General features: G+C 70.2%; 105 protein-coding genes and 4 pseudogenes. 47 read left to right on the top strand and 62 right to left on the bottom strand.

Annotated elements, in window-relative coordinates:
• Nucleotides 1-127: 127 nt before the first annotated feature.
• The 6 genes from ACYVD1_RS07230 to ACYVD1_RS07205 all read left to right on the top strand — a co-directional run bounded on the left by ACYVD1_RS07230 (nt 128) and on the right by ACYVD1_RS07205 (nt 7,747).
• A complete protein-coding gene (locus ACYVD1_RS07230) occupies nt 128-970 on the top strand; it encodes a DUF3626 domain-containing protein (protein WP_460769377.1) in 843 nt (280 codons plus the stop codon).
• Nucleotides 971-1,075: 105 nt separating this feature from the next.
• Nucleotides 1,076-2,695, top strand: coding sequence for an FAD-binding oxidoreductase (locus ACYVD1_RS07225; RefSeq protein WP_460769374.1), 1,620 nt, complete (start codon nt 1,076-1,078; stop codon nt 2,693-2,695).
• Between the two features lie 116 nt (nt 2,696-2,811).
• Nucleotides 2,812-3,834 (top strand): hypothetical protein, encoded by a 1,023-nt coding sequence (locus ACYVD1_RS07220; protein ID WP_460769372.1) that lies wholly within the window; start codon nt 2,812-2,814, stop codon nt 3,832-3,834.
• A 1,235-nt stretch (nt 3,835-5,069) separates the two neighbouring features.
• Complete coding sequence (locus tag ACYVD1_RS07215) at nt 5,070-6,056, top strand: tyrosine-type recombinase/integrase (protein WP_460769437.1); 987 nt, start codon at nt 5,070-5,072, stop codon at nt 6,054-6,056.
• A 46-nt stretch (nt 6,057-6,102) separates the two neighbouring features.
• The gene (locus tag ACYVD1_RS07210) at nt 6,103-6,924 is read left to right on the top strand and encodes an exodeoxyribonuclease III (RefSeq protein ID WP_460769370.1); all 822 of its coding nucleotides are present in this window, start codon (nt 6,103-6,105) and stop codon (nt 6,922-6,924) included.
• A 10-nt stretch (nt 6,925-6,934) separates the two neighbouring features.
• Entirely contained in the window at nt 6,935-7,747 is an 813-nt protein-coding gene (locus tag ACYVD1_RS07205) for an alpha/beta fold hydrolase (RefSeq protein ID WP_460769366.1), read from the top strand.
• Between the two features lie 66 nt (nt 7,748-7,813).
• Here the strand turns inward: ACYVD1_RS07205 and ACYVD1_RS07200 are convergent, their stop codons facing one another.
• The 3 genes from ACYVD1_RS07200 to ACYVD1_RS07190 all read right to left on the bottom strand — a co-directional run bounded on the left by ACYVD1_RS07200 (nt 7,814) and on the right by ACYVD1_RS07190 (nt 10,576).
• A complete protein-coding gene (locus tag ACYVD1_RS07200; RefSeq protein WP_460769363.1) occupies nt 7,814-8,569 on the bottom strand; it encodes a class I SAM-dependent methyltransferase in 756 nt (251 codons plus the stop codon).
• A 94-nt stretch (nt 8,570-8,663) separates the two neighbouring features.
• Nucleotides 8,664-9,317, bottom strand: a complete 654-nt coding sequence (locus tag ACYVD1_RS07195) for a response regulator (protein WP_460769360.1) — start codon at nt 9,315-9,317, stop codon at nt 8,664-8,666.
• Nucleotides 9,314-10,576, bottom strand: a complete 1,263-nt coding sequence (locus ACYVD1_RS07190; RefSeq protein ID WP_460769358.1) for a sensor histidine kinase — start codon at nt 10,574-10,576, stop codon at nt 9,314-9,316. Before ACYVD1_RS07190 ends, ACYVD1_RS07195 begins: the two co-directional genes overlap by 4 nt.
• A 341-nt stretch (nt 10,577-10,917) precedes the next feature.
• On the opposite strand from ACYVD1_RS07190, the gene ACYVD1_RS07185 reads away from it, so the two are divergent.
• The gene (locus ACYVD1_RS07185; protein ID WP_460769435.1) at nt 10,918-12,360 is read left to right on the top strand and encodes an amino acid permease; all 1,443 of its coding nucleotides are present in this window, start codon (nt 10,918-10,920) and stop codon (nt 12,358-12,360) included.
• Nucleotides 12,361-12,469: 109 nt separating this feature from the next.
• Here the strand turns inward: ACYVD1_RS07185 and ACYVD1_RS07180 are convergent, their stop codons facing one another.
• The gene (locus ACYVD1_RS07180) at nt 12,470-12,868 is read right to left on the bottom strand and encodes an ankyrin repeat domain-containing protein (protein ID WP_460761540.1); all 399 of its coding nucleotides are present in this window, start codon (nt 12,866-12,868) and stop codon (nt 12,470-12,472) included.
• A 151-nt stretch (nt 12,869-13,019) separates the two neighbouring features.
• On the opposite strand from ACYVD1_RS07180, the gene ACYVD1_RS07175 reads away from it, so the two are divergent.
• The gene (locus ACYVD1_RS07175; protein ID WP_460769356.1) at nt 13,020-13,556 is read left to right on the top strand and encodes a hypothetical protein; all 537 of its coding nucleotides are present in this window, start codon (nt 13,020-13,022) and stop codon (nt 13,554-13,556) included.
• Nucleotides 13,557-13,574: 18 nt separating this feature from the next.
• Here ACYVD1_RS07175 and ACYVD1_RS07170 read toward each other — a convergent pair whose 3' ends face one another.
• The 6 genes from ACYVD1_RS07170 to ACYVD1_RS07145 all read right to left on the bottom strand — a co-directional run bounded on the left by ACYVD1_RS07170 (nt 13,575) and on the right by ACYVD1_RS07145 (nt 22,224).
• Nucleotides 13,575-15,125, bottom strand: coding sequence for a hypothetical protein (locus ACYVD1_RS07170; RefSeq protein ID WP_460769354.1), 1,551 nt, complete (start codon nt 15,123-15,125; stop codon nt 13,575-13,577).
• Between the two features lie 133 nt (nt 15,126-15,258).
• Nucleotides 15,259-16,506 (bottom strand): site-specific integrase, encoded by a 1,248-nt coding sequence (locus ACYVD1_RS07165; protein WP_460769351.1) that lies wholly within the window; start codon nt 16,504-16,506, stop codon nt 15,259-15,261.
• Nucleotides 16,507-16,556: 50 nt separating this feature from the next.
• Nucleotides 16,557-17,090, bottom strand: coding sequence for a hypothetical protein (locus ACYVD1_RS07160; protein ID WP_460769349.1), 534 nt, complete (start codon nt 17,088-17,090; stop codon nt 16,557-16,559).
• Between the two features lie 10 nt (nt 17,091-17,100).
• Complete coding sequence (locus tag ACYVD1_RS07155; protein ID WP_460769347.1) at nt 17,101-17,424, bottom strand: hypothetical protein; 324 nt, start codon at nt 17,422-17,424, stop codon at nt 17,101-17,103.
• A 195-nt stretch (nt 17,425-17,619) separates the two neighbouring features.
• Nucleotides 17,620-21,201, bottom strand: coding sequence for a TM0106 family RecB-like putative nuclease (locus tag ACYVD1_RS07150; protein ID WP_460769345.1), 3,582 nt, complete (start codon nt 21,199-21,201; stop codon nt 17,620-17,622).
• Between the two features lie 288 nt (nt 21,202-21,489).
• A complete protein-coding gene (locus ACYVD1_RS07145; RefSeq protein WP_460769343.1) occupies nt 21,490-22,224 on the bottom strand; it encodes a septal ring lytic transglycosylase RlpA family protein in 735 nt (244 codons plus the stop codon).
• A 384-nt stretch (nt 22,225-22,608) separates the two neighbouring features.
• Here ACYVD1_RS07145 and ACYVD1_RS07140 point away from each other — a divergent pair, with 384 nt between their 5' ends.
• Nucleotides 22,609-23,778, top strand: a complete 1,170-nt coding sequence (locus ACYVD1_RS07140) for an RNA-guided endonuclease InsQ/TnpB family protein (protein ID WP_460769341.1) — start codon at nt 22,609-22,611, stop codon at nt 23,776-23,778.
• Between the two features lie 65 nt (nt 23,779-23,843).
• Here the strand turns inward: ACYVD1_RS07140 and ACYVD1_RS07135 are convergent, their stop codons facing one another.
• The 10 genes and pseudogenes from ACYVD1_RS07135 to ACYVD1_RS07090 form a co-directional block, all read right to left on the bottom strand.
• Nucleotides 23,844-25,091 carry a protein phosphatase gene (locus ACYVD1_RS07135; protein ID WP_460769339.1) on the bottom strand — a complete coding sequence of 416 codons (1,248 nt, stop codon included), beginning with the start codon at nt 25,089-25,091 and terminating at the stop codon, nt 23,844-23,846.
• A 140-nt stretch (nt 25,092-25,231) separates the two neighbouring features.
• Entirely contained in the window at nt 25,232-25,744 is a 513-nt protein-coding gene (locus ACYVD1_RS07130) for a GNAT family N-acetyltransferase (RefSeq protein ID WP_460769336.1), read from the bottom strand.
• Between the two features lie 252 nt (nt 25,745-25,996).
• Nucleotides 25,997-27,217 (bottom strand): hypothetical protein, encoded by a 1,221-nt coding sequence (locus ACYVD1_RS07125; RefSeq protein ID WP_460769334.1) that lies wholly within the window; start codon nt 27,215-27,217, stop codon nt 25,997-25,999.
• 490 nt (nt 27,218-27,707) lie between these two features.
• Nucleotides 27,708-27,889 (bottom strand): annotated as a pseudogene (locus ACYVD1_RS07120) (DUF397 domain-containing protein).
• 3 nt (nt 27,890-27,892) lie between these two features.
• Complete coding sequence (locus tag ACYVD1_RS07115) at nt 27,893-28,132, bottom strand: DUF397 domain-containing protein (RefSeq protein ID WP_460769331.1); 240 nt, start codon at nt 28,130-28,132, stop codon at nt 27,893-27,895.
• 90 nt (nt 28,133-28,222) lie between these two features.
• Nucleotides 28,223-29,377, bottom strand: a complete 1,155-nt coding sequence (locus tag ACYVD1_RS07110; RefSeq protein ID WP_460769327.1) for a uroporphyrinogen-III synthase — start codon at nt 29,375-29,377, stop codon at nt 28,223-28,225.
• Nucleotides 29,374-29,757 carry a nitrite reductase small subunit NirD gene (gene nirD, locus ACYVD1_RS07105; RefSeq protein WP_460769324.1) on the bottom strand — a complete coding sequence of 128 codons (384 nt, stop codon included), beginning with the start codon at nt 29,755-29,757 and terminating at the stop codon, nt 29,374-29,376. The genes ACYVD1_RS07110 and nirD overlap by 4 nt, the downstream gene beginning before the upstream one ends.
• Nucleotides 29,754-32,279, bottom strand: a complete 2,526-nt coding sequence (gene nirB, locus ACYVD1_RS07100) for a nitrite reductase large subunit NirB (protein ID WP_460769322.1) — start codon at nt 32,277-32,279, stop codon at nt 29,754-29,756. Before nirB ends, nirD begins: the two co-directional genes overlap by 4 nt.
• Nucleotides 32,280-32,503: 224 nt before the next feature.
• Nucleotides 32,504-33,241, bottom strand: a complete 738-nt coding sequence (locus ACYVD1_RS07095) for a hypothetical protein (protein ID WP_460769319.1) — start codon at nt 33,239-33,241, stop codon at nt 32,504-32,506.
• Nucleotides 33,242-33,321: 80 nt separating this feature from the next.
• Complete coding sequence (locus ACYVD1_RS07090) at nt 33,322-33,723, bottom strand: MerR family transcriptional regulator (RefSeq protein ID WP_460769316.1); 402 nt, start codon at nt 33,721-33,723, stop codon at nt 33,322-33,324.
• A gap of 52 nt (nt 33,724-33,775) precedes the next feature.
• On the opposite strand from ACYVD1_RS07090, the gene ACYVD1_RS07085 reads away from it, so the two are divergent.
• From ACYVD1_RS07085 to ACYVD1_RS07070, 4 genes are all read left to right on the top strand, one after another.
• Nucleotides 33,776-35,347 carry an MFS transporter gene (locus ACYVD1_RS07085; RefSeq protein ID WP_460769313.1) on the top strand — a complete coding sequence of 524 codons (1,572 nt, stop codon included), beginning with the start codon at nt 33,776-33,778 and terminating at the stop codon, nt 35,345-35,347.
• A 130-nt stretch (nt 35,348-35,477) separates the two neighbouring features.
• Nucleotides 35,478-35,960 (top strand): DUF6194 family protein, encoded by a 483-nt coding sequence (locus ACYVD1_RS07080; RefSeq protein WP_460769309.1) that lies wholly within the window; start codon nt 35,478-35,480, stop codon nt 35,958-35,960.
• 164 nt (nt 35,961-36,124) lie between these two features.
• The gene (locus ACYVD1_RS07075) at nt 36,125-36,763 is read left to right on the top strand and encodes a DsbA family oxidoreductase (protein ID WP_460769433.1); all 639 of its coding nucleotides are present in this window, start codon (nt 36,125-36,127) and stop codon (nt 36,761-36,763) included.
• A 117-nt stretch (nt 36,764-36,880) separates the two neighbouring features.
• Nucleotides 36,881-38,017 (top strand): hypothetical protein, encoded by a 1,137-nt coding sequence (locus ACYVD1_RS07070; RefSeq protein ID WP_460769307.1) that lies wholly within the window; start codon nt 36,881-36,883, stop codon nt 38,015-38,017.
• A 106-nt stretch (nt 38,018-38,123) separates the two neighbouring features.
• Here ACYVD1_RS07070 and ACYVD1_RS07065 read toward each other — a convergent pair whose 3' ends face one another.
• Nucleotides 38,124-39,731, bottom strand: a complete 1,608-nt coding sequence (locus tag ACYVD1_RS07065; protein WP_460769305.1) for an OmpA family protein — start codon at nt 39,729-39,731, stop codon at nt 38,124-38,126.
• Between the two features lie 336 nt (nt 39,732-40,067).
• Here ACYVD1_RS07065 and ACYVD1_RS07060 point away from each other — a divergent pair, with 336 nt between their 5' ends.
• A complete protein-coding gene (locus tag ACYVD1_RS07060; RefSeq protein WP_460769431.1) occupies nt 40,068-40,550 on the top strand; it encodes an anthrone oxygenase family protein in 483 nt (160 codons plus the stop codon).
• 58 nt (nt 40,551-40,608) lie between these two features.
• Here the strand turns inward: ACYVD1_RS07060 and ACYVD1_RS07055 are convergent, their stop codons facing one another.
• The 5 genes from ACYVD1_RS07055 to ACYVD1_RS07035 all read right to left on the bottom strand — a co-directional run bounded on the left by ACYVD1_RS07055 (nt 40,609) and on the right by ACYVD1_RS07035 (nt 46,641).
• Nucleotides 40,609-42,069, bottom strand: a complete 1,461-nt coding sequence (locus ACYVD1_RS07055) for an FAD-dependent oxidoreductase (RefSeq protein ID WP_460769303.1) — start codon at nt 42,067-42,069, stop codon at nt 40,609-40,611.
• A gap of 69 nt (nt 42,070-42,138) precedes the next feature.
• The gene (locus tag ACYVD1_RS07050) at nt 42,139-44,277 is read right to left on the bottom strand and encodes a molybdopterin oxidoreductase family protein (RefSeq protein WP_460769301.1); all 2,139 of its coding nucleotides are present in this window, start codon (nt 44,275-44,277) and stop codon (nt 42,139-42,141) included.
• Complete coding sequence (locus ACYVD1_RS07045) at nt 44,274-45,671, bottom strand: MFS transporter (protein WP_460769298.1); 1,398 nt, start codon at nt 45,669-45,671, stop codon at nt 44,274-44,276. Before ACYVD1_RS07045 ends, ACYVD1_RS07050 begins: the two co-directional genes overlap by 4 nt.
• Before the next feature lie 273 nt (nt 45,672-45,944).
• Entirely contained in the window at nt 45,945-46,103 is a 159-nt protein-coding gene (locus ACYVD1_RS07040) for a hypothetical protein (RefSeq protein ID WP_460769296.1), read from the bottom strand.
• An 82-nt stretch (nt 46,104-46,185) separates the two neighbouring features.
• The gene (locus tag ACYVD1_RS07035; RefSeq protein ID WP_460769294.1) at nt 46,186-46,641 is read right to left on the bottom strand and encodes an Lrp/AsnC family transcriptional regulator; all 456 of its coding nucleotides are present in this window, start codon (nt 46,639-46,641) and stop codon (nt 46,186-46,188) included.
• 110 nt (nt 46,642-46,751) lie between these two features.
• On the opposite strand from ACYVD1_RS07035, the gene ACYVD1_RS07030 reads away from it, so the two are divergent.
• Entirely contained in the window at nt 46,752-47,162 is a 411-nt protein-coding gene (locus ACYVD1_RS07030) for a DUF2000 domain-containing protein (protein WP_460769292.1), read from the top strand.
• Nucleotides 47,163-47,225: 63 nt separating this feature from the next.
• On the opposite strand, the gene ACYVD1_RS07025 is transcribed toward ACYVD1_RS07030, so the two are convergent.
• Both ACYVD1_RS07025 and ACYVD1_RS07020 read right to left on the bottom strand, forming a co-directional pair.
• Nucleotides 47,226-47,756, bottom strand: coding sequence for a GNAT family N-acetyltransferase (locus ACYVD1_RS07025; protein WP_460769289.1), 531 nt, complete (start codon nt 47,754-47,756; stop codon nt 47,226-47,228).
• A 264-nt stretch (nt 47,757-48,020) separates the two neighbouring features.
• A complete protein-coding gene (locus tag ACYVD1_RS07020) occupies nt 48,021-48,179 on the bottom strand; it encodes a hypothetical protein (RefSeq protein ID WP_460769286.1) in 159 nt (52 codons plus the stop codon).
• 652 nt (nt 48,180-48,831) lie between these two features.
• Here ACYVD1_RS07020 and ACYVD1_RS07015 point away from each other — a divergent pair.
• Nucleotides 48,832-49,089, top strand: a pseudogene (locus ACYVD1_RS07015) (acyl-CoA thioesterase domain-containing protein); the annotation flags it as partial.
• A 139-nt stretch (nt 49,090-49,228) separates the two neighbouring features.
• On the top strand, nt 49,229-49,420 hold the full coding sequence (locus ACYVD1_RS07010) for a hypothetical protein (RefSeq protein WP_017611630.1): 192 nt from the start codon (nt 49,229-49,231) through the stop codon (nt 49,418-49,420).
• A gap of 17 nt (nt 49,421-49,437) precedes the next feature.
• Here ACYVD1_RS07010 and ACYVD1_RS07005 read toward each other — a convergent pair whose 3' ends face one another.
• The gene (locus ACYVD1_RS07005) at nt 49,438-49,986 is read right to left on the bottom strand and encodes a hypothetical protein (protein WP_017611629.1); all 549 of its coding nucleotides are present in this window, start codon (nt 49,984-49,986) and stop codon (nt 49,438-49,440) included.
• A gap of 258 nt (nt 49,987-50,244) precedes the next feature.
• On the opposite strand from ACYVD1_RS07005, the gene ACYVD1_RS07000 reads away from it, so the two are divergent.
• Nucleotides 50,245-50,928 carry a recombinase family protein gene (locus ACYVD1_RS07000; protein ID WP_460769284.1) on the top strand — a complete coding sequence of 228 codons (684 nt, stop codon included), beginning with the start codon at nt 50,245-50,247 and terminating at the stop codon, nt 50,926-50,928.
• A gap of 41 nt (nt 50,929-50,969) precedes the next feature.
• Here ACYVD1_RS07000 and ACYVD1_RS06995 read toward each other — a convergent pair whose 3' ends face one another.
• Complete coding sequence (locus ACYVD1_RS06995; protein WP_017591461.1) at nt 50,970-51,677, bottom strand: GNAT family N-acetyltransferase; 708 nt, start codon at nt 51,675-51,677, stop codon at nt 50,970-50,972.
• A gap of 68 nt (nt 51,678-51,745) precedes the next feature.
• On the opposite strand from ACYVD1_RS06995, the gene ACYVD1_RS06990 reads away from it, so the two are divergent.
• Entirely contained in the window at nt 51,746-52,792 is a 1,047-nt protein-coding gene (locus ACYVD1_RS06990) for a tyrosine-type recombinase/integrase (RefSeq protein ID WP_081620424.1), read from the top strand.
• 42 nt (nt 52,793-52,834) lie between these two features.
• Here the strand turns inward: ACYVD1_RS06990 and ACYVD1_RS06985 are convergent, their stop codons facing one another.
• From ACYVD1_RS06985 to ACYVD1_RS06975, 3 genes are read right to left on the bottom strand one after another with little or no spacing between them, the layout of a single operon-like run.
• A complete protein-coding gene (locus ACYVD1_RS06985) occupies nt 52,835-52,969 on the bottom strand; it encodes a hypothetical protein (protein ID WP_017591459.1) in 135 nt (44 codons plus the stop codon).
• On the bottom strand, nt 52,966-53,589 hold the full coding sequence (locus ACYVD1_RS06980; RefSeq protein ID WP_460769280.1) for a methyltransferase family protein: 624 nt from the start codon (nt 53,587-53,589) through the stop codon (nt 52,966-52,968). Before ACYVD1_RS06980 ends, ACYVD1_RS06985 begins: the two co-directional genes overlap by 4 nt.
• A 33-nt stretch (nt 53,590-53,622) precedes the next feature.
• Nucleotides 53,623-54,243: a class I SAM-dependent methyltransferase gene (locus ACYVD1_RS06975; RefSeq protein ID WP_460769278.1), complete on the bottom strand. Its 621-nt coding sequence runs from the start codon at nt 54,241-54,243 to the stop codon at nt 53,623-53,625.
• 43 nt (nt 54,244-54,286) lie between these two features.
• Between ACYVD1_RS06975 and ACYVD1_RS06970 the strand changes: the two genes are divergently transcribed.
• From ACYVD1_RS06970 to ACYVD1_RS06955, 4 genes are read left to right on the top strand one after another with little or no spacing between them, the layout of a single operon-like run.
• Nucleotides 54,287-54,670, top strand: a complete 384-nt coding sequence (locus ACYVD1_RS06970; RefSeq protein ID WP_017591456.1) for an ArsR/SmtB family transcription factor — start codon at nt 54,287-54,289, stop codon at nt 54,668-54,670.
• Nucleotides 54,663-56,636, top strand: coding sequence for a heavy metal translocating P-type ATPase (locus ACYVD1_RS06965; protein WP_460769273.1), 1,974 nt, complete (start codon nt 54,663-54,665; stop codon nt 56,634-56,636). Before ACYVD1_RS06970 ends, ACYVD1_RS06965 begins: the two co-directional genes overlap by 8 nt.
• Nucleotides 56,633-57,148, top strand: coding sequence for a signal peptidase II (locus tag ACYVD1_RS06960; protein WP_017591454.1), 516 nt, complete (start codon nt 56,633-56,635; stop codon nt 57,146-57,148). Before ACYVD1_RS06965 ends, ACYVD1_RS06960 begins: the two co-directional genes overlap by 4 nt.
• Nucleotides 57,139-57,726, top strand: a complete 588-nt coding sequence (locus ACYVD1_RS06955) for a cadmium resistance transporter (RefSeq protein WP_017591453.1) — start codon at nt 57,139-57,141, stop codon at nt 57,724-57,726. The genes ACYVD1_RS06960 and ACYVD1_RS06955 overlap by 10 nt, the downstream gene beginning before the upstream one ends.
• A gap of 112 nt (nt 57,727-57,838) precedes the next feature.
• On the opposite strand, the pseudogene ACYVD1_RS06950 reads toward ACYVD1_RS06955, so the two are convergent.
• The 4 genes and pseudogenes from ACYVD1_RS06950 to merA all read right to left on the bottom strand — a co-directional run.
• Nucleotides 57,839-60,805, bottom strand: a pseudogene (locus ACYVD1_RS06950) (Tn3 family transposase); the annotation flags it as partial.
• A gap of 234 nt (nt 60,806-61,039) precedes the next feature.
• Nucleotides 61,040-61,552 (bottom strand): hypothetical protein, encoded by a 513-nt coding sequence (locus tag ACYVD1_RS06945; protein ID WP_017611627.1) that lies wholly within the window; start codon nt 61,550-61,552, stop codon nt 61,040-61,042.
• Nucleotides 61,553-61,652: 100 nt separating this feature from the next.
• Nucleotides 61,653-62,300: an organomercurial lyase MerB gene (merB, locus tag ACYVD1_RS06940; protein ID WP_184365017.1), complete on the bottom strand. Its 648-nt coding sequence runs from the start codon at nt 62,298-62,300 to the stop codon at nt 61,653-61,655.
• Between the two features lie 26 nt (nt 62,301-62,326).
• The gene (gene merA, locus ACYVD1_RS06935; protein ID WP_184365016.1) at nt 62,327-63,727 is read right to left on the bottom strand and encodes a mercury(II) reductase; all 1,401 of its coding nucleotides are present in this window, start codon (nt 63,725-63,727) and stop codon (nt 62,327-62,329) included.
• Nucleotides 63,728-63,852: 125 nt separating this feature from the next.
• Here merA and ACYVD1_RS06930 point away from each other — a divergent pair, with 125 nt between their 5' ends.
• The 5 genes from ACYVD1_RS06930 (at nt 63,853) to ACYVD1_RS06910 (ending at nt 69,149) form a co-directional block, all read left to right on the top strand.
• Nucleotides 63,853-64,239 carry an ArsR/SmtB family transcription factor gene (locus ACYVD1_RS06930; protein ID WP_026118038.1) on the top strand — a complete coding sequence of 129 codons (387 nt, stop codon included), beginning with the start codon at nt 63,853-63,855 and terminating at the stop codon, nt 64,237-64,239.
• Between the two features lie 14 nt (nt 64,240-64,253).
• Complete coding sequence (locus ACYVD1_RS06925; protein ID WP_184365015.1) at nt 64,254-64,502, top strand: hypothetical protein; 249 nt, start codon at nt 64,254-64,256, stop codon at nt 64,500-64,502.
• Nucleotides 64,499-65,047 (top strand): TlpA family protein disulfide reductase, encoded by a 549-nt coding sequence (locus ACYVD1_RS06920; protein WP_017611612.1) that lies wholly within the window; start codon nt 64,499-64,501, stop codon nt 65,045-65,047. Before ACYVD1_RS06925 ends, ACYVD1_RS06920 begins: the two co-directional genes overlap by 4 nt.
• A complete protein-coding gene (locus ACYVD1_RS06915; RefSeq protein WP_184365014.1) occupies nt 65,047-65,940 on the top strand; it encodes a cytochrome c biogenesis CcdA family protein in 894 nt (297 codons plus the stop codon). Before ACYVD1_RS06920 ends, ACYVD1_RS06915 begins: the two co-directional genes overlap by 1 nt.
• Nucleotides 65,941-66,125: 185 nt before the next feature.
• Entirely contained in the window at nt 66,126-69,149 is a 3,024-nt protein-coding gene (locus ACYVD1_RS06910; RefSeq protein ID WP_460769258.1) for a Tn3 family transposase, read from the top strand.
• A gap of 6 nt (nt 69,150-69,155) precedes the next feature.
• Here ACYVD1_RS06910 and ACYVD1_RS06905 read toward each other — a convergent pair whose 3' ends face one another.
• Nucleotides 69,156-69,422 carry a hypothetical protein gene (locus tag ACYVD1_RS06905; protein ID WP_017611609.1) on the bottom strand — a complete coding sequence of 89 codons (267 nt, stop codon included), beginning with the start codon at nt 69,420-69,422 and terminating at the stop codon, nt 69,156-69,158.
• Nucleotides 69,423-69,506: 84 nt separating this feature from the next.
• Here ACYVD1_RS06905 and ACYVD1_RS06900 point away from each other — a divergent pair.
• Nucleotides 69,507-70,064, top strand: a pseudogene (locus ACYVD1_RS06900) (thioesterase family protein); the annotation flags it as partial.
• 72 nt (nt 70,065-70,136) lie between these two features.
• On the opposite strand, the gene ACYVD1_RS06895 reads toward ACYVD1_RS06900, so the two are convergent.
• From ACYVD1_RS06895 to ACYVD1_RS06875, 5 genes are all read right to left on the bottom strand, one after another.
• The gene (locus ACYVD1_RS06895; protein WP_460769254.1) at nt 70,137-70,874 is read right to left on the bottom strand and encodes an SDR family NAD(P)-dependent oxidoreductase; all 738 of its coding nucleotides are present in this window, start codon (nt 70,872-70,874) and stop codon (nt 70,137-70,139) included.
• A gap of 31 nt (nt 70,875-70,905) precedes the next feature.
• A complete protein-coding gene (locus ACYVD1_RS06890; RefSeq protein ID WP_460769252.1) occupies nt 70,906-71,592 on the bottom strand; it encodes a VC0807 family protein in 687 nt (228 codons plus the stop codon).
• Nucleotides 71,589-72,242, bottom strand: a complete 654-nt coding sequence (locus ACYVD1_RS06885; RefSeq protein ID WP_460769250.1) for a TetR/AcrR family transcriptional regulator — start codon at nt 72,240-72,242, stop codon at nt 71,589-71,591. Before ACYVD1_RS06885 ends, ACYVD1_RS06890 begins: the two co-directional genes overlap by 4 nt.
• 118 nt (nt 72,243-72,360) lie before the next feature.
• Nucleotides 72,361-74,187, bottom strand: coding sequence for a S9 family peptidase (locus ACYVD1_RS06880; RefSeq protein ID WP_460769248.1), 1,827 nt, complete (start codon nt 74,185-74,187; stop codon nt 72,361-72,363).
• 122 nt (nt 74,188-74,309) lie between these two features.
• Nucleotides 74,310-75,050, bottom strand: a complete 741-nt coding sequence (locus ACYVD1_RS06875) for a metallophosphoesterase (protein ID WP_460769246.1) — start codon at nt 75,048-75,050, stop codon at nt 74,310-74,312.
• Between the two features lie 84 nt (nt 75,051-75,134).
• On the opposite strand from ACYVD1_RS06875, the gene ACYVD1_RS06870 reads away from it, so the two are divergent.
• On the top strand, nt 75,135-75,707 hold the full coding sequence (locus ACYVD1_RS06870; protein ID WP_460769244.1) for a CGNR zinc finger domain-containing protein: 573 nt from the start codon (nt 75,135-75,137) through the stop codon (nt 75,705-75,707).
• A gap of 33 nt (nt 75,708-75,740) precedes the next feature.
• Here the strand turns inward: ACYVD1_RS06870 and ACYVD1_RS06865 are convergent, their stop codons facing one another.
• From ACYVD1_RS06865 to ACYVD1_RS06850, 4 genes are all read right to left on the bottom strand, one after another.
• Nucleotides 75,741-76,163: a DNA-binding protein gene (locus ACYVD1_RS06865; protein ID WP_460769242.1), complete on the bottom strand. Its 423-nt coding sequence runs from the start codon at nt 76,161-76,163 to the stop codon at nt 75,741-75,743.
• A gap of 77 nt (nt 76,164-76,240) precedes the next feature.
• On the bottom strand, nt 76,241-77,125 hold the full coding sequence (locus ACYVD1_RS06860; protein ID WP_460769240.1) for a metal ABC transporter permease: 885 nt from the start codon (nt 77,123-77,125) through the stop codon (nt 76,241-76,243).
• Nucleotides 77,113-77,859 carry a metal ABC transporter ATP-binding protein gene (locus ACYVD1_RS06855; RefSeq protein WP_460769238.1) on the bottom strand — a complete coding sequence of 249 codons (747 nt, stop codon included), beginning with the start codon at nt 77,857-77,859 and terminating at the stop codon, nt 77,113-77,115. Before ACYVD1_RS06855 ends, ACYVD1_RS06860 begins: the two co-directional genes overlap by 13 nt.
• Nucleotides 77,860-77,873: 14 nt before the next feature.
• Nucleotides 77,874-78,812, bottom strand: a complete 939-nt coding sequence (locus tag ACYVD1_RS06850; protein WP_460769236.1) for a metal ABC transporter substrate-binding protein — start codon at nt 78,810-78,812, stop codon at nt 77,874-77,876.
• Between the two features lie 559 nt (nt 78,813-79,371).
• On the opposite strand from ACYVD1_RS06850, the gene ACYVD1_RS06845 reads away from it, so the two are divergent.
• The gene (locus ACYVD1_RS06845) at nt 79,372-79,560 is read left to right on the top strand and encodes a hypothetical protein (protein WP_460769234.1); all 189 of its coding nucleotides are present in this window, start codon (nt 79,372-79,374) and stop codon (nt 79,558-79,560) included.
• A 527-nt stretch (nt 79,561-80,087) separates the two neighbouring features.
• Here ACYVD1_RS06845 and ACYVD1_RS06840 read toward each other — a convergent pair.
• On the bottom strand, nt 80,088-80,813 hold the full coding sequence (locus ACYVD1_RS06840) for an SDR family NAD(P)-dependent oxidoreductase (RefSeq protein WP_460769232.1): 726 nt from the start codon (nt 80,811-80,813) through the stop codon (nt 80,088-80,090).
• 122 nt (nt 80,814-80,935) lie between these two features.
• On the opposite strand from ACYVD1_RS06840, the gene ACYVD1_RS06835 reads away from it, so the two are divergent.
• On the top strand, nt 80,936-81,538 hold the full coding sequence (locus ACYVD1_RS06835; RefSeq protein ID WP_460769230.1) for a TetR/AcrR family transcriptional regulator: 603 nt from the start codon (nt 80,936-80,938) through the stop codon (nt 81,536-81,538).
• A 191-nt stretch (nt 81,539-81,729) separates the two neighbouring features.
• Here the strand turns inward: ACYVD1_RS06835 and ACYVD1_RS06830 are convergent, their stop codons facing one another.
• Entirely contained in the window at nt 81,730-81,882 is a 153-nt protein-coding gene (locus ACYVD1_RS06830) for a hypothetical protein (protein ID WP_460769228.1), read from the bottom strand.
• A 270-nt stretch (nt 81,883-82,152) separates the two neighbouring features.
• Between ACYVD1_RS06830 and ACYVD1_RS06825 the strand changes: the two genes are divergently transcribed.
• The 4 genes from ACYVD1_RS06825 to ACYVD1_RS06810 all read left to right on the top strand — a co-directional run bounded on the left by ACYVD1_RS06825 (nt 82,153) and on the right by ACYVD1_RS06810 (nt 86,532).
• Nucleotides 82,153-82,626 (top strand): GbsR/MarR family transcriptional regulator, encoded by a 474-nt coding sequence (locus tag ACYVD1_RS06825; protein ID WP_460769225.1) that lies wholly within the window; start codon nt 82,153-82,155, stop codon nt 82,624-82,626.
• A complete protein-coding gene (locus ACYVD1_RS06820; RefSeq protein ID WP_460769223.1) occupies nt 82,623-83,492 on the top strand; it encodes an alpha/beta fold hydrolase in 870 nt (289 codons plus the stop codon). The genes ACYVD1_RS06825 and ACYVD1_RS06820 overlap by 4 nt, the downstream gene beginning before the upstream one ends.
• Nucleotides 83,493-83,693: 201 nt before the next feature.
• On the top strand, nt 83,694-85,439 hold the full coding sequence (locus ACYVD1_RS06815; RefSeq protein WP_460769221.1) for a serine/threonine-protein kinase: 1,746 nt from the start codon (nt 83,694-83,696) through the stop codon (nt 85,437-85,439).
• Nucleotides 85,440-85,566: 127 nt separating this feature from the next.
• Entirely contained in the window at nt 85,567-86,532 is a 966-nt protein-coding gene (locus tag ACYVD1_RS06810) for an exonuclease domain-containing protein (protein WP_460769429.1), read from the top strand.
• Nucleotides 86,533-86,578: 46 nt separating this feature from the next.
• On the opposite strand, the gene ACYVD1_RS06805 is transcribed toward ACYVD1_RS06810, so the two are convergent.
• A complete protein-coding gene (locus tag ACYVD1_RS06805; protein WP_460769219.1) occupies nt 86,579-87,436 on the bottom strand; it encodes a phosphotransferase in 858 nt (285 codons plus the stop codon).
• Between the two features lie 4 nt (nt 87,437-87,440).
• Nucleotides 87,441-88,046, bottom strand: coding sequence for a hypothetical protein (locus tag ACYVD1_RS06800; RefSeq protein WP_460769217.1), 606 nt, complete (start codon nt 88,044-88,046; stop codon nt 87,441-87,443).
• 269 nt (nt 88,047-88,315) lie between these two features.
• On the opposite strand from ACYVD1_RS06800, the gene tnpB reads away from it, so the two are divergent.
• The 6 genes from tnpB to ACYVD1_RS06770 all read left to right on the top strand — a co-directional run bounded on the left by tnpB (nt 88,316) and on the right by ACYVD1_RS06770 (nt 94,996).
• Entirely contained in the window at nt 88,316-89,680 is a 1,365-nt protein-coding gene (gene tnpB / locus ACYVD1_RS06795; RefSeq protein WP_460769215.1) for an IS607 family element RNA-guided endonuclease TnpB, read from the top strand.
• A 333-nt stretch (nt 89,681-90,013) separates the two neighbouring features.
• Nucleotides 90,014-90,514, top strand: coding sequence for a hypothetical protein (locus ACYVD1_RS06790; protein ID WP_460769213.1), 501 nt, complete (start codon nt 90,014-90,016; stop codon nt 90,512-90,514).
• A 180-nt stretch (nt 90,515-90,694) separates the two neighbouring features.
• Nucleotides 90,695-91,849, top strand: coding sequence for a Gfo/Idh/MocA family protein (locus ACYVD1_RS06785; protein ID WP_460769211.1), 1,155 nt, complete (start codon nt 90,695-90,697; stop codon nt 91,847-91,849).
• Nucleotides 91,846-93,006, top strand: coding sequence for a dihydrodipicolinate synthase family protein (locus tag ACYVD1_RS06780; protein ID WP_460769209.1), 1,161 nt, complete (start codon nt 91,846-91,848; stop codon nt 93,004-93,006). Before ACYVD1_RS06785 ends, ACYVD1_RS06780 begins: the two co-directional genes overlap by 4 nt.
• The gene (locus ACYVD1_RS06775) at nt 93,003-93,923 is read left to right on the top strand and encodes a sugar phosphate isomerase/epimerase family protein (RefSeq protein ID WP_460769207.1); all 921 of its coding nucleotides are present in this window, start codon (nt 93,003-93,005) and stop codon (nt 93,921-93,923) included. Before ACYVD1_RS06780 ends, ACYVD1_RS06775 begins: the two co-directional genes overlap by 4 nt.
• Nucleotides 93,920-94,996, top strand: a complete 1,077-nt coding sequence (locus ACYVD1_RS06770; RefSeq protein ID WP_460769205.1) for a mandelate racemase/muconate lactonizing enzyme family protein — start codon at nt 93,920-93,922, stop codon at nt 94,994-94,996. Before ACYVD1_RS06775 ends, ACYVD1_RS06770 begins: the two co-directional genes overlap by 4 nt.
• 135 nt (nt 94,997-95,131) lie before the next feature.
• Here ACYVD1_RS06770 and ACYVD1_RS06765 read toward each other — a convergent pair whose 3' ends face one another.
• From ACYVD1_RS06765 to ACYVD1_RS06745, 5 genes are all read right to left on the bottom strand, one after another.
• Entirely contained in the window at nt 95,132-96,163 is a 1,032-nt protein-coding gene (locus ACYVD1_RS06765) for a LacI family DNA-binding transcriptional regulator (RefSeq protein WP_460769203.1), read from the bottom strand.
• Nucleotides 96,164-96,241: 78 nt separating this feature from the next.
• Entirely contained in the window at nt 96,242-97,135 is an 894-nt protein-coding gene (locus ACYVD1_RS06760; protein WP_460769201.1) for an NAD-dependent epimerase/dehydratase family protein, read from the bottom strand.
• A 59-nt stretch (nt 97,136-97,194) separates the two neighbouring features.
• A complete protein-coding gene (locus ACYVD1_RS06755; protein ID WP_460769199.1) occupies nt 97,195-98,034 on the bottom strand; it encodes a DUF6807 domain-containing protein in 840 nt (279 codons plus the stop codon).
• The gene (locus tag ACYVD1_RS06750; protein WP_460769198.1) at nt 98,031-99,206 is read right to left on the bottom strand and encodes a Gfo/Idh/MocA family protein; all 1,176 of its coding nucleotides are present in this window, start codon (nt 99,204-99,206) and stop codon (nt 98,031-98,033) included. The genes ACYVD1_RS06755 and ACYVD1_RS06750 overlap by 4 nt, the downstream gene beginning before the upstream one ends.
• Nucleotides 99,203-100,516, bottom strand: a complete 1,314-nt coding sequence (locus tag ACYVD1_RS06745) for a Gfo/Idh/MocA family protein (protein ID WP_460769196.1) — start codon at nt 100,514-100,516, stop codon at nt 99,203-99,205. The genes ACYVD1_RS06750 and ACYVD1_RS06745 overlap by 4 nt, the downstream gene beginning before the upstream one ends.
• A gap of 558 nt (nt 100,517-101,074) precedes the next feature.
• Between ACYVD1_RS06745 and ACYVD1_RS06740 the strand changes: the two genes are divergently transcribed.
• The 4 genes from ACYVD1_RS06740 (at nt 101,075) to ACYVD1_RS06725 (ending at nt 105,499) form a co-directional block, all read left to right on the top strand.
• On the top strand, nt 101,075-101,899 hold the full coding sequence (locus tag ACYVD1_RS06740) for a carbohydrate ABC transporter permease (protein WP_460769427.1): 825 nt from the start codon (nt 101,075-101,077) through the stop codon (nt 101,897-101,899).
• A complete protein-coding gene (locus ACYVD1_RS06735) occupies nt 101,889-102,764 on the top strand; it encodes a carbohydrate ABC transporter permease (RefSeq protein ID WP_460769194.1) in 876 nt (291 codons plus the stop codon). Before ACYVD1_RS06740 ends, ACYVD1_RS06735 begins: the two co-directional genes overlap by 11 nt.
• Before the next feature lie 18 nt (nt 102,765-102,782).
• Complete coding sequence (locus ACYVD1_RS06730) at nt 102,783-104,096, top strand: ABC transporter substrate-binding protein (RefSeq protein WP_460769191.1); 1,314 nt, start codon at nt 102,783-102,785, stop codon at nt 104,094-104,096.
• A gap of 77 nt (nt 104,097-104,173) precedes the next feature.
• Entirely contained in the window at nt 104,174-105,499 is a 1,326-nt protein-coding gene (locus ACYVD1_RS06725) for an ABC transporter substrate-binding protein (protein WP_460769189.1), read from the top strand.
• Nucleotides 105,500-105,602: 103 nt separating this feature from the next.
• Here the strand turns inward: ACYVD1_RS06725 and ACYVD1_RS06720 are convergent, their stop codons facing one another.
• From ACYVD1_RS06720 to ACYVD1_RS06695, 6 genes are all read right to left on the bottom strand, one after another.
• Nucleotides 105,603-106,247, bottom strand: a complete 645-nt coding sequence (locus tag ACYVD1_RS06720; protein ID WP_460769187.1) for a response regulator transcription factor — start codon at nt 106,245-106,247, stop codon at nt 105,603-105,605.
• Between the two features lie 30 nt (nt 106,248-106,277).
• Nucleotides 106,278-107,519, bottom strand: coding sequence for a sensor histidine kinase (locus ACYVD1_RS06715; RefSeq protein ID WP_460769185.1), 1,242 nt, complete (start codon nt 107,517-107,519; stop codon nt 106,278-106,280).
• Nucleotides 107,512-107,670: a hypothetical protein gene (locus ACYVD1_RS06710; RefSeq protein WP_460769183.1), complete on the bottom strand. Its 159-nt coding sequence runs from the start codon at nt 107,668-107,670 to the stop codon at nt 107,512-107,514. Before ACYVD1_RS06710 ends, ACYVD1_RS06715 begins: the two co-directional genes overlap by 8 nt.
• Before the next feature lie 223 nt (nt 107,671-107,893).
• Complete coding sequence (locus ACYVD1_RS06705; RefSeq protein ID WP_460769182.1) at nt 107,894-108,310, bottom strand: TIGR03668 family PPOX class F420-dependent oxidoreductase; 417 nt, start codon at nt 108,308-108,310, stop codon at nt 107,894-107,896.
• A gap of 120 nt (nt 108,311-108,430) precedes the next feature.
• Nucleotides 108,431-109,564: a baeRF2 domain-containing protein gene (locus ACYVD1_RS06700; RefSeq protein WP_460769180.1), complete on the bottom strand. Its 1,134-nt coding sequence runs from the start codon at nt 109,562-109,564 to the stop codon at nt 108,431-108,433.
• A gap of 165 nt (nt 109,565-109,729) precedes the next feature.
• Complete coding sequence (locus tag ACYVD1_RS06695) at nt 109,730-111,031, bottom strand: MFS transporter (protein ID WP_460769178.1); 1,302 nt, start codon at nt 111,029-111,031, stop codon at nt 109,730-109,732.
• Nucleotides 111,032-111,220: 189 nt separating this feature from the next.
• Here ACYVD1_RS06695 and ACYVD1_RS06690 point away from each other — a divergent pair, with 189 nt between their 5' ends.
• On the top strand, nt 111,221-112,099 hold the full coding sequence (locus ACYVD1_RS06690; RefSeq protein ID WP_460769176.1) for an AraC family transcriptional regulator: 879 nt from the start codon (nt 111,221-111,223) through the stop codon (nt 112,097-112,099).
• The last annotated feature ends 286 nt before the right edge of the window (nt 112,100-112,385 follow it).

Raw genomic sequence — 112,385 nt, 5'->3', positions numbered from 1 at the left:
GCGCAGTCTAGGAGCCCGGGAGAGCCGATTCGAAGGCGGTGCGGAACTCCGCTGACACGTCCCCGGAGGAGAGTGCATGATCGGTGCCATGCGTGGATGTGGCTGTGGTGGCGGGTGTGATCGGGGTGTGGGGCAGACGGCGGTGGAGGAGGCGCTGGCGTGGGTGCGTGAGCGGTCCTGGGGCGGGGGTTTCGCTCCGGGGTGGTCGGTGACGTTGAACTTCCATCCGGATCGGCTGGTGGGTGGGCGCACCGTGGTGGAGCGCATGGCCGCTGAGGGGGCGTATCGGTCGCAGTTCGTGACCGGGATCAGTAACGGCGGATTGACCGCGTTCGAGGGCGGGGACCGGTGGCGGTGGGAGAGCCGCATGTTCGGTGGGGCCTATGACCGGGCGCCGGGGTGTGCGCGGCCGGTGTATGGGGCGCTGGACTGGTCGGGTTCGCAGGTGGGTGCGGCGCCGAGGTTCGGGTCGTGTTTCTTCCGGTTGGGGGAGGCGGTGATGGGGCGGTCCACGTTCTGTTACCCGGACAGCACGTTCGAGCCTTCGGCGTTCGGGGTGGGGGAGCGTATGGGGCTGGTGGAGTTGGCGCGCGAGGCGGCGGCCGGTGGTGGGGGCCGGGATGTGTTGGACGAGTACGTGGAGGCGCAGGTGCACGGCCCGGTGCGGTGGGGCGCGGACGTGGCGGAGCTGGTGTTGGATCCGGGCTTTCGTGGCACCGAGGTGGAGGAGGTGGCGCGTGGGTTGGGGTGTGCGGTCTCGTGGCACGGCGGGTTTGGGTTGGGTATGGGCGAGTTGCGGCGGCATCCGGGTTACCGGGGTGTGGAGTTCGTGGAGTTGGGTGAGCGTGTGGCGGTGGAGGGGTGGTTGACGCCGCGGGTTCTGGGGGAGGCGGCGCGGTCGGGGCGGTATGAGGCGCAGGCGTTGAAACGGGTGTGGCACTACGTGGCGCGGTTTGGTGCTCCGTCGTAGGTGGGTTCTCGTCGGGTGAGTTGGGGGTCTGGCCCCAGGGGTTGACGCGTTGGTAACTTACCGGCGAGTTAAGTCGGTGGTGGATACCGGGAAGTGGGGTGGCCCGTGGCTGGTCGGCGGTCGTGGTGGGGTTGGGGGACCGACGAGGGTGCGGTGCGCGGGGCCGAGGCCCGGGCGCTGGAGGAGAACGTGGCGGGGCTGCTGCCGGGCGCGGATCTGTGTGTGCACCGGGCGCCGGACCCGGGGGAGTTGGGCCTGCCTGCTCCGCGTATCGCCCCGCCGCAGGCGTTGGCGCACCTGTGCAGCGATGTGGCGGCCGATCGGGCGGCCCATACCCACGGCAAGGCCTTCCGGGACGTGGTGCGCAACCTCGAGGGTGATCTGCGGACCCCGCCTGATCTGGTGGCCTACCCCACGAGCGAGGCCGAGGTCGTGGCCCTGTTGGAGTGGTGTTCGGGCGCGAACGTGGCGGTGGTGGCCTACGGGGGCGGCAGCTCGGTGGTGGGCGGCATCGAGCCTCGGGTGGGTTCGGGGTTTGCGGGGGTGCTCAGTGTGGACCTGGGGCGGATGCGGCGGGTGCTGGAGGTGGACGGCACCGGCGGGGCGGCGCTCGTCCAGGCCGGGGTCTTGGGCCCGGATCTGGAGGAGCAGCTGCGCCCGCACGGGTTGACTCTGCGCCATTTTCCGCAGTCCTTTGAGTTCTCGACGTTGGGTGGCTGGTTGGCCACGCGGGCCGGGGGCCACTTCGCCACCGGCGACACCCGTATCGACGACCTGACCCAGGCCATGCGGGTGGTGACCCCTGTGGGGGTGAGCGAGTCGCTGCGGGTGCCCGCCTCGGGTGCTGGTCCGTCCCCGGACGCCCTGTTCTTGGGTTCGGAGGGTGCGTTGGGGGTGATCACGCAGGCGTGGATGCGGTTGCGTGCGCGGCCGCGGTGGCGTTCGCGGGCCTCGGTGCGTTTCGCGGAGTTCTCGGCGGGGGTGGCGGCGGTGCGGGCCCTGGCGCGGTCGGGGATCGAGCCGGCCAACTGCCGGCTGTTGGATGCCACCGAGGCGCTGATCAACGCTGGGGCCGATGTGGGCGGTGGGTTGCTGGTGGTGGGGTTGGAGTCGGCCGACCACCCCCAGCATGCGGTGATGGAGCGGGTGGTGGAGCTGTGCGGCGATCACGGTGGTGAGGTGTCGGGGCGGGTGCGCCACAGTGACACCCGTGACGAAGGAGCGGGGTCGGGCCGGGGGACCGGCGGGGATGCGGGCCAGTGGCGGTCGGCTTTTCTACGCATGCCGTATCAGCGCGATGCCCTGGCGCAGCGGTCGGTGATCGCCGAGACGTTCGAGACGGCCTGTACGTGGGACCGGTTCGAGGGGTTGCACGCGGCGGTGATGGGTGCGGCCCGGAAGGCGGTCGAGGAGGTGTGCGGGGGCCGTGGTGTGGTCACGTGCCGGTTCACGCACGTGTATCCCGATGGGGTCGCGCCGTACTTCGGGATCTACGCCGAGGGCCGGTGGGGGTCGATGGTGGCGCAGTGGGACGAGATGAAGGTGCGGGTGTCGGAGGCGTTGGCCGCGCACGGGGGCACGATCACCCACCACCACGCGGTGGGGCGTGATCATCGTCGGTGGTATGACCGGCAGCGCCCGGACGTGTTCGCTTCGGCGTTGGGCGCGGCAAAACGGGACCTGGACCCGGCGGGGGTGCTCAACCCCGGTGTGCTGATCGGCTGATCCCGCCTGTTCCAGATGTGTCGGGTGGGGAGTGCGGGGAGTGTTTCGGCGAACCCGGGGCGGGTGCGGGCCATCGCACGGGGGAGAGAACATGTCCGTGCAGAGGAGCCGCACCGTTGAGCAGCACCCCCGAATCCCCTGAACCCCGTGAGCGGACCGAGGCGGTCCCCAGGGCGAAGGTCCCCGGCCCCACACCGTGGCTGGTGGGCATCGTGTGGGTCGCCGTGCTCACCCCGGTGCTGGGTGTGGTGGTGACGGCCTCGGTGGCGCTGGTCCGGATCGAGGCCGAACACGGTGGGGACGGGGGGATGCTGCTGTCGGGGCTGGGTGGTTTCGCTCTGGCCGTGGGGGCTCTGTTCTGGTTCCGGTGGTGGATGCGGCGGCAGGCTGCGTCGCGGCCGGAGGAGCTGCCCGTGGCGGTGGGCGTGGCCGCGGTGACCGGCACGGTGGTCGGGTTCCTGCGCCTTGAGTGGGGGGTGGTGGGTGAGTCCGCCCCGGTGATGCTGCCGCTGGGGTACGCGGTGTTGGCGTTGGCGGGTGCGGCGGTGGTGTGGACCATGCCGCCCCAGCGCATGCGGGTGGTGTTCGCTTCGGGGCTGGTGTTGGTGCTGTGCGCGGCGGCGGTGGGCTTGTCGTGGCAGCAGAGGGTCGCCGATGACCGGGACAGCAACGATGAGTTGTCCCAGGAGGTGGCTGCTGTGGGCCATCCGATCGGAGCTCTGGACGCCCCGGGGTGGGAGCCGACGCAGATGTGGGTCACTGCCGCAACTGGTGTGGTGATCACCTATGTGCCCCAGGACCATCAGGTGGCGGGGGATGGGTTCCTGCTGAGGTTGCGCACCGAACAGGTGGATCCCGAGGTCGACCGGTCGCGCCCCGAATGGCGGAACTGTTCCGTGGACGGTGGGAGTTTGCCGTGTGAGGAGCATGGCCGGGTGGTGCTGGTCGACGAGTCCGAGGAGGGCCCCTACGTGGAGGCGCGGGTGAAGGTGGAAGAGGGTGTCGTCGCGACCTTGTCGGGCCAGATGCGCGGCGATGCGGAGTTGGAGATGCCCGACGTGGACATGGTGGCGCTGGCCGAGCAGATCCGCACGGTGGAGGGGGAGGGGGCTCAGCGGGTCGTGGAGTCGGTGCGGTGAGGTCGTGTGGGGCGAACGCCATGTGGAGTCGTGCCCGTGAACGGTGGCCGCTCTGTGGGGCGTTTTTCTGTGCTGGAAGGCTGTCGGGAGTCGCCGGGGGTGTGTTGGTGGTTGCGGGGAGGCCCTCCAACACTCAACTTGACATAATGTGCATTATCGGCGACATGGGAAGGCCTGTGGGGAAGGGGTTGTGGGGCTCTGTAGGGCGTGCGGGCGGGCGTTGTTGGGTGCCTCGGGCGCGCCGGTCGTCGGGGCGGCCATGGCGGGGCTCGCTGGTGTGCTGTGGATCCGGGCGTTGGTGCTGGCCCGGGTGCTGTCCACAAACGGGTTGTGGGCTCTGGTGGTCGGGTTCGGGTCAGCGTCGATTCGGGGCGCCGTGAGGGTGTGTCGGCGGAGTCCGATGCCCCCCGAATTCGAGCTTGTTCCGTCTGGGCGGTGTGCGGCAAGCCTCAGGTCAGTTGCCTGCGGACAACACGGCTGCCAGGTGAGCAGGTCAACGACCGGTGGGTGGAGATCACCGGGCATCGCGTCAGGATGTGCCGGTGTGCAGGTGCGCTGGAGCCCCTTCCGGCGGCCGCCCTCGCCATGTTTCATGCATAAACGGTGTTATGCATCCTTTTATGGTTGTTTGGCAACACGTGACCGATTCGACTTGCGACTGGGGCATCGTTCACTCCGTATTCGCGGCGGGTCTGCCCTGTGTCGCCATGCGCCTCGCGTTGGGGTTGTCGAACGTACGTTCGCGTGGCCCTTGGGTAGATGCCGGTCGAACTGCTGTTCGCCAGTGCCGTTCTCCCCCTACCGCTCTCCCCCATCGCCCCCGGCTCCGTCGGCGCCTCGCCCGACCGCCCCGTGCCGCCTGTCTCGCCGTGGCCCCTGGGCTACTCCCCCGCCGGGCACCTCAAGGGGTGGCCACTCCTACGCGATAGTTACATTCAGTAGTTAAATCGTGCCCCAGGTCTCCCCTGCTGCCCCAGCCCCACGGCCCCCACACACGTCCGAGCGCCGCAGAGCCGCCACACACCAGGTGAACTGCCCATCGTCGCCGCTCTCAGAGTAAGAGCCTCCGCTCATACCCCCAACTCCCCCGCCTGACGCTCGACAAGGGCGTCACCGAACTCCCGGCGTATACCGCCGCGATGACCGCCTCGAAGGTGCCCGGAGGTCCCGGCCGCATCGGTGGTTGTGGGGGTGTGGTGCGCGTGGGCGGTGTGGGGATCGGCAATGCTGGGGGCATGAGTGGCGATGTGTTGTCGGCGGAGCAGGCGATCGAGCGGTATTTGGTGGCCCGGAGGGCGGCCAAGCCCTCGCCGCACACGGTGGCGGCCTACCGGCGGGACCTGGTGGGTGTGCTGGGATGTGCGGGGCGTGCTGTGGGGTGTGAGCCCGCGGATGTGGGGTTGGCGGACTTGGGTGCGGGGCTGTTGCGGGAGGCGTTCGCGGAGTTCGCTGAGGAGCGCGCGGCGTCGAGCGTGCTGCGGGCGTGGTCGACGTGGAACGGGTTTTTCGCGTTCTGGGTGTCGGAGCAGGTGGTGGCTGGTAATCCGATGTCGGCGGTGCCCAGGCCCAAGGTGCGGCCTTCGGGGCCCAAGCCGTTGATGGGTGAGGAGACGCCGGAGCGGTTGCTGGAGGCGTTGGCGCGGGGTGCGCGGCGGGCCCGCGACCCGTGGCCGGAGCGGGACCTGGCGGTGTTGGCGTTGGCGTTGCTGACGGGTATGCGGTCGGCGGAGATGTTGTCTCTTCGGGTGGAGTCGCTGGGCGGGCGGCCTGGTGAGCGGCGGATCCGTGTGGTGGGCAAGGGCGGTGGTGAGCGGGTCCTGCCGATCGAGGTGCCGTTGGAGGCGTTGCTGGAGGCGTATTTGGAGTCGCGGCGGGTACGGTTCGGTGTGGTGCGCGGCTCGGAGGCGTTGTTGGTGGACAACCGGGGTGCGGGGCTGCGGCGGGGTGGGCTGCAGTATCTGGTCAAGCAGTGTTACCGGCATGCCGGGGTGCATGACCGGGTGGCGCGGGGCACGTTGGTGCACGCGCTGCGGCATACGTTCGCTACGCGGTTGGCTGAGGACGGGGCGTCGGTCACCGAGATCATGCATTTGCTGGGTCATGCGTCGGTGACGTCGTCGCAGGCCTATATCGCGGTGACGGCGCGGGCGCAGCGGGAGGCGGCCGGGTCGAACCGTACCTATGGGGTGCTTCGGCGGTTGGCGGAGTCTGAGGAGGGGTGAGGACGCGGAGGTTGGCGGGCCGGTGGAGGTGGTTACGCTGAGGGGCGTGAACCAGTCGACTTTTGTTGTGTCCAGCGTCAACGTCAATGGCCTGCGGGCTGCCGCGAAGAAGGATCCGGGGTTCGTGTCCTGGTTGGCGGACACGGATGCGGACGTGGTGTGTGTGCAGGAGTCGCGGGCCGAAGCTGAGCAGCTGCCCGCGAAGGTGATCTCGCCCGAGGGGTGGCATGTGCAGTTGTGCCCGGCGGCGGCGAAGGGCCGTGCGGGTGTGGCGCTGTATTCGCGGGTCGAGCCCGATGCGGTCCGTGTGGGGTTCGGTGCGGCCGAGTTCGATGATGCGGGCCGGTATGTGGAGGCCGATTTCGGGGATGTGACGGTGGCGAGCCTGTATCTGCCTTCGGGTGAGGTGGGTACGCCGCGTCAGGAGGAGAAGGAGCGTTTCATGGAGGCGTTCCTGCCGTACCTGGTCAAGCGCCGTGCGCAGGTCGAGGAGCAGGGTCGCGGTCTGGTGGTGTGCGGTGATTGGAACATCGCGCACACCGAGGCGGACCTGAAGAACTGGCGGGGCAACAAGAAGAACTCGGGTTTCCTGCCTGAGGAGCGTGCGTGGTTGTCGCGGGTCTTCGACGAGGCGGGGTATGTGGATGTGGTGCGTGCCCAGTTCCCTGACCAGGAGGGACCGTATTCGTGGTGGTCCTACCGTGGTCGGGCTTTCGACAATGACACCGGGTGGCGCATTGACTATCAGGTGGTGACGCCGGGGTTGGCGGCGCGGGTGGAGTCGGCCCGGGTCGAGCGTTACGCCAGTCGTGAGGAGCGTTGGTCGGATCATGCGCCGGTGACGGTGGCGTATCGGGTTGCGGAGTAGGGGGCGGAACATGGGTGTGCCGATCGTGTTGGCACATGGGTTGCGGTCGTCGTCGAGTATGTGGCGGCCGCAGGTGGAGTTCTTGGAGGCCCAGGGGCGCACGGTGGTGGCGCCCGACCTTCCGGCCCACGGGTCGCGTCGGGGTGAGGACTTCTCGGTGGGGCGTGCGGTCGACACGCTGTTGAACGCCATCGACTCGGTGGGTGGCCGTGCTCTGCTGGTGGGGTTGAGCATGGGCGGGTTCGTGTCGATGGCGGCGGCGGGTGCGGCACCGGGGCGGGTCGCGGGTCTGGTGGCGGCCAGTTGCACGGCTCAGCCGGCGCAGTCTTTGGCGCAGGTGTACCGCATTCCGTCGGTGTTGATGGACCGGTTGCCGGACAAGGGTGCGACCATCAACGAGCGGTTCCACCGATTGACGTTGCGTGACGGTGCGGCTGACGCGGTGGTCGATGGCGGATTGGCCGTGGAGGCGGCCACGGCGGTCATCGATGAGCTCTCGCGGATTGACGCGCTGTCGGCGCTGTCGGCCTATGGGGGGCCGGTGTGGTTGATCAACGGGGCACGGGACCACTTCCGTATTCATGAGAAGCAGTTCTTCGATGCCTGCGCGGAGGGGCGGTTGGTGAACGTGCCGCGGGCCGGGCACATGGTGAGTCTGGACCAGCCGGTGAATTTCGCGCGGATCGTCTCCGACGCCGCCGATGCGGTCTCTGCGCGGGAGGGACGGTCGATGCTGGAGCCGGGTGGGTCGGGTTCGGAGTCGGTGGAGGCTGGGGTCTCGGATGTGGAGCCGGAGGTGGGTTCGGACTCTGAGGGGGTGTGATCCGGGCTCTCATGTTGTGGGGGCGGTGGGCCGTGGTGGCCCGTCGCCCCCTCTTTGTGTGGGGGGTTAGGGCGTGTTCGGGGTGGGGACGGCTTGGCCGGGGCGGGGGCGTTCGGGCAGGTGGAAGAAGATCATGGGGTTGTGGGGTGAGTCGCGTATGGGTGTGTGGAGGCCGAGTTCGGTTTTGAGTTCGGTCAGGGCTTGGTGGTGGTGGGGTGCGCGGGCGGCGGAGGCAGTGAAGTAGTCGGTGGTGTTTTTGGTGAGCCAGGTGAGGACGGCGACGCCTTCGGTGAAGGGCAGGGCGTAGCGGTGGTGGAAGACGTCGTGGACGCTGACGGGGATGTGGGCGGGCAGCGTGGGCAGTAGGTGGTGGATGTACCAGCGGGCGAACCAGCCGTTGTGGGCGGCGTCGATGAAGAGGTAGTCGGTGGTGGTGGGGATGTGGGTGATCTTGGCGCGGACGTCGCCTTTGGTGAAGGTCCAGCGGTCGGTGGTCAGGTCTGGGGGCAGGTGGGTGGTGGCGTGGTCGACGATGTCGAAGGAGTGCAGGTGGCCGGTGCCGTTGTCGCGGAGTGCGGACAGGATCCAGGCGGTGGACCAGCCGTAGTAGGTGCCGATTTCGACGACGTTGGTGGGTTGGTGGTGGCGTAGGAGCAGGTAGGTGATTTCTGCTTCGAGGTCGTCGAGTTGGGGGGTCATGGCGGGGTCGGCGTTGGTGAGGTGGTGGCGTTGTTGGTCGCGTACACGGGCCAGGTCGTCTCGGTGGGTGCGGTAGAGGGTGGTGATGAGGTCGAGGTCGATGGTGGGTGTGGTGGTGGACATGGTCTTCCCCCGGGTCGAGCTGCGGCCACGTTGGTCACTGAAAGTAACAGTGTGGTTGTTGTGGGTTGGTGTTTTGGTGGGTGTGTCGTGGGTTTCAGGTGGGGGTGCCGGGGCGGATGAGGCCGGAGTCGTAGGCGGCGATGACGGCTTGGGTGCGGTCGCGTACGCCGAGTTTGGTGAGGATGTTGGACACGTGGGTTTTGACGGTTTGGACGCCCAGGTGCAGGTGGTGGGCGATTTCGTTGTTGGTGAGTCCTTGGGCCATCAGGGTGAGGGTTTGGGCTTCGCGTTCGGTGAGGGTGGCGACGGCTTGGGCGGCGGGTGTGGGCTGTGCGGGCTGGGTGGCGGCCAGGGCCCGTAGGGCGGTGGGGAACAGCAGGGTGTCGCCGCGGTGGACGAGGCGGATGGCGGCCAGGATGTCCTCGGGCGGGGTGCGTTTGAGGAGGAAGCCGTGCGCGCCGGCGCGCAGGGCGCCCCAGACGTAGTCGTCGTTGTCGAAGGTGGTGACGACGATGACGCGTGGCGGTTGGGGTGTGCGTTGGAGGGTGCGGGTGGCTTGGATGCCGTCCAGTCCGGGCATGCGCACGTCCATGAGGATGAGGTCGGGGCGGGTGCGGCGGATGAGGTCGGGCACGTCGGCGCCGTCGGCTGCTTGGCCGGTGACCTCCATGTCGGGTTCGGCGTCGATGAGGGCGGCCAGGCCGGCGCGGATGAGGGCTTCGTCATCGACGAGATTGATGCCGATCATGTGTCTTTCCAGGTCAGGTGGAGTGTGAGGTGGAAGTGGGTGGTGGTGGGTGTGGTGGTCAGGGTGCCACCGATGAGGTGGGCGCGTTCGCGCATGCCGGTGAGGCCGCGTCCGCCGGTGCGGGTGCGGGTGCGGGGTGTGCGTGGGGTGCGGGGTGGGAGGGGGTTGGTGACGGTGAGGGTGAGTTCGCCGGGTGTGGTGGTCAGGGTGAGGGTGAGGGGTTGGTGGGGTGCGTGGCGGAGGGCGTTGGTGAGGGCTTCTTGGGCGATGCGGTAGGTCTCGCGGGAGTGGAGGGCGGGTACGCGGGTGGGGTCGCCGTGGAGGTGGCAGGTGAGGTCGGTGCCGGTGTGTTGGGTGGCTTCGGCCAGGTGGGTGAGGTGGGTGAGGTCGGGTGGGGGTGTGTGTGGGGTGGTGGTGTCTTCGCGTAGGACGCCGAGGGCGTGGTCGAGGTCGGCGGTGGCGGTGCGTGCGGTGTCGGCGATGTGGGTGAGGGCTTGGCGGGCGAAGTCGGGGTTGGTGTTGATCAGGCGGGCGGCGGTGGCGGATTGGAGGGTGATGACGGAGAGGGCGTGGCCGATGGAGTCGTGGAGTTCGCGGGCCAGGCGGTTGCGTTCGGCGAGGGTGTGGGCGTGGGCGTGGGCGGCGGCGAGGCGGTCGGTTGGGGTGGGGCCGAGGAGGTGGGGTGCGGCTTTGGCGAGGAGGTGGCCGGTGAGGGCGATGGTGTAGATGAGGGCTAGGACCCAGGTCAGGGCGAGTGGGGGTCCCCAGAGGGGGTGGGTGAGGGTTCCGTAGCCGAAGAGGGTGAGGGGGCCTTGGGCGATGGGGTGGGGTTGTGTGGTCAGGGGGGCGATGGCCAGGAGTGCGGCTTCGGTGAGGGCGGTCATGGTGGCCAGGCAGGTGGCCATGCCGGTGGTGAGGTGGAGGTGGAGCCAGGCGATGGGGCGCCAGCGGCTGGTGGTGGGTGTGGTGTCGAGGTGGGTGAGGAGGGCGCGGGCGAGGTGGTGTTGGCCGGTGCGGGTGGCGGGGATGAGTGCGGTGGCGGTGATGAGGGTGGTGGTGATGAGTGCGGTGAGTAGGTAGAGGGTGGGTGTGGGGGTTGGGGCGTCGGTGGTGGGGTTGGTGCTGGTGAGCAGGGTGGCGAGGACGAGGGCGGCCATGAGGTAGGGCATCAGGAGTGCGCCGCCGATGATCAGGTAGGCCCAGCGTCGGTGGGTGTGGGTGCTGATCAGGGGGTGGAGTGGGGCGGTGAGCGGGCGCATGGGTGGATCGTGGCATGGGTGGGTGGGTGTGCGCCTCCCTCTGGGGTGGGAGGGCGTGGCGGGGTGATGGGTTGGTCACGTTGGGGATGGTGTGGGGGTGGGGTGGTGTTGTAGGGGTCGTGGTTCTCGTATGGGGTGTGGTGGGTGGTTGTCGCCCCCGGGCGAGGGTTGTGGTCTGGCGCGCATTTCTGGTTTTGGGGTCTCTTGGTGGGGCCTGGTGAGAAGTGTGATGAACCTTTCGTCCTATGGTGGGGCATGTGACACGAAGTGAAACGTCGACCGATGAGTCGGCACAAACAGACAACGGGTCGGGGCTGGCACACTCGCTGCGCCGCCGGCACATGGCACTGATCGCTATCGGCGGATCGGTGGGCGCTGGGCTGTTCATCGGCTCGGGCGCGGTGATCCAGACCGCGGGACCCGCGGCGGTTCTCTCCTACGCGTTGGCTGGAGCCCTGGTCTTTCTGACCTTGCGGGCTCTGGGTGAGATGGTCGTGTCGGTTCCGGCCGGGGGGTCCTTCTCGGACTATGCCCGGTTGGCTTTCGGGCCGCGGGCCGGGTTCACCATCGGGTGGGTCTACTGGTGGATGTATGCGGTTCTGGTGGCGGCTGAGTCCGTGGCCGGTGCTGCGATCCTGAGCCAGTGGGTGGACGTGCCGGGGTGGGCGCTGGCGTTAGTGGTCTTGTTGGCCATGACGGTGGCCAATCTGATCTCGGTGCGCGTGTTCGCTGAGACCGAGTCCGTGTTCTCTCTGATCAAGGTCGCCACGATTGTGGCGTTCCTGTTGGTGGGCGGGCTTTACGCCTTCGGGTTGTGGAGTGGTGCGGACGGGTCGTCGGTGACCAACTTGTGGGAGCTGGGCGGGTTCGCGCCCAACGGCTGGGTCGCGGTGCTGGGTGCGACCGTGGTGGTGCTGTTCGCCTTTGGCGGGGTGGAGATCATCACGATCGCTGCCGGTGAGAGCGCTGAGCCGGACCGTAACGTGGCTTCGGCCATCACCAATGTGCTGTGGCGGATCGGCCTGTTCTACGTGGCTTCCATTGTGGTGGTGGTCATGGTGGTGCCGTGGAATTCCACTGAGTTGGACCGGAGCCCCTTCGTGGTGGTGATGGAGACGGTGGGGATTCCCGGGGCGGCGCTGATCATGGAGATCGTGGTGCTGATCGCCGTGTTGAGTGTGCTCAATGCAGCGATGTACACGTCCTCGCGGATGTTGTTCATGCTGACCCGTCAGGGGGATGCGCCGCGGGTGCTGCGCGGGACCAACCGGCGCGGTGTGCCGGTGCGGGCGATCCTGTTGGGCACGGTGGTGGGTTATGCCGCTGTGGTGGCCGATTACCTGTTCCCGGGTCAGGTGTTCCCGTTCCTGGTGGCTTCCATCGGTGCGATTTTGCTGGTGCTGTTCTTGACGATCTGTGCTTCGCAGCTGGTGGTGGGTGCTCGGGTGCGGCGCAACGCCCCGGAGCGGTTGTCGCTGCGTATGTGGGGTTTCCCGTATCTGACGTGGGTGACTCTGCTGGGGTTGGTGTCGATCTTCGTGGCTATGGCTACGCTGGCCGAGCACCGTCAGGCCCTGTGGGCGACCGTGACGGCGGTGTTGGTGGCGGTGTTGGCCTATGAGGCGCGTCGCCGGTGGGGCCGGGTCGAGCCCAGCCGTTTGGTGTTGGGTGTGCAGGGGCGTGCGGGCCCTGAGGAGTTGGAGCGCATCGCGGGGTCCGGTTCGGGTGCCGGGGTGCGGGCTGAGGGGCGGGGCGGCGGTTCGTCGCCCGCTCCCCCGGTCTGAGCACCGGGTCTTGAGTTTGCCTCGTCCAGACTGATTCCGATGCCGTGGCGTCGCCCTGTGTGGGGCGGCGCCACGCCTGTGTGCGGGGTGGTGGCCGCTGGTGTCGGAGCTAGTTGTGGAAGAGGTGCAGGTAGTGGCGCTGGTCGAAGAGCTGGGCGGTCTGGCGTGCGGTGGGGGTGCCCGTGTCGGGGTCGGCGCCGCGGCGGGTCAGGAGTTCTACGACTGGGGCGTGGTCTTTGAAGACGGCTCCGGCCAGGGGTGATTGGCCGCGGTCGTTGAGGCGGTCGGGGTCGGCTCCCTGGTCGATGAGCAGGGCGACGGTGTCGGTGTGGCCGTGGTAGGCGGCCAGCATCAGTAGGGTGTCGCCTTTGTCGTTGGTCAGGTTGGCCGGGATCCCGGCCTCCAGGTAGGGGGCCAGGGCGTGGGTGTGGCCTGCGCGGGCGTGGCCGAACAGGCGGGTGGCGAGCTCGATGACGTGGGGGTCGTGTGCTGGGTCTTCGTGGCTCACGGGGTCAGCCTAGTGGGGTGTGCGGGCTTGGTGTGGTCTTTGGTGTGGGTGTGGCGCACCCTGGTGTCCGAGATGGCCGTATTGAGGTTTAGGTGCCGAACTTGGCTATTGTCGCTAAGGTGCTGCTCAACCCCTGAGAGGAGTCACCCTCGTGCGACATTTCGTCGGCTTCCTGTCGGGCCTGATCCTGGGCCCGGTCCTGCTCCTGGTGACCGGCTGGGCGTTCGCTCACCTGCGGGGCCTGCACGCGGACGGTCTGAGTGCCCTACAGGGCACCGGGCCCGTGGCGCTGGCCGGAATGATGGCTGTGGGCCTTCTGATCGCTCTGGTCGCGGTTCCCCCGCGCCTGACCCCCATGCTGCCCTTCACCACCGCCTTGGTCCTGATCGGACTGACCGTCACCGCGCTGCTGCGCATGCACCTGCTGGAGCGCCTGCCCACCGTGCCCGGCACCGAGAGCGCCCTGGTGCTGTTGCCGTTGGGTGTGTTTGTACCGATGGCGTTGGTGCTGTGCGCTCCCCTGTTCGTGGGCGGGCGCTGGGTCCGTCGGGAGGAGGTGGCGTCCACTGAGGAGGACGAGTACTTCGACGGCCTCTACGACGGGGACGATGACGATGGCCGTCCCCGTCGCACCGCCACCCGGGCGGAGCCGGTCCCGGCCCACCACGAGCCGCGTCACCGCCTCTGAGAGGCGGGACGACCAGCCCTAGCGCCAGGTGGGGCCCCAGCCCGAGCTCTTGGAGACCCCGCGCGGCAGCGGCGGCAGGCCCGTGGGGTTGGCGTCGCTGGGGCCCTGGTCCTTGGCGGGGGCGCTGGACTGCGCCGTGGCCGGGGGCTCCGTCGCGGACTCGGCCCCGGGATCAGGGCCGCCCCGGGGTTCGGGGGCGGCTTCGTCGTGGGGCGCAGAGTCCTGTGGCCCCGGATCGGGCTGGGCCTGCGCTCGGGGTGCGGGCTCTGCGTCCCTTGCGCGTTCGGCGGAAACCGGCACGGGTTCCGGTGCCGGCTCGGAGCGCGGTGGGTCGGTGGCCACGGGCCTTGCCCCGGCCGACACCTCGGGCTCGGCCTCGGGGCGGGCTCCAGGGTGGACGGCGGGTTGGGCCGGGGGCATGAAACCGCGCACGCGCTGGGCCTCGGCGCGTTCGTCGTCGGCGTGCAGCACCACCGGTTCGGGCAGTGGCGGGTGGTCCTCGGAGTCCTCTTCGGGGATGGCGGGTTCGGCCGGGGCCACCCGCTTCCACCACAGGTCGGCCTCCTCTTCGGTGAGCTCGGACTCCACCTCCAGCCAGCCTCGCACGTGCGGGTGGCGCCGTCCGGCGTTCCAGGAGCGCGGGTAGGGCTGCTCGTCCAGGACCAGTACGTGCTCGCCGTCGATGGTGGGGATCTCGGCGGGCAGGCCCTCGTTCCACACCCAGGTGCCGTCGTGGGCGACCAGGTTCCACCAGCCCCACACGGTCTGGGCGGCCGGGTCGACGGGGCCGTCGCGGAAGGAGGCGGTCCAGCGCGGGTCGGGCGGGTCGCCCGGCAGTCCTTGGCGCTGGGGGCCGATCAGGGCGTCGGCGAGCAGGGTGTGGAGTTGGAAGTTGTCGCCGATGCCGTCGAAGAGCACGCGGAAGGCGCGGGTGGAGTGGCGGTCCATGACCAGGGCGGAGGTGGCCTCGGCCATGCGCAGCAGGGTGCGGACCTCGTCGAACTCGGCGAGTCGGTCGCTGAGCTGGTTGGCGATGGCCACGATCTGGGCGTGCAGGGAGGGGTCGCGGCGGATGTGGGTGCGCACGCTCGATTCGCTGAGCATGGTCTTGGCGGCCAGGCCGTGGCGGCGGATGGTCCACCAGCACATGGTGGCGGCGGGGGCGTTGGGGCCCAGGTCGGCGGCTACGCGTGCTTCGGCGTCGGCGGTGACGGTGTCGGGGTCGGGTGGTGCGCCGCCGCCGGTGCGTTCCCAGGCGCGCAGGAAGACGATGGCGCCGTTGCCCATGGTGCGTAGTCGGTGCAGGATTTCGATGCCGGCGGGGCCGGGGTCGGTGCCCATTTCGACGAGGGCGCCGGCGACCACGGACAGGTCGGCGATGATGCCGGGGGCGGCGTGGTCTCCGGAGAGCAAGGGGGTGAGGGCCTCCAGGGCGAGTTCGCGCTCGGAGGTGGGGATCTGGGAGGCCAGGAGGTAGACCTTGTGGACGGCTGGTGGGAACTGTTGGGGGTCGGTGGCGACGGAGGCGTCGATCAGTTCTTGGAATGCTGCGCGAAACTCGTCGACCATGGGTCCGTCCCCTTTCTCACGCAACCAACCTAATGTCTCATCAGGGAAGGATCGCACGTTAACGGGCTGTATATGGTGTTACTGATGGGTTTGTTGATGATTCGATATGGGGGTGTGGCCTTTAAGGTGCGGGTCAAAGGCCCAGGCGGGTGACCGCGTTGTCCTCCAGCGGGTTGGCGGTGCGGATGTAGTCGTGGACGGTGCCGGGGTTGGTCCAGCGGCCCTGGCGCATGATCTCGCGGTCGGTGGCCCCGCCCAGGGCGGCCTGGGTGGCGAAGCCGGCGCGCAGGGAGTGGCCGCCGAAGTCGTCGGGGTCGAACCCGGCCCGCTGGGCGTAGCGTTTGACCACGTCGCCCACGGCGCGGGTGGACATGGGGCGCGCGGCCAGGCGGCCGTGGCGGTCCACCCCGGGCAGCAGGGGCCGCTCGGAGCCGTCGGCCAGTTCCAGGCGCTTCAGGCGCTGGCAGGAGTGCGCGGTCTCGGGCGGGGTGGCGGGCAGGGACCGCAGGTGTTCGCGGACCGCGGGGTCTGCCCCGTCGCGGTGCACCCGCATCAGGTCCGACCAGTCGGCCAGGGCACACACCGGGCAGGTGAGGCGGTGGCGCCCGCGGGGCAGGGCCACCTGCTGGTGGCCGCGGCCCTCCTGGTCGGTCTTGGTGGCGCCCAGGGAGACCACGAGGGTGGGGGCGCCGGTGGCCGGGTCGGTGCGCAGCGCCAGGTCGTCGAAGGTGAGCGCGGCCAGTTCGGAGCGGCGCAGCGCACCGGCGAAACCGGTCAGCAACAGCACGGTGTCGCGTCGGCGCGCCACTCCCCCGGGGTGGCCTTCGGCGGGGCGTACCGCGAGCAGGGCCTCCAAGGTGGCCAGAACGACGGGGGTCTTGCGGCGCGGTCGGGCCTTGCGGGTGCGGCGGATGCCGCGCAGGGTCATGCGCACCACCTCGGCGCGGGTGGGTGAGTCCAGGCCGTGGGCGCCGTGGACGGCGGCGATGGCCGCGGCGCGGCGTTCCAGGGTGGCGGGGGCCAGCGCCCAGGTGGTGCCGTCGTCGGTGCGGGTGTGGGCGCAGGCGGCCAGGTAGACGGCCACGTCAACGGGGTCGGCGGGCAGGCTGGTGCGGCCCTCGGCCAGGCACCAGGCACCGAAGGAGGTCCAGTCCGCGCGGTAGGCGCGCAGGGTGGCCGGTGCTTGGGCGTTGGTCAGGAACTGGCCCAGCATCTGGGCCTGTTCGGTGTCGAAGCGCTCACGGACCCGTTCCAAGGCGCGGGTGTCCACGAGTACGCCGTGGTCCAGGCGTTGTAGTCGGGTGCGCACGGTCTCGGGCAGGGTGATCTCTGCCCGGGGCGCGGGTTCGTCGGCGGGGTCGGTGGCGTTCAAGGTGTCCATTGTGGCCGGGGTCGGGTCCCGGTGGTGGGAGGTGGGGCGGGCGGGTGTTCTCAGCCCAGCAGGTGGGCGGTGAGTGCCCCCCACAGGTCGGCTGGGGGCATGGCGAGCAGGAGCAGGCCCACGGACAGGGCCAGGGCGACGCTGAAGGCTATGGCGGCCATCTTGCGGCGCAGGATGAGGGCGGTCACGGCGCCGATGGCGGGCACGCCCCAGGCCATGATGAGCAGCCAGATCAGGGTGTTGCCGATGGTGCGCACGGCCTGCTCGGCGATGTCGGCGGCTTGGGCGGGGTCGGCCAGGGCCGGGTCGGTGGTGGCTTCGAAGGCGTCCAGGCCGGCGAAGAGCAGCGCGGCCAGGGCCAGCGGGCTGCCCAGGGCCCACACCGCCCACAGGATGACCCACAGCACGGTGATGCGCCGGTCGGGCGGGCCGTGGACCGTGACCGGGGTGCGGCTGATGGGGCGTTTCTCCGGGGTTTGGCCCGGATCGACCCTGCCCTGGTCGGGGTTGTCGGGCTGCTGGTCGGGCCCCTGTTGGTCGGATCCCTGTTGGGGCTTGCGGCGGTTGCGTTTCTTCGGTGACACGCCCGGGAGCCTACCCGGCCAGTTGGGTGAGGTGGATGACCACCACGAACACGACGGGCCAGGCCAGTAGCACCAGAGACCACAGGGCGGCCTTGCGGTCGCCGGCCACGGTGGCCACGGCCGCGGCCAGGAAGGGGATGCCCACCGCGGCGCCGAAGGCCAGGGTGAACCATTCGGCGGCCGAGCCGGCTCGCGAGTCGGCGTCGATCCCCATCATGTAGCCGAAGGGGCCCAGGACCAGGGCGAACAGGGCCAGGATGCAGATGACGACACGGATGCCGGTGGGGTGGCGTGTGTTGCGTCCACCGCCGCGTGTAGAGGGACGTTCAGACACGGGGGCCGTGGTGCCTTTCGAGAACGGGTGGCGGGCCAGGGCTTCAGGCACACCGTCGGGCGCTGGGAGGCGGACCTGCGGGGCACGCCCCTGCCCACCCGGCGGGCGCCTGGGCGCCGACGGCCGAGCATGGTGTGCTCCCTAAAACGTACTCCACCTGGGAGGTGTCCGAAACCCAGGGTGGGGCGTGGCCGGTCAGGGGGCGGTCCAGGGGTGGGCGCAGGAGACCAGACCGGTGAAGGCCGCCAGCAGGCGCAGTTCGTCGACGCTGCGGGGCGCGGTGGTGAGCAGGTCGGGTGAGTGCACCACCAGAGCCAGGAGTTGGGCGCGTGAGAGCGCGACGTTGAGGCGGTTGCGGTCCAGGACGAAGGAGGGTCCGCGGCTGGTCTCGGCGGCGTTGGAGGTGGTCATGGAGCAGATGACGGCGGCGGCTTCTTGTCCTTGGAAGCGGTCGACGGTGCCCACGCGCACACCCTCCAGGGCCGGGGTGGTGTGGGTGGCTTCGGCCAGGGCCTGGCGCAGGGCGCGCACTTGGAGGTTGTAGGGGGCCACCACCAGGATGTCGTCGCCGGTCAGGGGGCGTGGGCCCGTGTCGGGGTCGGCGGTCAGGTGTTGGGTGACCAGGGTGCGGGCGGCCTCGACGACCGCGGTGACCTCTTCGGGGCTGTGGGTGGTGCGGCCCCGGTGGGTGACGGGGTGGGCGTACACGCCCGGTGCGGGCCCGGTCAGGGTGCGGTCGGTCGTGGACGGGTGGGCGTGCAGGCGGTTCTGGTAGGAGAGCGCGGAGACGGGCGCGCACACGGCGGGGTGCATGCGGCGGGTCTGGTCCAGGAAGTAGCCCAGGGTGGGGTCGATGATGTGCTCGCCCGCCATGAGGTGTTGCAGGGCTGAGGCGTCGGCGCCTTCGCCGTGGGTGCCTTGGACGACCTGGGGCAGTTGTTGGGGGTCGCCCAGCAGGACGAGGTTGTGGGCGGCGGCGGAGACCGCGAGGGTGTCGGCCAGGGCGAACTGTCCGGCCTCGTCGATGATGAGTACGTCCAGGGGGTCGGCGACCATGGCGGCGTTGGCCATGGCCCAGGCGGTGCCGCCGATGAGCACCGAGCGTCCTTCGGTGGTGCGTTTGGTGCGCCAGGTGGCCAGGGCCTGGGCGGTGGTGGGCTGTTCCCAGGGAAGGTCGGGGTCTGCGGTGTCTTTGCCGCGGCCTTTGGCGCGTTTGGCGGCGGCCAGGTCCACCCCGGCTTCGTTGGTGGCGCGCACGGCCGAGGACATGACGTTCTCTACGGCTTTGTGGCTGGTGGAGCACACGCCCACGCTGCGGCCCTGTGCGGCCAGGTGGGTGATGAGTTGGGCGGCCAGGTAGGTCTTTCCGGCTCCGGGTGGGCCTTGGACGGCCAGGTAGGAGTCGTCGAGCCGGTCCACGGCGGCGATGGTGGCGGCGATGAGGTCGCCGTCGAAGGCGGCGGGGTCCGGGAGGGGTCCGCCGCCCTTGAGTCGGGGCGGTAGGCGGCGCAGGACGTCGGTTCCGCACTGGTGGGGCCAGGTGGGCAGCGCTTGCACGCTCTGGCGGGCGACCTGTTCCAGGGCGCCGTCCTTGGGTTGGGGGTTGACCGGTGCTCCGGGCAGGACGGCCACGGGAGGGCGGGTGTAGGTGGCGTCGACGTCGCAGGTTTCGGTGAGGGTGAGCTGGTCGGGTCGGGTGTGGGTGAGGGTGGCGTCGGTGGTGGTGGCTTGTTGGCCGGGTGCGCCGGGGTAGAGGAGCTTGACTTGTTGGTTGGGGGTGAAGGGGTGGGGGTGGGAGGTGTCCAGGCGCATGGACAGTTCACGGCGGGCCTTCTTCTGGCGGCCGGTGGGTTCGATCCACTCGCCGGTGTGGATCTGCCAGGGCACGGCGCAGTCGGTGTCGGACTCCAGGTCTTGCAGGGGTGCGCCGGTGCGGCGGTAGTGCTCGCGCCAGGGCGGTAGGGCTTCGCGCTGGTAGTAGCCGACCAGGGCGGCCAGGGCGGCGCGGGGGTGGTCGTCTTCGGTGCGTTCTTCGGCCTGGTCGGGGACGTGTTCGAGGAGGGGGTCGGTCAGGGCGGTGTGGCGGGCGGCTTTTTCGGCGCGTTTGCGGGCGCGTTCGGCCTCGGCTTCGGTGAGTTCGAACTGGACCAGGGGGCGGTCGGTGATGCCTTGGGTGGTGCGGTGTTCTTCGAGCCAGTCGCGCAGGCGGGCGGTGGAGTGGCAGTCGTCGCGGTTGTAGCGGGCGATGCCGTCCAGGATCTTGTCGGCTTCGGCGCTGTCGTGGGCTTCGTGGGCGGCCAGGTAGGCGGCGTAGGCGTCGATGCTGGAGGTGGCGGTGGTGACCTGGCCGGCGCGGGTGGTGTCCAGGTAGAGGGGTTCGAGGTACTTGATGGAGTAGGAGCGCTGGGACACGCGCAGGCTCTTGCGGACCACGGTGTAGAGGTCGATGAGGCGGCCCTCGCGCAGGAGGCGGTTGACTTCCTCCTCGCGGGTGGCGAATTCGGAGCTGAGGTGTTTGAGGCGGTCCACTTCGTAGGAGGCGTAGTGGTAGATGTGGGCGCCGTCGTCGGTGTCGATGCGTGCGGTGGCGAAGTCGACGAAGTCTTCGAGGGCTTTTTTCTCTTGGGTGCGGTCGTGGGCCCAGAAGGCGTGGAAGGTTTCGGTGCCGTCGGTGTCTTCGGTGGTGGCGCCGAAGAGGTATTCGAGGCCGCGGCCGCCCTGGCGTGAGTGGTAGGGGTAGCCCTCCATGTCGAAGAAGACGTCGCCGGGGCTGGGTGGGGGCAGGGTGGTCAGGCCGTCGGGGGCGAACACTTCGGCGGTGACCTCGCCTTGGGGGTTGGCCGGGGTGCGGGTGGTGTCCTGGCGGACTTGGAGGGCGGCTTGGGCGCGCAGTTGGTCGAAGGAGCGGCGGGGCAGGGTGGTGGGGCGGTCGTGGTCGTGGGCGTGGGCCAGGGCGTCGATGGTGGTCAGGCCGGCGTCGGTGAGTTTGGCGGCCTGGTCGGTGCGCAGCCCCGCGACCAGGGACAGGTGGCGGGCGGCGGTGCGGCCTTGGGAGCACCAGGTGTTGTAGCCGCAGCCCTCGCAGGCGGGTCGGGGTTGGCCCCAGGTGGGGGTGGGCAGGGCGGGCTCTTGGGCCAGGTGGTCGATGAGGCGGTGGGTGAGGGTGGTCAGGATGGGGGTGAACTCGGCGGTGGGCAGGGTGTGGGTGTGCTGGTCGCCGGTGAGCAGGTGCATGTGGTGGGGGGTGCGCCCGTCCAGGATGGCGACGGCGTGGGCGTAGGCGGTGAGTTGGACGATGGCTGAGGGGCCGGGGCGGCGGGCGAGTTTGGTGTCCCAGGGTTCGTAGGCCCAGTCGGTGGGTGCGTCTTGGCGTTTGTGGCCGGTGGTGGGGTCCAGGTCGGAGCGGATGAGGAAGTCGGCGCGTCCGTGGAAGGCCACGCCCTGGGCTAGGGGGTGGTGGAAGGAGGCCTGGTAGATGACGGGGACCCCGGTGGCCATGGCTTCGGCGGTGGTGCGGGCGGCTTCGGCCAGGGAGTGGTCGTCGGGTTTGGGGGCGTCGATGTGGGCGATGTCGTCGAACAGGGTGCTTAGGCGTTCGAGTTCGGCCTGTTCGTGGACGTGGCCGTGGTGGGCGACGAGGGGGTCGATGTCCTCGGGTCGGGGTGCGCCGGGCAGGTGGGCGGCCAGCGCTGTTTTGAGAGCGCTGCGGTGGCCGCACTCCAGTGTGTCGACGAGGTCGGTGGGTGAGACGACCCAGCCGGTGGTGGTGCGGAACAACGCCCGGACTCCCCTTGGTGTTGGTTGAGTTGGTGGGGATTGTGCCACGGCATGGTGGCGTGTGGGGCCGCACACGCGGCAGGGGCGGGGGTGGTGTGTGCGGTGCCTGGTGGGGATTGTACGCGGGCCCGGGTGGAGTGTGCGGGGTGTTCGCGCAGGCCAGCGGGGCGCCCCGGGCGGCGGTTCCTTATGGACGCCTGTGTTCCGGGCCCGGGTCCGGGAACGAGGACGCGCCCCGAACCGTGTGCGGGTTCGGGGCGCGCCTGTGCTTGCTGTTCGGTGCGGGTTCTAGCCCACGACTTCCCAGTCGACCTGGCCCACGCCGGAGCCGGTGCCGATGATCTCGTCGAAGGCGGCCGTGGACAGGTCCAGGCAGCGGCCGTCGATGTAGGGTCCGCGGTCGTTGATGCGCACCGTGACCGAGGAGCCGTTGTTGGGGTTGGTGACCTCGACCATGGTGTCGAAGGGCAGCGTCTTGTGCGCGGCCGTCATGGCTTGGGTGTCGAAGGTTTCGCCGTTGGCGGTGGTGGAGCCGTGGAAGCCTTCACCGTAGAAGGAGGCCTCGCAGGTGCCGCCTTCGCCGCTGCCGCCGCCGGAGTCGCCTGAGCCTTCGGAGTCGTCGGAGCTGGTCTCGGGCTCCTCTTCCTCCTCGGGTTCCTCCAGGATGTCGGAGCCTGAGGCGGACAGGGACTGGGGATCGGCCACGGGGCTGTCTTCGTCGCCGTCGGCCTCGCCGTCCTGCTCCTCGCTCTCCTGCGGCTCCTCCACGACCAAGGTCTCGGGCTCGGCCTGCGGGGTGCTGGCGGCGCTGGTGGCGTCCTGCGGGTCGCCGCCGGTGGTGATGACCGCGGCCGCGGCGGTACCGCCCACGGCCAGGGTCAGGCCGGCGGCCGAGGCCACGACCAGTGCGCGCTTCTTGCGTGAGCGCGCGGCGGCCAGACGGGGGCCTACGGGGACGGTCGCGGCCTCGGTGGGCTCGTGGTGACCGTCGGCGGGTGGGAACTCGGGCTCGTGTTTGCCCACAGCGCAGTCCTTCGAACGGGAAACAGGGTGTGGCCCTCGCCCCGGCGTGGTGCTGTTGTGCCGTTAGGGGCGTGTGGCGCCATGTGGTGCGGGCCCCGGGGAGATGGGTGGGGCCGGGCACGCGGGAGGTGTGGGACCTCCGGTGGCCTTGCACGGGGTCTGAGCGCAGAGCCTAAGGGGTAACGCGAGCGTAACGGTACCGGAAAGGGAGAGTTTGTGGAACTTCTCACCTGTCTTGGGTGAGGATGCCTGGGCGTTCACGCCCGGGAGGAATCGCCCCGCCCGCTTCGGGGGTGAGGCTCAGCGACAGTTCCGCCGCCCAGCACAGACGTATTTCGTCGTTTGGCCCCACCAGTGACCAACGGGTCGTTAGTGTGTTCGACCATGAAGCTGGTGGTGCGGGTCAAACTCCTGCCCTCGCCTGAACAGGCGCGGGCCCTTAAGGAGACCCTGCACGCCTGCAACCGGGCCGCCAACCACGCCTCACAGATGGCCCAGACGACCGGGGCCCGGAACAAGTACGCCCTCCAGAAGAAGGTCTACACCGACCTCAAAGCCTCCTTCGGCCTCTCGGCACAGCCGACGGTACGGGTGATCGGCAAGGTCACCGACGCCTACACCACCCGGCAGGCCCACCTGAAGGCCGGCCACCTGGGCCGCAAGGGTTCGGCGCGCCGCCAGCGGGCCGAGGCCACGGCCATCAGCTTCCGCCCGGAGGCGGCCCAGCCCTTCGATGCGCGGTGTCTGTCCTGGCAGATGGATGCGCGCACGGTCTCGATCTGGACCACCCAAGGGCGGATGAAGAACCTGGCCTTGATCTCCTCACCCGGGCAGCTCAAAGTCCTGGCCCAGTACCAGCAGGGGGAGAGCGACCTGGTCTACCGGGACGGGCAGTGGTACCTGGCCGCGACCTGTGAGGTGCCCGAAGCTCCGCTGAATGAAGAGCCCGCGGGGTTTGTGGGGGTGGATCTGGGGATCGTGGAGATCGCCACCACCTCCACCGGCCAGCGCTACGCCGGACGCCGACTCAACCGGTACCGCAAGCGGCAGAACCGACTCCGGGCGAAACTGCAGAAGAAGAACACCAAGAGCGCCAAGCGCTTGCTCAAGCGCCAGCGCCGCAAGGAGGAGCGGCGGGCGCGGGACGTCAACCACCAGATTTCCAAGCACATCGTGGAGCGGGCCGAACGCACCGGCCACGGCATCGCCCTGGAAGACCTCAAGGGCATCCGTGGCCGGGTACGGCAGGCCAAGCAGAACCGCTCCGCGTTGCATTCGTGGAGTTTCGCCCAGCTGCGCGACTTCCTCTCCTACAAGGCTCGCAGGGCCGGGGTGCCCCTGGTGGTCGTGGATGCGGCCTACACCTCGCAGTCCTGCTCGGAGTGCGACCACACCAGCAGACGCAACCGGCCCTCCCGGGCCCGGTTTGTGTGCCGGGGGTGTGGTGTGGTGTTGCACGCCGACGTGAATGCTTCGCGCAACCTCGCCCGTCGGGGCGAGGCTGTGTGGATCGCGGGGCGCCAGTCAGCCGCCCCCGCACCCTCCCAACATTGAGGGGGTGCTGGACGCGGGAGGTCTCCTACCAGCCAGGTGGGCACCTACCCGCAAGCCCGCGGGCTTCACCCACGGGTCGTTGACCCACTGACCTGCACGGACCGCAGTGCGAGGCGGCGCGGGGGCATTCCCTGGGGGAAGAGGGTCCGGGCGGGGTCGGGCAGGTGGAGGCCGCTGAGTTCGGCGACCGCCCGGGACAGGGTCGGGTTGTCCAGGTGTCCGCCCACGGTGTGGATGAGGGTGGTCAGCGTGGGCAGGACCGGTGCGCCCAGGGCGGCGGTGGCGTAGCGGGCGGCCACGGCCGGGGTCCGGGAGGCGCCCGCCCAGCAGTGCAGGAACACCCGTTTGCCTTCGGCGCGCAGTGCGGCCACGGCCGCGGCGGCCTCGTCCAAGGTGAAGTGCGGGTTGGTGTTGCGGCCCGGGATGTCGTGCAGCCACACCCGGATCCAGTCGGTCCCGGGCAGGTGGGGTGCGTCGCTGGGGTGGGTGCGGCACAGCGAGACCACCGCGTCCACGTCCCGGGGGCGGGTGCGCAGGTGGTCGAGGTTGCCCAGCACCACGTCGGGATCCAAGGGATGGGGCACGGCGAAGGGCGGAAGGCGCCGCTCGGGCCGGGCCCGGATGGGTACCTCGGGCCACTGGTCGGGAAGCCGGCCACCACGGGCGCTGACCAGGGCTGCGCAGGTCAGGGCGTGGGGGTCGGTGTGCTCGCTCAGGCGGCGCAGCGCCTGTACGGGCAGGGCCGACACACCCCACCGAGCGCCGACCAGGGCGCCCGCGTACAGGGCGGCCAGGTCACCGCAGGAACGGTAGGCCGCCCAGACGGTCTCGACCAGGTGGGCGCAGGCGAAGGTGCCGCTGGCGGGGTCGTGGGAGGGGTGGGGTGTGTGCATGAGGGACCGCCAGGAGGCGCCCAGGGGGTCGTCGCTCGCGGTGTGTTCCAGCTCGGGCGCCTGTGCCGGTGGGATGGCGGTGCTCACCAGGGTGCGCAGGACCCGGGTCCAGGCGTGTGGGACGGGGTCGCTGGGGGTCGTGCGGGCAGGCGTGGGGGCGGCCACCGTTGCGGGAGCGGTGACGACCCGGGCCAGGGCCGTGTGGGCCAGGTGGGCCAACAGGGCGGTGCTGCGGGCGGAGCCTTCGTCGGGTCGGCCCGCGGGGTCGGTGGGTGGGCTGGCCGCCGCAGCGTACCGGGTCGCCAGGGCAGACGGGGTACCGATCAGGGCCGCGGCGGCCAGGGGGCCGAGCAGTGCGCCGACGGCGCGGTCGTAGGCGGGCTCTTCAGTGGGGCGTGAGGCCTTGGGCGCTGTGGGCATGGCCGTCCTCTGCGGGGGTGGGTCCGGTCGGGGTGTGGGACCTCGGGTGTGTGGCGGGGCCCTCCGGTGGCCTTCCCGGTACAGAGGTGTGGTGTGCACGGCTTGCCGGTTGTGGCCACGCCCGCGCGGCAGGCGCCCCTTCAGTGCAGGGGTTTTTCGTAGCGGGTGACCGGATGCCAGGTGGAGTCAGGGCCGAAAGACACCTGTCCGCGCTGCGCATAGCCGCGCTGCTGGTAGAAGGCGCGCAGCCGGTGGTTGCCCGAGACGCAGTCCAGGCGCACGCTCGTGTGCTGGCGGGCGGCGGCCGTGGCCTCAACCCAGGCCAGCACGCCGGCGCCCAGTCCGTGGCCGGAGGCGGAGCGGGCGACCATGAGCCCGTGCACGTAGGTGGCCTCCACAAGCGGGTCGGGCCAGATCAGCGGGTCCCGGGTGAGCAGGCGCACCGTCGCGACCAGGTCGTGGCCTTGGTGTAGCACCCACCACTGGCCGCTCTCGATCTGCTCGGCGATCTCGTGCGCGCCCACCTCCCCCGGTGCCCACTGCCGAACCCCGATCCGGGCCTGCCAGCGTGCGAGGTCGTCGCGCAGGTCCCGGATAGCGAGGGCGTCGGGGGCCTGGGCGGGGTGGAGCGCGGTGGGCGGGGGCGGCGGCAACTTCTCCTCCTAGTGTGTGGACGGCGCCGTCGACCAGGACGGCGTGGCCGCAACGGATTGTCCTGGGGCCTGGTACTCCGAACGGGGGGACTCTGGGGTGGATCGGCGCTCGATGTTCTCACGCGGGGTCCGGACTTGGGGTTCCTGTGTGCAGCTGCCCCGAAGCGGGTGAGCGCGCCTGATGTGCACCCGGACGCCGGGCTGGCTGGGTTGCTCTTGGGCATGCTGAGGCGGGCGGAAACGGTGCTTCCCCTAATCGAGGTCTGTGGGTTTGTGGGCCTTCTTGATCCGCTCGCGTGCCCAGGCAGCCACAGTTTGGGCGTTGGGCGACAGCCCTGGACCAGGGGGAAGCCAGAAGCCGCCCCGCGGGACCGGGTCGTCGGCAGGGGTGCGCCCCGTGTCGTTAAGGGAGGCAGCTATCTGACCCAACGTCTTTGGGCCCAAGGCGACGTCCTCTGGAGGAAAGTGTTCCGGGATCTCTGGCACCGATCCGCCCTGGGGTGATGCGTTGGGTTCCGGCGCGGGTTCGTGCATGAGTTCGTCAGGCACCGAGCGACACAGCCGCCCGCAGATCGCGCAGGTGTCACCAGGGATGTTGCGCACGGTCGGGTGCTCGGGGCAGGTGCCGGAGGCCTTTCCGCGGCTGTCCACCAGGAACTGTTTCGACTGGGTGAACGGGTCGTCCTCGCCCCAGTCTGACCATGGTGGTGTGGGCAACCTCGCTCCGTGGATGCCTCGGCCCAGAGTGCCGTCCAGGTAGCGACGTGCGGCACGCATGTCGCACAGCCGCTTCATGAGCGCCGGGAAGGGGCGCCACAAGCGCTCCAGCCCTGAGAGCAGTACCCGAACGTCGGCCTCGCCCAGGCCTTGGCGCAGGAGTTTCTCCACGGCCAGTGCCAACCGTTCCCGGTCCGCTCTCGGAGCGGACAGGAGTTTGTTGGGAATTCGATCAATAATTCCGAAGAGACCGATCCGGGTTTTTTTTCGGGTTTGCTTTCCTGTGGTTGAGGTACCACGGACGGAACCAGCCACCCCCTCTCCAGAACAGTCACTAGGGGAACAGTCTGTAGGTCGATCTGAGCTGGGGGTCAGCTCAACCTGAGCTAGGGTCGAGCGGCGACTCAACGACGGCCGGTTGTGCGTGGTGAGAGGCTCCTCCCCCAGCTGGGCGCGGCAGGCGTTGATCTCTGAGAGCGCCAACTCTGGGTAGTCCTCAGCGGGAACGAGGAGCTCCAGTACACACGGGAGCTGGTAGGTGGAGCGGCCAGGCTTGAGGTCCTCGGCGAAGAACGCGATGGTCTCCGAGCGCGTGAGTTTGCGGACGATGCCCGCGTCGGTCAGGTCGTCGATGGCGCGCTTGAGGCTGCTGACACTGAGGGTGCCGCCGGAGCGCTTGGCCAGGTTCTCCAGGAAGAAGAAGCACCAGCGACCGTCGACGTCGACCACGTTGGCGATGGCCATCAGGGCCGACACGGAGCGCTGTGTGGGCAGCAGGCCCTTGCTGAAGATCTGTTGGACCCAGATCGCGAGGATGAACCCGATCCCCTTGAGTGCACCCCGGGGGCGCTTGCGGGGCGGAGAAAACCCAGCCGGATTCGGAGTTTCGGATGTGCTGCAGGGGTGCGTGAGTGTAGACTCCACGGTGAGTCGCCTTACTGGTTCAGAATGCCTTACTGGTTCAGCATGAAGGTGGCTCAGTCGACAAACCTGTTTGTCCAGGCGTCGGCCATAACCCGACCGGGTGGTAGTGCGCCGGGTCGGGTTTTTCTTGTCGCGATCCAACCTAGCGATCCGAACAAGAGTTCGTGGTGCTTTCTCTCAGATCCACACAGGCGCGAGATCCGAGGAACAACCCACAAACCCAAAATGCGAAGCTCGCCACACTTGGCCCGTTTTGTGAAAGTGTTCTTTTCGCACAAAAACGGCCCTCCGTCGAAATGAAGGGCCGCTGGGGGAACTGAGGTCAACGGGTCAGGGAACGCACCTCGTCAAGCAGAGCCGCCCACTCCTGCGAAGCGAAGCTCAGATGCCCGGCCTCACGGTTCTGGGTGTCGCGAACATCCGCACCAGCAGCGCCCTGCGTGCCTGCACGCAGTTGGCTCCGTCGTCGGAGTAGGTGCTCTTGTGCCAGGCAATCGTTCTCATGGCTTACTTCTTCGCGGCAGCCAGGGCAGCGGTCCACTCTTCCTGAGCGAAGGCCAGGTGGCCCTGATCTCCGTTCTTCGTGTCACGAACGGCGCAGAAAGCAGGCTGCGCGCTCACCTCTCCCACCGCCCACTGCCTGACCCCGATCCGCACCTGCCAGCGTGCGAGGTCGTCGCGCAGGTCCCGGACGGCGAAGGCATCGGGGGCCCGGGCGGGCTCGAGCGCGGTGAGCGGGGGCGGCAACGTCTTCTCCTGAGGCTGCGGGGGCGCACGGTGCGGGCCTGGCGCGTCCACGCTAGCGGAGCCGGCTCCGTACGGGCGGGGCGAGGGTGCTCAGCACGGCTGGGTGTCCAAGGCCAGCCGGTAGCCGCGCTTGACGACGGTCTGGATGATCTTTGCGTCGCCCAGGGCGGTGCGCAGGCGGGCCACGGCGGTTTCGACGGCGTGGGAGTCGGCGTCCTCGCCCAGGCAGGTGAGCAGGTGGGCGCGGTCGCGGACCTGTCCGGGGCGGTGGGCCAGGGCGCGCATCAGGCGCATGAGGGTGGGCGAGAGGGTGTGGACGGTGCCGTCGACCAGGACGGCGTGGCCGCGCAGGCGCAGGTGGTGGCCGGCCACGCGCAGGGTGGGGAACCGGGCGGGGAGTTCTTTGGTGAGGGTGCGGACCTGGGCGCCGATGCGGGCGCGCTCGGGCCACAGGGTGGGGATGTCGTGGGCCATGAGGGGGCGGGCGGTGACCGGGCCCACGCACAGGGGCAGGACGTGGCCGCGTAGGGCTTGGATGAGGTGGGTGTCCTGGCCGGTGGTGTGGGCGCGGGTGAGGAGTCCGGCGGCGGCGGGGGCGCTGGTGAAGGTGACGGCGTCCACTCCCCCGGTGGTGATGGCGTCGATGAGGCGGTCCAGGGGTGCGGTGTGTTCGGGTTGGGTCCAGCGGTAGACGGGGACTTCGATGACCTCTGCTCCGGCCATGCGCAGGGCGGCGGTGAAGTCGGGCAGGGGTTCGCCGTGGAGCTGGATGGCTATGCGTAGTCCCTGGACGCCGTCGTGGAGGAGGTAGTCCAGGACTTCGGCCGAGGATTCGCAGGGTGGGGACCATTCCTCGTGGAGTCCGGCGGCGCGGATGGCGCCTTTGGCTTTGGGGCCGCGGGCCATCAGGCGTGAGGAGCGCATGCTGGTGAGGAGGGGGTCGGCCATGCCCCAGGTTTCGCAGGCCTCGACCCAGCCGCGGAAGCCGATGCCGGTGGTGGCCACGACGACGTCGGCGGGGTGGTGGGTGAGTTGTTCGGAGACGGTGGCCAGGCGTTGGTCGTCGCTGAGGGGGACGATGCGCAGGGCGGGTGCTGCGATGACGTCGGCGCCTTTGCGGCGTAGGAGGGCGCTGAGTTCCTCGGCGCGGCGGGCGGCGGTGACGGCGACGGTGAACCCGGCCAGGGGTGCGGTGGTGGCTTCGGGGGCGGGCGGTGCGTGCTCGTGGGGTAGGGCGGTGGTCACGGTGTCCCCTGCTCTGTGTGGGTGTGCTGTGGGTTGGTGGCGATCTGGATGGTGCCGTGGTGGACGCGGACCGGCCAGGTGGTCAGGCGGGTGTGGGGATCGTCCAGGCTCTGTCCGGTGCGCAGGGAGAAGACGTGTTTGAGCATGGGTGAGGCGACGGTGGGTTCGCCGGCGCGGTCGCCGACGATGCCGCGGGAGATGACGGTGGCGCCGGTGTGGGGGTCGAGGTTGTCGACGGCGTGCAGGTGGTGGTCGCGGGTGCGGAAGAGGGCGGCTTGGTGGCCGTTGGGGAGCAGGACGGCCAGGCCGATCTCGGGTTCGAGGCGGTGTTCGGGGCAGGCGGTGACCCAGTCGGTGGCGGTGGGGGTGAGGACGCTCATCGGGTGGTCTCCTGTGCGGCGTGCTGTGGGGTTCGGGTGGCGGGCATGCCCAGGTCGAGGGGGCCCGGTGCGGGTACGGGCTGGTCGCGGGTGGTGGTGAAGCTGATGGTGGGGTCGGGGGTGTGGGGTGCGTTGGTGAAGGAGACGAAGCGGGCGAGCTTGTCGGGGTCGGCCAGGACGGCGGCCCATTCGTCGGTGTAGGTGTGCACGTGGCGGGCCATGGCGGCCTCGAGTTCGTCGGCGATGCCGAGCTGGTCGTGGACCACGACCTCGCGCAGGTGGTCCAGGCCGCCCTCGAGGGATTCGATCCAGGGGGCGGTGCGCTGGAGGCGGTCGGCGGTGCGCACGTAGAACATCAGGAAGCGGTCGATGTAGCGGATGAGGGTGTCCTCGTCCAGGTCGCCGGCCAGGAGTTGGGCGTGGCGGGGGGTGAAGCCGCCGTTGCCGCCCACGTACAGGTTCCATCCGGTGTCGGTGGCGATGACGCCGAAGTCCTTGCTGCGGGCCTCGGCGCACTCGCGTGCGCAGCCGGAGACGGCGGACTTGAGTTTGTGGGGTGCGCGCAGGCCCCGGTAGCGCTCTTCCAGGCGGATGGCCAGTCCGACGGAGTCTTGGACGCCGTAGCGGCACCAGGTGGTGCCCACGCAGGACTTGACGGTGCGCAGGGATTTTCCGTAGGCGTGCCCGGATTCGAAGCCGGCCTCGACCAGGCGGGTCCAGATGGCGGGCAGCTGTTCGAGGCGGGCGCCGAAGAGGTCGATGCGCTGGCCGCCGGTGATCTTGGTGTAGAGGTCGAAGTCGCGGGCGACCTGGCCGATGACGATGAGTTTGTCGGGGGTGATCTCGCCGCCGGGGATGCGGGGCACCACCGAGTAGGTGCCGTTGCGTTGCAGGTTGGCCAGGTAGCGGTCGTTGGTGTCCTGCAGGGTGGCCTGTTCGCCGTCCAGGATGTGTCCGCCTCCCAGGGAGGCCAGGATGGAGGCGACGGCGGGTTTGCAGATGTCGCAGCCGCGTCCGGTGCCGTGGGCGGCGATGAGGGCGGAGAAGGTCGTGGTTTTGGTGGCGCGCACGATCTCCAGGAGGTCGGCGCGGGACTGGGTGAAGTGCTCGCACAGGGCCTTGGACTGGGTGATGCCCGACTGGGTGAGGATCTGCTTGAGCATGGGCACGCACGATCCGCAGCTGGTGCCTGCCTTGGTGCAGGACTTGAGTGCGGCCACGTCGTGTGCGCCGTCGTCGATGGCCTGGCACACCTGGCCCTTGGTGACGGGGTTGCAGGAGCAGATCTGCGCGTCCTCGGGCAGGGCGTCGGTGCCCAGGCCCGTGCCGCCTTCGGGGGTGATCAGGGCCAGGGGGTCGCCGGGCAGGGGTGAGCCCACCATGGGCCGCAGGGTGGCGTAGGCGGAGGCGTCGCCGACCAGGACGCCGCCGAGCAGGGTGGTGGCGTCGTCGGAGAGGACGAGTTTGGCGTAGCGGCCGCTGGCGGCGTCGTTGACGACCACGTCCAGGGCGCCGGGTGTGCGGCCGTGGGCGTCGCCGAAGCTGGCCACGTCCACGCCCAGGAGTTTGAGTTTGGTGGAGGTGTCGGCGCCGGTGAAGGTGGCGGTGCCGCCGACGAGGCGGTCGGCGAGGACTTCGGCCATGGCGTTGCCGGGGGCGATGAGGCCGTAGACGGTGCCGCGGTGGTGTGCGGCCTCGCCGATGGCGTGGATGCGGGGGTCGCTGGTGGTGCAGGTGTCGTCGATGGTGATGCCGCCGCGTTCGCCGAGGGTGAGTCCGGTGGTGCGGCCCAGGTCGTCGCGGGGGCGGATGCCCACGGAGAAGACCACCAGGTCGGTGTCGATGTGGTGGCCGCCTTCGAGGAGGAGGCGGGCGGCGCGGCCGTGGGGGTCGGCTTCGACGGCGGTGGAGGCGGTGCCGGTGTGCACGTGTACGCCCAGGTCGGTGACGAGGTGGTGGAGCAGGGCCGCGGCGCCTTGGTCGATCTGGGCGGGCATCAGGTGGGGTGCGAGTTCGACGATGTGGGCTTGCAGGCCCAGGAGGCGCAGGGCGTTGGCGGCTTCGAGCCCGAGGAGTCCGCCGCCGATGACGGTGCCGGTGCGGGCGCCTTGGGCGGCGGTGGTGAGGGCGTCCAGGTCCTCGATGGTGCGGTAGACGTGGCAGCCGGGCAGGTCGTGTCCGGGGATGGGCGGAACGAAGGGGGTGGATCCGGTGGCCAGGACGAGGTGGTCGTAGGGCAGGGTGCGGCCCGAGGAGGTGGTGACGGTGCGGGCGGTGCGGTCGATGGCGGTGGCCTGTTCGGCCACGTGTACGTCGATGCGGGGGCCGCGCAGGTCGCCCAGGGAGAGGTCGTGGGCGGTGGTGCCGTCGAGGTAGGAGGACAGGGCGACGCGGTCGTAGGCGGTGCGGGGTTCCTCGCCCACGATGGTGATGTGCCAGTGGTGGGCGGTGTCGCGGTCGCGGAGGGCCTCGACGAGCCGGTGGCCGACCATGCCGTTGCCGATGACGACGAGTTCTTCCATGGGGCGGCTCCTGCGTGGTGCGGGGGCGGACGGTCCTCAGGCAACCGGGTGGGTGTTTCGCGCCGGTTGGGTTGTGGTGTCCGGGGTGTTTCGTTGTGCTGTCACCGCAGGTGGGGGGTGCGTGATCGGGGCGCGGGGATGCCGGGTGGTGGCGCGGTGGGCCGAGCGCCCTGGTGTGCTGGGCGCGTGGGTTATGGAGAGCGCGGCGCCATGACCGCGGGCGGTCAGGGCTGGTGCGGGCCCTGACCGGGCGGCTGGGGCGGTTGTCCGCCGTGGGGCGGATAGGGCGGCGGCTGCGGTCCTGGGTAGGGGCCTTGGTAGGGGCCGTGTCCCGGGTAGGACTGGCGTTCTTGGCGGAGTCGTTGGCGGTGGCGGCCGCGGCGCAGTGCGGTGACGATGATGATGAGGACCCCGCCCACGATGCCCAGGAACGGTATGAGCAGGAAGGAGCCGAGCGCGCCGAACAGGTTGCCCAGGATGCCGCCGGTGGCGTCGTCGCCGTAGGCCAGGCCGAAGCGGACGTCCTCGGGGGCGTCGCAGGCGAGGGTGTACTCGCCGGGTTCGGTGAGGGTGGCCATGCCGATCATGGCCCAGGATCCGTCGGTGCCGTCGACCTCGTGGTTGAAGGTGGGGTAGTCGAAGGCGTGGGATTGGCCGTCGGTGTCGCTCAGGGCACAGGCGGTGTGGTCTACCGAGCTGGGTGAGCCGTAGAGCAGCCATCCGTCTTCGGGGTGTTGTTCGGCGTCGACGGTGAAGGTGGTGCTCTGTGCGCCTTGGGTGCGTGCCTCGAAGTCGGGCAGGGCCAGGGCCCGGATGATCATGATGATGAACAGGACCACGCCGAGAAGGATGGCGATGGGGATGAGCGCGCCGCCCACCCAGAACCAGGCGCGCGAGGGGCGCAGTTCGCGGGGGTCCACGTGCGGGGGCGGCCCGTAGGGGCCGGGGTTCGGTGCGGCCATGCGGTGAGTTTCGCATGGCTGACCTGCGCACAGGTGTGTTCTTGCCGCGATTTTGGTGGTGTGTTGTCGAACGTGTGCGCTCAGGCGGCGGGTTCGGTGGCACGGGTGGTGCCGGTGGTTTCGGTGGTCTGGTCGGGGGTGGCGGCGATGATGGCGTCCAGCAGGGCGCGGGCCGTGGTGAGTTCGCCGATGGCGGCGTCCATGCGGTCGCGTTCGCGCTGTAGGGGGTGGCGCATCTCGGCGCAGGTGGCGGCGACCTCGTGGCCCCGTCCGCGCACGCATGGCAGGACCACGGCGATGGTGGCGGTGGGCAGGCCCGCGGCGAGCAGGCTGCGGATGAGCCCGACGGTTTCGACGTCGTCGGGGGCGTATTCGCGGTATCCGCTGGGTGCGCGGTGGGGGTTGAGGAGCCCTTGTTCCTCGTAGTAGCGCAGGAGGCGGGGGGCGACCCCGCTGCGGCGCGACAGCTCTCCGATGCGCATGCGTCCTCCGACCCTTGACTCTCACACGGATGTGAGACTTTACCGTCGCCGCATGACACCAACAACCGATGGGCGTGCGGCCCGCGCCACCCGGCGCGAGTGGACCGGACTGGCCCTGCTTCTGTTGCCCACGCTGATGCTCACGAGCGACATCAGCGTGCTGTTCTTGGCCACCCCGCACCTGGCCGCCGACCTGCAACCCGGAGCCACCCAACTGCTGTGGATCAACGACGTCTACGGGTTCCTCATCGCCGGTTTCCTGGTCGCCATGGGGGCGGTGGGCGACCGGATCGGTCGGCGCCGACTGCTGGTGGTGGGCTCTGCGGCCTTCGCCGCGGCCTCGGTCCTGGCGGCCTTCTCCCCCACCGCGGAGTCGCTGATCCTGGCCCGAGCCCTGCTGGGGGTGGCCGGGGCGACCCTGATGCCCTCGGCGCTGGCGTTGATCACCACCATGTTCACCGATCCCCGTCAGCGGGCGAGTGCGATCGCGCTGTGGGTGACGTCCATGTCGGTGGGCATCACCGTGGGGCCGCTGATGGGCGGTGCGCTCCTGGAGTTCTTCTGGTGGGGGTCGGTCTTCCTCCTCAACGTGCCGGTGATGGCGGTCGTGGCGGCGCTGGCGCCGTTCCTGCTGCCCGAGCACCGCTCCCCCGGCGCGGGCGTGCCCGACCTGGTCAGTGTGCTGTTGTCCCTGGCCACGGTGCTGGCGCTGGTGTACGGGTTCAAGAACCTGCCCGGGCAAGGGTGGTCCGCCGACGTGGTGGCGGCGCTGGTGGCCGGCGCCTCGGCGGGGTGGGTGTTCGTGCGCAGGCAGCGCTCGCGGGCCCGCCCCCTGCTGGACCTGTCGCTGTTCTCGCTGCCCGCCTTCAGCGGTGCGCTGGTGTTGTTGCTGGTGGGCGCGGCGGCGGTCAACGGGGTGGAGTTCCTCTACCCGCAGTACCTGCAGTTGGTGGAGGGCATGTCGCCGCTGTGGGCGGGGCTGTGGACCATCCCCGGGGCCCTGGCCGTGGTGGTGGGCTCGCTGCTGGCCCCCTTGGCGGCGCGGCGCGTGCGGCCCGGCGTGGTCGTGGGTCTGGGGTCGGTGGTGGCGGCCGCCGGGTTCGCGGCGATGGCGTCGGTGGGAGCGGGAGCAGGGCTTGCGGTACTGGTCGGCGGGCTGGTCGTGGTGCAGCTGGGGGTGGCGCCCCTGCTGGTGTTGGGCACCGACCTGGTGGTGGGCGCGGCCCCGGCCGAACGGGTCGGATCGGCCTCGGCGGTCTCGGAGACCGGTGGGGAGTTGGGGGTGGCCCTGGGGATCGCCGTGGCGGGCAGTGTGAGCGGGGCCGTCTACCAGGCCAGGCTGGACCCGGCGCTACCCGACGAGGTGCGCGGTACTGGTGCCGAGGGCGCGGCGCAGACGCTGGGCGGTGCGGTGGCGGCGGCAGAGGACTTGCCCGCGGGGGCGGGTACGGCCCTGCTGGGGGTCGCCCGGCCCGCCTTCACCGAAGGTGTGGCGGTGGCCGCGGGGGTGAGTGCGGTCCTGGCGCTGGTGTGCGCTCTGGTGGCACTGGTGTTCCTGCGCTCTGCGGGTGTGCGCACCGAGGAGGGTGCCGAGCCGGGGCGTCACGGGCGAGGGATCACCTGACCTTTGAGGGTTTCTTCGCCAGACTGCCTGATAGTTGGTGTGTGTCCTGAAAAAAGTCTCACAGGGTAGTGCAGTGACACACTAGAAGGGTGGGTGATCAGGAAGGACATCCGGACATGGAGGAGGAGTAGTGAACGAGGACGAGGTCGTCCGGTTCGCGGGTGAGCTGGACGATGTGAGCGTGGAGACCGCGAGTGAGGAGAGCGGGGCGCCCGAGGTCGCCTGGGGCGACTCCTTCTTCCTGTACGACCCGGACGGGCGCGCGCGGGAGCGGAGCGGGTTCATGCCTTTCGCGACGGTGGTGGTCACGGACTACCCGGGGTTCGACAGTGACTCCCAGCTGGACCGGGACGGGGTGTTCCGGGTCAACATCGCGGTGGGCCGGGCGCTGTTCGAGGAGTTGGTCGGCCACTCCCCCGCCGCGCACGCCGAGCACCGGGAGGCGTTCGACTACGCGGAGCTGGACCGCTTCCTGCCGCACCCGGCCTATGGAACCCAGGGCTGGGTGGCGGTGCTCAACCCGGGGGCCCGGACCGCCGCGCGGGTGCGTGAGCTGCTGGTCCAGGCGCGAGAGCGGGCCGCGGCCCGCTACCGTCCGTTGCGCGACGCCTGACCCGGGGCGGTCCTGCGCTTGGGGCGGAAGTAGTCGGGAGGCCCTCGGTGTTGTACCGGGGGCCTCCCGCGACGGGCCTTTCGCCGGGAAGGTCTGGTGGCGGTGGGCTCTGAGGATGCGCCCGTGTGCTCAGGCGGGGTCTGCTTCAAGGGGGATGAATGGTCGTGCAGGTCGAAGTATGGTCCGACATCGTGTGCCCGTGGTGCTACGTCGGCAAGCGGCGCCTGGAGAAGGCCCTGGCGGGTTTCGAGCGCGCCGACGAGGTCGAGCTCTGCTGGCGCAGCTTCCAGCTCGACCCGGCTTTCCCCAAGGGCGCGCGCGAGCCGGTCTACGACTCCCTGGCCAGGAAGATGGACTCCTCGCGCGAGCAGGTGGCGCAGATGACCGGCCAGGTCACAGAGTTGGCGGCCCAGGAAGGGCTGGACTATGCGTTCGAGAACGCCGTCATGGTCAACACCTTCGACGCCCACCGGCTCACCCACCTGGCCCGGGAGAAGGGCCTGGGTGCCCAGGCCCATGAGCGCCTCATGCGTGCCCAGCTGGTGGAGTCGCGCGTGTTGAACGACGCGGACACCCTGGTGGAGCTGGCCGCCGACATAGGCCTGGACGCCGACGAGGCCCGTGCCGTCGTGGACGGCGAGGCCTACACCGAGCAGGTCAACACCGACATCGCCACCGCCCGGCGGTTGGGCGCGACCGGCGTGCCCTTCTTCGTGCTGGACCGGGCCTTCGGGATCTCGGGAGCCCAACCGGTGGACGTGTTCTCCGCGGCGCTGGAGAAGGCTTTCGCCCAGCGGGCCTGACGGCCGCGCTTTCCCCCGCGCGGGGGATGAGGACCACTCCTGTTGGGGAGGTGGCCGACCGGACCGGCGGCACAGGGTGGGGGTGAAGCTTGGCCCCACACGTGAAGGAAGCCGGTCATGACCACCTCACCTGCCGCGCACACCCCCGCCCCTCACACGCACCATCCCCCCGTGTTTCCCACCTCCTACTGGGCCGCCTTGGCCTGGTCGGCCGCGGCCCTGGGCCTGGCCTTGGGCTGGCTGGCGGGGGTGGTGCCACTGGCGGCCGAGAACGTGGCTCTGGGTTCCCTGCTCGCCGTCGTGGGGCCGGGCGTTTCGATTGCGGTGACCGCCGTCCTCGGAGCGGTCGGGGTGGCTGTCGCCCTGTTGTTGCCGCGCGGTGCCCCGTCCGCGCTGCTGGAGCCGCTGGCCTGGACTCTGGTCGGGGTGCTCCTGCTGGTCTACGTCGAATCCAGCCTGCTGGTGTGGTTGGGCTACTCGATGGTCACGCCGGTACTGGTGTGGGTGGAGCCCGCCCTCGGCCCGGAGTACGTGGCCTACACCTTCTCCCCGGAACTGCTGCAGGTCCTGTTCTTCACCCTGGGCGTCGGGCTCTGGGGCTGGGCGGCGCTGGTGCTGCGCCGCCAGCGGCGCCGGGTGTGTGTGCGGTGCGGCCGCGGCGCCGACTGGAGCACGGGCACCGAACGCGCGCTGCGGTGGCGGGCCCTGCGCACGGGCCGGTTCGCTGTCTCGGTCGCATTCGTCCTGGCCCTGCTCTACCCGGCGCTGCGGGTGCCCTGGCTGTTCGGCTATCCGATGGGGATGGAAGAGGAGAGGTTCGCGGAGCTTGCGGCGGACCCGGTCGGGATGGCGATCGGGGTGGGGCTGGGGTCGGCCGGCCTGGTGGGGGCGGTGCTGATGCTGGGACTGGTCCAGGGCTGGGGTGTGCGCCTGCCCTTCTGGATGGTGGGGTTGGCCGGGCGCCGGGTCCCGGTGCCGTTGGCGGTGGCACCGGCGCTCCTGGTGTCCCTGGCGCTGGTGGGGATGGGGCGCGGCGTGTTCGTGCAGGTGTGGACCATGGGCGAGATCAGTGCAGGGTTGGCCTCGCACCTGGTGGTGTTCGCGACGATGCCCGTGTGGGCGGCGGCCCTGGCGGTGGCCACGGCCGCCTACGCCCTGCGGCGCCGCGCCGAGTGCGGGGTGTGTGAGCGGGGTCTGCCCGAGGCGTGGCCGGTGGCGGCCGTGGAGTCGGCGGGCCACGGGCACCGGGACTGAGGACGGGCCGGGAGCCCCAAAAAGGCGGTGCCCCGCTCCCCGGAAGGGGGCGGGGCACCGCCGTGTGCGTGTGGTCAGCCAGTCGCCGGCCGATGACCGGGGCCGGTTACTGGATCGGGACTCCTGGGATCTCTCCGAAGGCGCCCGCGTACAGGGTCATCTCCTCGATCTCGAGAGCGGGTGCGGGGAAGACCGACAGGGCCAGGTACTCCTCGCCCGGGACCAGGGTGTGGATCTCGTCGGCGAAGTCCTCGTACTCGTCCTCGAAGCCGCGGATCCGGATGACGTAGCGCAGCAGCCCGCTTTCGGGCTCTTCCAGGCGGAAGCCGCCCATGCTGCCCTCGGTGTACTGCTCGGGGCTGCCGGGCAGGGCGGCCTCGTCACCGTCCAGGTCCGCCTCCAGGTCGGACAGGGTGGGGTTCTGGAAGCCCACCATCTGGAACAGGTAGGCGCCGTCGCGCACCAGCGGGTACACGTTCAGATCGATGTCGTCGTGGGTGGCGGTGGTGAAGACGTCCATGTCGTCGAAGTCGAAGTACTCGGCCGGGTCCTCGACGTGGCGCTTGGCGGCATCCAGTCCGGTCTCGCCCTCGTCGGAGTCGGTCTCGGCCATGGGGACCTCGTAGGAGAACTCCACGCGGCGGTTGCGGGCGCGGGCCTCCTCGTCGTCGTCCTCGCCTTCCTCTGCGACCAGTTCGGTGCTGCCGCGTCCTTCGGTGACCAGGGTGACGTCCGAGCCCAGCTCCTCCTCGAGGAGTTCGGCCGCGGCCTCGGCGCGCTCCTCGGACAGGTCCTGGTTGTAGTCGTCGGAGCCCTCGCCGTCGGTGTGGCCGATGACGGTGATCTCGATGTCCTCGCCGAGGTTCTCGCGCAGTGACTGCGCGGTCTCCTGGATGGTCTCGGCGGCTTCGGTGGTGGGTTCGGCCTCGTCGAACTCGAACATGTTGTCCGCGTGCAGGGCGATGATCTCCTCGTCGCCCGCGCGCGTGGTGGAGGCGGTGGGGCTGTCGACGAAGCTCTCCATCGAGTGCACGTACTCGTCGGTCTCCAGCCCGGGCGGGGGCGGATCCTCCGGGTACCAGATCTCGTCGGGCAGCTCTTCCTGGGCCCAGGTCTCGGGGTCGATGTAGTCGTAGGCGTTGGGTTCGGGGATCTCGGTGAACTCGTCGACGTACTCCATCGGCACGCTGGGCACGTGGCCGACCCCGCGACCGGTGAAGGTCAGCTTGTCCACGTCCTCGGAAGGGGCGGGGAAGTAGTTTCGGTAGGTGGTGGCCAGGCCTTCGTGGGTGGGCATGTAGGGGTCGCCCTCGTTGAAGTAGGTGCCGTAGGCGACCTCTTCGTGATCCTCGTGTTCCATTGCGCGCAGGATCTCCCCGGAGATGGGGTCGATCATGCGGATCGGGGCGGTGGCCATGGTGACCTCGCCCGGCATGTCCTCGAGGACGTTGTGGGTGTACTCCAGCATCACGTACTCGCCGTCGTACTCCAGCGCCTCGATGGAGACCTCGAAGGCGACGTCGTTGCCGTCCTCCACGAACATGCGGCTCTGGCGGAGGAAGGGAAGCTCTTGCTCGACGGCCTCCACTTCGTCGGCCTCTTCGGGGGCGTCATCGTCTTCGCCGGAGGTCAGGTCGCGGATGAGGCCGCAGGAGCTGAGGGCCAGGCTCAGCGTGACAGCCAGGCTGGCCGCGCCAAGGACTCGTTTGGACATGGTCGGGGGACTCCCTTGAGGTGGTGCCTACTGTGCCCCGTGGGGCGCCGGAATCGATCGTCTCCTGCGTCAGACGCGGGACGAGGCTCACTGGTTCAGCGAGTTTACCCGCCGTTGACCTGGAACTTTGAGGAACGTGACCACGAGGAAGGGGGCCACTACTGCGGGTTGATCCTTGGGGGTGCGCCCGTGCGCGATCGGGGGCGGGTTGCGGTGCCGGATGTGTGGATCGGCGAAGCCGTGGCGCGCGGGGCCGCGGGGTGCTTCGATAGGGAGACAAAGAGGGACAACGTGCCCCGAGGGTGGCACGGCCGACGGAGGGCTGGGCGCGTGGGCATGATGCAGATGGTGTTCGGGGTCGTTCCGATCCTCGCGGCGGTACTCAGCGGCCTGTTCGCGGGGTTGTTCCTGGCTTTTTCGATGGCGGTGATGCCCGGGCTGGCCCGCACCGGCGACCGGGTGATGGTCGAGGCCATGCAGGCGATGAACACCGCCATCCTGAGCCCGCTGTTCGCGCTGGTGTTCGTGGGCGCCCCGGTGATGGTACTGGGATCGACGGTGCTGTTCTTCGCCTCGGGCGCCCACGCCTCGGCGGTCTGGGCCGGTGCGGCGCTCGTGCTGCTCATGGTGGCCGTGGTAGTGACCTTCACGGTGAACGTGCCGCGCAACAACGCCCTGGAGGCGGCCGGTCCCGCCGCCCGGGTCAAGGACCCGGCGGCGTTGCGCGCCGCCTTCGAACCGGTGTGGGTGCGGTGGAACCACCTGCGCACCGTGACCTCGGCGGCGGGGTTGGTCTGTATGGTCATGGCCCTGGCCTGAACACCGCGGCCGCAGGGGCTACGGCACCGGGTCACCTGAGCACGGTCTCAGGGCGGGCTCAGCCCACCGGCGCGGCTCCTCGGCCCTCCCCCATCCCCGCCAGCAGGGCGTTGACATCGCGCACACAGCCCCCGCAGCCGGTGGTGGCGCGGGTGCGTGCGGCGATGCTCTCGCGCGAGCGGGCCCCGTCCAACCAAGCCTGCTCGATGTCCTCGCGGCTCACCGCGTTACAGCGGCACACCAGGGCCGAGGCGGCGGGCCCGGCATCCTCGCCCGGGTCAGCGACCGGCAGCCCTTGGACCAGGGCCAGGCGGTCGGCGGGTACCGGGGCACCGCTCTCGTGCAGCTGAGACAGATTGGCCGCCGCCTCGGGGAACCCGAGCAGGACCGCGCCGACCACCCGGTCCTGGTCCACGGCCAACTTGCCGTAGCGGCGCCCGTGCGGATCACTGACCGTGACCGTCTGCACCTGCGGCCCCAACTCGTCCTCCTGCACGAGACCGAACGCGCTGAGCTCGATGCCCTGGGCCTTGAGCCGGGTGAGCGGACGCGCCCCGATGTAGCGGGCCTGGGGCGCGCTCCCGGTCAGGCGCCGGGCCAGCACCGCGGCCTGCTCCCAACCGGGCTGGACCAGACCCGCCCCGCCCCCGGGGTGCTGGGCGCAGTCGCCCAGAGCGTGCACGCGCGCCTGGGAGGTCGCCAAGGAGTCATCCACCACGATGCCGTGCTCAACGTCGATCCCGGCGCCGGAGGCCAGCTCGGTGTTGCCGCGCACCCCCGCGGTGACCACCAAGGCATCGCCGGGCAGGACCCGGCCGTCGTCCAGTTCCAGTCCGGTTCCCGGGATCCACCGGGAGGCCACCCGCCAGGAGTGCACGCTCACCCCCAGGTCCTCGTAGCAGTGGGCCAGTACGCGGGCGGCCGGTTGGTCGATCTGGCGGCGCATGATCCACGGGGAGGACTCCACGACGCTGACGCGGGCACCGCGTCCGGCTAGCCCTCGGGCGGCCTCCAACCCCAGGACGCCGCCGCCCAGTACCACCACGGGGGCTCCGGGGCGGACCATCGCGAGCAGGCGTTCGCAGTCGGCGAGGTCGCGCAGCGCGGTCACTCCCTCACCGGGTCGGCCGTCGGTTGCGGCAAGCCCGGTCACCGGAGGGAAGGCTGCGCGGGCGCCGGTGGCCAGGACCAGCTCGTCGTAGGTCAGGTGGGTGCCCTCGTCCAGGTCCACGCGGCGTTCGGCGGTGTCCAGTGCGGTGGCCGACACCCCGGTGCGCACGGTCACGCCGGGGGTCTCGGGTACCGGGAGGCGGATCTGCTCGGGGGTGTGCTCGCCCGCGACCACACTCGAGAGCAGCACGCGGTTGTAGGCGGGGTGGTGTTCGGCCCCCACCACGGTGACGTGGGCGCGGGTGCCTTCGGGGTCCAGGCGGGCGACCTCCTCGGTGAAGCGGGCGCCGACCATGCCGTTGCCCACGACCACGATGTGGCGGGGTGCCGCACTGTGCGCGTTGCTCAACTACTGCCTCCTGGCGGTGGTGTGTTCCCGGGCGGCCTCGGCCGGGTGCTAGGGGTGGTGCGGGCGGTGTCAGGCGGGGCGTTCAGTGCCGGGGTCGGCTTCCAGCCGCACGGCGCTGACCTTGAACTCGGGCATGCGGCTGGTGGGGTCCAGGACCGCGTGCGTGAGGTTGTTGGCGGCCTGGACACCCGCGTAGTGGAAGGGCACGAACACCGTGTCCAGCCGGGCGGTGGCATCCAGGCGCACCCGGGCGCTGACGCTGCCCCGGCGGGAGGTGAGCAGGGCGCGCCCGCCCGAGGACAGGCCGGCGCGGGCGGCGGTGTCGGGGTGCACTTCGACGTAGACCTCGGGTTCGGCGGCGCCGAGTTCGGGCACCCGCCGGGTCTGGGCGCCGGACTGGTAGTGGCCCATGAGCCGCCCGGTGGTGGCGATGAGCGGGTAGTCGGGGTCGCTCTCCTCGGCCGGGGGCCGGTGGGAGACCGGGATGAAGCGGGCGCGCCCGTCGGGGTGGGCGAAGGCGTCCAGGAACAGGCGGGGCGTGGGTGGGCCGTGGGTGCGCACCGGCCAGTGCAGGGCCTCCCCGTCCTCCAGCCGTTGCGGGGTGATGCCGGAGTAGTCGGCCGCTCCCCCGGCGGAGGCGGCGCCCAGTTCGGCCAGGACGGTGTCGGGGTCGGTGGGGAAGCGTTCGGCGGGCTGGCCCAGGCGCGCGGCCAGGGCGGAGAGCACCTGAAGGTCGGTGCGTACCCCAGGCGGGGGCGCAGTGGCGCGCTGTCGCCGCAGGACGCGCCCCTCCAGGTTGGTCATGGTGCCCGACTCCTCGGCCCACTGGGCCACGGGCAGGACCACGTCGGCCATGGCCGCGGTTTCGGAGAGCACGAAGTCGGCGGCCACCAGCAGGTCCAGGGAGGCCAGGCGGCTGCGCACGCGTTGGGTCTCGGGCGCGGAGACCGCCGGGTTGGAACCGAACAGCAGCATGGCGCGCGGCCCGCCGGGGGTGCCCAGGGCGTCGAGCAGTTCGAAGGCGCTGCGGCCCGGACCGGGAAGGGAGTCGGGGTCCACGCCCCACACCCGGGCCACGTGTTCCCGTGCGGCGGGGTCGTCGATCCTGCGGTAGCCGGGTAGTTGGTCTGCTTTTTGGCCGTGTTCGCGTCCGCCCTGACCGTTGCCCTGGCCGGTGATGCAGCCGTACCCGGCCCCCTGGCGGCCGGGCAGGCCCAGTGCCAGGGCCAGGTTGATCCACGCGGAGACGGTGTCGGTGCCCTTGCTGTGCTGTTCGGTACCGCGCCCGGTCAGGACGTAGGCCGAACGGTCGCGGGCGGCGCGGCCGAGTAGGTCGGCGGCGGCGCGGACCTGGGCGGCGGGTACCCCGGTGGTGAGTTCGGCGTGTTCGGGCCACCAGGCGGTGGCGTGTTCCCAGGCGGGTTCGAACCCGGTGGTGCGGGCGGCGATGTAGTCCTCGTCCACCCACCCTTGGGCTCGGGCGGCGTGCAGCAGGCTCAGGGCCAGGGCGAGGTCGGTGCCCGGGCGCGGGGCCAGGTGCATGCCGCCGTTGTCGAGTGCGGCCTGGGCGGTGGCGGTGCGGCGGGGGTCGATGACGATGAGGGCGGGTGCGGACAGGTGGCCCATCATCGGGGGCATGGTCTCGGCGGGGTTGGCGCCGGCGAGCAGGACCACCTCGGCGGTGGCGATGTCGGTGAGGGGGAAGGGCATGCCCCGGTCCAGTCCGAAGGCGCGCGTGCTCCCGGCGGCCGCTGAGGACATGCAGAATCGGCCGTTGTAGTCGATCTGGGAGGTGCCCAGGGCCAGGCGGGCGAATTTTCCCAGGGTGTAGGACTTCTCGTTGGTCAGGCCGCCGCTGCCGAAGACCGCGATCGTGTCGGGCCCGGACTCGGCGCGCAGGGCCCGTAGGCGTTGGGTGATGTGGTCCAGGGCGGTGTCCCAGTCGACCTCGGTCAGGGGTGAGGTGCGGTCCTTGCGCAGCAGGGGGCGGGTGAGGCGGTCGGGCAGGGTGAGGACCTCCGTGGCGGTCCAGCCCTTGCGGCACAGTCCGCCCCGGTTGGTGGGGAAGTCGGCCGGGCGAGCGACCAGGCCCCCGTCGGGTGTGGGGTCCAGGTGCATGGCGCACTGCAGCGCGCAGTAGGGGCAGTGGGTTCGGGTGGTGCCTGCGGAGTTCTGGTCCGGGGTGTTGTGGGGGGTCGGCGCGTTCATCGGCTGGCCGTTTCGACCGGGGCCGGGGCGGGCGCGGTGGTGGGAGTGGTGGTGGCGGGGCGGCGCAGGTACACCAGGTAGGTGATGGCCGCGCAGGCCAGGTAGAAGGCGCCGAAGGCGGCGAAGGCGGGCGCTGTGGAGCCGGTGGCGGCGAAGGACTCGCGGAAGGTGACGTTGATGGCCACGCCGCCCAGCGCGCCGACGGCGCCGATCAGGCCGAGCATGGAGGAGGCGGTGCGCTTGGTGCGGGCCAGGGCGTCTTCTCGGGGCTCACCGGCGGCAATGGCGTTCTCGGCCTTGGCGGCGTAGATGGAGGGGATCATCTTGTAGGTGGAACCGTTGCCCAGGCCGGTGAGGACGAACATTACCGCGAAGGCGCCGATGAACAGCCCCAGGTGGGCGGCTTGCACGGCCAGGACGAGGACGGCGGCGCAGGCGGCCATCGCCAGGAACACCCACAGGGTGACGCGGGCCCCGCCCAGGGAGTCGGCCATGCGGCCGCCGACCGGGCGGATGAGGGAGCCGATGACCGGGCCCAGGACGGCGATGGCGGCGGACTGGACGGGTGCCAGGCCGAACTGGGACTGCAGCAGGAGGCCGAAGGCGAAGCCGGTGCCGATGAAGGAGCCGAAGGTGCCGATGTAGAGCACCGACATGATCCAGAAGTGGCGGTCCTTGGTGGCCGAGAGCTGTGCGGGGATGTCGCTGCGCACGCCAGCCAGGTTGTTCATGGAGCGGTAGGCCCACCAGGTGGCGAGCAGGATCAGGGGTGCGTAGAAGAGCGGGACCAGGTGGCCCGAGGCGGTGGTGAACAGGGCGATGACGGCCAGGCCGACCAGTTGGACGGTGGCCACGCCGATGTTGCCGCCGCCCGCGTTCAGCCCCAGGGCCCACCCCTTCTCCTTCTCGGGGAAGTAGGAGTTGATGTTGGCCATGGAGGAGGAAAAGTTGCCGCCGCCCAGTCCCGCGGTGGCGGCCAGTACGAGCATCAGCCAGAACGGGGTGTCGGGGTTCTGGACGAGGAAGAACGCGGCTGCTGTGGGGACGATGAGCAGCGCCGTGGAGACGATCGTCCAGTTGCGGCCGCCGAAGAGCGGGACCGCCAGGGTGTAGGGCACTCGCAGTACGGCCCCGACCAGGGTGACCACCGACAGCAGGAGGAACTTCTGCTCGGGGGTGGTGGAGAAGCCGTGCTCGGGGATCATGAACAGCACGAGCACCGACCAGATGCTCCACACGGAGAAGCCGATGTGTTCGGAGGCGATGGAGGCCCACAGGTTGCGGCGGGCGACGGGGCGTCCGGTGCTGTTCCAGAACTGGCGGTCCTCGGGGTCCCAGCGGGAGATCCAGCTCGGTCCGGTGCGTGGCGCGCGTGGTCCGGTCTCGGGTGTCACGACCAGGCCTTCCTGCTCGGTGGCTGCTGACAGGACCGAACGTAGGCAGGGGGGATTGCCTGGATGTGTCGCGTCGTAACACACGGGAAACAGTGGGCTCACCTCGGAACCGTCCGGGCGGTGAGCCCCGTCGCCGGGCAGTGCGAACTCTCGGCGGCGCGCCCCTGCCCGGAGAGCTGCCCACACGGATCCGAGCAGGGCGAGGCCGACGGTCAACCACTCTGTGCCCTACCGGCGGGCGGCTGCCGGCTGCTGGTAGAGGGGGCCGACGGTCTAGCTGCTGCGCTTATTGGACTGGTAGGCGCCGAAGGCCAGGCCGGCGATGAGCCCGAGCGCGATGCCCAGGGCGAGACTGTCGAACACGAGCCCGAACACCACGCCCATGGCCAACCCGATGGCGAGGCTGGTGCTCTGGCGCTTGGACGTGCTCATGCGGGGTCTCCTTCCGAGGGCTTTCCTATCCCTTATGTGACGAATTGAGGGTCTTACTGGTTCCTGTTGAGCTCTGAGGCTTTCAGGTGAGGGGCTCGGTGACGTGCTTGCGCGCGCTGTCGTAGATGATCTGGCTGCGGAACGAGGCCACCTCACGGCGTTCGGTGAGGCGGTCGATGAGGAAACTGTGCAGGGCATCCAGGTCGGGAACGGACACGTGTACCAGGAAGTCCTGCTCCCCGGCCACGACGTAGACCGCGTGGACCTCGGCCAGGGCGAACATCGCCGCCTTGAACCCCTCGATCGCGCGCCGGCTGGGCGGGCGCAGCTCCACCGACACGAACGCCTCCACCCTGCGGTTGAGCGCGCCCGGATCGATGTCGGCGTGGTAGCCACGGATGACGCCGCGCCGGTGCAGCAACCGGACCCGCTCCAAACAGGTGGAGGGGGCCACACCGAGCTTGTGGGCCAGCGCCCGGTTGGTCTGCCGTGCATCCTGCTGGAGTTCGCCCACGATCGCCGCATCAAGTTCGTCCATGCGGGCCAGCCTAGTTCCGTGGGCGAATAGTGTTCGGCACCTCCACCAGTGGACTGCTCCTCTCGCTAGTTTCTCCGGTGTCCACACGACAGATGAACGGGGAGTAGTCCATGAGTATGTCCACCAAGCTGGTCGTCGTCCTGCGCTCGGACCTGGGGTCGGCGGTGGCCGCCAACGCTGGCGCGGTGCTCGGGCTCGCGCTCGGGGCGCGGTTGGAGAACTCGCTGGCCGCCGACGGCAAGGACGCCGGTGGCAACGTGCACGCTGGCATCAACCCGCACCCGGTGCCGACCCTGGCCGCCTCGGACCGGGAACTGCGCGAGATCAAGGCCCGCGCGGACGAAAGGGAGTTGACCGTGGTGGGATTCAACGAGGTGGCCCGCCGCTCGCGCACCTACGTGGAGTACCTGGACGCGCTCGCGGTCACCGACCCCGAGGAGCTGGACTATGTGGGTCTGGCGGTGTTCGGCCCCAAGCGCGACATCAACAAGCTCACCGGAAAGCTGTCCCTGCTCCGCTGAACTGACGAGGGCGCCCCGCCGCGGTTCGCCGCGGCGGGGCGCACGGCCCCGGGCCCGATACGGTCAGATACCGAAGGGCGCCGGGTACTCGATGATGCCGCGCGGGGTCTCGCGCGACGGGTCCAGGGACAGGGCCATCATCGCCTCGTCCGGAACCTCCATCGGTGCCCGGACACCGAAACCGGAGGCCGGGGTGAAGCCGAACCTCGGGTAGTAGCCGGGGTGGCCCAGGACCAGGACGAGGTTCTCGCCCATGGCACGGGCGGCTTCCAGCCCGGCGCGGATGGCGGCCGAACCGGCCCCGGTGCCCTGGTGCTCGGGCAGGACCGCACACGGGGCCAGCGCCAGGGCCGGGCGGCCGTCGACGTGGCACCGGGTCAACAGTGCGTGCCCGACCAGGTTGCCGCCGGTCGTCTCGGCGACCATGGACAGCCCGTCGATCCACGCTCCGGCGTCGGCCCGGAGGGCGTCGACCAGGTTGGCCTCCTCAGAGGTCTCGAACGCCGCCAGGTTGACCGCGCGTACGTCGGCGAGGTCGGCCCCGGTTTCGGGGCGGGTGGCCCAGTTGTTGCTCTGCGCAGTGGTGAAAGTCAAGGTAGAGACCCTTTGTTGACAGGGCCCCGACGGCAGTGACGCGCCAGGGACGCCCGCGCCGTGCATTGGCGGGCGGGGTGCGCGTCAGGTCAGGCCGGGGCCCGGGTGGTGAGGACGGTCCGGGCGCTGCACACGGCAGCTGCCTGCAGCACAGCCATCAACTCACTCTCCCCTGGACTCCATGCGGCCGGACTCCGGCTTCGCGAGAGCCAACGTTAGCAGGCAGAACGGTGCTGCGGTACGCGAGGTGTGGCACTGCGGTGTTCACGCCAAGTGGAGGCTGAGCTGGGAGGCGAGTTCGCGAAAGCCCAGACCCAGGGCCAGCCCTTGGCCCCGCTGGTCGGAGGCGGTCAGCACGCACAGGTGTGCGGTGTCGCCGGGCCAGTGCCGGTACCCGGCCGCGGCGATGACCCGGGGCGCCACGCCGGGAGCGGGTTCGTCGTAGATGGTGTGGGCCGGTGAGGTGATCTCGCCCGCACCACTCTCTCCTGCGTCCTCGGGGCCGACGCTGTCGAGGAGGACCCGCAGGTCGGGGTGGTCGGCGGGGAGTTCGGTTGGGCGGGGGGCCTGCCACGGGCCGGAAATCGGGCGGGGAGAGGTAAGCCAGCGTGGCCGGGCCGAGGATGTCCCCGATCGGGAGCAGGGGCGTGAGCACCTCCGGTTCGGTGTGTGCGGCGGGATCGACCGAAGCCAAGGTCCTGTGCAGGGCGTCGGCGAGCTCTTCGGTGGGGGCGGTGGCCAGGGTCGTGCCGTCCAGGTGAACGATCCCGCACCAGCCGGGCGGGCACACGCGGGAGCTCGGGGAGACGGCGACGGTCAGGGGGTGCCCGCACTCGTGTGTCCTCCAGGTGTTCCCAGAGGGCGAGGGCGCGGATTGCGGTGTCGGCCATGGCAACGAAGGTGGCACGGTCTCCCCGCTGGAGCCACTACTTTGTGTCACGGGGCGCGTGTGCCCAGGAGCCGACGATCCGGGGGCAGTGCTGTCGTCCGGGGTGGACGGGGCGTGCCTTCTCCTGCGCCGAACAGGATTCGGTTTGGTGTGGCCACCGTGTCTACTCGTGGGTAACATATGCATATGAGCCTTGACCACCCCGCCGAGGGTTACGAGTTCGACCAGGACACCCGGGTCGAGAAGCGAGCCGACGGCGAGTTCACAGCCACCCTCACCGACGGCTGGACCACGTTCACCTCGCACCCCAACGGCGGTTACGTCCTGGGAACGGCCGTCAACGCCCTGGGCCAGACCCTTGCCCAGCCCGACCCCCTCGTGGTGTCCGCCTTCTACCTGCGGCCCGCGGCCCCCGGTGAGGCCGTCATGCGCACCGAGACCATGGGGTCCGAGTAGGAACGGAACGGTGAGTCCCGACAACTGTCACATCTGTTGACACTCGGTGGAATGGTCAAGTCGGTGGGGTAGGTAAGGGGGCGGATCTGGCGGGGGCAATGGGCTGGTCGGCGGGTAGGTAGAGGTCATGAGCAGGCACACCGAGATGGACAAGGACGCTGCCGCTCGCATCCAGTCCGCCGCGGCCAGGGAACCCGACAGCTCCTCGGCTCGCTCCGGGTTCGATGCCCGAGCCCAGTCGGCGGCCGACCGCCGACAGCACGAGCAGGGCGAGGACGACCACGAGGAGGCGCCGCCCCGCCGAGCCGCTGACTGCTGAATCCGCGCCTTCTGCTGCTACGCGCCGGTGTTCGTGGACTGGAGTTCGGCGTCGAGCCAGGTAATGAAGGAGAGCACGGAACCGCCGAAGTGCTCGCGTACCCGGGCCTGGATGGCGCGCAGCTCGTGGCCGGGGACGAAGTCGTGCGTGGTGCTCTGGTCGCACCCGCAGGCGCAGTCCCGGGTACGGAACTGCGCCTCCTCGGGCAGATCGCCGTAGGCGATGCTGTTGCGGGAGTCGTTGGCGAGCGGGTCGGGCTGGTTGATGTAGCGGTCGTACATCGGGTGCCCTGGACCGAGGAGATCCCCTTCGAGGGCCTTCTTCGGTCCGAGGCCGGTCATGTGGGCGGTCACGTCCGTGATCCCGGCGACAGCGCGAACGAGGTCCTGCCCCACGATGACCGCGAATCGTTCACGGCTCACCACTTTCAGGTTCAGCCGCCACAGCCCCCGGCCGGCCTCCCACGCCTCGGTCTCGGTCATGCGCGGGAAGTAACCGATCGCGTCGCGCCCGAGCGCATCGTCGGTCTGCCGCTCGTAGTCACCGAGCCTGATCCGGATCGCCATACCGCCTCTTAACTCTTGCATCCTGCTGCGAGCTACAACGGTTGTAACTATGCCGTGGCACCCATGCAAAGTAAAGATGCTTTCAGGAATCGACGGCAGGTAGACATTTCCGTCGCGTGGGGATGCCTTCAACAAACGATCGTTTTCTGAAGCCTGCGGCGGACGGGCGCCGAATGCCCCCACGGCCTTCAAAAACCCCTTCAGAAACCGAGGGGGTTCAACAACCTCCCCGGGCCGTTTTCTGAAAGGATCGCGGGCATGGACACCTCTCCGGACCTGTTCGCGGCCGAACCGGTCGTACTCACCGAGATCCGTATCGGCTACGCCCGTGTCTCCACCGGATCGCAGAAGCTCGACCGCCAGATGGACGCGCTCACTGCGGCCGGGTGTCGCCGGATCTTCGCCGACAAGAAGTCAGGGCGCACCGACGAGCGCCCCGAGCTGAAGGCGTGCCACGCCTTCCTCAACCCCGGTGACACCCTCGTCGTCCCTTCGCTGGACCGCTACGGCCGCTCCCTCCAGGACCTGGTGACCATGGTCGCCGAGCTGCGCACCCGCGAGATTGGGTTCACCTCCCTGCACGAGCGGCTCGACACCACCACCCCGGGCGGGCGGCTGGTCTTCCACGTCTTCGCCGCGCTGGCGGAGTTCATCCGCGAGCTGATCGTGGCCGGGACCCGCGAGGGTCTGGCCGCCGCACGGGCCCGGGGCCGGGTGGGTGGCCGACCGAGTGTGGTCGATGCCGACCTGATCCGCGCGGCCCGCGACATGCTGCCCAACCCCGAGTACTCGGTGACCTCCATCGCCCGCCTGCTCGGCGTCAGCCCGGGGACGCTGTACAACCACATCCCCGACCTGAAGGAACTGCGCGCCCAGAGCGCTCTGCGTACGGGGGGTGTCGGTAAGGAGCGTGTCACCAGGTGCCAAGTAACCCGTGAGTAGTTTCGCGGTCGACGACCGCGGTTTCGAAGCTACTCACGCGCTCAGCCCAGCATGCGGTGGAAGAACCGTTCCTCGCCCTCGGAGACGATCGACGCGGGCAGGGCCAGCAGCGGTTGCAGCGGCTCCCCCAGGTCCAGCACGGTGAAGCGCTGGCGCCGGTAGAACGGCTCCAGGTTCCTCTCGGCGGTGAACTGCCCGTACATCACGTGGAAGCCGCTCTGCTCGTACAACTGGACGCCGCGTTTGACCAGGGCCGCCCCGATCCCCCGGCCGCGGTGGGCGGGGTCCACCGCCAGCCCTTTGAGCTTGGTGATGACCAGCATCAGCGCCAAGCCCTGGACCTCGTTGACCCGGCGCACCTGGGCCAGGAAACGGCCCGGCGGGATCATCAGGGCACAGCCGAGGACCTGCCCTGTGCGGTCGGTGGCCACCAGCAGGGCCGACAGGCCCGCGAGGGGGTCGACCTCGCGGCCGCCCAGGGTGCCGCTGATGACGGCTCGCATCGCACTCTCGTTGTCACGGCTGCTCAGGCACTCGTGCAGCAGTAGGGAGGTGTCCGCCTTCCCTGCGGCGGCGTTCAGGTCCTCGGTGATGTCGGTGCCCACATCGGAGAGCAGTTCGGCGGCCCGGCCTAGATCGTCGGGGTGGGCCGGGCGGATGCGGCCGCCGGCGGGGGCGGACCAGCCCTGGGCGAGCTTGGCGGGGGTGATCGACGGGGCGGGGGCGGTGCGCTTCTTGTGTTTGGCCACGCACCCACTGTAGGGCGGGTCGGGGTTATACTTCTGGAAATCAGCGTTCCCGGAAGTAGACTGCCGGAGTGACTTCTGGAAACACATCCTCCTCCGCTGAACAGACCTCCGATTCGACTTCTGGAAACACACGCACGGGGCGGCCGCGCCGAACCGTGGTGCTGCCCGGCGACCTGGACGCCGAGCGCGCGGCCTTCGCCGCGAGGCTGGCCTCGGCGACCGACCTGGGCGCGGCCACCCGCGACAAGTACCAGCGCAACACCGCCCACTTCCTGGCCTGGCTCGCCGAGGCCCGCCAGGCCGGCGCCCTGGACGGCGACCCGCTCACCGATCCCGCAGCGCGGGACTGGTCGGTACGCGACTACCGCCGCACCCTGAAGAACACCCGCACCGCCCGGGGCACCCACCTGTCGGCGGCCACCATCAACAACCGGCTCGCCGCCATCGACGCCTTCTTCGCCCTGCGCGGCTCGGGACGGCCCGACGTGGTCCGCGAACACCTGGGCCGCCCCAGCGCCCCGCGTGCGCTGGATGGCCGGGCCAAGCTCCGCTTCCTACGCGTGGTGGCCCGCGACGCCTCGCCCCGGGACCGGGCCCTCTGCCACCTGGCCTACTACGCGGGCCTGCGCATCGCCGAGATCGTCGCCCTGGACGTCGCCGACATCCGCCTGTCCGCGCGGCGGGGCAGCGTGCGGGTGCGCGGCAAGGGACGGCTGGGCGGCAAGGACCGCGCCGTCCCGCTGCACGCCGAGGCGCGCGCCTCCCTCGAACGCCTCCTGGACGAACTCGGCCGCCCTGCTGCCGGTCCGCTGGTGCGCAACCGCGACGGCCAGGCGCTGTCGACCCGGGCGGCCAACACCGCGGTCTGCGAGCTGGGCGCGGCGGCGGGGATCGGCCCCTCCGACGACGGCGAGGCGTTCGGGCCGCACGTGCTGCGGCACACCTTCGGCACCGACCTGGTGCGCGGCGGGAGCGAATTGGCGCGCGAACCGGTGGACCTGGTCACCGTCGCCGAGCTGATGGGGCACGCCGACATCAACACCACCCGCCGCTACGCGCTGCCCACCGAGGCCGACAAGGCCGCCGCCCTGGAGGTGCTCACCGTCGATCGGTGAGGCCCGCAGTGCCGCAGTGCCGCGCGACTTCTCTTGCGTGCTCTAGGGCAGCAGGAGGATACCGACGACCACCAGGGTGGCGGCACCGATGGCCACGATGAGGACCAGCGCGAGCCTGCCGGTGCGCTCTTCTTCGGGGGTGGGGTCGTGGTCGTCGGGGGTGCAGCAGCCGCTCATCGGGATCCTGTCGTGGTGTTGCGGTCGGTGAGGCGGCCGATTCCGGGCAGGAAGCGGCCGGTCCGGGCGGCGTACCCGGTGTAGGCGGCGCCGTGCGTGCGCACAAGGTAGGGCTCCTCGATGGCGCGGACCTGCACCTGCACGGCGGCGACGAAGGCCGCCAGGGCCGCCGCGGACACCGCTGAGGGCACGGCGAGCACCTGCCCGGCCAGCAGCACCCCCATGCCGGTGAAGACCGGGTTGCGCACGAGCGCGAAGATCCCGCGGGTGACCAGCTCCGTGCGCTCGTTCTCGTCCACGCCGATGCGCCAGGAGGCGCCCATCGCGGCCTGGGAGACGAGCACCAGGGCCAGACCGAGCAGCATCAGGGCCAGCCCGGTGACACCCATGCTCCGGGGCGGGGCGGCCGTGGCCGGGTCGAACAGGGCGGCCACGGGTGCGGCCAGACCCGCGGCGAGTGCGCCGGCGAAGAGCACGCTCCCCCACCAGGGGGCGGTGAAGGCGGTGGTGTCCGGGCGGCGGAACCCGGTGTCACCGGTGCGCCGCCACGCGGCCAGGGTGCGCACACCGAAGGCCAGGGCCAGGCCGAGCAGGTAGAGGACGAGTGCGGCCAGTGCCACGGGGATCTCCGTTCAAAGTGGGGCGGGCAGGGCTCAGGTGCGGGTGGCGACGCCCAGGAGGTAGTCGCCGCCGATGCGGGTGCGCCAGGCATCACCGATGTGCAACCCGTGGCGGCCCAGCTCGGCGAGGAACTCGCCCGCACTGAACCGGTCGGCGGTGGGGTGGTCGAACAGCGCCCGGTAGGTGGGGCGGGCCAGGGCGGTGGCGGTGACCTCGTCGAAGAAGAACCGGCCGCCGGGGGCCAGGACGCGGGCGACCTCGGCCAGGGCGTCGCGCCAGTTCGGGATGTGGTGGATGATCGCGAAGTCGAACACCGCGTCGTAGGAGGCGTCCTTGCCTGCGCCGATGGGGGCGAAGGCGGCGGCCAGGTCGGTGGCCGAGCCGCGCGCGAGGTAGACGCGCTCGCCGTGGCGCTGAAGGCGCCGCCGTGCTCTGGCCAGCATTTTCGGGTCCAGGTCCACGGCGTCCACGGACGCGGCGCCGAAGGTGTCCAGGATGAGCCTGGTGCCGTAGCCGGAGCCGCAGCCCAGCTCGGCGGCGCGGGCGCCGGGGGTGCGCCCGCCCAGCTTGATGAGCAGGTTGGCCTCGTAGTGCTGGAGCAGGCGCCGGGGCGGTGAGTCGATCAGTGCCGACTCCACGCGGTTCATGAGCATGCCCACACCTTCTATCACCGTCGAAATGGGATATGATCGCTACATGACGATGAATAGCACGGATGGATGCCAAGCCACAACCGCGGGCATAGGCGCCGCCGAGGCCCTCTTCCACAGCCTCTCCGACGGCACCCGCCTGGCCATCGTGCGCCGCCTGGCCCAGGGCGAGGCGCGCGTGGCCGACCTGGTGGAACAGCTCGGACTGGCCCAGTCCACGGTCTCCAAGCACGTGGCGTGCCTGCGCGACTGCGGCCTTGTCGACGGGCGCCCCGAGGGGCGGCAGGTGTTCTACTCCCTGGCCCGCCCCGAACTGCTGGACCTGCTGGCCTCGGCCGAGGTCCTGCTGGCCGCGACCGGCAGCGCGGTCGCGCTGTGCCCCAACTACGGAACCGAGAGCCACACGACGATGGAGGTGCGCGGTGAGTGACGCCTGCGGATGCGGCGGCGAGGAGCCCCGCACAGGAGAAGAAGCCGAGGAGCACGAGCCCCAGACGCTGTGGCAGGTGGGCGAGATCCGCTTCGCCGCCGTGGCCGCGGCGCTGCTGCTGGCCGGGTACAGCGCCGGATGGGTCGGCGCACCAGACCTGGTGGGCCTGGTGCTCAAGGCCGCCGCCCTGGCCGTGGCCGCCTGGACGTTCGTCCCCGGTACTGTGCGCCGCCTGGCCCAGGGCAAGATCGGCGTGGGCACGCTGATGACCATCGCCGCCATCGGCGCCGTGCTGTTGGGCGAGGTGGGCGAGGCCGCGATGCTCGCGGTGCTCTACACCATCGCCGAAGGGCTGGAGGAGTACTCCGTGGCCCGCACCCGCCGCGGCCTGCGCGCCCTGCTGGACCTGGTCCCCGACCAGGCCCGGGTGCTCCGCGAAGGTGTGGAGCACACCGTCGACCCGGCCGAGCTGGTCGTGGGCGACACGCTGGTGGTGCGCCCCGGCGAGCGCCTGGCCACCGACGGGACCATCACCTCCGGGCACACCAGCCTGGACACCTCGGCCATCACCGGCGAGTCCGTGCCCGTGGAGGCGGGCCCCGGCAGCGAGGTGTTCGCCGGGTCCATCAACGGCACCGCAGCCCTGGAGGTCACCGTCACCTCCGCCGCGGCCGACAACTCCCTGGCCCGCATCGTGTCCATCGTGGAGGCAGAGCAGTCCCGCAAGGGCGCCGGACAGCGCCTGGCCGACCGCATCGCCAAACCGTTGGTGCCCGGGGTGATGATCGCCGCGGTGCTCATCGCCGTCGTGGGCGCGCTGTTCGGCGACCCGCTGACCTGGGTCGAACGCGCCCTGGTCGTGCTGGTGGCCGCCTCCCCGTGCGCACTGGCGATCTCCGTGCCCGTCACCGTGGTGGCCGCGATCGGCGCCGCCTCCAAGCACGGCACCCTGGTCAAGGGCGGAGCCGCCCTGGAGGCCATGGGCCGGATCCGCACCGTGGCTCTGGACAAGACCGGCACGCTGACCCGCAACCGCCCGGCCGTCATCGAGACCCTCCCCGCGCCCGGCCACACCGCCGAGCAGGTGCTGGCGGTGGCCGCCGCCCTAGAGGAGCGCAGCGAACACCCGCTGGCGGCCGCGATCCTGGCCGCCGCCCCCGCACCCCAGCGCGCCGAGCAGGTGGAAGCGGTCACCGGCGCCGGCCTCACCGGCACCCTGCACGGCCGCGATGTGCGATTGGGTCGCCCGGGCTGGATCGAGGCCGGCCCCTTGGCCGGGGATGTGGCGCGGATGCAGCACGCCGGAGCCACCGCCGTCCTGGTCGAGGACGACGGCGCGCTGCTGGGCGCCATCGCGGTCCGCGACGAACTGCGCCCCGAAGCCGGCGAGGTCGTCGCCTCCCTGCGCGGTGCGGGCTACCGGGTGGTGATGCTCACCGGCGACAACCCGGCCACCGCCGCCGCCCTGGCCGCCCAGGCGGGCATCGAAGCGGGCGACGTGCACGCCGACCTGCGCCCCGAGGACAAATCCCGCCTCGTCGGCGAACTCCGGGCACACGGCCCCGTCGCGATGGTCGGCGACGGTGTCAACGACGCCCCCGCCCTGGCCACCGCCGACCTGGGGATCGCGATGGGCGCGATGGGCACCGACGTGGCCATCGAGACCGCCGACGTCGCCCTGATGGGCGAGGACCTGCGCCACCTGCCCCGCGTCCTGGCACACGCCCGCCGCACCCGGGCCATCATGTGGCAGAGCGTGGGCCTGTCGCTGGCCATCATCATCGCCCTGATGCCCCTGGCCCTGTTCGGGGTCCTGGGCCTGGCCGCGGTCGTGCTGGTGCACGAGGTCGCCGAGGTCGTGGTCATCGGCAACGGCATCCGCGCCGGACGCACCCGCCGCCTGGGGCTGGCCCCCGGCGACCACGCCACCGCCGCACCGCGCGAGCACGCGGAGGCCAAGGCGTGAGGCCGACGACACCGGCCACGGCCGGCACGCTCCCCCGCTGGGGCGTGCTGGCCGCCGCTCTCGCGCTCACCGCCGCCGACCTGGCCCTGAAGGCCTTGGCCGAGCACCATCTGGCCGGCGGCCCCGGAGCGCGACTCCTGGGACTGCTGGAGTTGCGCCTGACCTACAACCCCGGTGTCGCCTTCAACCTGGGCGCGACCCTGCCCGCCGGGGTCATCGTGGCCCTGACCGGGCTCATCACCGCCGCCGTGGCCGCCTACGCCTGGTACACCGCTCCCACCACCCCGCTGCCGGGCCGCGTCGGTCTGGCCGGGGTGCTGGGCGGTGCGCTGGCCAACCTCATCGACCGCGGCCTGGACGGTGTGGTCACCGACTATCTGCACACGGGCTGGTGGCCCACCTTCAACCTCGCCGATGCCTTCATCGTCGGCGGCGCGGTGCTGCTCGTGTTCACCTCCGCTCGCCAGGGCGCACCGGCACCGCCCGGCAAGGACCCTGACGCGTGGACCTGATCATCATCGCCCAGGCGGCCGGCCTGTTCGCCGTCACCAACATCGACGACATCGTGGTGCTCGCGCTGTTCTTCGCCCAAGGCGCAGGGCAGCGCGGGGCCACCGCCCGGGTCGTGGCCGGGCAGTACCTGGGCTTCATCGCGATCCTGGTCACCGCGCTGGCCGCCACCTTCGGCGCGAGTTTCCTGCCCGAGGCGGTGCGCGCCTACTTCGGGCTGCTCCCGCTGCTGCTGGGCCTGCGCGCGGCCTGGAAACTGTGGCGCGGCGACGGCGATGAGGCCCCCGACAGCGACAACGGCCCGGCCCTGCTCACCGTCGCCACCGTCACCTTCGCCAACGGTGGCGACAACATCGGCGTCTACGTCCCCGTCTTCGTCACCGTCGGCAACACCAGCCTGGCCGTCTACGTGACGGTCTTCCTGGTCCTGGTCGGTGTGCTGTGCGCGGCCGGCAAGTTCCTGGCCACCCGCGCCCCCATCGCCCGCGCGCTCAGCCGCTGGGGCCACATCCTGCTGCCCTTGGTCCTCATCGTCCTGGGCGTGATCATCCTCGTCGAGGGCGGCGCCTTCGGACTGTAGGCACGCCCGCCGACTCCCGCACCCGGTTCGGACGCCGTCCGCGCTGACGTGCAGGGTGGTTGCGCTCCTCCACCGGGCGAGCCCCCAGGGTCTCGCGGTCCTGGTCTCGGTCTCAGCCGCCCAGGGCCAGGCGGTTGCCCATGTTCAGGCGAATGTCGCCGTAGGGGTTCATGTTCGAGGAGAACAGCGGAGTGAGCCCGCGCCGGTCCTCGGCCGTCAGCGCGTTCTCCCATTCGGGTTCGGCCAGCACCTGTTGGAGCATCAGCGTGTTCACGTACACCAGGCACGATTGCAGGATGTGCAGGGCGAGCATGGTCAGCTCCTGCTCCTCGCGCCGGTTGGAGGACAGCTCACCGGTCTTGCCGTAGAGGATCTCGCCGTGGATGCCGTGGGAGTTCTCCACCACGTTCAGCCCCGACCCCACCTCGTACTGCACGTCGCGGTCGCGCAGGTAACGCGCGCAGAACGCGGTCTTTTCCGCCCGTCCCACCTCCAGCATCGCCGCGTAGGTGGGGTGGGAGGCGTTGCGGGTGAAGCGGCGCAGGATCGCCTCGGTGGAGGCGGTGCCCAGCCGGATCGCGGTGGCGTACTTGATCATCTGGTCGTACTGCTGGGCGATCAGGCCCCAGCGGATCGGCCGGGTCATCGCCGGACGCAACAGCGGGTAGGTTTCCAGGTCGCCGCGGTCGGGCTGGTAGAGCTTGACGCGGTTGATCTGCTTGATGCGCGGCAGCAGCTTGAACCCCAGCAGCCGGGTGATGCCGAACCCGATCTCGGACTGGCCATGGGAGTCGACGTAGTTGGCCTCCACGTTCATCGAGGTGCCGTGCCGCATCGCCCCCTCCACCATGGCGTGCACCTCCGAGGCCGAGCACGACAGCAACTGGGAGTGCACGGCCATCGACCTCTCCTCGATGTGCCAGTAGATGAGCACCCCCCGGCCCCCGTACCGCGAGTGCCACTCCGTGAACAGGTTCTGGTCGAACGCCTTGACATGCGTGGAGTCCGACCCCACCGCGGTCGACCCCTGCCCCCAGATCGCCTCCGAGCGGATGGCGAAGGTCGCGTTGGCGATCGCGCGGGCGGCGCCTCGGGCCCCCTCGATGGTGAAGTAGCGGCGCCGGATGTAGCGCAGGTCGTCCTCGGAGTAGGCGTGCTCGCCCGCGGCCGCCCGGCGCAGCCCGGTATTGGTGCCATAGGCGTAGATCACCAGGATCAGGCGCTCCCACAGCTCCTCAGTCGTGATGGCCTCGCGGGTGCCGACCCCGGTGAACGCCTCCAGCATCCCGGTGCGCAGCGCGGTCTCCTTGAGCATGTCCAGCAAAGGGACCACACCCCACTTGGCGCGCACCGCCTTCTTCAACCTGCGCAGGTTGCGCGGCTCGGCGCGCGCCTCCAACGGGGAGAGGCTGATCGCCCCCGTCTTGCGCTCGGCGACCTCTACCCAGCCCAGACGGGGCAGCGCGTCATTGAGCCCGGCCAGCTCGGTCACCATGTCGCCGTGCAGGCGGGAGATGAACTCATCCGGGTCCAGGGGCTGGTTGAGCTTGCGGTAGTTCTCCACGCGCTTGTCGGCGAAGTCGGCCGGGAGGTCCTCATCCGGGTTGCGCCACCGGTCCGCGCCCACCACCCAGATCTCCTTGCAGCGCAACTGCTCGCGCAGCCTCTGGAACACCCCGCACTCGTACACGGTGCGCAGCACCCGCGACCGGCCGCGCTGGTCGGTGCGGTGCAGCAGCTCGCGCAGCTCGAAGGGGATGACCCCGTCGACGGGGACGTGCTCACCGGCGTCGTAGTAGGGGCGGTTGTTGGCCACCTCCCGGTAGCGGCAGATCAGCTCCAACGCCTTGACCAGCGGTCGGTGCACGTCGTTGGAGGAGTGGAACTCCAGCACGTCCAGGAGCTGGAGTAGCCCCACGCGGTAGTGGTTGGAGTAGGAGGACTTGAACACGCGCTGCTTGTGCTGGCGGTAGCTGGTGCCCTTGGACCGGAACTCGGCCAACAGGTCCTTCAGCGTCTGCTCGCCGCCGGCGGCCGGGTAGACCACCTCGCGCACCAGCGACTCGGGCGAGCCCACGGAGGCCTCGGCGATGCGGAAGAGGATGTCCTCCTTGCCCGAGACCCGCTTGAGGTCGCGGACGAACTCTTCGGTCACGACCTTCTCCGCGCGGGCATTGATCTTGTGCACGGTCGAGATCACCAAGTCCACCAGGGTGTCGGTGATCTCCCGCTCGCGCGAGAACAGCAGCGCCCCCAGCAGGCACACCTTGATCTGGTGCGGGTGGCCGCGCAGGTGCGAGGGCGCCTCGGCCGCCGCCCGATCCCGCCACGCGGCCACCATCTTGGCCGGGATGCGCGCGAAGGCCCGGTGCGGCACACCCACGGCACGCACCGCTTCCAGCTTCGTCTTCTCCGCGATCAGCGTCTTGAGGCTGACGTTGCCCGGGGCGTCCTTGATCTGCGCATACACCTCACGCCCTTCCCCGTCCGCCGGTGCCTCGTCGGGGTCGTCGCTGGCCTGACCGATCAGCGTGAGCATCCGCTCCACGACCTCGGCGGGCACCTCCTGGGCCGCGCGGGCCATCATCTGATCCTCGGCCTGGCTCAGCGCCGAGCGCACGATCCGCTCGACGCGGGTCTTCTCCGGCGGCTCGATCAGCTCCTCTTTGCAGTGCTCCAGCAGGCGCTGGCGTACCCGGTCGGGGTTGCGCTCCTGGTCGCACACGTTCTCGGCCAGCCACAGGGTGACCTTCTCGGCGTCGGCGACCGAGCACTCGCCGAAGCCGGTGAAGTCGCGGATCTCGGTCCGGTTCCGCTTGGCCGAGCGCCCCTGCCAGTCGTAGAAGGCGATCTCGGAAGGCTCGACCTTGACTTGCCTGGCCACGTGGACGACGGCGTTGTCGGGCACCTCGCCGCGGCCGCGCGGGAACCGGCCGCGCCAGAGCAGGAAGCGCAGGGTCACCGCGAACCCGAGCCGGGTCGCCCCGGACTTGTTCCGCAGCAGCTTCAACTCGTCGGCGGTGAGGGTGAAGGCGTCGAGGAGTTCGTCCAGGTCCAGATCCCGTGCCATCCGACCGTCCCCTGCCCGCTCGTGTCCTTGGCCGGGCGGTGCGCCCGGCTATCCACGATCTTCCGGGGCCCTGGGGCTGGTTGTCCGGCGAACCCGTAAGTTACTCGCGGGTTACTTGGCACCTGGTGACACGCTCCTTACCGACACCCCTACGGGTGGGAGCTGAAGCGGGGGTGCGCATCGCCGCCCTTCGGGCGGTTCATGTCCCGGGCGGGGGCGCCTGGCAGCGGGGCGTGGTGCCGATCAGGGCCGGCTGCGGGTCAGGCACCAGGCCGTCTCGGTGACGGCGGCCACGGCCAGGCCGAAGGCGAGGTGGGCGGCGAACCCGCGGGCATGGGTGATGAGCGGATAGTCGCGGTTGGGCGCGGAGAAGCCCAGTAGCGGGGTGAGCCCCTCGTCCACGATCAGTGACATGGCCGCACCCGAGGCCAGCCCGGCGCTGACCGGTCCGATCGGGGTGGTGCGGCGGATCAGGGCGTAGACGGGCGCCCAGGAGACGGCGAGCCCGTAGTGGAAGGCCATCCCCGCCCGCTCCTGCGCCTGGCCCTCCAAGTGGATACCGAACAGGGCCAGGGTCTTGTCGGCGGCGATGCCGAACGGCGGGCCGGGCCGCACCTCGTCCTCGCGCTGGCGGTCGGCGTCGCTCTCCCACTCGTACAGCTTCATGCTGACCGGTTCCATCACCTTGGTGGCCAGGTAGCCGGCCACCGGCGCGATGGCCAGGTCCTTGGCCAGCTCCGTGATGGGCTTCTTCATCGCTGTTCCTCCTGTTCCTGCTGCCGGATCGGACCGGGGAGTTCAAGGAGAGGGGTAGGCAGGGCCCGGCGGACGTGTGTTGCCGGGCCCGGGCCGGGTGTCAGCAGCAGCACCCGTCCTGGTCGGGGTCCTTCAAGGTGGTGGTGAACCGGAGGCCGAGCGCGAGGGCCTGCTCCACGGGTACGGCGGTGGCCTCGGGGTGCTCGGCCAACCACGGCCTGGTGGCCTCGGCGGAGGCGAAGAAGTGGACCTGGTCGCAGAAGGAGGAGCGCACGAAGGTCACGTCGTCGGGGACCAGGAGGGAGACCACCGCGGTGGCGGGCTCCACGCGGGTGATCCTGTCCGGTTCCACGGTCAGCTGTACCAGGGTGCCGGTGGCGTGGCAGGGGGAGGCCACGTGGGCGGTGCGGCCCAGGACGGCCGGGAACATCAGGGTGTCCAAAGCGCACCAGGTGTACAGATGCCGTCCGTCGACCTCGAAGCGGTGCGGAGTGGGGTTGAGAGTGAGGCCGCTGCCGACGATGCGGCCGGCGTCGTCGTACTCGGTGTCGGGCAGCGTGGCCAGCGCCTCACGCACCTCCTCTCTGGAGGCGTCGGTGGCGGCGGAGAGCTGGCCGGTGGTGACGGGTCGGCCCTGGCTGAGGAGCCGGAGCAGGGTAGACCACAGCCAGGGGCGGGCCCGTGCGTGGTCGGCGGTGCTGAAGGCGGTGGTGAGGCGGTCGGCGATCTGGTCGGACGTGGTGTCCATGACGGGGTGCCTTTCGTGGCCGCGCGTCAGGAGGCGCAGCAGGAGAGCAGGGCGACGTCGCGGGTGAAGGTCTGGGCGGCCAGCTTCAGCCCCTCGGCCATGGTCAGGTACGGGCACCACGTGTTGGCCATCTGCTCCACCGTCATCCCCGCCTGCACGGCGTAGACCGCCGCGGCGATCACATCGCCCGCTCCTTCGGCCACCGCGGTCACGCCCACCACACGGCCGGTGTGGCGCTCGGCCACGATCTTGACCAGGCCGCGGGTGTCGCGGTTGACGATCGCGCGGGGGACGTTCTCCAGGGGCAGGACCCGGCACTCGCAGTCCAGGCCCGCCTGCTCGGTCTGGGCGTCGGTCAGCCCGACACCGGCGATGGCGGGGCTGGTGAAGGTCACCCGCGGCAGGTGGCGGTAGCCCAGCACCCGGTCGGCGCCGTCCAGGGCGTTGTCGGCCACCACCGCCCCGTGCGCTCCGGCGACGTAGACGAACTGCGGGTGCCCGGTCACGTCCCCCGCCGCCCAGATGCGGGGGTGGGCGGTGCGCAGGTGGGCGTCGACCACGACCTCGCCGCGCTCGCCCACCCGCACACCGACTTCCTCCAGCCCCAGGCCGGTGGTGGCCGGGCGGCGGCCGGTGGCGATGAGCACCTCGCCGAACTCCGACTCCTGGCCGTCGATGGTCGCGATGACGCGGTCGCCGGTGCGGCGGATGGCGCTCACGGTGGCGCCGGTGCGCACGGTGATGCCCTCGTCGGCGAAGATGCCGGCGATGGCCTCACCGGCCTCGGGCTCCTCGCCTGGGGCCAGGCGCTCCATCATCTCCACCACGCTCACCTTGACTCCCAGGCGGGCGAAGAGCTGGGCCTGTTCCAGGCCGATGTAGTTGCCGCCCACCACCAGCAGCGAGGACGGCAGTGCCTCCAGTTCCATGGCGGTGGTGGAGGTCAGGTATCCCGCCTCTTCCAGGCCCTGGATCGGGGGTGCCCAGGGGGCCGAGCCGGTGGCGATGACGTAGTGGGCGGCCTCCACCCGCTGTGTTCCGCCGCCGGCCAGCTCCACTTCCAGTGCCGGGCCCTGGGTGAAGCGGGCGTGGCCGGCCACGATCTCCCAGCCGTACTCGGCGGCCAGGCCGGTGTACTTGTCGGCGCGCATGCCCTCCACCAGGGCGCGCTTGCCGCCGATCAGCTCGGCGAAGTCCACCTCCTCGGCGCTGGTACGGATGCCGGGGAACCGGCCTGAGGACAGGGCGACGTGGCGCGCCTCGGCGGCGGCCAGCAGTGCCTTGGAGGGCACGCACCCGGTGTTGACACAGGTCCCGCCGACAGTGCCGTGCTCGACCATCACCACCGAGCGGTCCTTGCGCCGCGCGGCGATCGCGGTCGCGAACGCCGCCCCGCCCGAACCGATGACCGCCAGATCAAAAGCCATGACCATGCCTCCCTGTACGTCGGCTACCCAGCCGACCTCGTCTTATTCGCTTTGACGGATGTATTCTGCCAGCATAGTATCCGCCCAAGCGAATAGATCAAACGATGTGGAGGGACGTGTCCCCCGTGGACGACACCACGACCCCGACCCAGGCACCGACCACACCACAGGCGCTCTTCCCCGACCCGGGCACGGGTGTGGAGGTGGTCGCGAAGTTCTTCCGAGCCCTGGGCGACCCCACCCGGCTGCGACTGCTGGAGTTCCTGCTGCACGACGAGCACACCGTCACCGAGTGCGTGGCCCACGTGGGCCTGTCCCAGGGCCGGGTCTCCGCCCACCTGGGATGCCTGGCCGACTGCGCATACGTGTCCGTCCGACGCCAGGGCCGCCGCGCCTACTACCGGGTCGCCGACCCCCGGGTGGCCGACCTGGTAGTACTCGCGCGCGCCCTGGCCGCCGACAACCGCACCGCCCTGGCGTGCTGCGAACGCATAGACGCCCACCACCACTAGCAAGGAGGCCGACCATGCGCTCCTACCTGGGAGTGATCGGCGCCGTCGCGGCCATGGCCCTGTGCTGCGCCGCTCCCGTGCTGATCGCCGCCGGAGGGCTCGGGCTGCTCGGCGCCGCGGCGGCCAACCCCTACCTCATCGGCGCCGCCCTGCTCACCCTTGCTGCTGGGGGCTGGTTCATCTGGAGCCGCCGCCGCAGAAGCGATGACGCCGACTGCTGCCAGCCCCCCTCCGCTCCGCACCGCAAGGACCCCTACCAGTGACGACACTTTCCTCCACGACACGTGGCCCGCGCCGCGCCGCCGCCACGATCGCGCTACTCACCGCTGTTCTTGTCGGCGCCGCCGCCTGCGCGACCTCGGAATCGGCCGGGTCCGACGGGCCCTCTGCTTCGCCGGCCCCAGCCCAAGCCGAGCCCGTCACCCTGGCCACCCTGGAGGGGGAGGAGGTCACCGTGCCCGCCGACAAGCCGGCCGTGATGTTCTTCTTCACCGTCAACTGCGGAAGCTGCGCCCAAGGCGCCGCAGCCCTGGGCGAGGCCCACGCCCAAGCCGCCGAGCAGGCCGATTTCCTGGCCGTGGACATCGACCCGAACGAGCCCGCCGAGTACATCACCGAACTCCTGGACACGGTCCAGGCCGCGGACGTGCCCGCCGCCACCGACACCGACGGCGCCCTGTCCAGCACCTACGAGGTCACCGCGCTGGGCACCCTGCTCATCGCCACCCCTGACGGGCAGGTCGCCTACCGGGCGACCGACCCCTCGGCCGAGCAGATCCTGGCCGCGCTCGAGGAGGTGGGCGCCTGATGGGTGCACTGCTGGCCCTGGCCTTCGGCGCGGGGGTGATCGCACCGCTCAACCCGTGCGGGATCGCGCTGCTGCCCGCCTACCTGACCTACCACCTGGACGTGGCCACCCGCTCCGGCCGCGGTGGCCCGCCCGCCGCCGGACTCAAGGCCGGGGCCGCCCTCACCGTCGGCTTCGCCGGAACCCTGGCCGTCCTGGCAGGGGCGGTCAGCCTGGGGGCCCGCTCCCTGCTCACCCTCGCCCCCTGGGCGGGCCTGGCCACCGGCACCGTGCTGGCCGTGCTCGGCGCCCTGATGCTGATCGGCATCCGCGTGCCGCTGCGCCTGCCCGGCCTCGCCGCAAAGAGCGGGAACGCCCCCGCCGGGACCGGCCGTCTGGCTTTGTTCGGCGTTGGTTACGCGGTCGCGTCCATGGCCTGCACCTTCGGGGTGCTGCTGGCCGTCATCGCCCAGGCCAGCGCCGTTTCCAGCATCACCGCCCTGCTGGGGGTGCTGGCCGCCTACGTCGCGGGGGCGGCCGTGCTGCTGATGCTGTTGGCGGTGTCGGTGGCCTCGGCCGGAAGTGCGCTCACCCGCCGCATCACCGGCCTGGCCCGCTACACCGGCCGCCTCAGCGGCGGTGTCCTGCTCCTGAGCGGCCTCTTCCTGGCCTACTACTGGTTCCCGGCCGCCACCGGGCGGCCGTCCAGCACCGGGCTCGGGGTCGAGCGGTGGGCAGCACAGCTGTCCGGCTGGGTCCAGGCCCACCAGACCGCCGTCGTCGTCCTGGCCGCCGTTGCCGTCGCCACCGCGGTGGCCTCGTCCTTGGTGACGCGTCTGCGTCACCGGAAACAGGGACCCGAGGACTGCTGCACACCCACCAACCCCGGCTCTGACGCCGAACAGCACCAGTAGTCCCCGGTCACCGGCAGCACGGCGACGCCGCCACCGAAAGGCCAAGGCGAGCTCTCCCGCGCCGCCCCCGTATCCGGCAGATCACGCCGAATCGGACCCAGACAGGTCCCGGCCTGGGACAATCCCCGTGCCGAGTCCGCCCGCCGCCCCACGGAGGTGGCCCGTTCCACGGAAGACACCCCCTCATGCCGGTCAACTTCCTCACCACCGCCCAGCGCGAGCGCTACGGCCGCTTCAACACCGTCCCCGACGAGTCCCAACTGGGCGCCTTCTTCCACCTGGACGCCGACGCGCGCCGCCTGGCGATGGGCGCCTACGGGCCGCGCAACCAGCTCGGCCTGGCCCTGCAACTGACCACCGTGCGTTTCCTTGGCACGTTCCTGGACGATCCCACCGAGGTGCCCACCGCCGTCGTGGACTTCGTCGCCGAACAACTCGGCCTGACCGCTGATCACCTCAAGGGGTACGGGGAGAAGAAGGGCCGCTGGGACCACCAGAAGCTGATCCGCGAACGCTACGGCTACACCCTCTTCGGCCCCCACCAGTGGCTGTTGCTGGGCATCTGGGCCTACCGGCGCTCCTGGTCGGGCAACGAGCGCCCCAGCGTGCTGTTCGACCTGGCCACCAACCGCCTGGTCGAGGCCAAGATCCTGCTGCCCGGCGTGACCACCCTGGAACGGCTCATCGCCGGTGTGCGCGAGCGCGTGGCCCTGCGCCAGTTCAAACTCCTGTCCGCCGCCCCCACACCCGAGCAGCGCACAACCCTTCAGGCCCTGGTCAACGTGGCCGAAGGAGGGCGCGTCTCCCAGCTGGACCGCTACCGCAAGAGCCCCACCGACATCAGCGGCAAGGGCGTCGTCAAAGCCCTGGACCGCTACGCCGCCATCCGCTCCCTGGGCGCCTCCGCCTGGGACCTGTCCTCGGTTCCACCGGGACGGATCGTGGCCCTGGCGCGCTTCGCCAAGGCCGCCCGCGCCCAAGCCGTCGCCCAACTCGCCGACGACCGCCAGATGGCGACCCTGGTCGCCTTCGCCGCCACCCTGGAACCCGCCGCGGCCGATGAGGCCGTGGAGGTGTTCGACCTGCTCATCGGCGATCTGATCCGTACCGCCGCCCACCGCGCCAACCGGGCCCGTATGCGCTCCATCAAGGACCTGGACGCCGCCGCCCTGGTGCTGCGCGAGGCCTGGCTCAAGGTCGTCGACTCCTTCAAGGACCCCGACAGCGACGTGCGAGCGATCGTGGCCTGCATGGACACCGCGCGCGTGGACAACGCCGCCACCACCGTCGGCGACCTGGCCCGCGAGCCCGACGAGGACGCCCAGGCCGAACTGATGGAGCGCGCCGCCACCATCCGCCGCTTCCTACCCAAGCTGCTGCGCACCCTGGATTTCGACCACGGCGAGAGCCCCGCCGGCGCCGACGTGATCGACGCCTTGGACTTCGTGCGGAGCCTGCCCCGGCGCCGCACTCGCGTCGACCCCACGATCGTGCCCACCAAGTTCCTCACCCCCGCCTGGCAGCGCCGCGTCTTCCCCACCAGCGGACCAGGCGCCGGTGAGTTCGACAAGGACGCCTACACCGTCGCCGTGGCCGAGCGGCTGCGCGAGTCGCTGCGCCGCCACGAGGTGTTCGTGCCCGGACTGGGCAAGTGGGGCGACCCCACCGCCGGGCTGCTGGCCGGATCCGCGTGGGAGGCCGCCCGGGACGGCCTGTGCCGCGACCTGGGCCTGGCACCCGAACCCGGTGTGGACCTTCACCGGTGGGCTGATCGGCTGGACGGCGCCTACCGCCAGCTCGCCGATGGCCTGGCGGCCAACCCCTCGGTGCGCATCGAGCAGCGCGAGGGCCGCGACCACCTCGTGCTGTCCGGCCTGGACGCCCTGGACGAGCCCGCCTCACTGACTGCCCTGAGAGAGAGCGTGGCTGCCCGCATCCCCGTCGTGGACTTCCCCGAGGTTTTGTTGGAGGTCCACTCCTGGACCGGGTGCCTGGACCGGTTCACCCACGTGGGCGGCCAGACACCCTCCCGCAAGGACGACATGATCACCTCCATCGCCGCCGTGCTGTGCGCCCAAGCCATGAACGTCGGCATGCGCCCGATGGTCTCCGAGGCCAGCGAAGCCCTCTCGCTGGACCGGCTGTTTTGGACCGAGCAGAACTACATCCGCGCCTCCACGCTCACCCCGGCCAACGCTGACCTGGTCGACTACCACTCACGTCTGGACATCGTGGCCGCCTGGGGCGGCGGCGAGCTGGCCTCCGCCGACGGGCTGCGCTTCATCGTCCCGGTCAAGACCATCAACGCCGGTCCCAACACCAAGTACTTCGGCAAGGGCAAGGGCGCCCGCGGGGTGACCTACTACAACTTCACCTCCGACCAGTTCACCGGCTTCCACGGCATCGTCATCCCCGGCACCCCCAAGGACTGGTACTACATCCTCGAAGGGCTGCTGGAGCAGGAGACCTCGTTGCGCCCCACCGAGATCACCTCCGACACCGCCGGGGCCTCCGAGATCGCCTTCGGCATCTTCCGCCTCATGGGCTGGCAGTTCTCCCCCCGCTTGGCCGACGCCGGATCAGCGACGCTGTACCGCACCGACCCCGCGGCCGATTACGGCCCGCTCAACAACCTCACTCGCACCCGGATCAACACCGGCCTTATCACCGACTCCTGGGACGAACTGCTGCGGGTGGCGGCCTCCCTGCGCTCCGGGGCGGTCAAGGCCAGCGAACTGTTCCGCTACCTGGCCGGAGGCGGCACCCCCACCCCGATCGGCCGGGCCCTGATGGAGCTGGGACGCCTGGACCGCTCGATCTACCTGGCCTCCTACTTCGACGACGAACTCCTCAGGCGCCGGGTCAACACCCAGCTCAACCGGCAAGAATCCCGCCACACCCTGGCCCGTAAGATCTTCCACGGCCAAAAGGGCGAGCTGCGCCAGCGCTACCGTGAGGGCATGGAGGACCAGCTCGGCGCGCTCGGCTTCATGGTCAACGTCGTCATCTTGTGGAACACCGTCTACACCGCCCGCGCTATCGAGCAGATCCGTGCCGAGGGCACCCGGGTGCACGCCGCTGACATCGCCCGCCTCAGCCCTCTGGGCAGCGAACACCTCAACATGCTGGGCCGCTACAACTTCAAGCTCGCTCCCGAGATCGGTGCCGGGCGGCTGCGCCCGCTGCGCGCACCCCGCCCCGGCCAGTAGGGCCTCTCATCCCGCGGTGTTCTCGCCCGCTGCTGCGAGGGTGCGCCGTACCTGCTCGTGGGAGACGGACGAGAACGCCGCGATCCGGCGCAGCCCCCACCCTTCGGCCCGGGCGTCGCCCATCGCCGCGACCGTCGCCTGATCGAGGGCCCCATCCAGGGCGGCTCGCAGCTCGGCGAGCTTGCGCAACCGCACCGCCGGGGCCAGGTGGGCGAACTCCGCGCACACCCGTTCCACGTCGGCTCTGACGAAGGCCACCGCGTCACCGTCCATGCCGACAGGGTGGTGTGCCCCGCCACGGGTGTCAACAGATGTGACAGTTGCCGGGACTCACCGTTCCGTTCCTACTCGGACCCCACCATCCGCGAAGGCCGCCGAACCGCCACTGGCGCGGTCGTCCTGGAACAGGGCGGCAAGGAGATCGTGCGCGCCACCGCCACCTACGGCGACCTCAGCGCCGAGGGCCGGGAACTGCACCTGGAGGGCCCGCCGGACCTGCCCGCCCCCCAGGACTGCCTGGTCCCCGCGGAGTTCGCGGACAGGCCCGAAGGGCTGACCATCGCCCACCGCATCGAGTACCGCTACGCCAAGCGCCCCGAATGGCTGGACGGCAAGAAGGACGGCCACCCTCAGGTGGACTTCTGGATGCGCTTCGCCGACGGTCGGGACGCCGACGTGCACTCCCTGCCCGCCATGGTGGACTTCGCCGTGCCCGCGGTGCTGGAGATCGGCGAGTTCACCACCATCACGGTGGAGCTCACCACGCACGTGCGCGGCAGGCCCGCACCAGGATGGCTGGCCTGCCGGGTCTCCACCAAGCACGTCTCCAACGGTTTCCACGAGGAGGACATGGAGATCTGGGACAGCCAGGGCCAGCTCGTCGCCCAGGCCCGCCAGCTCTCCATGCTGCTCTAGTCCCGGTCCCGCTACCCGCCGCGTGCCGCCGCTCCCAGCTGAGCCGCGGCACGCGGTGTTTCCCGGTCTTTGCTAACCCGGGTCCGCTTGGGCCAGGGGCAGCTCCGGATCGGGCACGGGCACGGCTTCCTGCCCGTGCTGGAACACCCACGCCTTTCCCGAACGGCCGGACGCGAGGATGCTGCGCACCGCGATTGCCGCCTCTGCCGGGGCGGCCACGGCCAGACCCGCATCCACCAACGCGGAGCGAAAGGGCGCCACGAGCGGGGTGTCCACCAGCCCCGGACACAGCGCGTTGACGCGGATCCTGTCGGCGGCGAGCAGCATCGCCGCGGACCTGACCAGGCCGATGACCGCGTGTTTGCTCGCCGCGTAAAAGGGGTCGGGTGATGCGGTCAGGCCTGCCAAGCTCGATGTCACGATCACCGAACCTCCCCCGGCCGCGCGCAGGTGCGGAAGCGCCGCTTGGAAACCGAAGACCACCCCGTCCAGGTTGACGCCCATGGTGGCCCGGTAGGCCTCCTCGGAGTAGTCGTCGATCCCGCACCCGCCGGGCACGCCCGCGTTCAGCACCACCACGTCCAGGCGCCCATGGGCTTCGACCACCGAGGCCACGGCCCGCTCGTTGTCCGCACGCAGGGAGACGTCGACGGGCACGAACCGGCCCCCGAGCCGGGCGGCGACCCCGGCGCCGCGTTCCTCGTCGCGATCGGCCACGACCACGTGCAATCCCTGGGCGGCGAGGTCCTCGGCGATCGCCTCCCCGATCCCGCTCGCCGCTCCGGTGACCAGTGCTACCTCAGCGCTCACGTGCACTCCTCGCTCAAAGACGGTCCTTGGGTTAGTTGGGGGCTGGTTCGGGTTGGTCGGCTGGCCCCTCGATGCGCTCCAGGTGGACGCCGCGCATCCTCAGTCCGTGCCGGCCCAGCCGGGCACGCCCGTAGAAGCGCTGGAACAGCAAGATCAGGCCGAGGCTGAGCACGAGAAGTAGGTCGTCAAGCAGGGGCACGAGGTCGATGGGCAGGGTCAGTGCCATGGTCAAGCTCAGCCCCGTATACGTCAGGAACACCGTGCCCCACACGGCCGTCGACACCCGCAGAGCCCGCCGGAAGACCGCGGAGCCCTCCCAGTTGCCGTCCCACACCCGCTGGTCCCGCGTGGTAAGGAAGACCCGGGTCACTGAGAACAGGAAGGGGCGCCGGGTGAGCAGTGTCGCCAGGATCCACAGGCCCATCGCAGCCGAGGCCCAGGCACTCCGCACCAACAGGGCGCGCGGACTGCCCGTGACGTGCGTCAGCGCGACCGTCAGGACCAGGGTGACCAGCACGAAGACCGACACCCCGTTGAGCCTGTGCTCCCTGATGGCGCCGTGCGCGATCCGCGCCGCCGGCAGCACCGCCGCCACCAGCAGGGCGGTGACCTGGTCGGCCCCGAGTGCCCGGAGCCCGTAGAAGACCAGCAGGGGAAGGGCGAGTTCGAAGAAGAGGGTGACCGCCAAGGCGGCCTTGCTCCCCCGCCCGGCGGTCATGGTGTCTGCCCTGACCCGGAGGGCTCTGCTGCTTCCGAGAGCCCTGCGCTCGCGGCATCTCCCCCGGCGCGGGTGGCGAGGTCGATCGTGGCGGTCAACTCCCGGGTGTAGGCGTCGAAATCGAACCCGCTCCCCACCCGGCGGGCCGCCTCCTCGACCGCCCCGCGAATGAGTACCGCCATCGATCGGGTGTCGAAGTCGCGGAACTCACCGGTGCACTGACCGTCGGCCAGCAGTTCGGCCAACCCTTTGACCATGGGTTCCTGGGCGCTGTCGTGGTTGTGCGCCCGCCCCTGTTCATCGCGCAGGTGCGGGCCGATGGCGGTGAGCGCGGCCATCTCGCGCGGGTGCGCGCGCAGGAACTCGAGGTTGGCCTCCAGGTAGGCCCGCAGCCTGCTCCGGGCGGTGTCCTGGGCCTTGATCCGTTCCATGATGGCCGTGGCGCCTTCGGTGAGCACGTCCGTCACGATCTGGCGAACCAAGTCGCCTTTGCCCGCGAAGTGGTAGGAGACCATGCGTGGGCTGCTGAGCCCGGCGCGCTTGGTGATCCTGGCGAAGGAGGCCTGCGCGTAGCCTTCGTCCGCGATCACCTCGATCGCGGCCCGCACGATCTGTGCCCGGCGCGCCTCGTTCGTGAAAGTCCGGCCCATCGGACCTCCTCTTTATCTGGATAGATAAAAATCAGTAAAGCTGGATAAACGGCAGGGGTCAACAGGTTTCGGTTCCACGGAAGGGCGCTGTGCCCTTGTTTCCGGCGAGGTGGCCGGGTCAGGCCGTTGGGCCCAACCAGCGGTCGAACCAGTTGCGAGTGCGGTCAAGAAGGTCGACCTGGTTCGCCCGGATCTCGAGGCCGTGCCCCTCGCCCGGGTAGACCACGAACTCGTGCCCCACCCTGATGTGGCGCAGGGCCCGGTGCAGGTAGACCGCCTGGCCCACGGGCACGTTGGTGTCCTCCTCCCCGTGCACGATGAGCACCGGGGTGACGATGTGCGAGGCGAAGGCGATGGGGCTGACCGCATCGTGCGGGTGCGGGCCCACGCCCTCCCAGCCGACGCTCCCGCTCAGACCCGCCTCACAGGCGCCGTATTCGCCGGTGGCGGCCAGCATCCCCCAGTCGCTGACCCCCGCGCCCACGACGGCCGCGCGGAACCGGTCGGTGTGTCCCACCGCCCAGGCCGCCATGGTCCCGCCGTGGCTCCACCCGCCGACCCCCAGCCGGTCGGGATCGGCCACACCCCGCTCTATGAGCAGGTCGATGCCGTCGACGATGTCATCCCACTCCCCCGCTCCGAGAGAGCCCACCACCGCTTCGGCGAAGACCCGACCGCGCCCCTCGCCGCCGCGTGGATTGGGTAGGAGAACCGCAAAACCGGCGTGGGCCAGCCATTGGGCGGGCGCGTAGGGACTCAAAGAGAACTGGTCCAGATAGCGGCCGTAGGGGCCACCATGCACCCAGGTGACCAGGGGGAAGGGGCCGTCGCCGGGGTCCGTGCCCGGCGGGTTCACCAAGAGTCCTTCGAGGGCGAGCCCGTCACGGGCCCGGTAGGACAGGCGTTCCTGCCTGCCCCAGTCGAAGCGGTCGAGCTCGGGCCGCAGATGCGTGAGCCGGGTGAGCGCGGTGGTCGGGGCTCCGGCATACACCTCCCTGGGGTGCGCGGAGGTAGCGGCCTGGGCCGCGACGTGGGAACCGGTGCGGTCCGAGGTCAGGGACTCCAGGAGCCCCGGTGAGCGCAGGAGCCGGGTGAAGGCCCCAAGGCCCGGGTCCAGGCGGTGGATCTCGATGTCGAGCCCGTGCGCGAACAGGGCCAGCGGCGGCCCCTGGTCCACCTGGGTGAGTTCGGTGGGGCACCGGTCCAGGCCGCCGGTGAGGTTGGTGTGCTGTGTCCGCTCGTGGTCCGGGAGCAGGTCGAAAACGGCCTGGCCGCCGTCGGGTCCCGGGTCCATCGCCAGGTAGGACAGGTGCCAGCCGCGGCCGTCGTGCCACCATGCCGGTGACTGGGCGTCCCAGCCGAGCGCGCCCAGGTCTCTGACCTGCCCGGTGGTCGGATCCACCAGGTGCAGGTCCCAGCGGGGACGGACGGGGTCGCGTTCGGGCCCCGGTTGGGTGATCACCGCCAGGGCGGCGCCGTCGGGGCGCGCGGCCGCCTGCAGCACGTGGCGCTCGCCCAGCTCGGTGATCGGGCGCTGGCGGCCGGTGCCGGTGTCGAGCAGGGTCAGCCGGTCGTGGGGTGCGGCCTGGCCCCACACCCGTGGTGCGTTCCCGCGGCGATCGGGATCGCTCACCACCAGTGCCACCGTCGCGTGGTCAGGTAGCGGAAGGTGGTCCGCCACCCCGCCCTCGGTGGCGGTCAGCACTCGGTGTCCGGAGCCGTCGATGTTGATCCGGTGCAGCTGGGATGCGCACCGCTCTCCGGCTTCGGTGCGGTCGGAGAGGAAGTACAGGTGCTGGGAGTCCGGGCTCCAGCGCGGCCGGTGGTGTGCGGCGTCGCTTTCGCTGAGCCGCCGGGGTGGGGTGGCAGGGTCGAGGTCAGAGATCCACAGGGTGCTCACCGGGCGCGCACGGGTGCGGGTGAGGGCGGTGAGGGTGTAGCCCACCCGGTGCCCGTCGGGGGACAGGGCCGGGCCCAGCGGGACAAGCCCGTCGGTGACGGTCTCGGCGGTCAGGCGTGGGGCGGTCAGGGCTCGGCCTTTCTTCTCTGCGTGGGCGTGATCGGTGCCTAGGCAGCGGCGCGAAAGTGTGTGGTCAGGCCGCTGTCCTCGGCCAGGACGTGGAAGGCCACTCCCGGGGGCTGGCCGCGGTCGACGCGCCGTTCGCCCTCCCACGGCATGCGCAGCGTCCACGTCACACCTGGGGCGAGGACCACGGGGCGCCCCGCGATTTGGCCCGCCGCGCCGGTGTGGGCGTGCCCGGCGAGGATCCCCACAACGTTGGGGTGGGCGTCGAGCAGTGCGGTCAGGTCGTGGGGATTACCCAGCGTGGACGCGTCGGGAAGCGGGTGGTGGACCCGGATGGGCGGGTGGTGCATGGCGAGCAGGGTCGGGGTGGTCGGCTGGTCGGAGAGGGTGCGGTCGATCCACTCCAGGGTGTCCGGCGCCAAGAGGCCCGCGTCTTCGCCGGGGATGGTGCTGTCGCAGGCCAGAATCGAGACCCGCCCCACGCGGTGGTGGGTGTTGACCGGTGCCGGCGAACCCTCTTGCCCCAGCAGGCCCGTGCGCAGGGCTGCCCGGTCGTCGTGGTTGCCCGGGCAGACGAACACGGGGCAGGGCGCCTTGAGGAGCGCAGCTGCCTCGGCGTATTCCTCGGGGGTGGCGTGGTCGGCGATGTCTCCGGTGACCACGAGCGCGTCCGGGATTCGGGCGAGCGAGCGGAGGCAGTCCATGGTGCGTGTGGCTCGCGCGGTGGTCTCGGGTGTTCCGTCCAAGTGCAGGTCGCTGATGTGGGCGAGGAGGACGGTCATGGGCACCCCAAATCTAATGGAAATATATGTATTATCCGTTAGGTACGCTAGCCTGGTGGTCCGGACGAGAGCAAGGGGCACACGGTGGAGCATCGATCGGCGCTGGCGCTGGCGAGCACGGTCCGGCACGACGGGTCCGGCGGTGTCGCCGACGACCTGGCCACGGTCGCGGGCGCGGCCGAGTGGGTACGCGGCCACGTCGGCGCAGGGGTCGAGGTGGACGAGGAGCTCAGAGGGCGCCTCGTCGGGCTGCGCGGGGCGGTGCGCGCCCTCTTCGCGAGGGCGGTAAGGCCCGGTCCGCCCAGCCCCGCCGACGCCGAGCGCCTTCTCCCTGTGGGGCGAGCCCTGGAGCGGCTGAACACCGACGCCGCCCTGGTTCCGGTCCGCCCTGAGCTGTCCTGGCCCGAGGACGGTCCGGCCGTGGAGCTCGTGGCTGACCGGGCCGACCCCGGCAACCGGATCGTCGCCGCCTTGGCGCGCGCGGCCGTGGCTTTCCTGGCCGGGCCCGAGCGGGAACGCCTGCGTTCCTGCACAGCCCCGCGCTGTGTGCGCTACTTCGTTCAGGAGCACGGTCGGCAGCGGTGGTGCGGGACCTCGTGCGGAAACCGTGCTCGCGCGGCCCGCCACTACGCGCGGCACGGCGCTCCCCGGGATTGAGCGGGTCGGCCCGGTCAGCCCAGATCGGCCCGGTCAGACCTCGGTTTCGGTGCGTTTGGCCAGGCGTTCGTGGCGTTGGCGGGCGGCCTGGGAGGTGCCCAGCCCCAGGCCGAAGGCCAGTTCCTGCCAGGTCATGCCGCGGCCTTTGGCCATGGTGAGCAGGCCCGCCTCCATCTGGTCGAACTCGGCCCGCGCCCACGGCACCAGGGTCAGTGCCGCGGTCAGGTCCGCTTGGTCGATGCCGGGTGCGTCCTCGGCGGGGACGGCGCTGCCCGCGGCCAGGTCCGAGACGCGCCGGATGGCGTCGTGGGGCTGCATGGGCATCCGGCGTTCCTGCCAGCGCAGGAGGTCCTCGCCGACGGCGTGCCGTTCGGTGATGCGGACGAGCGCTTCGTGGGCGCGCTGTCGACGGGACTGTTCGGGGTCGGGCTGGGTGAACGGGTCGGTTGCAGTCATGTCTTCAGCATGCGTTGCCAACTGAAGCTTGTCAACACATTGATGCAAACAGAATGTTCACACCGTGGTTTTCGTCCTCAGCCTCCGGTGCGCGCCGCCCGCACCGCCCTGGCTGTGTGCCCCCGCCACAGCACGCCCTGCTTGGGCGAGAACACGTAGGCCAGGGTGAACGCGCTCGCCTGGGCCAACACGATGCAGCCGCCGGTGGACACGTTCAGGTGGAAGCTGGTGAACACTCCCACCACGGCCGCGACGAAGGCCACCGCCGCCGAGATCACCAGCATCCGCTCGAACCGGTCGGTGAGCAGGTAGGCGGTGGCGCCCGGGATGATCACCATGGCCACGACCAGGATGATCCCCACCGCCTGCAGAGCGACCACCACCGTCACCGACAGCAGCCCCAGCAGCAGGGTCTCCAACAGGCGCGGGTTGATACCGATGGCGTGCGCGTGGACCGGGTCGAAGGCGTACATGGTCAGGTCGCGGTGCTTGAACAAGACCACGGCCAGCACCACGCCGGCCAGGAGCAGCACCTGGAGGATGTCGCCGTCGGAGACCCCCAGGACGTTGCCGAACAGGATGTGCGTCAGGTCGGTCTGACTGGGTACCCGCGAGATCAGCACAAGGCCCAGCGCGAACATGGCGGTGAAGACGACACCGATCACCGCGTCCTCCTTGACCCGGGAGGTGCGGTTGACCACCCCGATCAGCGCCACCGAACCGGCCCCGAACACCAGGGCGCCCAACGCGAAGGGCATCCCGAACATGTACGAGAGCACCACCCCGGGCAGCACCGCGTGCGAGACCGCGTCACCCATCAGCGACCAGCCCACCAGGGTCATCCAGCACGACAGCACCGCGCACACCACGCCCGCCACCACGCTCACCAGCAGAGCGCGCTGGACGAACTCGAACTGCATCGGGACCGTGAACCACTCCACGAGCGCGATCAGGGCGTCCACGAGGCTCCCTCCTCGCTGGGGTGGATGCCGAACGCCTCGAGGAGGACGTCCGGTTCCAGTACTTCCTGGGGTGTGCCGTGTGCGATCACGCGGCGCTGCAACAGCACAGCCTCGTCGCACAGGGCCGGAACCTGGGCCAGGTCGTGGGTGGACACCAGCAGGGTGTGCCCGGCCAGACGCAACTGCAGGAGCAGATCGGTGATGGTGGCCTCCGAGCGCTTGTCCACCCCGGCGAAGGGCTCATCCAGGAGTAGTACGTCGGCCTCCTGGGCGATGGCGCGCGCGACGAAGGCGCGTTTGCGCTGGCCTCCGGAGAGCGCGCCGATCTGGCGGTCGGCGAGCTCGGTGAGGCCGGTTCGCTCCAAGGCGTGTTCGACGGCCTCGCGGTCGACGGGACGGGGTCTGCGCCTGCCCCACATACGGCCGTAGCGGCCCATCATGACCACGTCGCGAACGCGGACGGGGAAGGCCCAGTCCACCTGCTCGGACTGGGGGACGTAGGCGACCAGGCCCCTGCGGCGGGCGGCGGTGTTGCCCAGGCCCAGAATCCGGACCCGGCCGCGGTCGAGGGGGACCAGTCCGAGCACGGTCTTGAACAGGGTGGACTTGCCCGACCCGTTCATGCCGAGCAGGCCGCACACGCGGCCGTGCTCCACGGACAGGCTCACGTCGTCCAGGGCGAGGACGTCGCCGTAGCGGACGGTGGCCGCGTTGACCTCGATGGCCGCTGTCACATCGACTCCTTCCCTCAGTCGTCGTTCAGGCCGGTGACGATGGACTCCGCGTCGTGGCGGAGCAGGTCGAGGTAGGTGGGAACGGGGCCGTCGGCCTCGGACAGGGAGTCCACGTAGAGGGTCTCACCCATGACCGCGTCGGTCTCGCGGATCACGGACTGCTGTGCGCTGTCATTGACGGTGCTCTCGCAGAACACCGAGGGCACGTCGTTGTCCCTGACGAACTCGGAGACGTCGGCGATCTGCTGGGGGGTGCCCTCGCGCTCGGCGTTGACCGGCCACAGGTACTGTTCGACCAAATCGGCGTCGCGGGCCAGGTAGGAGAAGGCGCCCTCGCAGGTGACCAGGGCGCGCGAGGTTTCGGGGACCTCGGCGAGTTCTTCCTCCAGGAAGGCGCCGACCTCTGCGACCTCCTCCTTGTAGGCCTCGGCGGCCTCGGTGAACTCCTCCTCGCCCTCGGGGTCGAGTTCGGTGAGGGCGTCGCGGATGTTGTCGACGTAGACCAGGGCGTTGTCGGGAGACATCCAGGCGTGCGGGTTGGGTTCGCCCTCGAAGTCGCCGGAGGCCACGGGGATGGTGTCGATGCCCTCGGTCAGGACGGCGGTGGGGGCGTCCACGCGTTCGGTGAACTGCTGGAACCAGGCCTCCAGTCCCAGGCCGTTCTCCAGGATGAGGTCGGCGTCCTGACCGCGCACCAGGTCGTCGGGGGTGGGCTCGTAGCCGTGGATCTCGGCGCCGGGCCGGGTCAGCGAGGCGACGTCCACGCGGTCGGCGGCCACGTTCTCGGCCATGTCGGCGATGACGGTGAACGTGGTCAGGACGAGGGGGCGCCCGCCGTCGCTCTGGGTGGCGTCGGAGGGGGCGGAGCAGGCGGTGAGGGCGAGGACCATTCCGGCGGCGGGGAGCGCCGTCGACCAGGTCTTTGGGGAAAGCCCATCTCTAAAGTTCGGCACGCCTAACTTTTTATCACAACCGTGCCAAACTGCACATCCGGACTGTCGTCGCTTGGCGAAGTTGCCAGGAAGCTGACAGCGTGTCCAACGGCGAGAGCAGGTGGACGGATCGGGCCTGGTCTGCCGGCGATCCAGGGCGAGGTGCCCGGGAGAGTCACGCGGTTCGAGATGGCCTTCATGGAAGCAGGGTGTGAGGTACGGCGCCCCCTGATCGAAGCTCGCTCCTTTGCCTTCTAGGAGGCCAAGCCGATTCGGGCTTTCCCCTCCTTCAAGGGGCAGCGCAACTTCACCGGCTGGTGGTGGTCCGCGACCGCGAGTCCTTCGAGATGACCGCACAGGCCTGCCGCGATGTCGGCTGGGAGTACCGGCTCGTCCACGAGCACGATCCCGCCCTGGTGGCAAACTTGCGCTGGCTGTCGGGCTACCGCCATCCCCGTCACCGACTCCCCGCCATCACCCACCACTTCCCGGTCACCCTCGCCCAGACCGAGATCGGCGCCATAACCAACGGGACCCGCCGCTTCCGCCCCTCCTGGGCGGGCTCGACCTGGCTGGACACGTGGTCACGTTCGACGCCCTGCACACCGTCAAGGACCACCTGTCCTGGCTCGTCGACACCAAGAAGGCCCACTACGTCGCGGTGATCGAAACCAACCAGCCCACCGCCCACCGGCAGATCTCAGCCCTGCCGTGGGCCGGTGTCCTCATCGCCCACACCCCGCTCCGAGACAGGGCATGGCCGATGTGAGTCCCGCTCGATCAAGGTGATGGGCATCGCTGACAGCCTCGGCGGTACGGCCCTCCCCCACGCCAAGCTCGCAATCCGTATCCACCGCCACCGTCAGGAGAGGGGTAAGAAGCAGACACGCGAGACGGTCCACGCCCTGACCAGCCTGGACGCCCACCAGGTAACACCGGTCGAGTTGGCCGCTTACCTGCGGGGGCAATGGACGATCGAGAACACCAGCCACCACATCCGCGATGTCACGTTCGCTGAGGACGCCTCCACCGTCCACACCGGGAGCGCGCCACGCGCGATGGCCGCCTTCCGAAACCTGGCCACCGGCGTCCTCAAGACCCTCGGGGCGGACTGTATTGCCAAGGCAACCCGCGCGATCCGGGGCCAAGGATCTGAAAATAGAACAGGCGACGCTGTCCAACTGGTGTTCGTTCGGGAAGTTGCCCACCCCAGTTATAGGTTGCCGAGGCAACTTCGGTGGAGAGGGCGCCGACGACGGAAGCTTCTCGGGGGAAGGGGTTATACCTATGCCTTAGCTATGTCAGCGCTGTCAGGTCGAAGGTGCGCGGAGGGCCCGAGAGGGTAGCCTTCGCTTCGGCTCCGAAGCGGTCAAGGATCTCGACCTCTCCTGCCTCGATTCCGTCCAGGGCTAGTCGCACGAGGTAGTCCGGTTCGATCATCGGGTCCTCAGGGAGTGTGATTCCGGAAGCCTTCATGGCTTCTTTCAGGGTTTCGCTGGCCACGAGCCCGGGGACGAAGGCGGCCACGAGAGTTCCTTGGTCAGCCAACTCCACCCGCACACCGTTGGTGAGTCCCCACTGCGCGGATTTGGCGGCGGCGAGGGCGGTGTTGCTCTCGACGGTAGTCCAAGCCACCGCTGCCAGGACGTTGAGGATAGCGCCGCCACCGTTGCTGGCGAGCACGGGGGCAAAAGCTCGGATCATGGAAAGCGTGCCGAAGTAGTGCGATTCCATGAGCTGCCGGACTACATTGAGGTCTCCGCTGACGAGGTTTCCCATGCCCATGTAGGCGCCGTTGTTGATCAGCAGGTCGACGTCGGTGGCGACCTCGGCGGCGGCTTCGATGGACGTCTGGTCGGTGATATCGGTGTGGAGCACTTCGGCGCCAGGGATATCGACTAGCTCCGGGCGGCGGGCCGTGGCATAGACCTTCGCCCCGCGGCGCAGGAGTTCGATGGCGAAGTGGCGGCCCATCCCGCTATTGGTGCCGGTGACGAGGGCTGTGGATCCTTGTAGCTGCATGGGTTCCTTATCTGGTCTGGGCTTGCGGGCTGCCCTGCGAAGCAGATCATGACCGATCGGTCATCTTAAGCCGACAGTGGATCACAAGATGACCGGCTGGTCAACTTGTTAGGATGGTGCGTATGACCCTGTCTGCCCGTTCGCTGCGCTCAGACGCGGCGCGCAACCGAGAACTGCTCCTCGCTGCCGCAGAGGAGGAGTTCGCCAAGCGGGGAATGGATGCCTCGATCGCGGATGTCGCTCGCCGTGCGGGCGTGGCGAAGGGGACCGTCTTTCGACACTTCGCCACGAAGGAGGAACTGGTCGCCGTGGTCGTCGGCGGTCATTTCGCCTCGCTCAGCGCCGTCGCGGGAGAGCTGCGTGAATCCGCTGATCCCACGGGTGCGTTGCTGGAGTTCCTGACTGTGGCGGCAGAACAGTTGCAGCACCAGGATCTTGTGTTCTTGCAGGAGGTCACGGAAGGAGATCCAAGAGTGACCGAGTGCCGGAATCAGCTGCATGCGGGGACCAAGGCGTTGGTCGACCGTGCCCAGGAAGCCGGTGGAATCCGTTCTGACGTCACTGGGTCCGATATCCTTCTGATTCTCTGCGCTCTCGTTCACACGATCGGTCTCCGGACGGAACAAACTCCAGATTCATGGCGGCGTCACCTCATCATCCTCTTCGACGGGCTGCGGCCCCAGGGTGCTTCTCCGTTGCCGGGCCCGGCGCCGGAACAGCTCTGATGACCATGTGGGAGGGGGCGCTGACGCGAGGAGGGCTGGCACGGTCTTGAGAATCTCGTTAGCCCTGACCTGAATAGCTCACGGTTCTCACATGCGAGGCCACCAAATACGGGCGGAGTTCTCTCGTGTAGTGGTGACCGCTTCACGCATACTTCCCCGCCACACAGGACCGTGCCCCGGCCAGGGCTCGTTCAAGTTCCCGGGAGGTCGGGTTCGTAGCCGATCCCGAAGAACGGCAGAGTGTGTTCGGGCAGGTCCCGGATCGCGCGGGTCGTCTTGGCAATATCGTCCGCCCCGAGGGTCTTGAGGACGCCGATGGCCAGGTTTCGGAAGGTGGCCGTCACCGAGTACCGGGCGGCGGTACTTCGAACACCACACGAGGTGGAGTCCGAGGTCGTTCACGCCACCGGAGAACCGGCGAACCTTTGTTGAAGAACCTGCCAACTTGATTGAGCAGTACGCCACCCCACGTCAGGGCTCCGATCTGTCAGTTAGCAGGTCAGAGCCCTTCGTCGCTGACGACTTCGATGAGCGCCGACACGGACGACGAATTCCGGGTCTTGCAGCAGTTACAGGTGTTGCAGTCATGGCTGCAACAACTGTAATATGACCTCATGAGTGAACCGACCGAAGCTGAACTGGCCTTCGTGGACGAGGTCGCGGTGTTCTTCGAGCGCGAGGGACTCCCCCTGATCTCCGGACGGGTCATCGGCTGGCTGCTGATCAGCGACCCGCCCGAGCAGAGCGCCGCCCGCCTGGCCGAGGTGCTCCAGGTCAGCCGGAGTTCCATCAGCACCGCCACCCGCATGCTCACCCCCAGCGGCCTGGTCGAAGGGGTGCGTAAACGCGGCGAACGACAGGAGTACTTCCGCATCGCCGCCGACGGCTGGAGCCGCATGCTGGAGCGCCGCTACTCCCTGGCCACCAGCTTCCGCCAGGTCACCGAGCGCGGTCTCAAGGTCATGGAGGACGCCTCCCCTGAACGCCGCGAGCGACTGGCCAACGTCCACGAGCTCTACGGGTTCCTGGAGACCGAACTGCCCGCCATGCTCCAGCGCTGGCGGGACCAACGAGAGGACGACCGTTGACCACCGACACCGGATTCAACCGCGAACACGTCCCGATGCCCGAGGGCCGGCTCAGCGTCATCGTCGAGGGCCCCGCACAGGCCCCGCCGGTGCTGTTGCTCAGCGGAGCCGGGGTGGACAGCGCCACCCTGAGCTGGCGCCACCTCATCCCCGACCTGGCCAAGGACCACCGGGTCGTCGCCCTGGACTGGCCCAAGCAAGGCAGGAGCACCCCGTGGGAGGGCGTGGCCGACCACCCGGTCCTCCAACGCTGTGTGATCGGGGCCCTGGACCACTACGGCATCGAACGGGCCGCCGTCGTGGGCCTGTCCCAGGGCGGGGCCCTGACCCTGGCCACCGCCATCGACCACCCCGACCGGGTGGAGCGGATCGTGCCCATAGCCCCTGCGGGCACTCTGACCTTCCCGCCCGTGGCCCACCAGTTCCTGTGGCTCAGCGCCAAGAGCCGCCTGCTCAACACCACACTGCCCGAGATGATGTTCAGCAGTCGGCGCCGGGTGGAGGCCTTCCTCTCCAGGGGGCTCTTCCCCACCCCCGCACCCGATCAGGAACAGGTCATCGACGAGCTCATGGTGGAGGTGGAGGCCAACGGCGCCAGCTCCTCGGACTGGCAGAACAACTCGATCGGCTTCTGGCGCATGAACGTGGACCTGCGTCCGCGTCTGGGCCAGATCAGCTGCCCCGCACTGTTCATCCAGGGCGACAAGGACGTCGGTGTGCGACCCATGAACACCGTTAGAGCTGCCAAGGCGGTCCCCGGGGCCCGGATCGAGCTGCTCGCCGGACACGGTCACTGGCCCAACCGCCAGTCCCCCGAAAAGGTCAACCGCCTGGTGCGCGACTTCCTCACCGAACCCAGCTCCTGACGCCGCGGCCCCGGTCCGCGGCCACCCCCAACAGAGCGCAACAATCCCGTTCCGGGCAGGACAAACACCTACCCGGTGCGCACCAAGAGCTCTAGAATCGCCACACAGTTCACTCCGAGTGGGGGCGGGACCCGCGACCCGCCGCGCACACCGAAGTTGACGTTCGCGGGCCGTCACGGCCCTCATCGCCCAGGGGGTCCTATGGAGGCTGAGACACACCGGATGCTGGGCGACCGCTACCAGCTGCTGACGGAGATCGGCCGGGGCGGCATGGGCCGGGTGTGGCGGGCCCACGACATCCAACTCAACCGGACGGTAGCGATCAAGGAGATCCTGCTGAGTCCGGGACTGGACGACGACGAGCGCGCCCGCACCGCCGACCGCGCCAGGCGAGAGGCACAGGCCACCGCCATGGGCCAGCACCCCAACATCGTCACCGTCCACGACATCGTCGAGGACGACGGGCGCCCGTGGATCGTCATGGAGCTGCTCAGCGGCACCTCGCTGCACGCCCTCGTGGCGGACCAGGGGCCACGCCGCCCCGACCAGGCCGCCTCCCTGGGCCTGGACCTGATCAGCGCGCTGGAGACCGCGCATGCGCAGGGGATCACCCACCGCGACGTCAAACCCGAGAACGTCATGGTCACCGAGACCGGCAGGGTGGTACTCACCGATTTCGGCATCGCCACCATCGCCGACAACACCGGGGTCACCCAGACGGCGGGTGTGGTGGGCTCGCCCGCCTACCTGGCCCCCGAACGGCTGGCCATGAGCCCGGCCACCCCCGCAAGCGACCTCTGGTCCCTGGGCGCGACCCTTTACCACACCGCCACCGGCACCTCCCCGTTCCACCGACCCGGCATCCCCGCGACCCTGCACGCCATCACCACCGCCGAACCGGAACAGACACTGCCCGGCCCTCTGGGAGAGGCGATTCAGGGGCTGCTGGCCAAGAACCCGGACCAACGCACCAGCGCCGAGCACTGCCGGGAACTGCTCACCGCAGCCGCCTCCGGCGCCGCGGCGACACCGTCCGCGCCCACCGCCCACCTGCCCGGCGGGGTCCCCATCCCGGGGCCGACCTCCACCACCGAGAACGTCGCCGAGGCGCCCACCACCGCCTACACCCTGGCTCAGACCGGCAGGGCAACGCCCCATCCCGCCACGGCCCCGAACCCGCCGTTCCCGCCGGAGGCGACCCCGTACCCACCGGCGGGAGCCGCGCAGGCGGCCGAGCGCACCGGCGGGCTGTCCTGGCCCCTGGTGGTGCTGACCCTGGGGCTGGCCTCGATCCTCGTGGTGGCGGGCCTCCTCGTGTACTCCCCCTGGGACAGCGGTCCCGACACGGCCCTGATCGGAAGCGAGGACCCCGGGGCGGGCGCCGCGGAAGAACAAGACCCCGCGGAGGAAACAGAGGAACAGGACACGGCTCCTGGGGAGGCCGAAGGGGAACCGGCAGACGGCGAGGCCGCCGACTCCGAACCGGCCGAGGAAGACACCGACCCCTCCGAGCCGGGCATGACCTGGACCCGGGACGCCGAGGGGTTCGCGGTCCTGGTACCCGAGGGCTGGACCCGCAGGGCCGAGGGCAGCGGGGTCTTCTACGACGCCCCCGACGGCACGAGCTACCTGCAGATCGACCTGGCCGCCCACCCCACGGACGACGAGTACGAGCACGTACAGGGCCAGCACGAGGGCGCCCCCTCCCGGATGGGCGGCTACGACCTGGTCCGCATCGACGACGTCACCGGCCAGACCGGCTTCCACTCCGCCGCCGACTGGGAGTTCACGTGGGTCCAAGACGGAACCGACCGCCACGTGCTGGCCCGCAACATCACCGTCGCACCGGGGGCGCACTACACGGTCGCCTGGGCCACCGACGCTACTGACTGGGCCGACCAGGGCGCTTGGCGCACGGCCGCCCTGGAGTCCTTCGACCCCGCCTGAACCCGGATCCGATCGGCCAGGTCCCGGCTGCAACGAGAGCAGCACCACGAACCAGCCGTTCCGGCCTCGCGGGCCCCCGAGCCCGGGTAACCTCGACCCGACCCCAACGGCAGCAGGAGGATACGTGGTGGCCCACGCCTGGACCGCGATCGACTTCGAGACCGCCAACCAGGACCGCGGCAGCGCCTGCGCGGTCGGACTGGTACGCGTGGTCGACGGCGAGGTCGTGGACCGGTACACCACCCTGATCCGTCCCCCCGAGCCGGTCGCCTACTTCTCCCGGCACAACACCGCCGTGCACGGCATCACCGCCGCCGACGTCGCCGACGCCCCCGGTTGGGAGTCCGTGCGACCCCGCATCCTGGAGTTCGCCGACGGGGGCGCCCTGGTCGCCCACAACGCCGCCTTCGACATGGGCGTGCTCCGCCAGGCCTGCGGCCACACCGGGCTGGACCTGCCCGCCCTGGACTACGCCTGCACCCTGGCGCTGTCCCGCCGGACCTGGGACCTGCCCGACCACCGCCTGCCCACGGTGTGCGCGCACATCGGCCACCAGGTCACCCACCACCACCGGGCCGACGCCGACGCCGAAGCCGCCGCGCGCATCATGATCGCCGCCATGGACCGCTACGGCACCAGCTCACTGCCCGAACTCTCCCGCGCCTCGCGTATGCGCCTGGGCCGCCTGGAAGCGGTCGCGGCCCGCCTGGTTGCGACCGCGCCGACCACCGCGCCCACCGCGTCGCCCATGGAGGACCGCTACGGCCGCTGGCAGCGCGTCGCCCAGACGCCCCTGCCCGCACCCTCCCCCGACGCCGATCCCGCCGGTCCGCTCTACGGCCGCACGGTGTGCGTTTCGGGTGACCCGCAGGCGATGGACAAACCCGAGATGTGGAAGCGCGTCGCCGAGGCCGGCGGCACCCCCGCCAAGAACGTCACCAAGAAGACCGACGTCCTGGTCGTGTGCGGTAGCGACCACGGCGGCAAGACCTCCAAACACCGCCAGGCCGAGGCCTACATGGCCAAGGGCCAGCGCATCGACATCATCACCGAGGCCGAACTCATGGCCCGCCTGGGTATGGCATCGGCCTGACGCCCGTGACTGGTCCTCCGAGGCCCCACGCTCCTTACCAACAGCCCTACCGGTGGGGCTCGTCGGCGAGGGCTTCGGCGAGCATCCGATGCCCCTGCTGCTCGAACCGGTCGTCGCCGGCGTGATAGGCCCAGATCGCGGTACCGATCGCCTCGCGGATCCGGTTGCGCTGCCAAGCCGCCTGTTCCCGCGGATCTGCTCCGTAGCCTTCGAAGAAGGCGGCTTCGAGCGAGGCGTCGGAACGGAACTGCTGCGCGGACAGCCGGGCCAGATCGGTCAACGCCGGGCGGAGGTCGGCACGGCCGAAGTCGATCACGCTGACCGTTTCCTCGTGGATGAGCCAGTTGCGGGGCTGCCAGTCACCATGGGTGGGCACCAACCTGCTCGGCGGGGTCGGCCACGACTCCACCATGCAACGGAGCCGCGAGACCAGGTCGGGGGCTATCCGGTGTGGCCGGTCCAGCCACCGCAGCGCCTTCTCCTGCTCCCGCGCCTCGAATTCGCGGTCGTCGACACTCTCCTGCTCGTGCAGCCTGGCGAGCAGTTCGCCAGCCTGCCGATAGGTGTGTGGTTCGCGCTCATGGTCGGTTCCCTCGACCAGCCTGCCGGGCAGGTACCGGGTCACGAGGAGCTGTGCGTCACCATCGGCCTTCACGAGCTCGGGAGCGCGACCGATCGAGGTCCAGGGCCGCAGCCACCTGTGGTGGGCGCGAATCTCCCGGGCGAGGTGGCGGTCGTTCTCGTCACCGGCTTTGACGATGAAGCGCTCTGCCTCGCGGCGCAGCTCGAGCACCGTCGTGCCGACGAGTCCCCAGCTGTGGTCGACGACCACCTCGGCAGCGGGCAGCCATGCACGGACGAGCTGCTGCTGGCGGAGGGAGAGCCCGTCGAACCGATCCTTCACGGATTCAGATTAAGCCATGCTCGCCCACCGCCATCGTCACCCCGTGGTCCTCGATCAGCGGCGGGGCGAGCGCGCCAAGGAGTGCAGCCACCCCGGCCAACCCCAGCGCCAGCGCCGCGACAGCGGTCCGAAACCGTCGCTCGGTCCTGGGCTTGCGGACCGACCACCATGCGGCCAGAGCACACGCCACGGCCCCGGCCAGGGACATCACCGCCCACCGCAGCACCCAGTACTGCCACACGCCCTGTTCGATCGGCCCGTAACCGCCGGTGTCGCCCATACTGGCGATCAACTGCAGCGCCAGCCCCACCAAAGCCAGGACCGCGAGTCCGGCGACCGCCCGGTGCCGCGGCACCCCGCCCCAGCGGAGCAGGGGCAGGGTCGCGGCCCACACCAGGCCCAGGAAAACCATCGAGAACGGCCACATCCACGGCACGAGCAGGGTGAGGGTGAGCAGGCTCCACCCGCTCTCGGCCGGGTTCAGCGCGGGCAACCACATCAGCGAAGGCACGGCTGCGCCCACTGCCGCCGCGGTGACGGTTGCCCGGCACAGCGGGGGCCGGTCGGTCGCTTGGCCGGAGGAGGGCGAGGGGGGCGTTGAGAGTTGCATTGCCTCGATTGAACCCCATCCCCGACCGCTCGGCGCCCCCGCGCGCTGATCCGGGCGTGCGAGCTGTTCGGGGTTCCCTCAGCCACCCTCCACCCCGGTCAACACACAGCACTACGGCCGCAGGCCGCCGTTGAAGAGCCAGGCACTCAGGTCGGTTCGCCCTAGAGAAATAATCAGGGGAGTTCGCCGATTCCCCCCACACCGGCCCACCTGTTTCGCTAACGTCTTTCTCGAACGTGTGAACGAGACACCGGGAGGGGGTGGGACCCGTGGCCGAGACCGCCCCACACCAGGACGAACAACAAGCAGAAGGCAAGAACAAGCCCAAGACGCGGGGGTTTCAGCCCCGCCCCGGGCACGTGGTTCAGGCCTTCACCTTCGCTCTGGACCCGGGGGCCGAGGCCGAGCAGCGGTTGCGCTCGCACTGCGGAGGGGCCCGGACGGCCTTCAACTGGGCCCGCGACCACGTCCTGGCCACCTGGGACCAACGTAAGGCCGAGGCCTCCTACGGGGTTGCTGAGTCCGAGCGCACCCCGTGGCGGTCCTGGTCGCTGCCCAGCCTGCGGCGGGCCTTCAACGCCGCAAAGAGGCAGGATCCCCGGTCCGCCTCCTGGTGGGCCGACAACTCCAAGGAGGCCTACAACACCGGCCTAGCAGGCGCCGCGGCCGGCTTCGACGGCTATGCCGCCTCCAAGCGGGGCGATCGCAAGGGTCCGAGGGTGGGGGTACCGCGGCCCAAGTCCAAGCACCGGGCGCCGCTCTCCTGCCGCTTCACCACCGGCACCATCCGGTGCGAAGACACCCGGCGCCACGTCAGGCTGCCGGTGGTGGGGCGGGTGCGCACCCATGAGTCCACCCGCAAACTCCACCGCCGCCTGGCCAACGGCACCGCGCGTATCCTCTCGGCCACGGTCTCGCACCGGCGGGGGCGGTGGCAGGTGGCCTTCCAGGTCGAGATCGAGCGCGCCCCCACCACTCCGGCCCGCCTGGAGGGGGTGGCCGGGGTGGACCTGGGGGTCAAGTCCCTGGCGGTGGTCGCCGACAACGACGGGCGGGTGTGGCAGGTGGCCAACCCCCGCCACCTGGAGGGGGCACTGACCGACCTGCGCCGGGCCTCGCGGAGGGTGTCGCGGCGCCAGGGCCCGGACCGGCGCACCGGGCGCCCTCCCTCGAAGCGGTGGGTCAAGGCCAACCGGGCCCGCAACAGGGTGCACCACCGGGTGGCGAATGTGCGCACTGATGCGCTGCACCACCTGACCACCAGTGTGGCGCGCGAGTACGGCACTCTGGTGGTGGAGGATCTGAACGTGGCCGGGATGGTGAAGAACCGGCGTCTGGCCCGGCGTATCGCTGATGCGGGGTTCGGGCAGATCCGCCGCCAACTGGACTACAAAACCACCTGGAATGGCGGCCGCTTGGTGGTGGCCGACCGGTGGTTCGCCAGTAGTAAGACCTGCTCGGGGTGCGGGGCGACGAAAGCCAAGTTGGCGGTGCACGTGCGGGTGTTCGACTGCGATGAGTGTCCCCTGGTGTTGGACCGGGATGTGAACGCAGCGCGCAACCTCGCCGCCTTGGCGGCGCAGGTGGGCAGTACCGGTACCGGAGTGGCCGGAGACCGGGGGCGAGGGCTCTGAAGGCCCGTGGAGCCGACCGTAGGACCCGCACTACCCGCACCCGCCGCGGGGCGGGTGCGGGGCGGGCCGGTGGCGCAAGACCGCGAAGGCGGAAGGAATCGGGACACCGTCGTCAGGACACCCAACCCAGGTTGTGGTGACACCGTCACGGACCTTTCGTACAGAAACGCACGGAATGCTGATGTTTGCCTAAGACATCAGCAACGGTTCGGTGAGAGCCCGCCCCTGACCGGCGAGGTCTCGCTCGAGACGCTGACCGACGCCGTCGCGGAGTTCATCGGCGAGCAGGGCCTTGAAGGCGTCGCCACGGCCGGACACTCGATGGGTGCACGGATGGTGCTCGAGCTGGCCCGTCGCGGGGTCGGCGGCGATACCGTCGCCCTGGGGCCCGGCGGCTTCTGGAACGACCGCGAGCGCGCCGCCTTCGGTGCCACCCTGCGGCCGTCGATCGCTCTGGTCCGAGCGCTGCGCGGGGCGCTGCCGACCCTGGTGGGCAACCCCGTGAGCAGGACGGCGCTGCTGGCCCAGCTGTCGGCTCGGCCCTGGGACCTGTCACCGGAGACAGTGTCGCCCGACCTGCGCGGCCTGGCGGATGCTCCGTCGACCACGGCGGCCCTGGACGCGTTGACCCGGGGCCCCGATCAACGGGGAGCTGCTCGGGGCACCGTTCCCGGGCGGGTCACGTTGGGGTGGGGCGCCAGGACTTGGTCACCGTGCCCAAGCAGGCTGTTCGCGCACGGGGCCGGTTCCCGGACGCGCACCTGCACTGGTTCCGGCGGTGCGGCCACTACCCGCAGTGGGACCGGCCGGAGGCGACGGTCAGCCTCGTGCTAAGCGGCACGGACTGAGGCCGTTTCCCATGAGGGCCCAGCTGGGCGGAGGCCCCGGCCTCCGACCTGTGAGGGAACGGAGGGTTCGGGCTTCTCTCTGACCTGGGTCTCGACACCTCTGGCGGGAGGAGGTAGCTTTGCCGTAGTCTGGAAAGCGCTTTCACGAGAAAGGTGGACTCGATCCATGAGAGATCACGTGCTGGGCGTCGCCATGAACGGCGTCACCGGCCGCATGGGGTACAGACAGCATCTGACCAGGTCAGTGCTGGCGATTCGGGATGCTGGAGGGGTCGAACTCCCCGACGGTTCCCGGGTCGTACCCGAACCGGTTCTGGTGGGCCGTTCGGAGCACAAACTGCGCGCCATCGCAGAGCAGCACGGCATCGAGCGCTGGACCACCGACCTGGACTCGGTGCTGTCCGATGACGATGTCCCCCTCTACTTCGACGCCCAGATCACGCACGCCAGGGAGGCCGCCGTCCGGTCGGCGATCGCCGCCGGCAAGCACATCTACGTCGAAAAACCCACCGCCGGCACACTGGACGCCGCCCTTGAGCTGGCCAAGCTCGCCGAGCGGGCCGGCGTGCGCAACGGCGTGGTCCAGGACAAGCTCTTCCTTCCGGGCCTGATCAAACTCCACCGCCTCCTGGACAGCGGCTTCTTCGGAAAAGTTCTTTCCATCCGCGGCGAGTTCGGTTACTGGGTCTTCGAGGGCGACTGGCAGCCCGCCCAACGGCCCAGCTGGAACTACCGGGCCGAGGACGGGGGCGGGATCGTGCTGGACATGTTCCCCCACTGGCACTACGTCCTCGAGCACCTCTTCGGCCCGGTGCGCACGGTCACCGCACGCACCGCCACCCACATCCCCCGGCGCTGGGACGAGCACGACGAGCCCTACGACGCCACCGCCGATGACGCCGCCTACGGCATCTTCGACGTCGGCGACGGGATCATCGCCCAGATCAACTCCTCCTGGAGCGTGCGGGTCAACCGTGACGAGCTGGTCGAGTTCCAGGTGGACGGCACCCACGGCAGTGCTGTGGCCGGGCTCCGCGACTGCCATGTCCAGCACCGCAGCGCGACCCCCAAGGCGAGCTGGGACCCCGACGCCGTCGACCCCGTGCGCCACCGCCAGGGCTGGACCGCCGTCCCCGACAACGGCGACTTCCCCAACGGCTTCCGCGCCCAGTGGGAGGAGTACCTGCGCCACGTCGTCCTGGGCACCCCCTTCCACCACGATCTGCTCTCCGGAGCGCGGGGCATCCAGATGGCTGAAGCCGGCCTGCACTCCGCGCGCACCGGCCGTACCGTCGAACTCGGTGAGGTCTCCACGTCGTGAACACCCTGAACCTGCCCTCCGGTGAGGGCACCACCGTCCCCTTCACCCTCAGCGGGGCGGCGGCCGACATCGCGCCGCGGCCCCCGGCCAAGTGTCGGACCGCCTACGCGGCCGCCCACGTGGTCGCCGATCCCCAGCGCCCCAACGCGCCCGGTGCCCCCGCACAACTGGACTGGGAGGCGACCCTGGCCTTCCGCCACCACCTGTGGGACCAAGGACTGGGCGTGGCCGAAGCGATGGACACCGCGCAGCGCGGCATGGGCTTGGACTGGGCCGCCACCGCCGAGCTGATCCGCCGCACCGGGGCTGAGGCCCGCAGCCGCGGGGCCCTCCTCGCCTGCGGGGTCAACACCGACCAACTCGGGTCTTCGCAGGCCGATTTGGAAAGCGTTATCACCGCCTATCACGAACAGCTGGAGGTGGTCCAGGAGTCCGGAGCCACCGCCATCATGATGGCCTCACGCGCCCTGGCCGCGGCCGCGGAGGGCCCCAAGGACTACACCCGCGTCTACTCCGCGGTCCTGGAGCGCGCCGAGCGCCCGGTCATCCTGCACTGGCTGGGCACGGCCTTCGACCCGGCGCTCGCCGGGTACTGGGGCTACGACACCCCCGGGGAGGCAGTGGAGCCGGTCGCCGAGCTCATCGCCGCGCACGCCGACCGTGTCGACGGCATCAAGGTCTCCCTGCTCGACACCGAACTGGAGATCCGCCTGCGGCGCCTGCTCCCGGACGGGGTCCGCCTCTACACCGGGGACGACTTCCACTACCCGGAGCTCGTCCTGGGCGACGACCGCGGCTACTCGGACGCACTCCTCGGGGTCTTCGCCGCCATCGCCCCGGCCGCCGCCCGGGCCCTGGCGGCCCTGGACCAGCAGGACACCGACGGCTACCTCGCCCAGATGGAGCCCACCGTGCCCTTGGCACGCCACCTGTTCTCCGTGCCCACCTACTACTACAAGACCGGTATCGCCTTCCTGGCCTGGCTGAACGGCCACCAGCAAGGCTTCCACATGGTGGGCGGACTGCACAGCGCCCGCGACCTACCGCACCTGGCGCACACCCTGCGCCTGGCCGACGCGGCCGGGGTGCTGTCCGACCCCGACCTGGCGGCCGACCGCATGCGGTCCCTACTGCGCGTCTCGGGGGTGCCCCAGTGAGCACAGCCGAATCCCGTACCCGCGCGGGCACGGTCCCCGCACCGGTGGACGTGCCCTCCAACCGGAGAGCGCGGATCGACACCCCGGCGCCCGGTGACCCCCGTTTGGCTCGCCTGTCGCTCAACCAGGCCACCGTGAAGCGGTGGACCCTCACCCAGGCCGTGGACGGGTGCCTGCGCGCTGGGATACCCGCCGTGGGCCTGTGGCGCGAACACGTCCACGAGGCCGGTCTGGAACACTCCGCGCGCCTGGTCCGCCAGGCGGGACTACGAGTGTCCTCCTACTGCCGAGGCGGGTTCCTGTCCGACCCGGCCCGGACCGACGCCCTGGACGACAACCGGCGCGCCATCGACGAGGCCGCCGAACTGGGCGCCCCGGTACTGGTCATGGTCGTGGGCGGGCTGCCCGAGGGAGACCGGGACCTGAACGGCGCCCGGGGGCGGGTCCAGGAGGGAATCGCCGCCCTGGCCCCCTACGCGGCCGAGCGCGGTGTACAGCTCGGCCTCGAACCCCTGCACCCGCTCTTCTGCGCTGACCGCGCGGTGCTGTCCACCCTCGGACAGGCGCTGGACATGGCCGAGCCCTTCGCCGCGGAGACCGTGGGCGTGGTCGTGGACACCTATCACGTCTGGTGGGACCCGGCGGTGTACGAGCAGATCGCCCGTGCCGGGGCGGCGGGCCGTATCGCCTCCTTCCAGGTCTGTGACTGGATCACCCCGCTGCCCGCTGAGGCCCTGCTGGGCCGGGGCATGGTCGGTGACGGCCACATCGACGTGCGTTCGCTGCACCGGGTGGCCCTGGCCGCCGGTTACGGGGGCGACGTGGAGTGGGAGGTCTTCAACGAGGACGTGTGGTCGGCCGACGGTGACGAGGTCGTCGCCACGATGGCCCGCCGCCACGCGGAGTACGTCCTGTGAGGGTGACCGGCGTGCGGGCTCGGGCCCACCGGCTGCCCCTGCACAGGGCCTGGGACGGCGGGGTCGACCGCAACGACATCGTCGTGGTCCGGGTGAGCACCGATGAAGGAACGGTCGGCACGGGCTTCTCCTGGACCCCCCTGATCGGGGCGCGGGCGGTCGAGGCGTTGGTCAACGACGACCTGGCCCCGGCGCTGGTGGGTCGCGAGGCCCACCCCGGCCTGTGGGACGAGGCGCTTTGGCACCTGCGCGAGGCGGGCACGACCGGGCTGACCCGGATGGCCCTGGCCGGGGTCGACATCGCCCTGTGGGACCTGCAGGCGCGCTCGCTGGGTGTGTCCTTGGTCGGGCTGCTGGGCCGGCGGCGGGAACGGGTCGCCACCTACGGCAGCGGTGTGAACCTGGACTACGCGCTCCCGGACCTGCTGGAGCAGGTCCGGGGGTGGGTGGAGCAGGGTCACCGCGCCGTGAAGATCAAGGTGGGCTCGGACGCGGCCGACCGCGACGTGGAACGGGTGGGTGCGGTGCGCGACCTCCTGGGCACCGAGCGGCTGCTGATGATCGACGCCAACCAGCGGTGGGACGTGCCGCGCGCTGCCCGGGCGCTGGCACAGCTGGCGCCCTTCGATGCGCACTTCGTGGAGGAGCCTTTGCCCGCCTCGGACCTGGCCGCCCATGTGCGCCTGCGCGGCCGTACGGAAGTGCCGTTCGCGCTGGGTGAGAACCTGCGCTCGGTGGCGGAGTTCGAACGGTTCGTGGACGAGGGCGTGTGCGACGTGGCCCAGCCGAACGTCGTGCGGGTCGGGGGCATCACCCCGTTCCTGCGGATTGCCGAGGCGGTGGCCGGGCGCGGGGTGCCCGTGGCGCCCCACTTGCTGCCGGAGCTGTCCGGTCAGCTGGCCCTGTGCCTGCCCGAGGTCGCCATGGTCGAGGACATCGACCACGCCTCCTTCGCCGCTCTGGGTGCTTTGGCCGCGCCCAGCGGGGTGGAATTGGCGGGCGGCCACCTGTCCGCCGATACCGGACCCGGCCACGGGTTGGTGTTCGCGGACACGCTCGCCCCGCTCCCCTAGCACGCGTTGGCGGGCGAGAGGTGGCGTCGGTTGCGTGAGGAACTGCCGCCACCGTGCGGCCGGACACGGTGTCCGGCCGCACCGCGTGGGGGCACGAGGGTCGCCACGGTGGCGGTATCCGGTGAGGCGGCGTGGTCAGCCCCGGGGCGGGGCCGTGCTCTCCCGTCCCATCACCGAGCCTTCCACGTGCACCACGCGCGGCTCGCCCCGGTAGTCGCTGTCCAGGGCCAGTGCGGCGGCGCGCTCGCCCATCTCCTCCAGGGGCAGGCGCACGGTGGTCAGGGAGGGGGTGAGGTCCCGCAGAGTGGGAATGTCGTCGAAGCCCGCAACGGACAGGTCGTCAGGGACGGACTTGCCCATGTTGCGGAGTGCGGCGATGGCGCCTGTGGCCATGACGTCGTTGACGGCGAACAGGCAGGTGGCGTCGGTGCCCAGGGTCATCAGGCGCTGGGTGGACTCGTAGCCGCCGTCGCGGGTGAAGTCGCCGTGCACCACGTTGTGGTGGGCGAGTTCGAGCCCGGCTGACGAGAGCGCCGAGTGGAAGCCGTCCAGTCGCTCGCGTGCGGTCCGCAGGTTGGCGGGGCCGGCCAGGATGGCGAAGTTGCGGTGGCCCTGGGCGATGAGGTGCTGCGCGAGGGCGGCGGCCCCGGCGTGGTTGTCCGGGGTGACGGTGTCCGCGGGCAGGGTGGCCTGAGAGACCAGGGCGACCCGTCCGCCCTGGCGGCCGAACGCCTCGATCTCCGCGGCCAGGCGGGTGTCGCTGGTCTCGCCGATGGATCGGGAACCGGCGATCACGATCGCCTTGGCCCGATGCGCGCGCAGCGCGGAGATGATGCGCGTCTCCGCCTGTGGTGAGCGGTTGGTGGTACCCAGGACGAGGACCAGCCCCAGTTCCTCGGCGTACCGGGTCACGCCGGCGGCGATCTGCGAGAAGTAGGGGTCGGCGATGTCGTGTACGACCAGGCCCATCAGTGAACTGCTGTTGCGCGCGAGGGTCTGGGCGGAGGCGTTGGCCAGGTAGCCGAGTTCGTGGGCGCTGGCCTCGACCTTCTCCCGTAGCCTTTGGCTCACCTGACGCGTGCTGCCGTTGATCACACGCGAGGCCGTCGCCAAGGAGACTCCGGCGTGTTCGGCGACCTGCTCCAGAGTCACGTAACCGGGATCCACTCCCTTGCCCCTCCTGCCTCCGCTGGGAAAACTCTTTCCTAGCGTAGCGGAGGTGCGGGGTTGTCCCCGCGTACCCATCTACGCCTGCTCCGCGGGGCGGAGATGGTCGCGCCAGGTGCGCTCCGGCCTCCAACCCAGGTCGCGGTAGGCGCGCTCTGAGGAGAACACCGCGCGCCCGTCGGCCAGTACCGAGGCGTGCTCGGAGGTGGCGGGGTGCAGGCGCGCCAGGTGGGCGTCGACCGGTTCACGGGAGAGGGGATCGGGGGCGACGGCGTTGTAGACCGTGCCGCTGGGGACGCGCTCGGGTTTCTCCACGGCCAGGGCGAAGAGTTCGGCGACGTCGTGGGCGTCGACGTAGTTGAAGAGGGAGCCGGCGGCCAGGGAGGGGTCGTCCAGGCGCTCCTGGATGGTGTGTCCCTGCTGGGTGGGGGCGCCCTGCCATTCCTCGGGGGCCACCACGTAGCCGGGGCGGATGGCCGACAGCACACAGGTGTCGCAGGAGCGTGCCAGTGCGCGCACGGTCTCCTCCACCACCGCCTTGCTCAGCCCGTAGGCGTGCCAGGGCGCTACGGGGTGGTCCTCGTCCAGGGGCAGGTACCGGGGGGACCAGGAGGGGGTGTTGTACCCGTAGACGGTGGGGCTGGACGCGGCGACTGCGCTGCGGGCGCCGGCCGCCGCAGCGGAGGCGAGTACTTCCCAGGCCAGGGAGGTGTTCACCCGCAGGGTTTCGGCGTCGGGGCGGACGAAGGGGACGGCGATCCCCGCCAGGTGGACGACCGCCTCCGGGTTGGTGCGGGCGAACAGCTCCGCCCGTGCCCCGGTGTCGAGCAGGTCGCAGACGGCGGTCGGAACGCCCTCGGGTTGCGGATGTTCCATGAGATCCACAGAGGTCGTCTCGTGTCCGCGCGCGGCCAGTACGGCCACGACGCTGCGCCCCAGCCGTCCGGATCCTCCGGTGACGAGCACGCGCATGAGTGCGGTTCCTTTCCAGTCCCCCAGGGGTGGGGCGTTCTTCTCTTGGTCGTGGTTGGTCAGGCCGCGTTCGCGACGGCTTCGGCCAGTGCTTCGTGGTCGGCTACCGGGCCGTCGGTGACGGCGGTGCGCAGGACCAGCTCGAGGGTCTGTCCGGGAGGCAGGCTCACCGGGGTGTCCCAGGCGGGCGCGGGGCACACTCCCGGGTAATCCTCGGCCCGGAGGAACCAGGGGTCCGTGCGCGGTCCGGGTTGTTGGAAGAGCAGGGTCCACTGGGCCTGGTCGGCGGTGGACCCGGACAGGGCGAGCCATCTGGCGCGGGAGCCGTGCAGGGCCGCTTCTCCGGAGGTTCCGTCGGGGCCGGTGACCGTGGGTGGGCGGTTCCCGATGGGGGCCCGCCAGAACACGCCGCCGTACCCGGCCCCGGGGCGGCCGTTGGTGGCGGGGCTGCCGATGCTCAGCTCCGCGCTCGAGGTGTTGCGCAGCGCCGAACGCAGGTCCAGCACCCAGGTCGTGTCGTCCAGGGGCAGGGCACGCAGGGTCCGTTCCTCGCGCAGGAGCTCGTTGCCTTCGGGGCCGGTCCAGGTGAGCAGCTCGGTCGCCCGGTCGGGGTGGCGGTCGTTCCAGGAAAGGTGTTCTTGGCGGCCGTGGTTGTCGAGCATGACCGACCCGCGGTCCCGGATGTAGGTCCGCCCGCCCCAGAAACTGGCCCCGGAGAGGTCGGCCAGGGTCACGCTGACGCCCAGGTGGTGGAGGTGGTCTTCGGGGCGGATCTCGGTCACCTCCACCCCGGCGAGGGTGCGCACGGGGTGGAGGTAGGGGCGCGGGGAGAGTTCGAGGGGGATGGACTCGCCGCTGTGGCGGGTGGCCACGACGGTGCGGCCGACGGACAGGTTCACGTTCGTGCCTCCGTGGTCGGGGCGGGTGCGGGGGGTTGGGCCCAGGCGGCGCCGAGCTCGGAGAACAGGGTGAGGGTGCGTGCGCTCTCGTGCACCAGCGGGGTGACCCCGGGGATGCTCCGATGGGTGACGCCCTCGTGTTCGTACGCGTCTTGGTGCTCGGCGGGGACGGGAAGGGGGTCGGGTGCCGTGCGCACGGCCTCTAGGACGTGGGTGAAGCCGCGGGTGCGCTCCGGGGGCACGAGGAGGGGGGAACCGTGGCGCACGTGCGCCACCAGGTTGTCCATCAGGTCGACGCGTCCGTGGGTGGTGGTTCGGGGTGGTTGTCCGGGCCGGTGCAGGGTGAGGCGGTCCAGGGTGTACTCCAGCGTCAGGCTGGCCCGGTCGCCGTGCACGGTGATCGCTGGCGGTTGGCTTTCGGGGGCGCACAGGGTGACGGCGACGGTGACCGTGGTGCCGGCCTCGGTGCGCAGTCGCAGGGAGGAGGTGTCGTCGCTCTCGATGGGGTGGGCGCGGTACATCTCCAGTTCCAGGGCCCGGGGCGCCGTGGTCTCGGCGTCGGCCAGTGCCAGCGCGTTGGCCACGGCGTGGGCGAAGGGGTTGGTGAGTGCCCCGTCCACCACGTCGTGTCCGTCGAGCGTGCGCCGTCCGGCCCAAGGGGCGCGGTCGTAGTAGGCGGAGGTGCGTTTCCAGGCGCCGGCCGCGCCGATCCCGCGTGGGGTGCCCAGAACCCCTTCGCGGAGCAGTCGGCCCACTTCGGCGATCGCCTCTGAGCCCAGGCTTTGGAAGCCGATCTGGCATGCGCGTCCGGCCGAACGCGCTGCCTCCTCCAGCTGTGTGAGCTGGGTCAGGGAGGAGGTGGTGGGTTTCTCCAGGAGCAGGTGCGAGCCGTGCTCCAGGGCGGTGGCGGCCAGGGGCAGGTGGGTGTGGATGGGGGTCACCAGGACGGTGATGCGCGCCTGTGTGCGGCGGAGGGCCGTGTCCAGGTCGTCGAAGAAGGGGACGTGGCCGTGGCCCTCGAGGTCGTCGTCGGGTTCGGGCGGCTTGCGGTCGCAGACCCCGGCCAGGCGGACGGTTCCCGCCTTCGCTAGCGGCAGGAGCGCGCGCAGGTGGGAGCGGCCGTGTCCGTGGAGGCCCACGAGCAGGAGCGGGATCGGGGAGCTTCGGTTCATGGGTGGGCTTCCTCGAGCAGGTCGGTCACGCGCACGGGGGTGCCTGAGTCCATGGCCGCGTTGGCCGCCAGTCCGGTCAGCAGGGCGTTGCCGCCGTCGGCGTGGTCGGGGCGGATCCCGTCGTCGCCCCCGCCGAAGAGGGAGTCGAGCATGGCGGTGTCGCCGCCCCCGTGTCCCCCGCCGCCGACACTGGTGGGGATCTCTTCCGGGGGTTGCCAGTGGCGGCGCAGCAGGAGCCGGGCCGTGGTGTTCTCCTTGGGTGCGGGCATGCCGCGGACGGGGTGGGTCTCGTCGTGGTCCGGTGCGGTGCTGGCGAACTCGGTCATGTCGAGCTCGAGCCGGCCGCGGCTGCCGGTGATACTGAGGCGGTAGCCCTCCCAGGGCGCGTAGGCCACGAGGTGGTAGCTCAGGCGTACTCCGGTGTCGTATCTGACCAGGACGGACATGTCGTCCTCGATGGTGATGCCGGGGCCGAAGACGTTGAGGTCGCGCTGGTAGCCGTCTTCGTGTTCGGCGTCCAGGTACAGGGCGGTCATGTCGGGGCTGTCCCGCATGTGCAGGGCGAAGGGGTCCTTCTCCGCGGACTCGGAACCGTGGCCGCGTTCGTAGCCGGTGGCGTGGCCGTGGCGCCGTCCGTTGTCCTGCCCGTAGAAGAACAGGCCGCCCCAGGCGAAGACCTCCTCGGGCCGGGCGCCCACCCACCAGTTGACCAGGTCGAAGTGGTGGCTTGCCTTGTGGACCAGCAGCCCGCCGGACTGGGTCTTGTCCCGGTGCCAGCGGCGGAAGTAGTCGGCGCCGTGGCGCAGGTCGAGCAGCCACTCGAAGTGGACCGAACCCACCTCGCCGATGGCGCCGGAGGCGATGAGGTCGCGCACTTGGCGGTGGACGGGGTTGTAGCGGTAGTTGAAGCCGACCGTCACCCGGCCGCCAGTACGCGCCTGGGCGGCGTTGATCCGGCGCAGGCCCTCGATGTCGGCGGTCATGGGTTTCTCGGTGATGGCGTCGACCCCGGCTTCCAGGGCGGCCACGACGTAGTCGGCGTGGGTGCGGTCGACGGTGCACACGATCACTTCGTCGACCGCCTGCTCGCTGAGCATGCGGGTGAAGTCCTCGGCGCTGTATGTGGGAACCGGGTCGCCGCCGCTGTCGGTGACGATCCGGTTGTGCACGGCCATCCGCGTGCGGTTGGTGTCGCACAGGGCCACCAGGCGCCCCCGGTCGCTGTGGGTGCCCACGAGGGCGTGGGTGTACATCCGTGCGCGGGAGCCCGTACCGACGATCGCGTAGCTGCGTTGAGTGGTGTCGTTCACAAGGCGCATGGTAAACGCTTTCCCCAGCGGGCCACAAGGGCCCGCAAGACACCTTGGGGATCACTGGCAGAGGAAAGCCACCACCGAAGGGTGGCTCTATGAATTCACATGAATACCCAAAGTGATCATTCCGACAGAAAGAGCCGCCGACTGGAAAATAACGATCTGGTGCGTGCTTCGAGTTCGGGCGGAAACAGGGCGTTGACAGCCCCGAAACCCGGTGCTAGAAACTGACTATCTTAGTAACTGGATAGCGCTTACCAAGCCTTGGCCTGCGAAATCCACCGGTGTCCTTGGACACACTGCGTAGGCGCTTGTCCATCATCAGCGCGTTTTCCGACCAGATTGGCGGTCCCCCATGAACCCCGGTCCAGGCGTGCGGGTCGCGTGCGCTTCGGTGTCGGGAGGAGGTGTGTCGTCTTGACCGCTCTTCTGAACAGGGAGCAGAAGTCAGCCGACCGTGCCGACACCCGAACCCCGCGGCGCAAACAGACCACCAGCAAGAACGGTCGCAGGTACGAGAACCTCGCCGCCTTCGGCTTCCTCGCACCGTGGTTTCTGGGGCTCGGCCTCATTACAGCCGGTCCCCTCCTCGCTTCCCTGTACTTCTCCTTCACGGACTACAACCTGATCGGCTCCCACCAGTGGGTGGGGCTGGAGAACTACGAACGGATGCTGTCCGACACGCGCCTGCACAGCGCGCTGCGGGTCACCTTCGTCTACGTGTTCGTGTCAGTGCCCCTCCAGCTCGCCCTCGCGCTGGCACTGGCGATGGTCCTCGACCGGGGACTCCGAGGGCTGGCCCTGTACCGGTCGATCTACTACCTGCCCTCCCTCTTGGGCGGCAGCGTGGCGGTCGCCATCTTGTGGCGCCAGGTGTTCGGGGCGGAGGGCCTGGTCAACCAGGTCCTGGCCTTCTTCGGGGTCCAAGGCGAAGGCTGGGTGTCGCACCCCGACTACGCGCTGGGCACACTCGTGATCCTCAACGTGTGGACCTTCGGTGCGCCGATGGTCATCTTCCTGGCAGGTCTCCGGCAGATCCCGGCCATGTACTACGAGGCCGCGGCAGTGGACGGGGCCAGCCCGGTGCACCGGTTCTGGCACATCACGGTCCCGATGCTCACGCCGATCATCTTCTTCAACCTCGTGCTGCAGTTCATCAACGCCTTCCAGACCTTTACCCAGGCGTTCATCGTCAGCGGTGGGACCGGAGGTCCGTCCGACTCCACGCTCTTCTACACCCTCTACCTGTACCAACGCGGTTTCGGAGCCTTCGACATGGGCTACGCGTCCGCGATGGCCTGGCTGCTCCTGATGATCATCGGGGGGTTCACAGCGGTGAACTTCCTCGCCTCCAAGTACTGGGTCTTCTATGGCGACTGAGACCGCGGCACCGGCGACACGCAAACAGCGGGACCGGGCCCAACGCACACGACGGCTGTTCATCCACATCGGTCTGATCGGCTTCGGCCTGATCATGCTCTACCCGCTGCTGTGGATGCTCTCCAGCTCCTTCAAGCCCACCGCCGAGATCTTCCGCGATCCCGGGCTGATCCCTTGGAACTTCACCCCCAGCAACTGGGTCGAGGGGTGGAACGCGCTGGAGTTCCCGTTCCACCGCTACCTCCTGAACTCGGCGGTCGTGGTAGCCGGAGCGATCATCGGCAACCTGATCGGGTGCTCGATGGCCGCCTACGCCTTCGCCCGCCTGGAGTTCCGCGGCAAGAGACTGTTCTTCGCGATCATGCTCGCCACGATCATGCTGCCGATCCACGTGGTCATCGTTCCGCAGTACATCCTGTTCGCGAACCTGGACTGGATCAACACCTTCTACCCGCTGATCGTGCCCAAGCTCCTGGCCACGGACGCCTTCTTCATCTTCCTGATGGTGCAGTTCATCCGCGGACTCCCCCGGGACCTGGACGAGGCCGCCCGCATCGACGGCTGCGGTCACGTACGCATCTTCTGCCAGATCATCCTCCCGCTGTCCATGCCGGCCCTGGCCACCACGGCGATCTTCACCTTCATCTGGACCTGGAACGACTTCTTCAGTCAGCTGATCTTCCTGACCAGCCCCGACATGTACACGGTCCCGGTGGCCCTGCGGACCTTCGTCGACTCCACCTCCCAGACCTCTTGGGGCCCGCTCTTCGCCATGTCCGTCGTGGCCTTGGGCCCCGTCTTCGGTTTCTTCCTGGCTGGCCAGCGCTACCTCGTCAAAGGCATCGCGACCACCGGAATCAAGTAGCGGAAAGGAAGACCCACCATGGTCCCCACTACCAGGGGCGGGCGCTTTCGGCGCCGCCTGCTCACCACGACCGCGGCGGCCGCCGCCCTGGTCATGGCCGCGACCGCCTGCGGCGGCTCCGACTCCGAGGACGGTGCGGTCCAGCTGCGCTTCTCCTGGTGGGGCGCCGACGACCGGCACACCACCCTGCAGGAGGTCATCGAGGTCTTCGAGGAGGAGAACCCCGATATCCGGATCGCCGGGGACTACACCGACTTCTTCTCCTATTGGGACCGCCTGGCCACCAGCACCGCGGCCAACGACACTCCCGACATCATCATGCAGGACGAGACCTACCTGCGTGAGTACGGCGACCGCGGCGCCTTGGCCGACCTCGGCGAGTTCGAGGACACCCTCGACCTGTCCCGCATCGACCCGAACGTCGCCGAGAGCGGCGAAGTGGACGGGCAGACCTTCGGCGCCGCCACCGGGGTGAACGCCTCCGTGATCCTGGCCGACCCCCAGGCCTTCGAAGAGGCTGGCGTGGACATGCCCGACGACACCACCTGGACCTGGGACGACTTCATCGAGATGTCGGTGGAGATCAGCGAGGCGACCGATGGAGAGATCGTCGGTACCCAGGGCATGACCAACGAGAACGGTTTCCACATCTTCGCCCGTCAACACGGCGAGAACCTCTTCAACGAGGACGGCGAGCTGGCCTTCTCCCCCGAGACACTGGCCAGCTGGTACGAGATCACCGAACGCACGCTGGAGGCCGGGGGGCAGCCCAGCGCGACCGAGGGTGTGGAGATCGCGGCCGAGGGGCCCGACCAGTCCGTGCTGGCCACCCACACCGGCGCCACGGCGCACTTCTGGACCAACCAGCTCGGCGCGACCACCGATGCTTCTGGCCGCGACATCGAGATCCTACGCTTCCCGGGCGAGACGGAGAACGAGCGCACCGGCACGTACTTCAAGCCCGCGATGTACTACTCCGTGGCGGCCGACAGTGATCACCCGGAAGAGGCCGCGCGCTTCGTCGACTTCATGCTCAACAGCACCGAAGCCGCCGAGCTGACCCTCTCCGACCTGGGCCTTCCCGCCAACCTCGATGTGCGGGAGGCCATCACCGACGACCTGCCCGCGGCAGACGAGCGCGGTGCGGACTTCCTGGCCGAGGTCGAGGAGGAGATCGTCGACGGCAACCCGCCCCCGCCGATCGGATCCGGCGAGATCGTGGACATCAACGAGCGGGTCTACCAGGAACTGGTCTTCGGCAACCTCACCGCCGACCAGGCTGCCGAGCAGTTCATCGAGGACTTGGAGGCCGCTATCGGAACCGGCCACTGATCCCGCACCACCCCGCTGAAGGAAGAGCAATACCCCAGTGTTCAGCAGATGCATTTAGCAGAAGGGTAAATCCCCCCATGAACCGTTACTCGGGTAAGAAGCGCACACCGCGCCGACACCGTTCCCTGATCGCCCCGACCGCGGCGGCCGCCGCCCTGGTCATGGCCGCGACCGCCTGCGGAGGAGGCTCCTCCGCGGACGGTGAGGCCGTCGAGCTGCGCTTCTCCTGGTGGGGCGCCGACGACCGGCACGCCACCCTGCAGGAGGTCATCGAGGTCTTCGAGGAAGAGAACCCCGACATCCGGATCGCCGGGGACTACACCGATTGGGACTCCTACTGGGACCGCCTGGCCACCAGCACGGCCGCCAACGACGCCCCCGACATCATCATGCAGGAAGAGCGGTACCTGCGCGAGTACGGCGACCGCGGCGCCCTCGTCGACCTCGGCGAGTACGAGGACACCCTCGACCTGTCCGGCCTGGACCCGCTGGTGGCCGAGAGCGGTGACTTGGACGGGCAGACCTTCGGGATCGCCACCGGGGTGAACGCCTACGCGGTCCTGGCCGACCCGGAGGCGTTCGAGGAAGCCGGCGTGGACATGCCCGACGACGAGAACTGGACGTGGGACGACTACGTCGAGGTGGCCAACGCGATCACCGAGGGCTCCGACGAGGAGCTCGTCGGTGTGCAGAGCATGGCCTACAACGAGAGCGGCTTCCAGATCTTCGCCCGGCAGCAGGGGGAGAACCTCTACGAGGAGGACGGCAGCCTCGCCTTCTCCGAGGAGACCCTGGCCGAGTGGTTCCAGGTCACCAGCGACCTGTTGGAGGACGGCGGACAGCCCAGTGCGGCGGAGAGCGTGGAGATCGAGGCCGGCGGCCCCGACCAGTCCGTGCTGGCCACCAACCAGGGCGCCATGGCCCATTTCTGGACCAACCAGCTGGGCGGGATCACTGAGTCCTCCGGGCGTGAACTGGAGCTGCTGCGCTACCCGGGTGAGACCGATAGCGAGCGCACCGGGATGTACTTCAAGCCCGCGATGTTCTACTCGGTCAACTCGGGGTCGGACCACCCGGAGGAGGCCGTGAGGTTCGTGGACTTCATGGTCAACAGCGAAGAGGCGGCTGAACTGAACCTCTCCGACCTGGGTCTTCCCGCCAACGAGGAGGTGCGCGAGCACATCCTCGATGATCTGCCGGAGGCTGACGAGCGCAGCGCCGCGTTCATGGACGAGATCGGCGACAGCATCGTCGACGGCAACCCGCCCCCGCCGATCGGCGCGGGTGAGGTCGTGGAGATCACCAAGCGCATCACCGACGAGATGTCCTTCGGCGAGCTGACGCCGGAGGAGGCGGCCGAGCAGTTCACGGCGGAGGTCGAGGCGGCGACGGGTGGTGAATGAGCCCTCGTCTGACTGAGCGCTAGTGTGGGCGCGCCGGGAGCGCGCCCACGTGGGCCCCCGGGGAGAAGCTCCCCCCGGGGGCACGTATGCGTGTGGCGAGCGCTCAGGAGCCCAGGAAACGCAGTACGGCGAGCACGCGGCGGCTGTATTCCGGGGTGTGGGACAGTTCCAGTTTGTCGAAGATGGCGTTGATGTGCTTCTCCACCGCGCTGAGGGACACGAACAGCCGCTCCGCGATGGCCGTGTTGCTCAACCCCTGTGCCATGGTCTCCAGCACGTTGCGCTCGCGCGGGGTCAGACGGGCCAGCGGGTCGGTGTGCGTGGTTCGGGCCAGCAGCTGCCGGACGACCTCCGGATCGAAGGCCGCTCCCCCGGCCGCCACCCGGTCCAATGCGTCCAGGAACTCCCCCACCTGCGCCACCCGGTCCTTGAGCAGATAGCCGACCTTCTCCGGGGCGCCGGTGAGCAGCTCGGTTGCGTACCGCTGTTCCACGTACTGCGAGAGCACCAGGACGGCCACCTCCGGTTGCTCGGCGCGGATCCGCAGCGCCGCGCGCAATCCTTCGTCGGTGTGGGTCGGCGGCATTCGCACGTCCACCACTGCCGCGTCGGGGCGGTGTTCGGCAACAGCCTGGAGGAGCCCTTCACCGTCCCCGGCCGCCGCCACGACCTCGTGGCTCTCTTCCTCCAACAGTCTGACCAGGCCCTCTCGCAGCAGTACCGAGTCGTCGGCGATCACCAGGCGCATGCGGGCCTCCGTGTTCGTGCGGTGGGGTGTTCATCGGTGCAGTGGCAGGGTGGCGCGCACCGTGGTGGGGCCGCCGACCGGGCTGTCCACTCTCAGTGTGCCGTCCAGGGCGTTCACCCGCCGGGCCAGGCCGGTCAGCCCGCCGTTTTTGGTGTCGGCTCCGCCGCGGCCGTGGTCGGAGACCACCAGTTCCACCCGGTCCCCGTCAGAGTTCAGGTCGACCATCACCTCGTCGGCACCGGAGTGCTTGACGGCGTTGGTCATGGCCTCGCGGGCCACGAAGTACACGGCGGTGGCCAACTCCTGCGGCAGCGGTTCGGACAGGCGGTGCCGGAAGACGACCGGGAGCGGGCCGCGCTCGGCCGCCTCCGTGAGGGCGGCCTCCAAACCCAGGGTGTCCAACGCGGTCGGGTAGATCCGCCAGGCCACCTCGCGCAGTTCGTCCAATAGCACCCGCGACTCAGTGTGGGCCTGCCGCACCAGAGTTGCGGAGCGCTCGGGGTCGCTGCCGCGCTGGGCCCGCCCGAGCAGCATGGCCAGCGCCACCACCCGCTGCTGCACCCCGTCGTGCAGGTCGCGTTCGATCCGGCGCCGCTCCTCGTCCACGGCGCGCACGATTCCCGTCCGGGTCTGGGTGAGTTCGTCGATGCGCCGGTGCAGCAGGTCCTCGGATGTGGGGCCGAGCATCGTCCGGGCCAGCCACCGGTCGAGGCCGACGGCGAAAGCGACCAGTGCCCACAGGACCACCAGGATCACCAGGGCGGCGGCGAGGCCGACATTCGCACTGGAGGTGTATACACCCACCCCGGGCCAGGACAGCGCTATGTCGGACGTGGTTCCCGTGGCGACCTGTATCGCCACCCCGGAGAGCAGGAGTGAGATCGTGAAGCCCACCACGAAGACCAGGTAGAGAGCTGTCAGGTGCAAGGGGAAACGGACGAGCAGGTAGGCCGCCCGGCCCCTGGTACCCGCCTCCGGCCTGATGGTCGCACCCATCCAGAAGGCCAGCCGGTCCAGGTCCCGGTCACTCAGCCACCGAGTCCACGCCCGGACCGCCCGCCGTGCCCGCGGCCACACCGGGGGCCACACGAGCCCGGCCAGCAGGGCCAGGGCCGACAACGGCGCCCACAACAGCGTCAACACCGTCAACGGCAGCCCCATCCACAGGCCGACGAACTCCCGTGCGCGCCGTCGCGCGTGCGCCCACACCCCGCGCACGCGAAGACCGACTCCGCTTCCTCCGCCCACGGCCCACTCCCCGTTCTCAGGCATCCCGGCGCTGCAGCACCAGTGCTCCGGCCGTCAGGGCGGCGGCCGTCCAGACCATGAGTACCACCAGACCAACCGGCGGGGAGAGCAGCTCCTCCATGGGACCGAGGATGAAGTCGCTGTCGAGGAAGGGCACACCCGCGGTCAAGGGCAACCGGACGAAGAGGTTCCCGGTATCGACCAGGTGCGCAGACTTTCCGCGCCCACACCCAGTTTCGCCGCGACGGCCTTGACCGCCGCGTTGGTGGAGGCGTAGTCGCCTCGGGTCTGCCGCGGACCAGGCACACGGTGCGTTCACGCAGTTCAGTGGGGTATTGCTTGGGCATGATGGCTCCAATCCATCCAAGGATCGGAGTCTCCAACACAACCGGGGAGATTCAGCGGTAGGACCAGCCGGACCAGCGCTCGACGGCCACCAGGATGACCGCCGCCGAGGGCGGGGTGGCCTGGTATTGCCGGTACCGGGCAGTGAGCTCGTCCCGCGCGCGGGCCCAGTCCGGCCCAGAGTGCTCGATCCGGGCCAGGCCGTCCGCGCGCACCCACCACAGGCGCGTCCAGTCGTCGTCGTACTCGTCCACCAACAGCGACGCACGGGGGTTCCCGGCGATGTTGCGCAGGCGTTTGAGGTCGCGGGTGGACTTCGGCTTGCTGTCCACGGCGATGGCCAGCGTGTCTCCGTAGGCGGCGAAGGTGACCGGTACCAGGTGCGGTTGTCCCGCACCGTCCACGGTGGCCAGCCGCGCAACGCGACCGGCCGCGAAAGCATCCCGGGCCCGCGCGGCGCTCCACCTCATCGGCTCGGTCCCTTCAGATCGGCGGGAAGTGCCCTGATGCTCGAAATCATCCGTACGCGAATGGTGCCCCGCTCCCCCACGGACGGGAGCGGGGCACCGGCTTACCAGCCCTGCCTGGGCCTACTGCGCGGGGAAGCGCAACGTGGCGCCGACCTCGGAACTGGGCACGCCGTGGTCGAGCAGCTCGGTGAACCCGGCGTGGGACATCACGGCCGCTCGCAGCATCAGTGCGCTGGCCGGAGCCTTGAAGCCCGCTTCCGGGTCGTCCAGGCCCTTGGGTGAGGAGTCCACCAGCACCGGCGAGTTGTGGGAACCCCACAGCTCGGGCTCGTCCTCGCGGTCGGCCCCCAGGAGCAGGGTCTCCACCCGGGCCTCCGACAGCATCGGAAGGAGCGGTGTCCTGCCTTGGACCGCCTGGTCGTGGGCGAGCTTGCGCTTGTATTCGGACAGGGTCTGGTCGTGCTCTTCGAGTACGAGCTCGCGCAGGCACTCCTCTGCGGTCTCGTGCAGACGTTCCTCGGCGTCAGCCCCGCCCCGGCCCCCCGCGACCACCTTGATCGGAATGGACAGCTGCCGCGGGCCGAGGTTGTCCCGCAGGTAGGCGATGGCCTCGTCGTCGCCTCCCACGATGATCACCGCGGCGTCGACCTTGCGCACCGCGTCGCGGACCATTTCGGCGACCGCGGCGGTGTTCTCCCGCCAGATGTCCTGGGCGGTTCCGGTGTCGGCGCGGCGGCCGCCCGCGTCACCGCGCTGGCCGGGATAGATCCGGCTCTGTCCGTCGATGTTCTGCAGGTTCTCGCCTTGTGCCTCCTGCTCCAGGACCGGTTGACCGGCGGGGTGGGACGGGTAGGCGAACACCTTGGCCTTGACCCGGTCCAGGGCCACGAGGACGTAGGGCAGCCTGCGTCCGCGGTCGATGGCCAAGGGGAGGGCGTCCGGCACGGGAAGGAACGAGGCCCGGTCCTGGCTGGGCGGTTCAGCGAGGGTGTGCGCCCCCAACAGGCGGCCTTCGGAGGCGTAGAGGGCTTGGCCGTGGTTCCCGAAGGAGCGGGAGGACCCCTGCCCTACGGCCTCCTCGAGGACATCGAGAGTGGCCTCGTCGGTGCCGAGCGCGGCCAGCTCCTCTCTCAGGTGCCGCCAGCGCAACTCGATCTTCTTGCTGGCGTCCGTGGTGTCGCGGGTGGTGTCCAGGTGCACCGAGGCCACCGGGCCGTCACTTTCGTACAGAGGTCGCAGAAAACCAAGATCCATAGTCCGCGGGGCGCGTGTACCCCGCCCCGCCCACCTCCTTCTGGGGTCGGCCTGGGAGTCATCCTGACCGGCCATGGTGGGTTGTGTCATTCGTCCACGTCGAACCAGACACGGTCCTTGCCCGATGATTCCCAGGTTTTTCCCGTTGCCCCCGCCCCGGCGCGGTCAAGGGGTGCCGGGGCGGGTCCCGGAGTCGGCGAGGGCCCGGTCGATGACCCGGTTGGTGAGCACCTTGGCCGCGACCGCGGCCAGGACCAGGCTGATGACCGCGGAGAGCAGGTAGGGCGCAGACAGGGAGAGCGTCCGCCCCAGGGCGGGTTCGGTGAGTGAGGCCAGCGCACCGCCCAGAGCCGTGCCGAGCGGAAGCATGCCCCAGGAGAACATGCGGTGTGCACTGAAGACCCGGGACCTCAGCGCGTCGGGGATGACGCGCTGGTACAGGGACAGGACCGTCACGTTCCACCACATCCCACCGAAACCGAGCAGGAACATAGCCGCCGCGAACACCGCGACGTGGTGTACCAGGCCCATCGTCGCGGTCATGAGCCCCTGTGAGGCCAGGACCAGGACGAGGGTGGTGGACGTGCGAACCCGCGCGGTGATCGCGGGTACCACGACCGACCCCAGGACCGCCCCGGCCGCCGAGAGGGTCAGCAGGAGCGCATAGCCCTGCGGTCCCAGGTCCAGGACATCGCGGGCGAAGAGCACCAGGATCGTCGCGGTCAGGGCCGCCGCCAGGTTGGATACCCCCGACACCAGCGCCAGGGGGCGCATCATGGGGTGCCGCCAGAGCCATGCTAGGCCTCGGGCGAGCATGGTCCGGATCGGCTCGCGGGGCCCGGCCTGCTTGGCGGGTTCGAAGTCGCCGCGCAGCGTGCACAGGGCGACCACGGCCAGCAGAATGAGGACGGCCTGGGCACCGAAGGCCAGAGCGGTGGAGACCGCCACCAGGACCCCGGCGAGCGGGGCGCCCGCGAACCGGTCCAGGACCTGCTCCACCCCCTGGAGGGTCCCGTTGGCCCGCTCCAGACGCGATGCCGGCACGACCGCGGGCAGCACGGAGTGCGTGGTGTTGTCGAACAGCACCTCGCACACCCCGACCAGCAGCGCCACCGCCACCAGGAGCGGGATCGATGCGGCGTCCCAGACGATGACAGCGGTCAGGGCCGCCAACAGCACCGCCTTGGCGCCCCCAGCGGCCACCATCAGGCGGCGCCGGTCCATCCGGTCCCCGAGCACCCCCGCGAACAGGGCGAACAGCAGCCAGGGCAGGCGGGTGGCCGCGCCGACGGCCGAGACCAGGAAGGGGTCGTCGGTGAGCGTGGCGGCGTACCAAGGCAGGGCGACAACCGCGATACCGTCCCCCAGGTTGCCCAGGCCGCTGGCCGCGAGCAACCGCCAGTAGTCGCGCCCCAGGGGTTCGCGGCGGCGTCCGGAGACAGCGCGAGCGTGTTCGCGGCGGGACACGGCGGCCTTTCGTCGGGGGTGTCGGGGTTCAAAGGTTGGCAGTCTACGAACGGGATCCGACAGTTCCTTCTGCGGCGGGCAGAAGCACTGGTCAGAAGGGGCCCGGAAGCTGACCGGAGGTGAACGGCAACTGTCGGGTGCGGGTGGTGTCCCCGTCCCTAATTTGGATGGTGAACGAGGGAGGCACGAATGCTGGACCGATTGAACGAGGCGCTCGAGCGGGTCGAGCGGGACCCGGGTGAGCCGGTGGACGTGGCCGCGATGGCGCGGACCACACTCACCTCCGAGCACCACTTCCGGCGGATGTTCGCGGCGCTGTCCGGGATGCCGCTGTCGGAGTACGTGCGTCGGCGTCGGCTCACGCTGGCCGGGGCCGAGGTGATCGAGGGCCGGGACACCCTGCTCGACATCGCCGTCCGCTACGGCTACGGGTCGGCGGAGGCCTTCGGCCGGGCGTTCCGGGCCATGCACGGGATCAGCCCGGGCGATGCCCGCCGGTCGGGTGCCGCGCTCAACTCCCAGTCACGGCTGACCTTCCACCTCACCATCGAAGGGAACACCACCATGCGCTACCGCATCGTCGAGAAGGAGGCTTTCCGCCTCGTCGGCCCCAAGGCCCGGGTTCCGCTCGTCTACGAGGGCGTCAACCCCGCCATGGCCGAGTTCGTCAAGAGCATCGGGGACGCCACCTACGAGCGGCTCGAGGAACTGTCCGACCAGGAGCCCCACGGCGGCTTGTCGGTCACCGTCACCCATGACCCCGACCGGCGGGAGGGCAGCGACGTCGACTACTACGTGGCGGCCGCCACCTCCGCCACCGAGACCCCCGACGGGATGGAGGCACTGGACGTGCCCGCGGGCACCTGGGTGGTCTTCCCGTTCGAGCGGTTCACCTTCCCCGAGGCCATCCAGCACATCTGGGTCTACGCCTACTCCGAGTGGTTCCCGTCCAACCCCTCCTACCAGCACAAGCACGGGCCGGAGCTGTTGAGCGTGGAGTACGGCGAGGAGGACGAGACCGTCGCCTCGGGTGAGCTGTGGCTGCCGGTGGAGAAGACCGCGGGTTAGGCCGCCGAGTGGTCGGGGGAACCCCACCCCCGGCCCTCACGAAATCCGAACTTGACTTCCTCCCTCTCGTGTAAGCGAGAGGGATTCCGACCAGACCCGGGGTCTGGTGGCGCTGTCCGCCTCGCGGCGGCAGCTGGTTCCTGCTTCGCTGACATGGCTACCCAGAGGTCTCCGCAGGCTGGCACGGTTCACCGTAAACGGCTCGTCCATCCGCGCTTTTCGGTGTTCTCGGCCGCGTTCACATCCGCATGATCTGTATGCGCACACCTGGTGCACCGATAGCGCG

The organism is Nocardiopsis nanhaiensis, from assembly GCF_054778635.1.
Note: the sequence above shows the minus strand (reverse complement) of the source record. Positions and strands in the feature narration are given on the sequence as shown.

What these genes read in the sequence shown, in the direction of transcription:
- ACYVD1_RS06760 (WP_460769201.1), bottom strand. Translation starts at nt 97,135, where the DNA reads ATGCGCGTGCTCGTCACCGGAGGATCCGGACGGCTGGGGCGCAGCGTC.
- ACYVD1_RS06715 (WP_460769185.1), bottom strand. Translation starts at nt 107,519, where the DNA reads ATGCCTGAGAACGGGGAGTGGGCCGTGGGCGGAGGAAGCGGAGTCGGT.
- ACYVD1_RS07030 (WP_460769292.1), top strand. Translation starts at nt 46,752, where the DNA reads ATGAGTATGTCCACCAAGCTGGTCGTCGTCCTGCGCTCGGACCTGGGG.
- ACYVD1_RS06800 (WP_460769217.1), bottom strand. Translation starts at nt 88,046, where the DNA reads ATGCAACTCTCAACGCCCCCCTCGCCCTCCTCCGGCCAAGCGACCGAC.
- ACYVD1_RS06910 (WP_460769258.1), top strand. Translation starts at nt 66,126, where the DNA reads ATGCCGGTCAACTTCCTCACCACCGCCCAGCGCGAGCGCTACGGCCGC.
- ACYVD1_RS06700 (WP_460769180.1), bottom strand. Translation starts at nt 109,564, where the DNA reads ATGGATCTTGGTTTTCTGCGACCTCTGTACGAAAGTGACGGCCCGGTG.
- ACYVD1_RS06825 (WP_460769225.1), top strand. Translation starts at nt 82,153, where the DNA reads ATGAGTGAACCGACCGAAGCTGAACTGGCCTTCGTGGACGAGGTCGCG.
- ACYVD1_RS07060 (WP_460769431.1), top strand. Translation starts at nt 40,068, where the DNA reads ATGATGCAGATGGTGTTCGGGGTCGTTCCGATCCTCGCGGCGGTACTC.
- ACYVD1_RS06705 (WP_460769182.1), bottom strand. Translation starts at nt 108,310, where the DNA reads ATGAGGTGGAGCGCCGCGCGGGCCCGGGATGCTTTCGCGGCCGGTCGC.
- merA (WP_184365016.1), bottom strand. Translation starts at nt 63,727, where the DNA reads ATGGCTTTTGATCTGGCGGTCATCGGTTCGGGCGGGGCGGCGTTCGCG.
- ACYVD1_RS06875 (WP_460769246.1), bottom strand. Translation starts at nt 75,050, where the DNA reads ATGACCGTCCTCCTCGCCCACATCAGCGACCTGCACTTGGACGGAACA.
- ACYVD1_RS06725 (WP_460769189.1), top strand. Translation starts at nt 104,174, where the DNA reads ATGAACCGTTACTCGGGTAAGAAGCGCACACCGCGCCGACACCGTTCC.
- ACYVD1_RS06865 (WP_460769242.1), bottom strand. Translation starts at nt 76,163, where the DNA reads ATGACTGCAACCGACCCGTTCACCCAGCCCGACCCCGAACAGTCCCGT.
- ACYVD1_RS07085 (WP_460769313.1), top strand. Translation starts at nt 33,776, where the DNA reads ATGACACCAACAACCGATGGGCGTGCGGCCCGCGCCACCCGGCGCGAG.
- ACYVD1_RS06985 (WP_017591459.1), bottom strand. Translation starts at nt 52,969, where the DNA reads ATGAGCGGCTGCTGCACCCCCGACGACCACGACCCCACCCCCGAAGAA.
- ACYVD1_RS07205 (WP_460769366.1), top strand. Translation starts at nt 6,935, where the DNA reads ATGGGTGTGCCGATCGTGTTGGCACATGGGTTGCGGTCGTCGTCGAGT.
- ACYVD1_RS07165 (WP_460769351.1), bottom strand. Translation starts at nt 16,506, where the DNA reads ATGGACACCTTGAACGCCACCGACCCCGCCGACGAACCCGCGCCCCGG.
- ACYVD1_RS06945 (WP_017611627.1), bottom strand. Translation starts at nt 61,552, where the DNA reads ATGAAGAAGCCCATCACGGAGCTGGCCAAGGACCTGGCCATCGCGCCG.
- ACYVD1_RS06835 (WP_460769230.1), top strand. Translation starts at nt 80,936, where the DNA reads ATGACCCTGTCTGCCCGTTCGCTGCGCTCAGACGCGGCGCGCAACCGA.
- ACYVD1_RS07185 (WP_460769435.1), top strand. Translation starts at nt 10,918, where the DNA reads ATGGCACTGATCGCTATCGGCGGATCGGTGGGCGCTGGGCTGTTCATC.
- ACYVD1_RS07050 (WP_460769301.1), bottom strand. Translation starts at nt 44,277, where the DNA reads ATGAACGCGCCGACCCCCCACAACACCCCGGACCAGAACTCCGCAGGC.
- ACYVD1_RS07190 (WP_460769358.1), bottom strand. Translation starts at nt 10,576, where the DNA reads ATGCGCCCGCTCACCGCCCCACTCCACCCCCTGATCAGCACCCACACC.
- ACYVD1_RS07070 (WP_460769307.1), top strand. Translation starts at nt 36,881, where the DNA reads ATGACCACCTCACCTGCCGCGCACACCCCCGCCCCTCACACGCACCAT.
- ACYVD1_RS06750 (WP_460769198.1), bottom strand. Translation starts at nt 99,206, where the DNA reads ATGAACCGAAGCTCCCCGATCCCGCTCCTGCTCGTGGGCCTCCACGGA.
- ACYVD1_RS06885 (WP_460769250.1), bottom strand. Translation starts at nt 72,242, where the DNA reads ATGGGCCGGACTTTCACGAACGAGGCGCGCCGGGCACAGATCGTGCGG.
- ACYVD1_RS06840 (WP_460769232.1), bottom strand. Translation starts at nt 80,813, where the DNA reads ATGCAGCTACAAGGATCCACAGCCCTCGTCACCGGCACCAATAGCGGG.
- ACYVD1_RS06690 (WP_460769176.1), top strand. Translation starts at nt 111,221, where the DNA reads ATGCTGGACCGATTGAACGAGGCGCTCGAGCGGGTCGAGCGGGACCCG.
- nirB (WP_460769322.1), bottom strand. Translation starts at nt 32,279, where the DNA reads ATGGAAGAACTCGTCGTCATCGGCAACGGCATGGTCGGCCACCGGCTC.
- ACYVD1_RS06790 (WP_460769213.1), top strand. Translation starts at nt 90,014, where the DNA reads ATGGTGCTCGAGCTGGCCCGTCGCGGGGTCGGCGGCGATACCGTCGCC.
- ACYVD1_RS07065 (WP_460769305.1), bottom strand. Translation starts at nt 39,731, where the DNA reads ATGTCCAAACGAGTCCTTGGCGCGGCCAGCCTGGCTGTCACGCTGAGC.
- ACYVD1_RS06915 (WP_184365014.1), top strand. Translation starts at nt 65,047, where the DNA reads ATGGGTGCACTGCTGGCCCTGGCCTTCGGCGCGGGGGTGATCGCACCG.
- ACYVD1_RS07010 (WP_017611630.1), top strand. Translation starts at nt 49,229, where the DNA reads ATGAGCAGGCACACCGAGATGGACAAGGACGCTGCCGCTCGCATCCAG.
- ACYVD1_RS06890 (WP_460769252.1), bottom strand. Translation starts at nt 71,592, where the DNA reads ATGACCGCCGGGCGGGGGAGCAAGGCCGCCTTGGCGGTCACCCTCTTC.
- ACYVD1_RS06720 (WP_460769187.1), bottom strand. Translation starts at nt 106,247, where the DNA reads ATGCGCCTGGTGATCGCCGACGACTCGGTACTGCTGCGAGAGGGCCTG.
- ACYVD1_RS07200 (WP_460769363.1), bottom strand. Translation starts at nt 8,569, where the DNA reads ATGTCCACCACCACACCCACCATCGACCTCGACCTCATCACCACCCTC.
- ACYVD1_RS07170 (WP_460769354.1), bottom strand. Translation starts at nt 15,125, where the DNA reads ATGGTCGACGAGTTTCGCGCAGCATTCCAAGAACTGATCGACGCCTCC.
- ACYVD1_RS07035 (WP_460769294.1), bottom strand. Translation starts at nt 46,641, where the DNA reads ATGGACGAACTTGATGCGGCGATCGTGGGCGAACTCCAGCAGGATGCA.
- merB (WP_184365017.1), bottom strand. Translation starts at nt 62,300, where the DNA reads ATGGACACCACGTCCGACCAGATCGCCGACCGCCTCACCACCGCCTTC.
- nirD (WP_460769324.1), bottom strand. Translation starts at nt 29,757, where the DNA reads ATGAGCGTCCTCACCCCCACCGCCACCGACTGGGTCACCGCCTGCCCC.
- ACYVD1_RS07195 (WP_460769360.1), bottom strand. Translation starts at nt 9,317, where the DNA reads ATGATCGGCATCAATCTCGTCGATGACGAAGCCCTCATCCGCGCCGGC.
- ACYVD1_RS07140 (WP_460769341.1), top strand. Translation starts at nt 22,609, where the DNA reads ATGAAGCTGGTGGTGCGGGTCAAACTCCTGCCCTCGCCTGAACAGGCG.
- ACYVD1_RS06925 (WP_184365015.1), top strand. Translation starts at nt 64,254, where the DNA reads ATGCGCTCCTACCTGGGAGTGATCGGCGCCGTCGCGGCCATGGCCCTG.
- ACYVD1_RS06970 (WP_017591456.1), top strand. Translation starts at nt 54,287, where the DNA reads ATGACGATGAATAGCACGGATGGATGCCAAGCCACAACCGCGGGCATA.
- ACYVD1_RS06815 (WP_460769221.1), top strand. Translation starts at nt 83,694, where the DNA reads ATGGAGGCTGAGACACACCGGATGCTGGGCGACCGCTACCAGCTGCTG.
- ACYVD1_RS06785 (WP_460769211.1), top strand. Translation starts at nt 90,695, where the DNA reads ATGAGAGATCACGTGCTGGGCGTCGCCATGAACGGCGTCACCGGCCGC.
- ACYVD1_RS07040 (WP_460769296.1), bottom strand. Translation starts at nt 46,103, where the DNA reads ATGAGCACGTCCAAGCGCCAGAGCACCAGCCTCGCCATCGGGTTGGCC.
- ACYVD1_RS06735 (WP_460769194.1), top strand. Translation starts at nt 101,889, where the DNA reads ATGGCGACTGAGACCGCGGCACCGGCGACACGCAAACAGCGGGACCGG.
- ACYVD1_RS07135 (WP_460769339.1), bottom strand. Translation starts at nt 25,091, where the DNA reads ATGCCCACAGCGCCCAAGGCCTCACGCCCCACTGAAGAGCCCGCCTAC.
- ACYVD1_RS06975 (WP_460769278.1), bottom strand. Translation starts at nt 54,243, where the DNA reads ATGCTCATGAACCGCGTGGAGTCGGCACTGATCGACTCACCGCCCCGG.
- ACYVD1_RS07215 (WP_460769437.1), top strand. Translation starts at nt 5,070, where the DNA reads ATGAGTGGCGATGTGTTGTCGGCGGAGCAGGCGATCGAGCGGTATTTG.
- ACYVD1_RS06730 (WP_460769191.1), top strand. Translation starts at nt 102,783, where the DNA reads ATGGTCCCCACTACCAGGGGCGGGCGCTTTCGGCGCCGCCTGCTCACC.
- ACYVD1_RS07000 (WP_460769284.1), top strand. Translation starts at nt 50,245, where the DNA reads ATGGACACCTCTCCGGACCTGTTCGCGGCCGAACCGGTCGTACTCACC.
- ACYVD1_RS07090 (WP_460769316.1), bottom strand. Translation starts at nt 33,723, where the DNA reads ATGCGCATCGGAGAGCTGTCGCGCCGCAGCGGGGTCGCCCCCCGCCTC.
- ACYVD1_RS07095 (WP_460769319.1), bottom strand. Translation starts at nt 33,241, where the DNA reads ATGGCCGCACCGAACCCCGGCCCCTACGGGCCGCCCCCGCACGTGGAC.
- ACYVD1_RS07005 (WP_017611629.1), bottom strand. Translation starts at nt 49,986, where the DNA reads ATGGCGATCCGGATCAGGCTCGGTGACTACGAGCGGCAGACCGACGAT.
- ACYVD1_RS06905 (WP_017611609.1), bottom strand. Translation starts at nt 69,422, where the DNA reads ATGGACGGTGACGCGGTGGCCTTCGTCAGAGCCGACGTGGAACGGGTG.